Origin of the sequence: Enterobacter sp. 22466 (assembly GCF_052044775.1) — a bacterium.
Lineage (GTDB): Bacteria > Pseudomonadota > Gammaproteobacteria > Enterobacterales > Enterobacteriaceae > Enterobacter > Enterobacter dissolvens.
Genome location: NZ_JBQENX010000003.1, coordinates 1 through 115,343, shown reverse-complemented (window position 1 = coordinate 115,343; position 115,343 = coordinate 1). Strand labels below are relative to the sequence as shown.

Annotated in this window: 102 protein-coding genes and 1 pseudogene (1 of these 103 running past the window's edge); 53 read left to right on the top strand and 50 right to left on the bottom strand. The window is 54.5% G+C overall.

Features of this window, described 5'->3' with window-relative positions; translation table 11 throughout:
• The 3 genes in view from secM to mutT are tightly spaced (at most 59 nt apart) and all read left to right on the top strand, a layout consistent with a single transcriptional unit that may run on beyond the window.
• On the top strand, positions 1-475 hold the 3' portion of the coding sequence (gene secM / locus ACTJJI_RS10350; protein ID WP_323282584.1) for a secA translation cis-regulator SecM. 29 nt of this gene lie to the left of the window's left edge; 475 of the gene's 504 nt are visible here — the last part of the coding sequence; its start codon lies beyond the left edge, outside the window; its stop codon occupies positions 473-475.
• Positions 476-534: 59 nt separating this feature from the next.
• Positions 535-3,240: a preprotein translocase subunit SecA gene (secA, locus tag ACTJJI_RS10345; protein ID WP_013095581.1), complete on the top strand. Its 2,706-nt coding sequence runs from the start codon at positions 535-537 to the stop codon at positions 3,238-3,240.
• A gap of 56 nt (positions 3,241-3,296) precedes the next feature.
• Positions 3,297-3,689: an 8-oxo-dGTP diphosphatase MutT gene (gene mutT, locus ACTJJI_RS10340; protein ID WP_014830654.1), complete on the top strand. Its 393-nt coding sequence runs from the start codon at positions 3,297-3,299 to the stop codon at positions 3,687-3,689.
• Between the two features lie 34 nt (positions 3,690-3,723).
• Here mutT and yacG read toward each other — a convergent pair whose 3' ends face one another.
• From yacG to coaE, 3 genes are read right to left on the bottom strand one after another with little or no spacing between them, the layout of a single operon-like run.
• On the bottom strand, positions 3,724-3,918 hold the full coding sequence (gene yacG / locus ACTJJI_RS10335) for a DNA gyrase inhibitor YacG (protein ID WP_003856332.1): 195 nt from the start codon (positions 3,916-3,918) through the stop codon (positions 3,724-3,726).
• A gap of 9 nt (positions 3,919-3,927) precedes the next feature.
• Entirely contained in the window at positions 3,928-4,671 is a 744-nt protein-coding gene (gene zapD / locus ACTJJI_RS10330; RefSeq protein ID WP_014830655.1) for a cell division protein ZapD, read from the bottom strand.
• Positions 4,671-5,291, bottom strand: coding sequence for a dephospho-CoA kinase (gene coaE / locus ACTJJI_RS10325; protein WP_014830656.1), 621 nt, complete (start codon positions 5,289-5,291; stop codon positions 4,671-4,673). The genes zapD and coaE overlap by 1 nt, the downstream gene beginning before the upstream one ends.
• A gap of 228 nt (positions 5,292-5,519) precedes the next feature.
• Here coaE and ACTJJI_RS10320 point away from each other — a divergent pair, with 228 nt between their 5' ends.
• Complete coding sequence (locus ACTJJI_RS10320) at positions 5,520-6,563, top strand: GMP reductase (RefSeq protein ID WP_046889326.1); 1,044 nt, start codon at positions 5,520-5,522, stop codon at positions 6,561-6,563.
• A gap of 32 nt (positions 6,564-6,595) precedes the next feature.
• Here ACTJJI_RS10320 and hofC read toward each other — a convergent pair whose 3' ends face one another.
• From hofC to nadC, 4 genes are all read right to left on the bottom strand, one after another.
• On the bottom strand, positions 6,596-7,780 hold the full coding sequence (gene hofC, locus ACTJJI_RS10315) for a protein transport protein HofC (protein ID WP_047360409.1): 1,185 nt from the start codon (positions 7,778-7,780) through the stop codon (positions 6,596-6,598).
• Positions 7,770-9,152 carry a type II secretion system protein GspE gene (gene gspE / locus ACTJJI_RS10310; protein ID WP_096927777.1) on the bottom strand — a complete coding sequence of 461 codons (1,383 nt, stop codon included), beginning with the start codon at positions 9,150-9,152 and terminating at the stop codon, positions 7,770-7,772. The genes hofC and gspE overlap by 11 nt, the downstream gene beginning before the upstream one ends.
• Positions 9,153-9,164: 12 nt before the next feature.
• Positions 9,165-9,602 (bottom strand): prepilin peptidase-dependent pilin, encoded by a 438-nt coding sequence (gene ppdD, locus ACTJJI_RS10305; protein WP_046889323.1) that lies wholly within the window; start codon positions 9,600-9,602, stop codon positions 9,165-9,167.
• A gap of 175 nt (positions 9,603-9,777) precedes the next feature.
• On the bottom strand, positions 9,778-10,671 hold the full coding sequence (gene nadC / locus ACTJJI_RS10300) for a carboxylating nicotinate-nucleotide diphosphorylase (RefSeq protein WP_083021516.1): 894 nt from the start codon (positions 10,669-10,671) through the stop codon (positions 9,778-9,780).
• A gap of 87 nt (positions 10,672-10,758) precedes the next feature.
• Between nadC and ampD the strand changes: the two genes are divergently transcribed.
• Together ampD and ampE are read left to right on the top strand one after the other, a co-directional pair.
• Positions 10,759-11,310 (top strand): 1,6-anhydro-N-acetylmuramyl-L-alanine amidase AmpD, encoded by a 552-nt coding sequence (gene ampD / locus ACTJJI_RS10295; RefSeq protein WP_014830662.1) that lies wholly within the window; start codon positions 10,759-10,761, stop codon positions 11,308-11,310.
• 9 nt (positions 11,311-11,319) lie between these two features.
• Positions 11,320-12,174, top strand: coding sequence for a beta-lactamase regulator AmpE (ampE, locus tag ACTJJI_RS10290; protein WP_020688508.1), 855 nt, complete (start codon positions 11,320-11,322; stop codon positions 12,172-12,174).
• Between the two features lie 18 nt (positions 12,175-12,192).
• Here the strand turns inward: ampE and ACTJJI_RS10285 are convergent, their stop codons facing one another.
• The 3 genes and pseudogenes from ACTJJI_RS10285 to aroP all read right to left on the bottom strand — a co-directional run bounded on the left by ACTJJI_RS10285 (position 12,193) and on the right by aroP (position 16,086).
• A complete protein-coding gene (locus ACTJJI_RS10285; RefSeq protein ID WP_038418687.1) occupies positions 12,193-13,143 on the bottom strand; it encodes a glycoside hydrolase family 43 protein in 951 nt (316 codons plus the stop codon).
• Positions 13,136-14,549 (bottom strand): annotated as a pseudogene (locus tag ACTJJI_RS10280) (glycoside-pentoside-hexuronide (GPH):cation symporter). Before ACTJJI_RS10280 ends, ACTJJI_RS10285 begins: the two are co-directional and overlap by 8 nt.
• Positions 14,550-14,715: 166 nt before the next feature.
• Entirely contained in the window at positions 14,716-16,086 is a 1,371-nt protein-coding gene (gene aroP / locus ACTJJI_RS10275) for an aromatic amino acid transporter AroP (RefSeq protein ID WP_014830666.1), read from the bottom strand.
• 537 nt (positions 16,087-16,623) lie between these two features.
• On the opposite strand from aroP, the gene pdhR reads away from it, so the two are divergent.
• From pdhR to lpdA, 4 genes are all read left to right on the top strand, one after another.
• The gene (gene pdhR, locus ACTJJI_RS10270) at positions 16,624-17,388 is read left to right on the top strand and encodes a pyruvate dehydrogenase complex transcriptional repressor PdhR (RefSeq protein WP_013095596.1); all 765 of its coding nucleotides are present in this window, start codon (positions 16,624-16,626) and stop codon (positions 17,386-17,388) included.
• A 123-nt stretch (positions 17,389-17,511) separates the two neighbouring features.
• Positions 17,512-20,175 carry a pyruvate dehydrogenase (acetyl-transferring), homodimeric type gene (gene aceE, locus ACTJJI_RS10265; RefSeq protein WP_047360406.1) on the top strand — a complete coding sequence of 888 codons (2,664 nt, stop codon included), beginning with the start codon at positions 17,512-17,514 and terminating at the stop codon, positions 20,173-20,175.
• Positions 20,176-20,189: 14 nt separating this feature from the next.
• On the top strand, positions 20,190-22,082 hold the full coding sequence (aceF, locus tag ACTJJI_RS10260; protein ID WP_014830668.1) for a pyruvate dehydrogenase complex dihydrolipoyllysine-residue acetyltransferase: 1,893 nt from the start codon (positions 20,190-20,192) through the stop codon (positions 22,080-22,082).
• 197 nt (positions 22,083-22,279) lie between these two features.
• Complete coding sequence (gene lpdA / locus ACTJJI_RS10255) at positions 22,280-23,704, top strand: dihydrolipoyl dehydrogenase (RefSeq protein ID WP_014830669.1); 1,425 nt, start codon at positions 22,280-22,282, stop codon at positions 23,702-23,704.
• Between the two features lie 53 nt (positions 23,705-23,757).
• Here lpdA and ACTJJI_RS10250 read toward each other — a convergent pair whose 3' ends face one another.
• From ACTJJI_RS10250 to ACTJJI_RS10240, 3 genes are all read right to left on the bottom strand, one after another.
• Positions 23,758-24,549, bottom strand: coding sequence for a DUF2950 family protein (locus tag ACTJJI_RS10250; RefSeq protein ID WP_440653940.1), 792 nt, complete (start codon positions 24,547-24,549; stop codon positions 23,758-23,760).
• A 10-nt stretch (positions 24,550-24,559) separates the two neighbouring features.
• Positions 24,560-26,104, bottom strand: a complete 1,545-nt coding sequence (locus ACTJJI_RS10245) for a DUF3300 domain-containing protein (RefSeq protein ID WP_440653938.1) — start codon at positions 26,102-26,104, stop codon at positions 24,560-24,562.
• Between the two features lie 142 nt (positions 26,105-26,246).
• Positions 26,247-26,426 carry a hypothetical protein gene (locus ACTJJI_RS10240; protein WP_050859437.1) on the bottom strand — a complete coding sequence of 60 codons (180 nt, stop codon included), beginning with the start codon at positions 26,424-26,426 and terminating at the stop codon, positions 26,247-26,249.
• A 569-nt stretch (positions 26,427-26,995) separates the two neighbouring features.
• On the opposite strand from ACTJJI_RS10240, the gene acnB reads away from it, so the two are divergent.
• Together acnB and yacL are read left to right on the top strand one after the other, a co-directional pair.
• Positions 26,996-29,593 (top strand): bifunctional aconitate hydratase 2/2-methylisocitrate dehydratase, encoded by a 2,598-nt coding sequence (gene acnB, locus ACTJJI_RS10235; protein ID WP_014830672.1) that lies wholly within the window; start codon positions 26,996-26,998, stop codon positions 29,591-29,593.
• A 189-nt stretch (positions 29,594-29,782) separates the two neighbouring features.
• Entirely contained in the window at positions 29,783-30,145 is a 363-nt protein-coding gene (yacL, locus tag ACTJJI_RS10230) for a protein YacL (protein WP_014830673.1), read from the top strand.
• Positions 30,146-30,176: 31 nt separating this feature from the next.
• Here the strand turns inward: yacL and speD are convergent, their stop codons facing one another.
• The 3 genes from speD to ACTJJI_RS10215 all read right to left on the bottom strand — a co-directional run bounded on the left by speD (position 30,177) and on the right by ACTJJI_RS10215 (position 32,304).
• Complete coding sequence (gene speD / locus ACTJJI_RS10225) at positions 30,177-30,971, bottom strand: adenosylmethionine decarboxylase (RefSeq protein ID WP_440653935.1); 795 nt, start codon at positions 30,969-30,971, stop codon at positions 30,177-30,179.
• Positions 30,972-31,841, bottom strand: coding sequence for a polyamine aminopropyltransferase (speE, locus tag ACTJJI_RS10220; RefSeq protein WP_440653933.1), 870 nt, complete (start codon positions 31,839-31,841; stop codon positions 30,972-30,974).
• Between the two features lie 115 nt (positions 31,842-31,956).
• Positions 31,957-32,304 carry a YacC family pilotin-like protein gene (locus ACTJJI_RS10215; protein ID WP_440654208.1) on the bottom strand — a complete coding sequence of 116 codons (348 nt, stop codon included), beginning with the start codon at positions 32,302-32,304 and terminating at the stop codon, positions 31,957-31,959.
• A 145-nt stretch (positions 32,305-32,449) separates the two neighbouring features.
• Here ACTJJI_RS10215 and cueO point away from each other — a divergent pair, with 145 nt between their 5' ends.
• Positions 32,450-34,018 (top strand): multicopper oxidase CueO, encoded by a 1,569-nt coding sequence (gene cueO / locus ACTJJI_RS10210; protein WP_440653931.1) that lies wholly within the window; start codon positions 32,450-32,452, stop codon positions 34,016-34,018.
• 91 nt (positions 34,019-34,109) lie between these two features.
• Here cueO and ACTJJI_RS10205 read toward each other — a convergent pair whose 3' ends face one another.
• A complete protein-coding gene (locus tag ACTJJI_RS10205) occupies positions 34,110-36,500 on the bottom strand; it encodes a glucose/quinate/shikimate family membrane-bound PQQ-dependent dehydrogenase (RefSeq protein ID WP_046889312.1) in 2,391 nt (796 codons plus the stop codon).
• A 208-nt stretch (positions 36,501-36,708) separates the two neighbouring features.
• Between ACTJJI_RS10205 and hpt the strand changes: the two genes are divergently transcribed.
• Positions 36,709-37,245: a hypoxanthine phosphoribosyltransferase gene (hpt, locus tag ACTJJI_RS10200; protein ID WP_440653929.1), complete on the top strand. Its 537-nt coding sequence runs from the start codon at positions 36,709-36,711 to the stop codon at positions 37,243-37,245.
• Between the two features lie 60 nt (positions 37,246-37,305).
• Here hpt and can read toward each other — a convergent pair whose 3' ends face one another.
• The gene (gene can, locus ACTJJI_RS10195) at positions 37,306-37,968 is read right to left on the bottom strand and encodes a carbonate dehydratase (protein WP_014830678.1); all 663 of its coding nucleotides are present in this window, start codon (positions 37,966-37,968) and stop codon (positions 37,306-37,308) included.
• 107 nt (positions 37,969-38,075) lie between these two features.
• Between can and ACTJJI_RS10190 the strand changes: the two genes are divergently transcribed.
• The 4 genes from ACTJJI_RS10190 to ACTJJI_RS10175 all read left to right on the top strand — a co-directional run bounded on the left by ACTJJI_RS10190 (position 38,076) and on the right by ACTJJI_RS10175 (position 41,628).
• A complete protein-coding gene (locus tag ACTJJI_RS10190; RefSeq protein WP_013095616.1) occupies positions 38,076-39,002 on the top strand; it encodes an ABC transporter ATP-binding protein in 927 nt (308 codons plus the stop codon).
• The gene (locus tag ACTJJI_RS10185) at positions 38,999-39,769 is read left to right on the top strand and encodes an ABC transporter permease (protein ID WP_013095617.1); all 771 of its coding nucleotides are present in this window, start codon (positions 38,999-39,001) and stop codon (positions 39,767-39,769) included. The genes ACTJJI_RS10190 and ACTJJI_RS10185 overlap by 4 nt, the downstream gene beginning before the upstream one ends.
• 107 nt (positions 39,770-39,876) lie before the next feature.
• Complete coding sequence (locus tag ACTJJI_RS10180; RefSeq protein ID WP_050859441.1) at positions 39,877-40,317, top strand: PTS sugar transporter subunit IIA; 441 nt, start codon at positions 39,877-39,879, stop codon at positions 40,315-40,317.
• A gap of 63 nt (positions 40,318-40,380) precedes the next feature.
• On the top strand, positions 40,381-41,628 hold the full coding sequence (locus ACTJJI_RS10175) for a polysaccharide deacetylase family protein (RefSeq protein WP_046889398.1): 1,248 nt from the start codon (positions 40,381-40,383) through the stop codon (positions 41,626-41,628).
• 1 nt (position 41,629) lies between these two features.
• Here ACTJJI_RS10175 and ACTJJI_RS10170 read toward each other — a convergent pair whose 3' ends face one another.
• The 16 genes from ACTJJI_RS10170 to thpR form a co-directional block, all read right to left on the bottom strand.
• Positions 41,630-42,703, bottom strand: a complete 1,074-nt coding sequence (locus tag ACTJJI_RS10170; RefSeq protein WP_153907988.1) for a fimbrial protein StkG — start codon at positions 42,701-42,703, stop codon at positions 41,630-41,632.
• A gap of 24 nt (positions 42,704-42,727) precedes the next feature.
• The gene (locus ACTJJI_RS10165; RefSeq protein ID WP_230372844.1) at positions 42,728-43,363 is read right to left on the bottom strand and encodes a fimbrial-like protein; all 636 of its coding nucleotides are present in this window, start codon (positions 43,361-43,363) and stop codon (positions 42,728-42,730) included.
• Entirely contained in the window at positions 43,363-43,920 is a 558-nt protein-coding gene (locus ACTJJI_RS10160) for a fimbrial protein (protein ID WP_014830684.1), read from the bottom strand. Before ACTJJI_RS10160 ends, ACTJJI_RS10165 begins: the two co-directional genes overlap by 1 nt.
• Positions 43,921-43,944: 24 nt before the next feature.
• Positions 43,945-44,523, bottom strand: coding sequence for a fimbrial protein (locus tag ACTJJI_RS10155; RefSeq protein WP_194516585.1), 579 nt, complete (start codon positions 44,521-44,523; stop codon positions 43,945-43,947).
• A gap of 13 nt (positions 44,524-44,536) precedes the next feature.
• Positions 44,537-47,116, bottom strand: a complete 2,580-nt coding sequence (locus ACTJJI_RS10150; RefSeq protein WP_440653924.1) for an outer membrane usher protein — start codon at positions 47,114-47,116, stop codon at positions 44,537-44,539.
• Positions 47,117-47,181: 65 nt separating this feature from the next.
• Positions 47,182-47,919: a fimbrial chaperone gene (locus tag ACTJJI_RS10145; protein ID WP_440653922.1), complete on the bottom strand. Its 738-nt coding sequence runs from the start codon at positions 47,917-47,919 to the stop codon at positions 47,182-47,184.
• 61 nt (positions 47,920-47,980) lie between these two features.
• A complete protein-coding gene (locus tag ACTJJI_RS10140) occupies positions 47,981-48,598 on the bottom strand; it encodes a fimbrial protein (protein ID WP_440653920.1) in 618 nt (205 codons plus the stop codon).
• A 371-nt stretch (positions 48,599-48,969) separates the two neighbouring features.
• Positions 48,970-49,350, bottom strand: a complete 381-nt coding sequence (panD, locus tag ACTJJI_RS10135; protein ID WP_003856284.1) for an aspartate 1-decarboxylase — start codon at positions 49,348-49,350, stop codon at positions 48,970-48,972.
• Positions 49,351-49,409: 59 nt separating this feature from the next.
• Positions 49,410-50,261 carry a pantoate--beta-alanine ligase gene (gene panC, locus ACTJJI_RS10130; RefSeq protein ID WP_014830689.1) on the bottom strand — a complete coding sequence of 284 codons (852 nt, stop codon included), beginning with the start codon at positions 50,259-50,261 and terminating at the stop codon, positions 49,410-49,412.
• A gap of 11 nt (positions 50,262-50,272) precedes the next feature.
• Positions 50,273-51,064, bottom strand: coding sequence for a 3-methyl-2-oxobutanoate hydroxymethyltransferase (gene panB, locus ACTJJI_RS10125; RefSeq protein WP_348580235.1), 792 nt, complete (start codon positions 51,062-51,064; stop codon positions 50,273-50,275).
• Between the two features lie 123 nt (positions 51,065-51,187).
• Positions 51,188-51,667, bottom strand: coding sequence for a 2-amino-4-hydroxy-6-hydroxymethyldihydropteridine diphosphokinase (gene folK, locus ACTJJI_RS10120; protein WP_014830691.1), 480 nt, complete (start codon positions 51,665-51,667; stop codon positions 51,188-51,190).
• On the bottom strand, positions 51,664-53,061 hold the full coding sequence (gene pcnB / locus ACTJJI_RS10115; protein WP_074163208.1) for a polynucleotide adenylyltransferase PcnB: 1,398 nt from the start codon (positions 53,059-53,061) through the stop codon (positions 51,664-51,666). The genes folK and pcnB overlap by 4 nt, the downstream gene beginning before the upstream one ends.
• A 42-nt stretch (positions 53,062-53,103) precedes the next feature.
• Positions 53,104-53,994 (bottom strand): tRNA glutamyl-Q(34) synthetase GluQRS, encoded by an 891-nt coding sequence (gluQRS, locus tag ACTJJI_RS10110; protein WP_047360392.1) that lies wholly within the window; start codon positions 53,992-53,994, stop codon positions 53,104-53,106.
• A gap of 59 nt (positions 53,995-54,053) precedes the next feature.
• Positions 54,054-54,509, bottom strand: a complete 456-nt coding sequence (dksA, locus tag ACTJJI_RS10105) for an RNA polymerase-binding protein DksA (protein WP_013095632.1) — start codon at positions 54,507-54,509, stop codon at positions 54,054-54,056.
• Between the two features lie 176 nt (positions 54,510-54,685).
• Entirely contained in the window at positions 54,686-55,390 is a 705-nt protein-coding gene (gene sfsA / locus ACTJJI_RS10100) for a DNA/RNA nuclease SfsA (RefSeq protein WP_014830694.1), read from the bottom strand.
• Positions 55,380-55,934: an RNA 2',3'-cyclic phosphodiesterase gene (gene thpR / locus ACTJJI_RS10095; RefSeq protein WP_063426403.1), complete on the bottom strand. Its 555-nt coding sequence runs from the start codon at positions 55,932-55,934 to the stop codon at positions 55,380-55,382. Before thpR ends, sfsA begins: the two co-directional genes overlap by 11 nt.
• 73 nt (positions 55,935-56,007) lie before the next feature.
• Between thpR and hrpB the strand changes: the two genes are divergently transcribed.
• From hrpB to fhuB, 6 genes are all read left to right on the top strand, one after another.
• Positions 56,008-58,437 (top strand): ATP-dependent helicase HrpB, encoded by a 2,430-nt coding sequence (gene hrpB, locus ACTJJI_RS10090; protein WP_440653914.1) that lies wholly within the window; start codon positions 56,008-56,010, stop codon positions 58,435-58,437.
• A 144-nt stretch (positions 58,438-58,581) separates the two neighbouring features.
• Positions 58,582-61,110: a bifunctional glycosyl transferase/transpeptidase gene (gene mrcB, locus ACTJJI_RS10085; protein ID WP_014830697.1), complete on the top strand. Its 2,529-nt coding sequence runs from the start codon at positions 58,582-58,584 to the stop codon at positions 61,108-61,110.
• A 231-nt stretch (positions 61,111-61,341) separates the two neighbouring features.
• Entirely contained in the window at positions 61,342-63,591 is a 2,250-nt protein-coding gene (gene fhuA, locus ACTJJI_RS10080) for a ferrichrome porin FhuA (protein ID WP_440653912.1), read from the top strand.
• Between the two features lie 50 nt (positions 63,592-63,641).
• Positions 63,642-64,439: a Fe3+-hydroxamate ABC transporter ATP-binding protein FhuC gene (gene fhuC, locus ACTJJI_RS10075; protein ID WP_014830699.1), complete on the top strand. Its 798-nt coding sequence runs from the start codon at positions 63,642-63,644 to the stop codon at positions 64,437-64,439.
• Positions 64,439-65,332, top strand: a complete 894-nt coding sequence (gene fhuD, locus ACTJJI_RS10070) for a Fe(3+)-hydroxamate ABC transporter substrate-binding protein FhuD (RefSeq protein WP_440653910.1) — start codon at positions 64,439-64,441, stop codon at positions 65,330-65,332. Before fhuC ends, fhuD begins: the two co-directional genes overlap by 1 nt.
• Positions 65,329-67,311 carry a Fe(3+)-hydroxamate ABC transporter permease FhuB gene (fhuB, locus tag ACTJJI_RS10065; protein WP_440653908.1) on the top strand — a complete coding sequence of 661 codons (1,983 nt, stop codon included), beginning with the start codon at positions 65,329-65,331 and terminating at the stop codon, positions 67,309-67,311. The genes fhuD and fhuB overlap by 4 nt, the downstream gene beginning before the upstream one ends.
• Before the next feature lie 94 nt (positions 67,312-67,405).
• Here the strand turns inward: fhuB and hemL are convergent, their stop codons facing one another.
• Complete coding sequence (gene hemL, locus ACTJJI_RS10060) at positions 67,406-68,686, bottom strand: glutamate-1-semialdehyde 2,1-aminomutase (protein ID WP_014830702.1); 1,281 nt, start codon at positions 68,684-68,686, stop codon at positions 67,406-67,408.
• 176 nt (positions 68,687-68,862) lie between these two features.
• On the opposite strand from hemL, the gene clcA reads away from it, so the two are divergent.
• Positions 68,863-70,263 carry a H(+)/Cl(-) exchange transporter ClcA gene (gene clcA, locus ACTJJI_RS10055; protein ID WP_050859451.1) on the top strand — a complete coding sequence of 467 codons (1,401 nt, stop codon included), beginning with the start codon at positions 68,863-68,865 and terminating at the stop codon, positions 70,261-70,263.
• Between the two features lie 85 nt (positions 70,264-70,348).
• Positions 70,349-70,693 (top strand): iron-sulfur cluster insertion protein ErpA, encoded by a 345-nt coding sequence (gene erpA / locus ACTJJI_RS10050; protein WP_013095643.1) that lies wholly within the window; start codon positions 70,349-70,351, stop codon positions 70,691-70,693.
• 92 nt (positions 70,694-70,785) lie between these two features.
• Here the strand turns inward: erpA and ACTJJI_RS10045 are convergent, their stop codons facing one another.
• The 3 genes from ACTJJI_RS10045 to mtnN are packed head-to-tail and all read right to left on the bottom strand — an operon-like array spanning position 70,786 to position 72,928.
• Positions 70,786-71,409 (bottom strand): TRIC cation channel family protein, encoded by a 624-nt coding sequence (locus tag ACTJJI_RS10045; RefSeq protein ID WP_013095644.1) that lies wholly within the window; start codon positions 71,407-71,409, stop codon positions 70,786-70,788.
• Between the two features lie 27 nt (positions 71,410-71,436).
• Positions 71,437-72,237 carry a vitamin B12 ABC transporter substrate-binding protein BtuF gene (gene btuF / locus ACTJJI_RS10040; RefSeq protein WP_440653905.1) on the bottom strand — a complete coding sequence of 267 codons (801 nt, stop codon included), beginning with the start codon at positions 72,235-72,237 and terminating at the stop codon, positions 71,437-71,439.
• Complete coding sequence (gene mtnN, locus ACTJJI_RS10035; RefSeq protein WP_013095646.1) at positions 72,230-72,928, bottom strand: 5'-methylthioadenosine/S-adenosylhomocysteine nucleosidase; 699 nt, start codon at positions 72,926-72,928, stop codon at positions 72,230-72,232. The genes btuF and mtnN overlap by 8 nt, the downstream gene beginning before the upstream one ends.
• Positions 72,929-73,010: 82 nt before the next feature.
• On the opposite strand from mtnN, the gene dgt reads away from it, so the two are divergent.
• From dgt to cdaR, 3 genes are all read left to right on the top strand, one after another.
• Positions 73,011-74,525 carry a dGTPase gene (dgt, locus tag ACTJJI_RS10030; protein ID WP_014830705.1) on the top strand — a complete coding sequence of 505 codons (1,515 nt, stop codon included), beginning with the start codon at positions 73,011-73,013 and terminating at the stop codon, positions 74,523-74,525.
• 131 nt (positions 74,526-74,656) lie between these two features.
• Positions 74,657-76,093 (top strand): serine endoprotease DegP, encoded by a 1,437-nt coding sequence (degP, locus tag ACTJJI_RS10025; RefSeq protein WP_014830706.1) that lies wholly within the window; start codon positions 74,657-74,659, stop codon positions 76,091-76,093.
• Positions 76,094-76,239: 146 nt separating this feature from the next.
• Positions 76,240-77,397 (top strand): DNA-binding transcriptional regulator CdaR, encoded by a 1,158-nt coding sequence (gene cdaR, locus ACTJJI_RS10020; RefSeq protein ID WP_013095649.1) that lies wholly within the window; start codon positions 76,240-76,242, stop codon positions 77,395-77,397.
• Between the two features lie 88 nt (positions 77,398-77,485).
• Here the strand turns inward: cdaR and ACTJJI_RS10015 are convergent, their stop codons facing one another.
• The 4 genes from ACTJJI_RS10015 to map form a co-directional block, all read right to left on the bottom strand.
• The gene (locus ACTJJI_RS10015; protein WP_014168696.1) at positions 77,486-77,872 is read right to left on the bottom strand and encodes a DUF3461 family protein; all 387 of its coding nucleotides are present in this window, start codon (positions 77,870-77,872) and stop codon (positions 77,486-77,488) included.
• Between the two features lie 111 nt (positions 77,873-77,983).
• Complete coding sequence (gene dapD, locus ACTJJI_RS10010) at positions 77,984-78,808, bottom strand: 2,3,4,5-tetrahydropyridine-2,6-dicarboxylate N-succinyltransferase (RefSeq protein ID WP_013095650.1); 825 nt, start codon at positions 78,806-78,808, stop codon at positions 77,984-77,986.
• Between the two features lie 32 nt (positions 78,809-78,840).
• Positions 78,841-81,516, bottom strand: coding sequence for a bifunctional uridylyltransferase/uridylyl-removing protein GlnD (gene glnD, locus ACTJJI_RS10005; protein WP_440653901.1), 2,676 nt, complete (start codon positions 81,514-81,516; stop codon positions 78,841-78,843).
• A 62-nt stretch (positions 81,517-81,578) separates the two neighbouring features.
• A complete protein-coding gene (gene map / locus ACTJJI_RS10000) occupies positions 81,579-82,373 on the bottom strand; it encodes a type I methionyl aminopeptidase (protein WP_013095652.1) in 795 nt (264 codons plus the stop codon).
• Between the two features lie 321 nt (positions 82,374-82,694).
• Between map and rpsB the strand changes: the two genes are divergently transcribed.
• The 20 genes from rpsB (at position 82,695) to tilS (ending at position 106,179) form a co-directional block, all read left to right on the top strand.
• On the top strand, positions 82,695-83,420 hold the full coding sequence (gene rpsB / locus ACTJJI_RS09995) for a 30S ribosomal protein S2 (protein ID WP_013095653.1): 726 nt from the start codon (positions 82,695-82,697) through the stop codon (positions 83,418-83,420).
• A 117-nt stretch (positions 83,421-83,537) separates the two neighbouring features.
• Positions 83,538-84,389 carry a translation elongation factor Ts gene (gene tsf, locus ACTJJI_RS09990; protein ID WP_014830708.1) on the top strand — a complete coding sequence of 284 codons (852 nt, stop codon included), beginning with the start codon at positions 83,538-83,540 and terminating at the stop codon, positions 84,387-84,389.
• Between the two features lie 151 nt (positions 84,390-84,540).
• The gene (gene pyrH, locus ACTJJI_RS09985; protein WP_003856194.1) at positions 84,541-85,266 is read left to right on the top strand and encodes a UMP kinase; all 726 of its coding nucleotides are present in this window, start codon (positions 84,541-84,543) and stop codon (positions 85,264-85,266) included.
• A gap of 167 nt (positions 85,267-85,433) precedes the next feature.
• Positions 85,434-85,991, top strand: a complete 558-nt coding sequence (frr, locus tag ACTJJI_RS09980; RefSeq protein ID WP_008501909.1) for a ribosome recycling factor — start codon at positions 85,434-85,436, stop codon at positions 85,989-85,991.
• A gap of 95 nt (positions 85,992-86,086) precedes the next feature.
• Complete coding sequence (gene ispC / locus ACTJJI_RS09975; protein WP_014830709.1) at positions 86,087-87,286, top strand: 1-deoxy-D-xylulose-5-phosphate reductoisomerase; 1,200 nt, start codon at positions 86,087-86,089, stop codon at positions 87,284-87,286.
• 186 nt (positions 87,287-87,472) lie between these two features.
• On the top strand, positions 87,473-88,231 hold the full coding sequence (gene ispU / locus ACTJJI_RS09970) for a (2E,6E)-farnesyl-diphosphate-specific ditrans,polycis-undecaprenyl-diphosphate synthase (protein ID WP_014830710.1): 759 nt from the start codon (positions 87,473-87,475) through the stop codon (positions 88,229-88,231).
• A 12-nt stretch (positions 88,232-88,243) separates the two neighbouring features.
• Complete coding sequence (gene cdsA / locus ACTJJI_RS09965) at positions 88,244-89,101, top strand: phosphatidate cytidylyltransferase (protein WP_014830711.1); 858 nt, start codon at positions 88,244-88,246, stop codon at positions 89,099-89,101.
• 11 nt (positions 89,102-89,112) lie between these two features.
• A complete protein-coding gene (rseP, locus tag ACTJJI_RS09960; protein ID WP_058682406.1) occupies positions 89,113-90,465 on the top strand; it encodes a sigma E protease regulator RseP in 1,353 nt (450 codons plus the stop codon).
• Between the two features lie 31 nt (positions 90,466-90,496).
• Positions 90,497-92,914: an outer membrane protein assembly factor BamA gene (gene bamA / locus ACTJJI_RS09955; RefSeq protein ID WP_014830713.1), complete on the top strand. Its 2,418-nt coding sequence runs from the start codon at positions 90,497-90,499 to the stop codon at positions 92,912-92,914.
• Positions 92,915-93,036: 122 nt separating this feature from the next.
• Positions 93,037-93,531, top strand: coding sequence for a molecular chaperone Skp (gene skp / locus ACTJJI_RS09950; RefSeq protein WP_014830714.1), 495 nt, complete (start codon positions 93,037-93,039; stop codon positions 93,529-93,531).
• Between the two features lie 3 nt (positions 93,532-93,534).
• Complete coding sequence (lpxD, locus tag ACTJJI_RS09945) at positions 93,535-94,560, top strand: UDP-3-O-(3-hydroxymyristoyl)glucosamine N-acyltransferase (RefSeq protein ID WP_440653896.1); 1,026 nt, start codon at positions 93,535-93,537, stop codon at positions 94,558-94,560.
• A 104-nt stretch (positions 94,561-94,664) separates the two neighbouring features.
• Positions 94,665-95,120, top strand: coding sequence for a 3-hydroxyacyl-ACP dehydratase FabZ (fabZ, locus tag ACTJJI_RS09940; RefSeq protein WP_010426706.1), 456 nt, complete (start codon positions 94,665-94,667; stop codon positions 95,118-95,120).
• A gap of 3 nt (positions 95,121-95,123) precedes the next feature.
• A complete protein-coding gene (lpxA, locus tag ACTJJI_RS09935; RefSeq protein ID WP_013095662.1) occupies positions 95,124-95,912 on the top strand; it encodes an acyl-ACP--UDP-N-acetylglucosamine O-acyltransferase in 789 nt (262 codons plus the stop codon).
• Complete coding sequence (gene lpxB, locus ACTJJI_RS09930; protein WP_014830715.1) at positions 95,912-97,060, top strand: lipid-A-disaccharide synthase; 1,149 nt, start codon at positions 95,912-95,914, stop codon at positions 97,058-97,060. The genes lpxA and lpxB overlap by 1 nt, the downstream gene beginning before the upstream one ends.
• A complete protein-coding gene (rnhB, locus tag ACTJJI_RS09925) occupies positions 97,057-97,653 on the top strand; it encodes a ribonuclease HII (protein ID WP_046889292.1) in 597 nt (198 codons plus the stop codon). Before lpxB ends, rnhB begins: the two co-directional genes overlap by 4 nt.
• 38 nt (positions 97,654-97,691) lie before the next feature.
• The gene (dnaE, locus tag ACTJJI_RS09920) at positions 97,692-101,174 is read left to right on the top strand and encodes a DNA polymerase III subunit alpha (protein ID WP_014830717.1); all 3,483 of its coding nucleotides are present in this window, start codon (positions 97,692-97,694) and stop codon (positions 101,172-101,174) included.
• Between the two features lie 12 nt (positions 101,175-101,186).
• Positions 101,187-102,146 carry an acetyl-CoA carboxylase carboxyl transferase subunit alpha gene (accA, locus tag ACTJJI_RS09915; protein ID WP_014830718.1) on the top strand — a complete coding sequence of 320 codons (960 nt, stop codon included), beginning with the start codon at positions 101,187-101,189 and terminating at the stop codon, positions 102,144-102,146.
• A 100-nt stretch (positions 102,147-102,246) separates the two neighbouring features.
• The gene (locus tag ACTJJI_RS09910) at positions 102,247-104,379 is read left to right on the top strand and encodes a lysine decarboxylase LdcC (RefSeq protein WP_050859457.1); all 2,133 of its coding nucleotides are present in this window, start codon (positions 102,247-102,249) and stop codon (positions 104,377-104,379) included.
• Positions 104,380-104,444: 65 nt separating this feature from the next.
• Positions 104,445-104,834: a VOC family protein gene (locus ACTJJI_RS09905; protein ID WP_013095668.1), complete on the top strand. Its 390-nt coding sequence runs from the start codon at positions 104,445-104,447 to the stop codon at positions 104,832-104,834.
• A gap of 58 nt (positions 104,835-104,892) precedes the next feature.
• Positions 104,893-106,179, top strand: a complete 1,287-nt coding sequence (gene tilS, locus ACTJJI_RS09900; protein ID WP_440653892.1) for a tRNA lysidine(34) synthetase TilS — start codon at positions 104,893-104,895, stop codon at positions 106,177-106,179.
• 28 nt (positions 106,180-106,207) lie between these two features.
• On the opposite strand, the gene rof is transcribed toward tilS, so the two are convergent.
• Positions 106,208-106,468: a Rho-binding antiterminator gene (rof, locus tag ACTJJI_RS09895; protein WP_014830722.1), complete on the bottom strand. Its 261-nt coding sequence runs from the start codon at positions 106,466-106,468 to the stop codon at positions 106,208-106,210.
• Positions 106,455-106,655, bottom strand: coding sequence for a YaeP family protein (locus tag ACTJJI_RS09890; protein ID WP_008501889.1), 201 nt, complete (start codon positions 106,653-106,655; stop codon positions 106,455-106,457). Before ACTJJI_RS09890 ends, rof begins: the two co-directional genes overlap by 14 nt.
• A gap of 196 nt (positions 106,656-106,851) precedes the next feature.
• Here ACTJJI_RS09890 and ACTJJI_RS09885 point away from each other — a divergent pair, with 196 nt between their 5' ends.
• From ACTJJI_RS09885 to nlpE, 3 genes are read left to right on the top strand one after another with little or no spacing between them, the layout of a single operon-like run.
• Positions 106,852-107,397, top strand: coding sequence for a YaeQ family protein (locus ACTJJI_RS09885; protein ID WP_014830723.1), 546 nt, complete (start codon positions 106,852-106,854; stop codon positions 107,395-107,397).
• A complete protein-coding gene (gene arfB / locus ACTJJI_RS09880) occupies positions 107,394-107,816 on the top strand; it encodes an alternative ribosome rescue aminoacyl-tRNA hydrolase ArfB (RefSeq protein ID WP_046889287.1) in 423 nt (140 codons plus the stop codon). Before ACTJJI_RS09885 ends, arfB begins: the two co-directional genes overlap by 4 nt.
• 34 nt (positions 107,817-107,850) lie before the next feature.
• Positions 107,851-108,549 (top strand): envelope stress response activation lipoprotein NlpE, encoded by a 699-nt coding sequence (gene nlpE / locus ACTJJI_RS09875; protein WP_440653888.1) that lies wholly within the window; start codon positions 107,851-107,853, stop codon positions 108,547-108,549.
• A 50-nt stretch (positions 108,550-108,599) separates the two neighbouring features.
• Here nlpE and proS read toward each other — a convergent pair whose 3' ends face one another.
• From proS to metN, 6 genes are all read right to left on the bottom strand, one after another.
• Positions 108,600-110,318, bottom strand: a complete 1,719-nt coding sequence (gene proS / locus ACTJJI_RS09870; protein WP_014830726.1) for a proline--tRNA ligase — start codon at positions 110,316-110,318, stop codon at positions 108,600-108,602.
• 112 nt (positions 110,319-110,430) lie between these two features.
• Positions 110,431-111,138, bottom strand: a complete 708-nt coding sequence (gene tsaA, locus ACTJJI_RS09865) for a tRNA (N6-threonylcarbamoyladenosine(37)-N6)-methyltransferase TrmO (protein WP_014830727.1) — start codon at positions 111,136-111,138, stop codon at positions 110,431-110,433.
• Positions 111,135-111,539, bottom strand: coding sequence for an Rcs stress response system protein RcsF (gene rcsF / locus ACTJJI_RS09860; protein ID WP_014830728.1), 405 nt, complete (start codon positions 111,537-111,539; stop codon positions 111,135-111,137). The genes tsaA and rcsF overlap by 4 nt, the downstream gene beginning before the upstream one ends.
• A gap of 106 nt (positions 111,540-111,645) precedes the next feature.
• On the bottom strand, positions 111,646-112,461 hold the full coding sequence (gene metQ, locus ACTJJI_RS09855; protein WP_014830729.1) for a methionine ABC transporter substrate-binding lipoprotein MetQ: 816 nt from the start codon (positions 112,459-112,461) through the stop codon (positions 111,646-111,648).
• Positions 112,462-112,502: 41 nt separating this feature from the next.
• Positions 112,503-113,156 (bottom strand): methionine ABC transporter permease MetI, encoded by a 654-nt coding sequence (locus ACTJJI_RS09850; RefSeq protein ID WP_014830730.1) that lies wholly within the window; start codon positions 113,154-113,156, stop codon positions 112,503-112,505.
• The gene (gene metN / locus ACTJJI_RS09845) at positions 113,149-114,180 is read right to left on the bottom strand and encodes a methionine ABC transporter ATP-binding protein MetN (protein WP_014830731.1); all 1,032 of its coding nucleotides are present in this window, start codon (positions 114,178-114,180) and stop codon (positions 113,149-113,151) included. The genes ACTJJI_RS09850 and metN overlap by 8 nt, the downstream gene beginning before the upstream one ends.
• A gap of 188 nt (positions 114,181-114,368) precedes the next feature.
• Here metN and gmhB point away from each other — a divergent pair, with 188 nt between their 5' ends.
• Positions 114,369-114,935, top strand: a complete 567-nt coding sequence (gene gmhB, locus ACTJJI_RS09840) for a D-glycero-beta-D-manno-heptose 1,7-bisphosphate 7-phosphatase (RefSeq protein WP_063427534.1) — start codon at positions 114,369-114,371, stop codon at positions 114,933-114,935.
• Positions 114,936-115,343: the final 408 nt, after the last annotated feature.

Here is a 115,343-nt window from a genome sequence, read left to right as displayed (position 1 = left end):
ATTTGGCAGACGTTACTTCTGGCCGCATCTCTTATTAGGGATGGTCGCGGCGAGTTTCGGCTTGCCTGCGCTCAGCAACAGCGCTGAAGCTGCCACACCGGCAAAGGCGTCAACCACCAAACACGATCTCACCACGCGCGTTAATTTCACCAATCTTGCGTGGCTTGAAGCCAGCCGCCGTCCTAACTTTTCGGTAGATTACTGGCAGCAGCACGCCATCCGCACGGTTATCCGCCATCTGTCATTTGCAATGGCCCCGCAGGCCATACCGGTTGCTGAAGAGACGCTACCGGTGCAGGCGCAACACCTAGCGCTGCTGGATACGCTCAACGCGCTGTTGACTCAGGACAGCCAGCCTGCTGTTACCGTTCAGCAGACGGCACAATCCGCCGTGGTTTCACCCGCCACTTTCTCTGTCTCGACGTGGATAAGCCAGGTTCACGGTATCCGCGCCGGGCCACAACGCCTCAGTTAAATTAACCTTTTTCAATACCTTAATTTATCTGCCCAGTATGGGGCGTTTGAGAATTTATTATGCTAATCAAATTATTAACCAAAGTTTTTGGTAGTCGTAACGATCGTACCCTGCGCCGTATGCGCAAAGCTGTCGCTGTCATCAACGGTATGGAACCGGCGATGGAGAAGCTGTCTGATGACGAACTGAAAGCGAAAACCGCAGAATTCCGCGCACGCCTGGAAAAAGGAGAAACCTTAGAAAGCCTGATCCCGGAAGCCTTTGCGGTTGTGCGTGAAGCGAGTAAACGTGTATTCGGTATGCGTCACTTCGACGTGCAGCTGCTGGGCGGTATGGTGCTTAACGAGCGCTGCATCGCGGAAATGCGTACCGGTGAAGGTAAAACCCTGACTGCAACGCTGCCTGCGTACCTGAACGCACTGACCGGTAAAGGCGTGCACGTCGTGACCGTCAACGACTATCTGGCACAGCGTGACGCCGAAAATAACCGTCCCCTGTTCGAATTTCTGGGGATGACCGTCGGCATCAACATGTCCGGCCTTCCTGCGCCTGCCAAGCGCGAAGCGTATAACGCCGATATCACCTACGGTACCAACAACGAATATGGCTTCGACTACCTGCGTGACAACATGGCGTTCAGCCCTGAAGAACGCGTGCAGCGTAAACTGCACTATGCGCTGGTGGATGAGGTGGACTCCATCCTGATCGATGAAGCGCGTACCCCGCTGATCATCTCCGGCCCGGCCGAAGACAGCTCTGATATGTACCGTAAAGTCGACAAAATCATTCCGCACCTGCTACGTCAGGAGAAAGAAGACTCCGATACCTTCCAGGGCGAAGGTCACTTCTCCGTCGATGAAAAAGCGCGCCAGGTGAACCTGACCGAACGCGGTCTGGTTAAAATTGAAGAGCTGTTAGTGGCTGAAGGCATCATGGAAGAGGGCGAGTCTCTCTACTCCCCGAGCAACATCATGCTGATGCACCACGTGACTGCCGCACTGCGCGCTCATGCGCTGTTCACTCGTGACGTCGATTACATCGTCAAAGACGGCGAAGTCATCATCGTTGATGAGCACACCGGCCGTACCATGCAGGGTCGTCGCTGGTCTGACGGTCTGCACCAGGCCGTTGAAGCCAAAGAAGGCGTGGATATTCAAAACGAAAACCAGACGCTGGCGTCAATCACCTTCCAGAACTACTTCCGTCTGTACGAGAAGCTGGCAGGGATGACCGGTACAGCAGATACCGAAGCGTTTGAATTCAGCTCCATCTACAAACTGGATACCGTTGTCGTTCCAACCAACCGTCCAATGATCCGTAAGGACATGCCGGACCTGGTCTACATGACCGAAGCGGAAAAAATTCAGGCAATCATTGAAGATATTCGCGAACGTACTGCTAAAGGCCAGCCGGTTCTGGTGGGGACCATCTCCATCGAGAAATCCGAGGTGGTGTCTAATGAGCTGACCAAAGCGGGTATCAAGCACAACGTACTGAATGCCAAATTCCACGCCAAAGAAGCAGATATCGTTGCGCAGGCGGGTTATCCGGCGGCCGTGACCATCGCCACCAACATGGCGGGTCGTGGTACCGATATTATGCTGGGCGGTAGCTGGCAGGCCGAAGTGGCTGAGCTGGAAAACCCAACGCCGGAGCAGATTGCGCAGATCAAAGCCGACTGGCAGGTGCGTCATGACGCGGTTCTGGCATCTGGTGGTCTGCACATCATTGGTACTGAGCGTCACGAATCACGTCGCATCGATAACCAGCTGCGTGGTCGTGCAGGTCGTCAGGGTGATGCCGGTTCTTCCCGCTTCTATCTGTCGATGGAAGATGCCCTGATGCGTATCTTCGCCTCTGACCGTGTTTCCGGCATGATGCGTAAGCTGGGGATGAAACCAGGTGAAGCCATTGAGCACCCATGGGTGACCAAAGCGATTGCCAACGCGCAGCGTAAAGTGGAAAGCCGCAACTTCGATATTCGTAAGCAGCTGCTGGAATATGACGACGTCGCCAACGATCAGCGTCGTGCTATCTATACCCAGCGTAACGAACTGCTGGACGTATCCGACGTGAGCGAAACCATCAACAGCATTCGTGAAGATGTGTTCAAAGCGACTATCGATGCGCACATTCCGCCTCAGTCTCTGGAAGAGATGTGGGATATCGAAGGCCTTCAGGAGCGCCTGAAAAACGATTTCGACCTCGACCTGCCAATCAAAGAGTGGCTGGATAAAGAGCCTGAGCTGCACGAAGAGACCCTGCGCGAACGTATCTACGAAACCGCGCTGGAGGTATATAAGCGTAAGGAAGAGGTTGTGGGCGCAGAGATGATGCGTCACTTCGAAAAAGGAGTGATGCTGCAGACGCTGGACTCACTGTGGAAAGAGCACCTGGCGGCGATGGACTACCTGCGTCAGGGGATCCACCTGCGTGGCTATGCGCAGAAAGATCCTAAGCAGGAGTACAAGCGCGAATCCTTCTCTATGTTTGCCTCCATGCTGGAATCGCTGAAATATGAAGTTATCAGCACCCTGAGCAAAGTGCAGGTGCGTATGCCGGAAGAAGTGGAAGCGATGGAGCAGCAGCGTCGTGAGGAAGCTGAGCGTCTGGCACAGATGCAGCAGCTCAGCCACCAGACTGACGATAGCGAAGCCGCAGCGGCGATTGCCGCGCAGACCGGCGATCGCAAAGTGGGGCGTAACGATCCGTGCCCATGCGGTTCCGGTAAAAAATATAAGGCGTGCCACGGCCGTCTGAGCTAAGTTCATAAAAAACGAAAAGGCGCAGAAATCTGCGCCTTTTTTATGGAAGTGACAATATGAAAATACTGCAAATTGCCGTCGGGATTATTCGCAACCCGCAAAACCAAATCTTTATTACGCAACGTGCCGCTGACGCCCACATGGCAAACAAGTGGGAGTTTCCCGGCGGGAAAATCGAGTCCGGTGAAACGCCAGAGCAGGCGCTGGTACGTGAGCTGCAGGAAGAGGTCGGCATTACTCCAATTGGCGCAACGCTGTTTGATAAGCTGGAATACCAGTTTCCGGATCGTCACATCACGCTGTGGTTCTGGCTTGTGGAAAGCTGGGAGGGGGAACCCTGGGGGAAAGAGGGACAACCGGGTGGCTGGGTTTCGCTTCACGCGAGTGATGCCGAAAAATTTCCTCCGGCAAATGCGCCCGTCATATCCCGTCTAACGGGCAACCAGTAGGCCTGCGAAGCGAAACGCCAGCAGGCTTTGAACTTTACTGCTGGTTCTCGCTCCAGTCATCGCTATCCGAGAGATCGCCTTCACTTGGAATGCGTTTCTCCTCCGCCGCCCATTCGCCCAGGTCAATTAACTGACAGCGCTTACAGCAGAATGGGCGAAACGGACTTACCTCTCCCCAGACAACAGTTTTGCCACAGGTTGGGCAGTTTACGGTGGTGACATCAGACATAGGCACTCCTTAACAACAGGCCAGTTCAAAATCGAGGCGTTCCGGCACGGTGCCATTTTCACTATCCAGCGGCATAAAACGAATCGCAAAACGACTCTTATGCCCGGAGATTTGCGGGTAAAGCTGTTCACCCAGAGAGAGGTTCAGACGCAGCAGATCCGCATCATCACCGTTGTCCTGATAGAAACCGTTCAGGCTGGTTTGCTTGCGGAATGGCGCCGAGTTACGGATGAGATCGAGGATCAGGGATAACGTCTGATGCATCGGCTCCAGGCTGTCCAGCCAGCTTTTCACCTGTGCATCACGCTGGACCTGCGGCATATGCAACCACATATGTAGTGTCGGCAGGTCAAAGCTGCAGCAGCCGCCCGGGATACTCAGGCGCTGGCGCACCAGCCCGATTAAGCGGTCTTCGCGCAAAAACTGCCCGACGCGGGGAGCGGCCATCAGCGTACTGCTGCTGTTTTTAAGCTGCTGACGGAGTGAATCAATGCGGCTCTGGTCAACGCCCGGGACTTCGGCCCAGGCCTGTAATTTACGCTGCTGGCGCTCCAGCTCTTTCAGGAGCTCTGTGCGGACGTCGCCCCGCTCAATCACATCCAGAAGGTCGCCCACATTGCGGAAGAAGTGCAGCGCCGCCGCGTGATCGTTGATGGGCAAATGTTGTGAGAGTTGTTGAATCAGAAATTCGATACGCAGCCAGGTACGCATTTTTTCGTTGAGCGGATGCTCAAAAAGGATGTGGGTCGACATTATGGTTTTTCCTGTGCAACGGCCTGCGCGGCATACGTCAGATACTGCGCGTGCAGGCGGGCAACATCCGATGCAATGGCATCTGGTGCGCCGTTATTATCAATAACATCATCCGCAACGGCAAGGCGCTGAGCGCGCGTGGCCTGAGCGGCAAGAATTTGTTCAGCCTGTTCGCGCGAGACATGGTCGCGCGCCACGGTGCGCTGGATTTGCGTTTCGGGTGAGACATCAATGACCAGTACCCGGTCCGCTTTATTGTGCAGTTGATTCTCTACCAGCAGCGGAACCACCCACAGAACATACGGTGAGCGGGCTGCGGCAATCTGACGCTGGGTTTCCTGGTGGATAATGGGGTGGAGCAGAGCATTAAGCCAGGCCTTTTCTGAAGAATCAGAAAAAATGCATTCGCGAAGCTTACGACGGTTTAGCGTGCCATCCGCATTGATAATTGCCTGACCAAAATGTGCCTTAATGGCGTTTAGTGCGGGTGTATCTGGCTCTACCACCTGACGGGCAATAATATCGGCATCGATTATGGTGATACCCAGACGAGAAAATGCGTCCGCAACGGTACTTTTCCCGCTACCGATGCCGCCGGTTAATGCGACGATATACCCCATTAAATCAAATCCTGGGAATTATTCATTATTAAAATCAGTTGGTTAAAATTCAAACGTGCGCCAGCCACTGTTTGGCTCTCTTTACCGGCTTTTTACCAGGTAAATTTATAGGATTGTAGCGTAAAAAAAGAGAATTTCGCAGTCTTGCGGAGCAGGTATTAGTGCGTATGATAACGTCACTGGAGTTGTGCTTTTAACATATTTGCCTCTAACCCCAGGAATCCGCACATGCGTATCGAAGAAGATCTGAAGTTAGGTTTCAAAGACGTTCTTATCCGCCCTAAACGCTCTACACTGAAAAGTCGCTCAGACGTTGAACTCGAACGTCAATTCACCTTTAAACATTCCGGTCAGACCTGGTCTGGCGTGCCGATTATCGCAGCCAATATGGATACGGTGGGAACCTTCGAGATGGCAACCGCGCTGGCGAAATTCGATATCCTCACCGCTGTGCATAAGCACTACACCCCGGAAGAGTGGAATGCCTTTATCGCCTCTGCATCCGATGATGTGGTGAAGCATGTCATGGTTTCCACCGGTACCTCCGATGCCGATTTCGAGAAGACCAAACAGATTCTCAACGCTAACCCGGCGCTCAATTTTGTCTGTATTGATGTGGCAAATGGTTACTCCGAGCACTTCGTGCAATTTGTCAGCAAGGCGCGTGAGGCCTGGCCCACCAAAACCATCATTGCGGGCAACGTGGTGACCGGTGAAATGTGTGAAGAGCTGATCCTTTCCGGTGCAGACATCGTAAAAGTGGGCATTGGCCCGGGTTCCGTGTGTACCACGCGTGTGAAGACCGGTGTGGGTTATCCTCAACTTTCTGCGGTTATTGAGTGTGCTGATGCCGCGCACGGTCTGGGCGGCCAGATCATCAGCGACGGCGGTTGCACCATGCCGGGTGATGTCGCGAAAGCCTTTGGCGGCGGCGCGGACTTCGTGATGCTCGGCGGTATGCTGGCGGGCCATGAAGAGAGCGGTGGTACCGTGGTTGAAGAGAACGGCGAGAAGTTCATGCTGTTCTACGGCATGAGCTCTGAATCGGCAATGACCCGTCACGTGGGCGGCGTGGCAAAATACCGTGCCGCCGAAGGCAAAACCGTGAAGCTGCCCCTGCGTGGCCCGGTTGAAAACACGGCTCGTGACATCCTGGGTGGCCTGCGTTCCGCATGCACCTACGTTGGGGCATCCCGTCTGAAAGAGCTGACAAAACGAACGACGTTTATCCGCGTTCAGGAACAGGAAAACCGCGTATTCAATAGCCTGTAATGTTTCCGCTGGCGTATGTCCGTACGCCAGCGTTATCCCGCGCTCATTGCATCCCCAAGATGGAAAATGGGCAGATACATCGCCACAACCAGCGTACCGATAATCACCCCCGTTACAATCAGTAGCGCCGGCTCCAGAAGGGCAGCCAGATTATCTGCCAGCTGAAAAGTTTGCTCCGTATGATGGCGGGCAAGGTTTTCCAGCATAATGTCGAGTGCCCCTGAGACCTCTCCGGTTCGGATGAGTTGAATGCATAGCGGTGTAAAGACCGCCGCTTTCTGAAATGACGACCAGACGGTAATGCCTTTTTCAATGTCCTCACGAACGCTGCGCAGTATGTCTTGCCAGTAGCGGCTATCAACGGTCTCTTCCGCGCTCTGTAATCCCTGTAAAAAGGGGATGCCTGCCTGCTGCGTGAGTGACAGTACGGTAAAGATCTGCCCCAGTTTTTGCCCTCTCGCCAGCCTTCCCGTCACGGGAATATGCATCAGGATGCGCTGCCAGCGCGGATCCTGTCGTAGCGTGTAGGCAGCAACCGCAGGAATAAGCAACAGCACGAACAGGGCAAGGGCGTATGTCTGCATAAATGCCGACAGGCCCATAACCATCTGTGTCAGCCCTGGCAGGGGCGTGTTAAATGTCTTGTAGATAGCCGCGAATTCCGGCAAGACCAGGGTAACCATGGCCAGTACAACGACTGCGGCCAGTGTCAGGATGATCATCGGATAGCGCAATGCCTTCTTCACTTTCGCTGCAAGTTGCTGCTGGGATTGTTGCTGCTGAGCGAGCTGGCGGCAGCACGTTTCCAGTTTCCCCGTTAGCTCGCCTGTTTTTACCATCGAGACATACAGCGGGCTAAATACCGCAGGCCATCGCTTCAGCGCCTCTGAAAAGGCGCATCCCTCGCTCAGATCATCATTCATGTTTTCCAGCAGCGCCTGCCAGTGTTTGACAGGATGCTGATCGGCCAGCATTTGCAGACTTTGCGATAACGTCAGGCCAGCCTGCAACAGCGTGGCAAGCTGGCGAAACATCTCATAGCAATGATGGGGTCGCCAGCGGTGCGTCAGCGAGCATCGGGTGAGCGAAAGTGGGTGTAACTCTTTACGCATCAGCCTGACGAAGGCCGTTTCGCGATCTGGCGCCCACAGTACCCCACACAGAGATTCGCCTTCACTGGACAGCGCCCGCCAGCGCCAGAGATGATTAACACTCATTAGGCATTCCCAGCACGCGCAGCAACTCTTCGAGCGTGGTCAGCCCTTGCTCAACGGCCAGACAACCCTGCTCAAATAACGATGTCATTCCCGCCTGACGGGCGCTGGCTTTGATGACATCTATCGAGGCACCACTGGCGATGGCCTGTCGGAGCGTGGTGTCGATAGCGAGGACTTCAAAAATGGCGACGCGGCCATAAAAGCCGTGATAGCAGCGATCGCAGCCGCCAGGTTGCCAGCGAGGAAGCGGTCGGGGCCATACGGTGCGCGGTAATTCTGCGCGGCTGTTGGCTTCCTGCCGACAGTGAGGGCACAGACGACGCACCAGCCGCTGGGCAATCACCAGCGAAAGTGCAGAGGAGATCATCCAGCGTGCGACCCCCATCTGCTGCAGGCGAATGACGGTTTCCGTCGTGGAGTTGGTGTGCAGCGTCGACAGCACCAGATGCCCGGTCTGCGCGGCGTTAATGGCAATTTCTGCCGTTTCACCATCGCGGATCTCGCCTACCATAATGATGTCCGGATCCTGGCGCAGAAGCGCCCGCAGGACGCTCTGAAAGGTTAACCCCGCACGGGGATTGATCTGCGTTTGGTTCAGCCCCGCCAGCGGGATCTCAATAGGATCTTCCACGCTGCAGATGTTGACGTCAGGGGTATTACGCGCCTGCAAGGCGCTATAGAGCGTCACCGTTTTTCCGCTACCGGTGGGGCCTGTGACTAAAATCAGCCCCTGCGGTTGACGGAGGATCTCATTAAAGCGGGCCAGTTGTTCTGGGCTCATTCCCAGTTTTTCGGGTTCCAGCGCCTGATGAACCTGATGCAGCAGGCGCAGCACAATTTTCTCTCCGCCGCTGCAGGGAAGCGTGGCGATGCGAAAAGAGACCGGCTCGCTTGCCAGTTCAATTGTAAATTGACCATCCTGCGGTAAACGGCGCTCCGCAATATCCAGTTGGCCCAGCACTTTTAAGCGCGCGGTGAGGGTATTTGCCACCGCTGCAGAAAGCGGGGGCAGCGGGCAAAGCACACCGTCAACACGCAAGCGGACCTGACAGATATCCCCCATCGGTTCGATATGAATGTCAGATGCGCGCTGGTTTATCGCCTGCTGCAGGGTGTGGTTGAGAATATCCACCGTGTTGTGCGGCGTTAAAACAACCGGGAGGTGTGATTGCGCGGTTAACTGCCGGTGTTTTTCCATGCGCTCCGCTGTCCAGCATTCAATATCAATACGTTTTTGCGTGGCGAAACGCAGCGCTTCCATCAGTTCAGCACCGGGATTTCCCACGACGGCGATGCTGATCATGTCGGTGTCGCTGGCGAGCAGCAGGGCATGGTGGCGCTGGCACAGGGCGATGAGTTGATCTGAATTCATTATTCACTCCTGTCAGTGACTGTCGAAGCGGAAAACGTCTTCACAGGCTTGTTTGAGCGCGCCGTCGTTACTGATATTGCAGCTACGGTTCCAGCCCGTCATACCGTTGCCACTGCTCCATTGCGGCGTCACCACCACCTCAAGTCCGTTAAGGCTCTCCTGCCCGGTTAACGACACGACGCCCTGCGTCACGCTCATTCCAGAGACATACCGTGTTGTCGTGGGGGAAGGGATACCGTTACTGCCGCCGTCACAGCTCGTTACGCCGCCATGTTCCAGCGCACAAAGCTCAATGGCCGTACGATAGGGCACGAACGTTTGCAGCATGTCGGTCAGGGCCGCTTTTCGCAGGTAGTTCTGGTAGGCGGGAATGCCGATGGCGCTCAAAATGGCAATAATGCCGATCACGACCATCAGCTCAATGAGCGTAAAGCCTTGTTGTCTGTCCATATCTGCTCCTCAGAGTTAAGTGGCACAACTCTGACAGAGGCAAAAAAAGCAGACGAGGGACAAAAAAAGGAACGTGAAGCGGCTTTCAGGGATTTCTCGCAGGCTTGCAAAGAAGAGCAGTGAATTTGCGAGTGAGGCTGAAATTTCCCCTCTCCGGGTGAGAGGGGAATAGACGTTATTTGAAGCGCATGGAGAGGTCGAGGGCGTGTACGTGTTTGGTCAGCGCGCCGACGGAGATGTAATCCACGCCAGTCTCGGCGAATTCGCGGATGGTCTCGAACGTCACGTTGCCGGACACCTCCAGCTGTGCCTGCCCGTTGGTGAGCTTCACCGCCTCACGCATCTGCGCTGTTTCAAAGTTATCGAGCATGATGATATCGGCACCGGCCTTGATGGCCTGCTCCAGCTCTTCGAGGTTTTCAACTTCCACTTCAACCGGCACATCCGGGTGCAGCCAGAAGGCTTTCTCCACCGCCTGACGCACGGAGCCAGAGGCAATAATGTGGTTCTCTTTAATCAGGAAGGCGTCGGACAACCCCAGACGGTGGTTGGCTCCCCCGCCACAAAGCACCGCGTACTTTAATGCCGTGCGCAGACCCGGCAGCGTTTTACGGGTGTCCAGAAGCTGCGTGCGGGTACCGGCCAGCAGGTCAACGTAACGACGCACTTCGCTTGCCACCCCTGAAAGGGTCTGCACAAAGTTAAGCGCGGTACGTTCGCCAGTCAGCAACACGCGTGACGGGCCTTCAAGCTCAAACAGCGGCTGGTTTGCGGTAATCGCGTCACCGTCTTCAACATGCCAGGTGATTTGCACTTCATCGCCAGCCAGTTGAGTAAAGACCTCTTCAACCCAGCGCTTGCCGCAAAACACGCCATCTTCACGGGTGATGATCACGGCGTGTGAGCGCGTCTCTTTCGGCAATAATTGTGCGGTAATATCGTTGTCCGCGCTGACGTCACCGCCCAGATCTTCTTTCAAAGCATGGGCAACGCTTGCCGGAATATCCATATTAATACGTTCCAGAAGCGCTTCACGTCGGTGGTCGGGGTTGTAGCGGCGAGGCGGCATGATAAAACTCCAAATTGGTAACGAATCATAATATTGAAACATGCTACTCTGAACCGAGTAACAGCACCATACATAAGGAGTTCCAGCATGTTGTTAGAAGACGGATGGCTGGTGGATGCGCGGCGTGTACCCTCGCCGCACCACGATGGCCGCCCGGAGGATGAAAAGCCCACACTGCTGGTGGTTCATAACATTAGTCTCCCGCCGGGTGAGTTTGGCGGTCCGTGGATCGATGCGTTATTCACGGGAACGATAGATCCCGATGCCCATCCTTTCTTTGCTGAGATTGCGCATCTGCGCGTATCGGCGCACTGCCTGATCCGTCGCGATGGCGAAGTGGTTCAGTATGTTCCTTTTGATAAGCGCGCCTGGCATGCGGGTGTCTCGATGTATCAGGGGCGCGAGCGTTGCAATGATTTTTCCATTGGGATTGAACTGGAAGGCACTGACACCACCCCTTATACCGATGCACAGTACCAACGGTTGGTGGATGTCACCCAAACGCTGATCGGGCTTTACCCTGAGATTGCAGAGAACATGACAGGACACTGTGATATCGCCCCGGCGAGAAAAACCGATCCTGGCCCTGCATTTGACTGGCCCCGGTTTCGCGCCATGCTTACCGCGTCGTCAGAATAAGGAGATAACATGACGTTGTTTACCATGCTACTGGTCATCATCGCTGAACGCTTGTTCAAACTCGGTGAGCACTGGCATCTGGATCACCGGCTGGAGGTGCTTTTCCGCCGGATTAACCATTTTTCCATGCTGCGTACGCTGCTGATGACCGCGGGCGTGATGGTGATTACGTTCTTGCTGCTGCGCTCGTTATACGGCCTCTTTTTCAACGTGCCGCTACTGGTGGTGTGGATCCTGCTCGGCGTGCTGTGTATTGGCGCAGGCAAGGTGCGTATGCACTATCACGCTTATCTGAAAGCCGCTTCCCGTGATGATGCGCATGCACGTAGCGCCATGGCCAGCGAGCTGACGATGATCCACGGCGTGCCGCCGGATTGCGATGAACGCGAGTTCCTGCGTGAACTGCAAAACGCGCTGCTGTGGATTAACTTCCGCTACTACCTGGCGCCGCTGTTCTGGTTTGTGGTGGGGGGCCCGTGGGGGCCGGTACTGCTGATGGGATATGCGTTCCTGCGCGCCTGGCAGACCTGGCTTGCCCGCTATCTCACCCCGCATGAACGTTTGCTCTCCGGCATTGATGCGATCCTGCACGTGCTCGACTGGCTTCCGGTTCGTCTGGTGGGTGTGGTCTACGCGCTTATTGGCCACGGCGAAAAAGCGCTCCCGGCGTGGTTCGCGTCGCTTGGCGACCGTCATACCTCGCAGTACCAGGTGCTGACACGCCTGGCGCAGTTCTCTCTGGCGCGTGAGCCGCATACCGACAAGATAGAAACGCCGAAAGCGGCGGTCTCGATGGCGAAGAAAACGTCGTTTGTGGTGGTCGTTATCGTGGCGTTGCTGACCATTTACGGCACGCTGGTCTGAACCCGCGTGCCGTAGCGGTTACGGCGTATCGGCAGGCGGGATGCCAAAATCAGGCATCCCGTTTTCGTGCCAGCGGACGAGCTTCAGGCGGGTATGACGATTGGGGTCATAAAGCGGATCGCCTTCAATTTCGGTGTAATTTCGCGCGTGATACACCAGCACATCTTCTCCTTCCGGCGTTTGTGTAAAGCTGTTATGGCCTGGCCCATACTGGCGGTTTTCGTAGCTGGTGACGAAGACCGGGCGCGAGGCCTTGTGCCAGTTCGCTGGGTTTTGCGGATCGGCATTGATCTCTGTCCACAGCAGCCCCATGCAGTAGTTCTCGTCGGTCGCGCTGGCGGAATAGCTGATAAACAACTTGTCGCCGTGGAACAGCACCGCCGGGCCTTCGTTGACCCAGAAGCCGCGGCACTCCCAGTCATATTCCGGTTTACTGAGCATCACCGGCTCGCCTTTCAGCGTCCACGGGTTCTCCATTTCACATAAATAGAGATTGGAGTTGCCGGAGATATCCGGGGCTTTTTGCGCCCACAGATACCAGCGTTTTCCCTGATGCACGAACGTGGTCGCGTCCAGCGCAAAGGTGTCGAATGGCGTTTTTACCTGGCCTTTTTCAGTCCACGTGCCGGTTAGCGGGTCGCGGTCGGCACACTCCAGCACAAACATGCGGTGCTGGAACATGCCCAGACCATCCAGCGCCTGGGTGTGCGCGGCGGCAAAATAGATGTACCACTTACCGTCGATATGATGCAGTTCCGGCGCCCAGATAAGCTGGCTCATTGGGCCGGTCTCCGGTTTGCGCCATACGACCACCTCGTCGGCACTGCGCAAACCTTCCAGCGACGCTGCCCGGCGGATCGCCAGCCTGTCGTATTGCGGCACGGAGGCGATAAAATAATATTGCCCTTCATGACGCAGAATGTACGGGTCGGCGCGTTGTTCTATAAACGGGTTAGGCCAGTTATGCATGCGGCGTTCCTTCTTTTGTTTCGACTCTCGTTTCCTGCCAGGCGTTCAGTTCGCGGTAATTGGCGCGGCGTTTCTCCAGGTCGAGCTGGATCTGTTTCATGGTTTCCCGATCCACTTTCAGCAGTCGCACTACGCCGGCAGTGATCAAATACCCCACGCCCGGGATCACCGTAAACAGCAGGACGATCCCGTTAATAGCATCCGCGCTTTGTGCTTTCGCGCCGGCGTCGTAGCCATACCAGGAGAGCAGGAAGCCCACCATCGCGCCGGCAATCGCCAGCCCCAGCTTGAGGAAGAAGATATTGCCCGAGAAGCTGATCCCGGTGATGCGTTTACCGGTTTTCCACTCGCCATAGTCGTCCACATCGGCCATTAGCGACCAGTGTAGCGGAGATGGGATCTGGTGAAGAATGTTAAGCAGGAAGTAAAGCACCACGATGGTGACGGTGGCTTTCGGGTCGAAGAAATAGAACGCGCAGGAGAAAATCGCCAAGCACGATGTTGGTCCAGAAGAACACTTTCAGCTTACACCAGCGGTCGGTCAGCACTTTCGCCAGCATACTGCCGAACATCATGCCCACCACACCCAGGCTGATAAACAGGGTGGCAAAGTGGGTGCTCTGGCCCATCACCCAGGTGACGTAATACATGGTGGCCGCCATGCGGATAAAGCCCGGGCAGACGTTGCAGAGGGTCAGCAGCAAAATGCGTACCCACTGGTCGTTTTTCCACACGTCCTTCAGATCGTTTTTCAGCTCATCATGAGTCTGCACCGCCGGACGTACACGCTCGCGCACGGTGGAGAAGCAGAACAGGAACATACAGGTGCCAATCAGCGCCAGCACGGTCATCGCCATCTGGTAGCCTTTGGCTTTGTTATCGCCACCAAACCAGTCGGCCATCGGCAGGAGCGTGAGCGACAGCAAAAGCGTGGCAATACCGACCATGACAAAGCGATAGGACTGGCAGGCCACGCGCTCTTTTGGATCGTTGGTAATCACGCCGCCCAGCGAGCAGTAAGGAATGTTGATGGCCGTATAGGTTAACGAGAGCAGGAAGTAGGTCACAAAGGCATAGATAACTTTGCTGTTATAGCTCCACTCAGGGGTGGTGAACATCAGGATGCTGAACAGCGCATAAGGGAACGCAATCCACAATAGCCATGGACGAAACCGCCCATACTTACTGCGGGTACGGTCAGCGATGGCCCCCATGATCGGGTCCGTAACGGCATCAATGACGCGCACAGACAGCAGCAAGACGCCGACCAGCGCAGGTGCCAGACCAAAAATGTCGGTATAAAAATAATTAACAAACAACATGATGGCGCCGAAGATGATATTGCATCCTGCATCGCCCATCCCATAGCCGATCTTCTCTTTTACTGTCAGTTTATTGTTATCCATTGACTGCTCTCCGGGTGACGGTATGGAGAGAATTATTTGCTGGCTAATCGATATATGCGTTGCAGTATCAGGGCGGTGATATGGATAAAGCGGCTGACGAGGTGAATTTGTGAGGAAGGTAACAAACGCTCAGCACCCGCGAAGCGAGTACTGAGCTGAAGGGCTATTAATGTGCTTTTACGGCTTTGCCGTTTTTCTGTTTAACCAGATAACCCACGCCGAGGATCGCAATCCAGACCGGGATCAGGTAAACGGAAATCGCCATGCCTGGGGTGATCAGCATAATCACCAGCACACCCGCCATAAACAGCAGGCAAACCCAGTTGCCCAGCGGATAGAGCAGGGCGGGGAAGCGGGTGGTTACGCCCTGCTGCTGTTTCGCGCGGCGGAACTTGATGTGCGCCAGGCTGATCATTGCCCAGTTAATCACCAGGGCCGAGACCACCAGGGCCATCAGCAGACCAAACGCCGATTCAGGTGCCATGTAGTTGATCAGCACGCACAGCGCGGTGACGATCGCCGACACGATAATGGTGTTCACCGGCACGCCACGCTTATCGACGTTCAGCAGCGCTTTTGGTGCGTTACCCTGCTGCGCCAGGCCGAACAGCATACGGCTGTTGCAGTATACGCAGCTGTTATATACGGAAAGCGCTGCCGTCAGCACGACGATATTGAGCGCATTCGCCACGAAGGTATCGCCCAGTTCGTGGAAGATCAGAACGAACGGACTGGTGTCGGCCGTGACGCGCGTCCACGGCAGAAGCGAAAGCAGAACGGCCAGCGAACCCACATAGAAAATCAGGATACGGTAGATAACCTGGTTAGTGGCTTTTGGGATGCTCTGCTCCGGATTGTCGGCTTCAGCGGCGGTGATCCCCACCAGCTCCAGCCCCCCGAAGGAGAACATGATAATCGCCATCATCATCACCAGGCCGGTCATCCCGTGAGGCAGGAATCCCCCTTGCTCCCAGAGGTTACGCACTGTGGCCTGTGGACCGCCGTTGCCGCTAAACAGCAGCCAGCCGCCAAAGATGATCATCGCCACCACGGCAATCACTTTGATAATGGCAAACCAGAACTCCATCTCACCGAACACTTTAACGTTAGTCAGGTTGATGGCGTTGATAATGACGAAGAACGCTGCCGCAGAAGCCCAGGTTGGGATCTCGGGATACCAGAACTGAATGTATTTCCCCACGGCAGTCAGTTCTGCCATGGCCACCAGAACGTAAAGTACCCAGTAGTTCCAGCCTGAGGCGAAACCGGCAAAACTGCCCCAGTATTTGTAGGCAAAGTGGCTGAAAGAGCCTGCAACCGGCTCTTCAACGACCATCTCACCGAGCTGGCGCATGATCAGAAACGCGATGAAACCTGCGATAGCGTAACCCAGAATAATGCCCGGGCCGGCCGACTGAATGACGGATGCGCTTCCCAGAAACAGGCCAGTGCCGATAGCACCACCCAGTGCGATGAGCTGAATATGGCGGTTTTTAAGGCCGCGCTTTAGCTGATCGCCGTGCTGTTGAGCTTCCATTTGAAACCTCGTGTGTGGTTGTTATGTTCACGCTGTGCGTGTGTAATTATGAATATCCGTTTTCTGTATTTATTTCTTTACGGTTAATGAGACCGAAAAAAGCGGAGATGTCTTCCGTAAGCGCAAGAATAGTGGTAAGCGCCTGTGAATGCACCTGCTTTATGAAGGGCTGATGACGAGTTGAATAAAAAGAAAGCATTTGTAAATCGCACCGTTAATTCTTACTACCCCAACCTATAGAATAGAAATGCCTCAAAAGTGGGCGAATTTTCATTATTTGCTTTGTTGAATCGCTTCAGATTGCAAAAACCCTCGTTTCATTATGGTTAAAACTCCCTCTTTAGTAGTAATCAACTCATTTGTGCAAAGTTACATTTCTGAAACGTTATTTCTGTAAGGTTGTTAAAATGTGCAGGGTTTACTGATTTCAATCAAAACCAATATGGACAGAAGGTGAATACTTTGTTACTTTAGCGATACGAACTTGAAATTGGTAAGACCAATTGACTCCGGGCAAAAAGGCGTAAGACAGGGAATATGGCCTACAGCAAAATTCGCCAACCAAAACTATCTGATGTGATTGAGCAGCAGCTGGAGTTTTTAATCCTCGAAGGGACACTGCGCCCGGGTGAGAAACTTCCGCCAGAACGCGAGCTGGCTAAACAGTTCGACGTATCCCGTCCCTCTCTGCGTGAGGCAATTCAACGCCTCGAAGCAAAGGGCTTGCTGCTTCGTCGCCAGGGCGGCGGAACCTTTGTACAAAACAGCCTGTGGCAGAGCTTCAGCGATCCGCTGGTAGAACTTCTCTCTGACCACCCAGAATCCCAGTTTGATCTGCTTGAGACCCGTCACGCGCTTGAAGGTATCGCGGCCTATTACGCCGCCCTTCGCAGCACTGATGAAGATCGCGTGCGTATCCGCGAACTGCATCAGGCCATTGAACGGGCACAGCAGTCCGGCGACTTAGACGCCGAGTCCAATGCCGTCGTCCAGTATCAGATTGCCGTCACCGAAGCGGCACACAACGTGGTGCTCCTCCATCTGCTACGCTGCATGGAGCCGATGCTGGCCCAGAACGTTCGTCAGAATTTTGAATTGTTGTATGCCCGTCGGGACATGCTCCCACTGGTAAGCAACCATCGCACCCGAGTATTCGAGGCGATAATGGCCGGGGAACCGGAGCAGGCGCGCGAAGCGTCGCACCGACATCTGGCTTTCATTGAGGAAATCTTGCTGGACCGCAGCCGAGAACAATCGCGTCGCGAACGTTCATTACGCCGCATACAGCAACGAAAGGATTAAGCGCCAGGTACTTTTAGAGCGCGGCAACTAAACGCAGAACCTGTCTTATTGTGTTTTCTGACGAAAATACAATGGGACAGGTTCCAGACAAATCAACGTATTAGATAGATAAGGAATACCCCCATGTCAGAACGTCTCCAAAATGACGTGGATCCGATCGAAACTCGCGACTGGCTACAGGCGATCGAATCGGTCATCCGTGAAGAAGGTGTTGAGCGCGCTCAGTATCTGATTGATCAGCTGCTTTCTGAAGCCCGCAAAGGCGGCGTGAAGGTTGCTTCAGGTGCAGGGGCTAGCAACTACGTAAACACGATTGCCGTTGAAGACGAACCGGAATACCCGGGCAATCTGGATCTGGAACGCCGTATCCGTTCTGCCATCCGCTGGAACGCCATCATGACCGTTCTGCGCGCGTCCAAGAAAGATCTGGAACTGGGTGGCCACATGGCGTCCTTCCAGTCCTCTGCGACCGTTTACGAAGTGTGCTTCAACCACTTCTTCCGTGCAGCCAACGAGAAAGACGGCGGCGATCTGGTGTACTTCCAGGGCCACATCTCTCCGGGCATCTATGCACGTGCATTCCTGGAAGGTCGCCTGACTGAAGAGCAGATGAACAACTTCCGTCAGGAAGTTCACGGTAAAGGTCTGTCTTCTTATCCGCACCCTAAACTGATGCCTGAATTCTGGCAGTTCCCGACCGTATCCATGGGTCTGGGCCCAATTGGTGCGATCTATCAGGCGAAATTCCTGAAGTACCTGGAACACCGTGGTCTGAAAGATACCTCTGAGCAAACCGTTTACGCCTTCCTGGGCGACGGCGAAATGGATGAGCCAGAGTCTAAAGGTGCGATCACCATCGCTACCCGTGAGAAGCTGGATAACCTGTGCTTCATCATCAACTGTAACCTGCAGCGTCTGGATGGTCCGGTAACCGGTAACGGCAAGATCATCAACGAACTGGAAGGCATCTTCGCTGGTGCTGGCTGGAACGTTATCAAAGTGATGTGGGGTTCCCGTTGGGACGAACTGCTGCGTAAAGACACCAGCGGTAAACTGATCCAGCTGATGAACGAAACCGTTGACGGTGACTACCAGACCTTCAAATCCAAAGACGGTGCCTACGTTCGTGAGCACTTCTTCGGCAAATATCCTGAAACCGCCGCACTGGTTGCAGACTGGACTGATGAGCAGATCTGGGCGCTGAACCGTGGTGGTCACGATCCGAAGAAAATCTACGCTGCACTGAAAAAAGCGCGCGAAACCAAAGGTAAAGCGACTGTAATCCTGGCCCACACCATCAAAGGTTACGGCATGGGTGATACCGCAGAAGGTAAAAACATCGCTCACCAGGTTAAGAAAATGAACATGGACGGCGTGCGTTATATCCGCGACCGTTTCAACGTGCCAGTAACCGATGAGCAGGTAGAAAACCTGTCTTACATCACCTTCCCGGAAGGTTCTGAAGAGCACAAGTACCTGCACGAACGTCGTCAGGCGCTGAAAGGCTACCTGCCAGCTCGTCAGCCTAACTTCACCGAGAAACTGGAACTGCCAGCGCTGGAAGACTTCTCTCAGCTGCTGGAAGAGCAGAACAAAGAGATCTCCACCACTATCGCTTTCGTTCGTGCCCTGAACGTGATGCTGAAGAACAAGTCGATCAAAGATCGTCTGGTGCCAATCATCGCTGACGAAGCGCGTACTTTCGGTATGGAAGGTCTGTTCCGTCAGATCGGTATCTACAGCCCGAACGGCCAGCAGTACACCCCGCAGGACCGTGAGCAGGTTGCTTACTACAAAGAAGACGAGAAAGGTCAGATCCTGCAGGAAGGTATCAACGAGCTGGGCGCAGGCGCATCCTGGCTGGCTGCTGCGACCTCCTACAGCACCAACAACCTGCCGATGATCCCGTTCTACATCTACTACTCCATGTTCGGGTTCCAGCGTATCGGTGACCTGTGCTGGCAGGCAGGCGACCAGCAGGCTCGCGGCTTCCTGATTGGTGGTACTTCCGGTCGTACGACCCTGAACGGTGAAGGTCTGCAGCACGAAGATGGCCACAGCCACATTCAGTCTCTGACTATCCCTAACTGTATCTCTTACGACCCGTCTTACGCGTACGAAGTGGCAGTCATCATGCATGACGGTCTGCATCGCATGTACGGCGAAGCGCAAGAGAACATTTACTACTACATCACCACCCTGAACGAAAACTACCACATGCCGGCAATGCCAGCAGGTGCCGAGGAAGGTATCCGTAAAGGTATCTACAAACTCGAAACCCTCGAAGGTAGCAAAGGTAAAGTTCAGCTGCTGGGCTCCGGTTCTATTCTGCGTCACGTTCGTGAAGCAGCGCAGATCCTGGCGAAAGACTACGGTGTGGGTTCCGACGTATACAGCGTGACCTCCTTCACTGAACTGGCGCGTGATGGCCAGGATTGTGAGCGCTGGAACATGCTGCACCCAATGGAAACCCCACGCGTTCCGTACATCGCTCAGGTGATGAACGACGCGCCAGCGGTGGCGTCTACTGACTATATGAAACTGTTCGCTGAGCAGGTTCGTACTTACGTTCCAGCTGATGATTATCGCGTACTGGGTACTGACGGCTTCGGTCGTTCTGACAGCCGCGAAAACCTGCGTCACCACTTCGAAGTTGATGCTTCTTACGTGGTTGTAGCAGCACTGGGCGAACTGGCTAAACGTGGCGAAATCGATAAGAAAGTGGTTGCGGACGCAATTACCAAATTCAACATCGATGCAGAAAAAGTTAACCCGCGTCTGGCGTAAGAGGTAAAAGAATAATGGCTATCGAAATCAATGTACCGGACATCGGGGCTGATGAAGTTGAAATCACCGAGATCCTGGTCAAAGTTGGCGACAAAGTTGAAGCTGAACAGTCGCTGATCACCGTAGAAGGCGACAAAGCCTCTATGGAAGTCCCGTCTCCTCAGGCTGGCATCGTTAAAGAGATCAAAGTCTCTGTTGGCGATAAAACCGAGACTGGCAAACTGATCATGATTTTCGATTCCGCCGACGGTGCAGCAGCAGCTGCACCTGCGCAGGAAGAGAAGAAAGAAGCTCCTGCCGCCGCTGCTCCAGCAGCTGCCGCGGCAGCGAAAGAAGTTAACGTGCCTGACATCGGCGGTGACGAAGTTGAAGTCACTGAAATCCTGGTGAAAGTGGGCGATACCGTTGCGGCTGAGCAGTCTCTGATCACCGTAGAAGGCGATAAAGCGTCTATGGAAGTGCCGGCGCCGTTCGCGGGCACCGTTAAAGAGATCAAGATCAACACCGGTGACAAAGTGTCTACCGGCTCTCTGATCATGATCTTCGAAGTGGCGGGTGCTGCACCTGCCGCTGCGCCAGCTCAGGCTGCTGCTCCGGCTCCTGCGGCTGCACCAGCAGCAGGCGGCGTGAAAGACGTTAACGTTCCTGACATCGGCGGTGACGAAGTTGAAGTGACCGAAGTGATGGTGAAAGTGGGCGACAAAGTTGCCGCTGAACAGTCACTGATCACCGTTGAAGGCGACAAAGCGTCTATGGAAGTGCCTGCGCCGTTCGCGGGTACCGTTAAAGAGATCAAAATCAGCACCGGCGACAAAGTGTCTACCGGTTCTCTGATCATGGTCTTCGAAGTGGAAGGCGCTGCGCCTGCCGCAGCTCCGGCTGCCGCGGCTGCTCCAGCACCGGCTGCTGCACCGACTCAGGCTGCTAAACCAGCGGCACCTGCTGCAAAAGCGGAAAGCAAATCTGAGTTCGCTGAAAATGACGCTTATGTCCACGCGACCCCGCTGATTCGTCGCCTGGCGCGCGAATTCGGCGTGAACCTGGCGAAAGTGAAAGGGACTGGCCGTAAAGGTCGTATCCTGCGCGAAGACGTTCAGGCTTATGTGAAAGACGCGGTGAAACGCGCTGAAGCTGCACCAGCTGCAGCCGCAGGCGGCGGTATCCCGGGCATGCTGCCATGGCCGAAAGTGGACTTCAGCAAGTTCGGCGAAATTGAAGAAGTGGAACTGGGCCGCATCCAGAAAATCTCTGGTGCTAACCTGAGCCGTAACTGGGTAATGATCCCGCACGTTACGCACTTCGACAAAACCGATATCACCGATCTGGAAGCGTTCCGTAAACAGCAGAACGCCGAAGCTGAGAAGCGTAAACTGGACGTGAAATTCACCCCAGTGGTCTTCATCATGAAAGCGGTTGCTGCGGCTCTGGAGCAGATGCCACGCTTCAACAGCTCCCTGTCCGAAGACGGTCAGAAGCTGACGCTGAAGAAATACATCAACATCGGTGTTGCGGTTGATACGCCAAATGGTCTGGTTGTTCCGGTCTTCAAAGACGTGAACAAGAAGAGCATCACTGAGCTGTCCCGTGAACTGACCACCATCTCCAAAAAAGCGCGTGATGGTAAGCTGACTGCCGGCGAAATGCAGGGCGGCTGCTTCACTATCTCCAGCATCGGCGGCCTGGGTACCACCCACTTCGCACCGATTGTTAACGCGCCGGAAGTGGCTATCCTCGGTGTGTCCAAGTCCGCGATGGAGCCGGTGTGGAATGGCAAAGAGTTCGTGCCGCGTCTGATGATGCCAATCTCTCTGTCCTTCGACCACCGCGTGATCGACGGTGCTGATGGTGCGCGTTTCATCACCATCATCAACAACATGCTGAGCGACATTCGCCGCCTGGTGATGTAAGTGAAAAGCCGGCCAGTCGGCCGGCTTTTTTCTGTTAATCTCATGTGGTTTGTGAGGTTATTGGCGAAAGCGACAATTCGTGAGCCGTTTGTTGTTTCAAAATTGTTAACAATTTTGTAAACTGCGGGCGGATAGAACGTCCCGGTGGATGAAGGGCGACAAGTACCTGGACCGCCGGAAATCAATAAGAGGTCATGATGAGTACTGAAATCAAAACTCAGGTCGTGGTACTTGGGGCAGGTCCCGCAGGTTACTCTGCAGCCTTCCGTTGCGCTGATTTAGGTCTGGAAACCGTCATCGTAGAACGTTACAACACCCTCGGCGGTGTTTGTCTGAACGTAGGTTGTATCCCTTCTAAAGCGCTGCTGCACGTCGCGAAAGTTATCGAAGAAGCCAAAGCGCTGGCTGAACACGGTATCGTCTTCGGCGAGCCGAAAACCGATATCGACAAAATCCGTACCTGGAAAGAGAAAGTTATCACTCAGCTGACCGGTGGTCTGGCTGGCATGGCGAAAGGCCGTAAAGTAAAAGTGGTTAACGGTCTGGGTAAATTCACCGGCGCGAACACCCTGGAAGTGGAAGGCGAAAACGGCAAAACCGTAATCAACTTCGACAACGCGATCATCGCGGCGGGCTCTCGTCCAATCGAACTGCCATTCATTCCACATGAAGATCCACGCGTGTGGGATTCCACCGATGCCCTGGAACTGAAAACCGTTCCAAAACGCCTGCTGGTTATGGGCGGCGGTATCATCGGTCTGGAAATGGGTACCGTGTACCATGCACTGGGTTCCGATATTGACGTGGTTGAAATGTTCGACCAGGTTATCCCGGCTGCGGATAAAGACATCGTTAAAGTCTTCACCAAGCGTATCAGCAAGAAATTCAACCTGATGCTGGAAACCAAAGTGACTGCCGTTGAAGCGAAAGAAGACGGTATTTACGTTTCCATGGAAGGTAAAAAAGCGCCATCCGAACCACAGCGTTACGACGCCGTGCTGGTGGCGATCGGCCGTGTGCCGAACGGTAAGAATCTCGACGCGGGCAAAGCTGGCGTGGAAGTGGACGACCGTGGCTTCATCCGCGTTGACAAACAGCTGCGCACTAACGTGCCGCACATCTTTGCTATCGGCGATATCGTTGGTCAGCCAATGCTGGCGCACAAAGGTGTTCACGAAGGTCACGTTGCCGCTGAAGTTATCGCCGGCATGAAACACTACTTCGATCCGAAAGTGATCCCATCTATCGCGTACACCGAGCCAGAAGTGGCATGGGTAGGTCTGACCGAGAAAGAAGCGAAAGAGAAAGGCATCAGCTACGAAACCGCCACCTTCCCGTGGGCTGCTTCTGGCCGTGCTATCGCTTCCGACTGCGCAGACGGTATGACCAAACTGATCTTCGACAAAGAGACCCACCGCGTTATCGGTGGTGCGATTGTCGGTACCAACGGCGGCGAGCTGCTGGGTGAAATCGGTCTGGCGATCGAAATGGGTTGCGACGCAGAAGACATCGCGCTGACCATCCACGCTCACCCAACTCTGCACGAGTCCGTGGGCCTGGCGGCAGAAGTGTTTGAAGGTAGCATCACTGACCTGCCAAACGCGAAAGCGAAGAAGAAATAAGTTTCTTCAGACAAAAAAAAGCGGCCTCTGGCCGCTTTTTTTATGTGCTGGATTCAGGGAGCCACAGGCTGCCAGGTTTTATCCGGGTTATAAGCAGTTAACGCCTGGGCTTTCTGCTCAGAATCATTGCCGAGATCGGCCTGGTACACCTTGTCATCCTGGTTTATCACAAAGCTCATGACGCCGGTCTGACCATAGCTGACGGGCCACGCCACCATCGCAAAGCCTTTCTCATCTGGCAGGATACGGAACCGATAGCCGTGATAGCCTGCACCGGGCTCTTTGGGGCTGAAGGCCGGCCCCAGCGGGCTGGGGGCTTCACCCGGCGAAACGGGCCAGTAGAGACCATCTTTTTTCCCTTCAGAGCTGACAATTTTCTGCGCGTATTTTTGATTCATGGCGAAATAGCTCTGCTGGGCATCCACATAGGCATGTAATGCTTCGATGGCGGCAAGCTCGTTACGCCCGATCTCGCGGGTCAGGATCTCCTCGGCGCCCTCCTTGATATCGAATTGCCATCCGGCAGCGGTTTTGACAACCGGGATGGGCAGCTGCCAGTCGTTATTTCCGACAACCAGATGCGCCGTATTACCGTCGATAACCGTGTTGTGCCGCACCTTCCAGTCGCGCAGGAAACGATCGACGGCATCAGGATCGACCCCTTCAGGCGGCAGAAAATCGCGCCAGTTCTCTCCAAGCAGATTGTTCATCGCCGTTTCATTCTGCTCACTGATGGCCTGCGCCAGCGCATCGGTCGCCTGAGCGGGCGTGCTGAAGGATTGCTGTGCCATCGCAGCGGCGGACACCATGAACAACACCATTCCACAGACAAGATTCGTTTTCATGTTGGCTCCCTTAACGATGACGGAATTCACGGTGTTCAGCACGTCCGGCAGGTGCCTGACGCGGCTGCTGATGACGGGCAGCCAGTTGTCTGCTTTGCGCTCCCCGCTGCTGCTGGGCTTGCCAGTTGGCAGAGCGGCTGTCGTTGCCGCTCAGGGCATTTGCGCGAGGCTGGCTGGTTCGCTGCGGGATATGGCGTTGCTGGGCGGGCTGCGCGATCCGTTTCTCCTGTCGCTGGGTTACGGCATGGCGATTCTCACGCTGCTGCGAGGTGGTTCGCTTTGCCGTTTGCGGTCTGGTGTCGTAGCCACGGTAGTTGTTGCGCTGGGATATCTGCTTCAGCTGTTCGCCTGAAGCCTGGCGCTGTGCATCTTTGGTTCCCGGACGCGCGGTTTGCGGGAAGGTTTTGCCTGTCGATTTCTCCATCTGGCTCAGGGCCGCCTGACGCTGGCTGTCGCGGTTAACCGGTTTTTGCTGCGTAGAACTGAGCCCCGTTACCGTGTTAGTGGAATGGAAGCGGTTATTGAGCTGGCTGGTGGGGTAGGGCACACCTTCCCGATATGCCGGGTTATGCTGCCAGGTGCGGTTGGCATCCGTCAGGCGTTGGCCACTGATTTTATTGAAGTTCTCAACGTTGATATTGATATTGTTATCACCGTTGCGGTTATAGCCGCCGTGATTCCAGTCATCGTCATGATGGTGGTCCCAGTCGTCGTCATCATCCCAGTCGATGTTGCTGAAGATGGCGTAGGTTGTCGCCACGCCCAGGCTGAAGCCTAAGCCTTTAACCAGACTGTCCGTAAACTGCTCTCCCGGAGAAGGAGGAAGATAGGTCGGCGGGTAGGCAGTGTTTGGCCAGGTACCGTAGACGGTATTGGGGTTATAGGTGGGGACGTAAACGACCTGCGGATCCGCGGATTCAATTTTGATCACCGTCGGGGCAGGCGTGGTGGAAGTCGTCGATTCGCTGGTGGCTGATTTGGCCGGAGCAGGTTTTGTCACGGTGGTGACCGTCTGCTGAGGCGTTGATTGTAAGGCGCCGGTCTTTTGTGCCAGCGCGCGCAGGCGTTGGACGGAATCCATGACATCTTTCGGTTGCGCGAGAAACGCATCCCCCAGATTTTGTACCCACGGCGGGTTTTCACCCATCAGCGACATCAGTTGAGGAAACGCGACCAGCGATTTTACGCTGGGATCCCAGGGCTGGCTGGCAACGGCCTGAATAGCGGCGTCTCCTTCCATTTTAGGGTTGTCTTTGGACCACTGCGCCGCCTGGATGAGGTTGGCCGGGTATGTCGAGGCCATTAAAATTTGTGACAGCAGGGCATCCGGATAGAGCGCGATGGGAGCAACCCACTGATCGATTTGCGCAGCCGTATAGGCTGGAGCGACGACGGGGGCGGGTTGCGCTGCTGCGGGGGTTACCGGTTGTTGTGCGACGGGAGCGGGGACGACAGGCTCTGTCGCCCGACTTTTGACAAACATGACGCCTGTGGCGGCAAACAGCCCGGCACTGCACAGAAGAACAAGCAGATGGGGTTTAAAAGGCAACTTCATAAAATGACTCCAACGAGACAAGCGCTGTGCCGTGAGGCGTTACGGTTGGCGTGAGTATTATTCACTCGCCTTTTACTGTTTTGACTTTTGTTGGGGAACTGCCGGTACGTCCGGATAAAGAGTGTGAGTATTTATTACACAATTATATGTGATAGCTGAAAAGCCGCTGGGATTTCAGAAGGCCGCTCTTGCGAGCGGCCAGCAGCGAGTTGCCGAGGTTGACAACAAACAGCACCGTGATGTCGGATATGTTCCAGCCACCGTGCAGTGCCGTAAGCAGTAAACCGAGCGCAACGATCAGCGCAGTGATTCGCATCTCCATTGCGTGCGTTCCTTTACAGGCTACGCGGGTTCATTCTTCACCGGGAAAGGCAGAACCAGGCAAATTGGGATTGCCGCGTAGGTTACGGAACTGCTCCCGGGCCCGGTGACTGGTTGCTACACCAGCGAAGCAGGCCGTGGAGAAGAGTAATCGACTCGGTAGTAATTCAGAAGGCTAAAAATGAAGTTAAAAGGGTTTTCATTCGAAACAGGAAGACGCTACGCAAAACTGACATGATGGCTTGCAAGCCAGCGGGTTGTGATGCAAAATTCATCGCGTTGGGATTGCCGCAAATCTGCCAACCCGGTGTGCTACCACCGCAAGGCAACAAATAAACCGCTTTCAGGCGGTTTTTTTGTTGCCAGAATTCCCCCCGTCTGCCCTCTACACCATGCTTAACGATTCAGCAAATTTTTTAATGTTGCTTTTTTGTAAACGGATTAACACTGTGCAGAAATCCTGCTATGCTGCCCGACGCGGTATCGGGCATTTACCCTACAAACTGCTGTCTCACAGGAGCGTGAAGAGAACGCCCGCCGCATATGACAATGAGAGCGAGGAGAACCGTCGTGCTAGAAGAATACCGTAAGCACGTAGCAGAACGTGCCGCCGAGGGAATTGTACCCAAACCGTTAGATGCAACCCAAATGGCCGCGCTCGTCGAGCTGCTGAAGAACCCGCCTAAGGGCGAAGAAGAATTCCTGTTAGATCTGCTGATCAACCGCGTACCGCCTGGCGTAGATGAAGCTGCCTACGTAAAAGCCGGATTCCTTGCTGCTATCGCCAAAGGCGAAGCCACCTCCCCACTGGTTACTCCTGAAAAAGCCATTGAACTGCTCGGCACCATGCAGGGTGGTTATAACATTCATCCGCTGATTGACGCGCTGGATAACGACACGCTGGCACCGATTGCCGCTAAAGCGCTCTCTTCAACGCTGCTGATGTTCGATAACTTCTACGATGTGGAAGAAAAAGCCAAAGCAGGCAACGTCTATGCGAAGCAGGTGATGCAGTCCTGGGCCGATGCCGAATGGTTCCTGAACCGTCCTGCGCTGGCTGAAAAAATTACCGTTACCGTATTCAAAGTTACCGGTGAAACCAACACCGATGACCTCTCTCCGGCACCGGATGCATGGTCTCGTCCGGATATCCCGCTGCACGCCCTGGCGATGCTGAAAAACGCCCGTGAAGGCATTGAGCCGGATCAGCCTGGCGTTGTCGGCCCGATCAAACAGATCGAAGCGTTGCAGAAAAAAGGCTTCCCGCTGGCTTACGTCGGTGACGTTGTCGGTACCGGTTCTTCCCGTAAATCCGCAACCAACTCCGTCCTGTGGTTTATGGGTGACGACATTCCGCATGTGCCGAACAAACGCGGCGGCGGTCTGTGCCTGGGCGGTAAGATTGCCCCAATCTTCTTCAACACCATGGAAGATGCTGGCGCACTGCCAATCGAAGTGGATGTGTCTAACCTGAACATGGGCGACGTGATTGACGTTTACCCGTACAAAGGTGAAGTCCGTAACCACGACACCAACGAGCTGCTGGCGAGCTTCGAGCTGAAAACCGACGTGCTGATCGACGAAGTGCGTGCCGGTGGCCGTATTCCGCTGATCATTGGTCGTGGCCTGACGACTAAAGCGCGTGAAGCGCTGGGTCTGCCGCACTCAGACGTGTTCCGTCATGCGAAAGACGTCGCAGAAAGCAATCGTGGCTTCTCGCTGGCGCAGAAAATGGTTGGCCGCGCGTGCGGCGTAGCCGGCGTCCGTCCGGGTGCTTACTGCGAGCCGAAGATGACCTCCGTGGGTTCTCAGGACACCACAGGCCCAATGACCCGTGACGAACTGAAAGACCTGGCGTGCCTGGGCTTCTCGTCTGACCTGGTCATGCAGTCCTTCTGTCACACGGCGGCGTATCCGAAGCCGGTTGACGTAACCACGCACCACACGCTGCCAGACTTCATCATGAACCGTGGCGGCGTCTCCCTGCGTCCGGGCGACGGTGTTATCCACTCCTGGCTGAACCGTATGCTGCTGCCGGATACCGTCGGTACCGGCGGTGACTCCCATACCCGTTTCCCGATTGGTATCTCCTTCCCGGCGGGCTCCGGTCTGGTGGCGTTTGCCGCAGCGACCGGCGTGATGCCGCTGGATATGCCGGAATCGGTACTGGTGCGCTTCAAAGGTAAAATGCAGCCGGGTATCACCCTGCGCGACCTGGTTCACGCTATCCCGTTGTATGCCATCAAACAGGGCCTGCTGACCGTTGAGAAGAAAGGTAAGAAAAACATCTTCTCTGGCCGCATTCTGGAAATTGAAGGGCTGCCGGATCTCAAAGTTGAGCAGGCATTCGAGCTGACCGATGCGTCTGCAGAGCGTTCCGCCGCGGGTTGTACCATCAAGCTGAACAAAGAGCCGATCATTGAGTATCTGAACTCTAACATTGTCCTGCTGAAGTGGATGATTGCGGAAGGCTACGGCGACCGTCGTACGCTGGAGCGTCGTATTCAGGGGATGGAGAAATGGCTGGCGGATCCGCAGCTGCTGGAAGCCGATGCTGACGCAGAATATGCGGCGGTGATCGACATCGATCTGGCAGACATTAAAGAGCCAATTCTCTGTGCACCGAACGATCCTGACGATGCGCGTCTGCTGTCTGACGTGCAGGGCGATAAGATCGACGAAGTGTTCATCGGTTCCTGTATGACCAACATCGGCCACTTCCGTGCTGCCGGTAAACTGCTGGATACTCACAAAGGCCAGCTGCCAACCCGCCTGTGGGTGGCACCGCCAACCCGTATGGATGCGGCACAGCTGACCGAAGAGGGCTATTACAGCGTGTTTGGTAAGAGCGGTGCGCGTATCGAAATTCCTGGCTGTTCCCTGTGTATGGGTAACCAGGCGCGCGTGGCAGACGGTGCGACGGTGGTCTCCACCTCTACCCGTAACTTCCCGAACCGTTTAGGTACCGGTGCTAACGTCTACCTGGCGTCTGCTGAGCTGGCGGCGGTTGCGGCGCTGATTGGCAAACTGCCAACGCCGGAAGAGTACCAGACCTTTGTGGCTCAGGTTGATAAGACAGCGGTGGATACCTATCGCTATCTGAACTTCGACCAGCTCTCTCAGTACACCGAGAAAGCTGACGGGGTGATCTTCCAGACGGCGGTATAAAAGCAAAACCGTCTCTACGAGACGGTTTTTAGTGTTTGCACCCTCTCCCGTGGGAGAGGGACGGGGTGAGGGCATCAGGCCGCAGGGTCTTGCTCTCACCTTTTTATTTTCATTCCTCCCGCCTCACACGCTTTTTTTCTTCCTCTCTGCTGCGATAATTACCGTAATGGCTTTGCAGAGGAAAATACTATGGATTACGAATTTCTGCGCGACATCACCGGGGTGGTGAAAGTGCGTATGTCGATGGGCCACGAAGCCGTTGGACACTGGTTTAACGAAGAGGTGAAAGAAAATCTCGCGCTTCTTGATGAAGTTGAACAGGCGGCGAATACGGTGAAAGGCAGTGAACGCTCCTGGCAACGCGCGGGTCATGAATACACGCTGTGGATGGATGGCGAAGAGGTGATGGTGCGAGCCAACCAGCTGGAATTCTCGGGCGACGAGATGGAAGAGGGGATGAGCTACTACGACGAAGAGAGCCTGTCGCTGTGCGGCGTGGAGGACTTTCTGCAGGTCGTGGCGGCGTACCGGGCGTTCATGAAACAGAAATAGCACACGGGAGCGTCCTTGCTCCTCGCGCGTCTTACACGGCCGGAATATTGCGGCCGTAGTAGATTTCGCGCATCTCTTTCCAGAGCAGGTCGGTAATGACCTTGCGCTCTTCTTCGCTTAAATCTTCTGGCTTTGTGTGGAACATGTAGTGCTTAAGGTCAAACTCCTTAAGCAGCATCTTGGTGTGGAAGATGTTCTCCTGGTACACGTTCACGTCCATCATGTCGTACAGCGATTTCATGTCCTCGGACATAAAGTTCTGAATGGAGTTGATCTCGCGATCGATAAAGTGCTTCATGCCGTTGATATCACGCGTGAAACCACGCACACGATAATCAATGGTAACGATATCGGATTCCAGCTGGTGGATTAAATAGTTCAGCGCATTTAACGGCGAGATCACGCCGCAGGTGGATACTTCGATATCAGCGCGGAACGTACACAGTCCGCCTTCCGGGTGGCTTTCCGGGTAGGTATGTACGCAGATATGGCTTTTATCGAGATGCGCGACAACCACTTCCGGCAGCGGGCCTGGATGCTCGGTTTTATCGATTAGTTTTGGGTCGACCGGCTCTTCGCTGACCAGAATGGTCACGCTGGCGCCCTGGGGTTCATAATCCTGGCGGGCGATGTTCAGGATATTAGCGCCGATAATGGAACAGGTTTCCGACAGGATCTCGGTCAGTCGGTTGGCATTGTAGAGTTCATCGATATAGGCGATGTAGCCATCGCGCTCTTCCGCTGTTTTGGCATAGCAGATATCGTAAATACAAAAACTCAGGCTTTTGGTCAGGTTGTTAAAGCCATGCAGTTTAAGCTTTTTCAATTAGTTCACCCCCTGGGAGGACAGTGCATCTTGCAGGTACTGCGGCAAGGCAAAGGCTGCGGTATGAACCGCGGGATTGTAGTAACGGCACTGGAGACCCGCCTGATGGAAGCGCGCCTGGATAATTTCCGTGGACAGATGGCGCAGGACATCGTCATCCGTCGCCCAGGCAAAGGTCATGATCCCGCCGTAGTAGGTCGGAATGGCAGCCTGATAGAAGCTGACATCGCCAAAATAGGTGCTCAGTTTGCGGTGGCTGTCGAGCGCTTCATCCTGCTGCAGGAAGCAGACGCCATTTTGCGCCACAAAGATACCGCCAGGGTTCAGGCAACGCTTGCAACCTTCGTAGAACGACGAGGTAAACAGCGACGCGCCGGGGCCGATAGGGTCGGTACAGTCAGAGATAATGACGTCAAACGTCTGGCTGGTCTGGTTGACGAAGTTCACGCCATCGTCAATCACCAGCTTAAAGCGCGGATCGTCGTAGCTACCCGCATTATGGTTGGGCAGGTACTGACGACAGAATGAGACCACGCCCGCATCGATCTCCACCATGGTGATGGTTTCAATGGACTGGTGGCGGGAGACTTCGCGCAGCATCGCCCCGTCACCACCACCGATAATCAGCACGTGTTTTGCGTGTCCATGGGCCAGCAGCGGGACGTGGGTCATCATCTCATGATAGATAAACTCATCTCGCTCGGTGGTTTGCACCACGCCGTCCAGCGCCATTACGCGGCCAAAAGCGGCATTCTCGAAGATGATCAGATCCTGATGATCGGTTTTCTCATGATAAAGCACGTTATCAACGGCAAAGTACTGACCAAACTGGTCATGCAGTGTTTCATGCCACAACGTGTGGTCGGCCATACGCGGACTCCTCCTTCGTTAACATCCGTTACACTCACGAAAAATGAGCGAAACATGATAGCTAACTATAACCGTGGTTGCACGGTTCCAGGCGAAACAAGAGGCGTCGGGAAGGTTATTTCACGTAGGCGAGCAGGCTAAGCGAATCGCGAGCCAGCGCTTTGCATTTTTTTGCCGTAGGGATACCGATACCGCTTAAATCGCGGTAGCTGTCTTCACCGAGCGCTTTCATGTCAAAGCTGTCGTAGTTGCTGAGATCCCATTGGTTCTGCTGGGCAAAAAAGACCAGTGCGCGACGAATTTGCCCGTTGGGTAAATTCTGGTAGCCACAATCATTTTTCAGGAATACAAAAACTGCCGTCAGATCGGCCATATCTTCCGCTTCATTTTCACTGAGCGCATAGCTGTTCGCACATATTGCCATCAGGCTGGTGAACAAAATTGTCCTGAAAAACGTCTTCATTGCTTCTACCACTGCATCACGGAAAATCAACGTTAGCATATTTGGTGCCAGTGCGACGATCTTTATTATTGCCGCGTTACTTGACCTTCCGGTAAGGGGAGGGTTTATGCTCAAAAGATCGTCTGCACGAAATAAGGAAATGAATATGCAACGTCGTGAATTTCTAAAATATTCCGTTGCGTTGGGGGTTGCCAGCGCATTACCACTGTGGAGTCGCGCGGTTCTGGCGGCCGACAGACCTGCCTTACCCATTCCTGATTTATTGACCGCCGATGCCCGTGGCCGTATCCAGCTAGTGGTTCAGTCCGGTAAAACGGCGTTTGGCAAATATAACACCACCACCTGGGGCTATAACGGCAATCTGCTTGGCCCGGCGCTGCAGCTGCGCAGAGGGAAAGCCGTCACCGTTGATATTCACAACACGCTGGCAGAAGAGACGACGCTGCACTGGCACGGACTGGAAGTGCCGGGCGAGGTCGACGGCGGCCCGCAAGGGATTATTAAAGCGGGCGGGAAGCGCACCGTGACTTTTACCCCCGAGCAGCGGGCGGCGACCTGCTGGTTCCACCCGCATCAGCACGGCAAAACAGGTCATCAGGTGGCAATGGGGCTGGCAGGCCTGGTGCTGATTGAAGATGACGAAAGCCGCCTGCTGCGTCTGCCCAAACAATGGGGTATCGATGATGTGCCGGTTATTGTGCAGGACAAAAAATTTACCGCAAACGGTCAGATTGATTATCAGCTCGATGTGATGAGCGCGGCGGTCGGCTGGTTTGGCGACACGCTGCTGACTAATGGCGCGATTTACCCCCAGCACGCCGCGCCAAAAGGCTGGTTGCGGTTACGTCTGCTCAACGGATGTAATGCGCGCTCGCTGAATTTTGCCGCCAGCGATAAACGCCCGCTGTACGTGGTGGCGAGCGACGGTGGACTGCTGCCTGAGCCGGTCAAAGTGCAGGAACTCCCTATGCTGATGGGCGAGCGCTTTGAGGTGCTGGTGGACATCAGCGACGGTAAGCCGTTTGACCTGGTGACGCTCCCGGTCAGCCAGATGGGCATGGCCGTTGCGCCATTTGATAAGCCTCATCCGGTATTACGCATTCAGCCTCTGCAGATCGCCGCATCCGGGATCCTGCCAGATACCTTAACCACGCTGCCAGCCCTCCCGTCGCTTGATGGTCTAACCCAGCGCAAACTGCAGCTTTCGATGGATCCGATGCTCGATATGATGGGCATGCAGGCGCTGATGAAGAAATATGGCGACCAGGCGATGGCGGGGATGCACCACGGGCAGATGATGGGCCATATGAATATGGACCATGGCAAAATGGGTGGAATGGGCAACATGAATCACGGCGGTCACGGGTTTGATTTCCACAACGCCAACATGATAAACGGCCAGGCGTTCGACATGAACACGCCGATGTTCGCTGCCACAAAAGGGCAGTTTGAGCGCTGGGTGATTTCAGGCGAAGGCGACATGATGCTGCATCCGTTCCATATTCACGGCACCCAGTTCCGTATTGTTTCAGAGAACGGCAAAGCGCCGGATACGCATCGCGCGGGCTGGAAAGATACAGTGAGAGTGGAAGGCGGCGTCAGCGAGGTGCTGGTGAAGTTTGACCATGCTGCGCCGAAGGAGTTTGCCTATATGGCGCACTGCCATCTGCTGGAGCATGAAGATACGGGGATGATGCTGGGTTTCACGGTTTAGGCACCCGCGGCCTGATGCCCTCACCCTGGCCCTCTCCCTGTGGGAGCGGGAACAAACATAAAAAACGGCAACCGAGGTTGCCGTTTTGCATTTATTTTGCGTCGTCCGGCAACGCATACGCGACAATATAGTCGCCCATCTTCGTGCCAAACGAACCGTGACCGCCCGCAGAGATGACAACGTACTGCTTGCCATTCACTTCATAGGTCATCGGCGTTGCCTGTCCACCGGCTGGCAGACGGCCTTGCCACAGTTTCTCACCGTTGGTCATGTTGTACGCGCGCAGGTAGTTATCTGCGGTTGCCGCGATGAACAGCACGTTACCGGCGGTGGAGATTGGGCCACCCAGCATTGGCATACCCATGTTGAACGGCACCGGAACCGGCATCGGGAACGGCATGCTGTCCTGCGGGGTACCAATACGTTTTTTCCACACGATCTGGTTGGTTTTCAGATCCAGACCGGAGATATATCCCCAGGCAGGCTGTTTACACGGCAAACCAAACGGAGACAGGAACGGATTCAGGGTGACGCCAAACGGTACGCCATACTGCGGCTGAATACCGGCTTCGGTACCGCTGCCTTTCGCGTCTTTTGGCTGCTCCATCGGGTTACCTGGACCACGTGGAATCAGTTTAGAGACAAACGGCAGCGCCATCGGGTTGGCGATCGCGACTTGACGGTTAGGGTCAACGGAGATCCCGCCCCATTCGAACATCCCCAGGTTACCCGGGAAGACCAGCGTGCCCTGCTCAGAAGGCGGGGTGAAGATGCCTTCATAGCGCAGTTGATGGAACATCACGCGGCATACCAGCTGGTCAAACATGGTGGCACCCCACATGTCTGCGCCGCTGAGGTCTTTCTTCGGACGGAAGCTCAGGTCAGAGAACGGCTGCGTTTTCGTGACGTAATCGCCTTTTGCCGCGCCCTGAGGAACCGGTTTTTCCGGTGCAGGCACAACCAGCTCGCCGTTACGACGGTCCAGGACGAAGATGTTACCGGTTTTCGCCGGAGCATAAATCACCGGTACGGTTTTGCCGTTAACGGTAATGTCCGCCAGCGTTGGCTGGGACGGCATGTCCATATCCCACAGATCGTGGTGTACGGTCTGGTAACTCCAGGCCAGTTTACCGGTGGTCGCGTTCAGCGCCAGAATGGAGCTGGCATAACGTTCCTGCTCAGGGGTACGGTTACCGCCCCAGATATCAGGCGTGGTCACGCCCATTGGCAGGTAGACCAGATCCAGCTTCGCGTCATACGCGGCCGGTGCCCAGGAGTTTGGCGAGTTGAAGGTAAAGGTGTGTTCATCAGACGGGATCGCGTTTGGATCTTTCGCGCCCGGATCGAAGGCCCACAGCAGTTTACCGGTGTTTACGTCGAAACCACGGATAACGCCAGAGGTTTCGCGGGTGGAGAAGTTATCCGTGACCGAACCAGCAATCACAATAGTCTTATCTGTGATGATGGGCGGTGAGGTGGGTTCATACAGACCCGGCGTGGTGTCCGGCATGTTGGTCTGCAGGTTCAGGATACCTTTGTTGGCGAAGGTTTCGCACAGCTTGCCCGTTTCGGCGTTAATCGCGAACAGGCGGCCATCGTTCACCGGCAGCATAATGCGGCGAGGACAGTCGGCAATGACGTCCGGGCTGGCATTGTCCGCGCGCGCTTCGTGGTAAGAGACGCCACGGCAGGTGATGTGCTGGAACGACGGGTTGGAGTTCAGCTGCGGATCGAAGTGCCATTTCTCTTTACCGGTGGCCGCGTCGAGCGCGAACAGACGCTGGTGCGCCGTACACAGATAAAGCATGTTGCCCACTTTAATCGGCGTCACTTCGTTGGTCAGCTCACCTGGATCGTTCGGCATCTTCAGATCGCCGGTACGGAATACCCAGGCTTCTTTCAGGTTTTTCACGTTGTCCGCGTTGATTTGCTTCAGCGGGGAGTAGCGCTGACCTTCCTGGTTACGCCCATACGCCGGCCAGTCACCGTCCGCGACCTGCGAGATAGCCGCAGCAGGGGTTGACTCTGCGTTCAGCGTTCCGTTGATCTCCTGCGGGTCGTTAAAGCCGGCCCAGGTCAGGATGCCGCCACTGATGAGCAGGGCAACCACCAGCGCCGCAACGGCACCGCTGGAAGGCACGATCAGGCGACGCCAGACGAATGGCAGGATCAGCCAGATACCGAAGAAGACCAGAATGTCACTGCGCGGCGTCAGTGCCCAGAAGTCGAAACCGACTTCCCAGACGCCCCAGATCATGGTGGCGAGGAGTAATGCAGCATAGAGCCACAGTGCGGATTGTTTTCTACGCCAGAGCAGGACGGTTACGCCAAGCATAACCAGACCCGCTATCGGGTAGTACCAGGAGCCGCCGATTGCGACCAGCCAGACGCCACCGATTAACAGGTACAGGCCGCAGAAGGCGGCGAATAACGCTGTTAGTGTCACCAGTAGACGCGGCTGTTTAGAGTTTGTTTCAGCCATAGAAAGTGTACTCGTCAGTTTTTGTTAATAATTTGCTAGCAACTAATTATAGGTATTAACAAGTGTGATCGGAATCACAATATTTGCTTTTTATAACTCATGCGCCAGGCTTAGCCATTTGCTGATATAATGGCTGGCTTGCGTATCGATGCTGGAATAACGTTCATCCGCATTGAGAGATTTTCATTAAAATCATATGGTTAGTAATATGAAACATACTGTTGAAGTGATGATCCCGGAAGCCGAGATCAAAGCGCGTATCGCCGAACTGGGTCGTCAAATCACCGAACATTACAAGGACAGCGGCAGCGAAATGGTGCTGGTCGGTCTGTTACGTGGCTCTTTCATGTTCATGGCAGATCTGTGCCGTGAAGTGCAGGTGTCACATGAGGTCGATTTTATGACCGCCTCCAGCTACGGCAGCGGCATGTCCACAACCCGTGATGTGAAAATCCTGAAAGATCTGGATGAAGATATTCGTGGCAAAGATGTGTTGATCGTCGAAGACATCATCGACTCCGGTAACACGCTTTCTAAAATGCGCGAGATCCTGAGCCTGCGCGAGCCGAAATCCCTGGCCATCTGTACTCTGCTGGATAAACCAGACCGCCGTGAAGTGCAGGTGCCGGTGGAGTTTGTGGGCTTCTCCATTCCGGACGAATTCGTCGTCGGTTACGGCATTGACTATGCGCAGCGTTATCGTCATCTGCCGTATGTTGGGAAGGTTGTGCTTCTGGACGAGTAGTGCGGCCTGGTGCCTTCACTCCAGCCCTCTCCCACAGGGAGAGGGAGAAAACCCCCGGCTTTATTTATGGTTCACGTGCTTAAGCTTAAGGTTGGCAATTCCTGAACGGTAACGCTGTTCCAGCGTTTCGCGGTTGGTGGCGGTCACTTCGAGGTTACGCAGCAGACCGTCATGAATACCGTATGCCCAGCCGTGGATAGAGACCTTCTGCCCGCGCTTCCACGCTGACTGCATGATCGTTGAATGACCCAGGTTATACACCTGCTCCATCACGTTCAGTTCACACAGCGTGTCCATCCGGCGTTCCTGCGGCATTTCACCCAGCAGTGAGCTATGTTTGAACCAGATATCGCGGATGTGCAGCAGCCAGTTATCGATGAGCCCCAGTTCCGGATTTTCGACCGCCGCCTGCACGCCACCGCAGCCGTAGTGACCGCAAATAATGATGTGCTCGACTTCCAGAACATCAACGGCGTACTGAACCACAGACAGGCAGTTGAGATCGGTATGAATCACCAGGTTGGCAACGTTACGGTGAACAAACAGTTCGCCGGGCTCAAGGCCCGTCAGGCGCTCAGCCGGAACACGGCTGTCGGAACATCCAATCCAGAGAAAGCGTGGATTCTGCGCTTGCGCAAGCTTTTCAAAAAATCCGGGGTCTTCCTCCACCAGCATTTTTGACCATAGTGCATTGTTGCTGATGAGTGTATCTATGTTGTTCATGGAGGTTAGCGACCTGTAACCGAGTGATTGCGTTGCGCTACTATAGGGTAACCCGACTTTTAATGAAACCACACAACGTGTGTCAGAACCTAAGGTAAGTTTAATTCATGGCGATTGCACTGGAGCTTGAGCAGCTTAAAAAAACCTATCCGGGCGGCGTTCAGGCGCTACGCGGGATAGATCTCAAAGTAGAGGCAGGGGATTTCTATGCGCTTCTGGGGCCGAACGGCGCGGGGAAATCGACGACCATCGGCATTATCAGTTCGCTGGTCAATAAGACCTCTGGCCGGGTCTGCGTCTTTGGTTACGATCTGCAAAAAGATGTGGTCAACGCCAAACGCCAGCTCGGGCTGGTTCCCCAGGAGTTTAACTTCAACCCGTTCGAGACGGTACAGCAGATCGTCGTCAACCAGGCGGGCTACTACGGCGTAGAGCGAAAAGAAGCGTTAGCACGCAGTGAAAAGTACCTGAAACAACTCGATCTATGGGAAAAGCGTAACGAACGTGCGCGTATGTTGTCCGGTGGGATGAAGCGCCGTCTGATGATTGCCCGTGCGCTGATGCATGAGCCGAAACTGCTGATCCTCGACGAGCCCACCGCCGGGGTAGATATTGAGCTGCGTCGCTCAATGTGGGGGTTCCTGAAGGATCTCAACGACAAAGGCACCACCATTATTCTGACGACGCACTACCTTGAAGAGGCGGAAATGCTGTGCCGCAACATCGGCATCATTCAGAACGGTGAGCTGGTGGAAAATACCTCGATGAAGGATCTGCTCTCGAAGCTGAAATCAGAGACGTTCATTCTCGATCTGGCGGCAAAAAGCGCGCTGCCGAAGCTTGAAGGGTACCAGTATCGTCTGGTCGATACCTCCACGCTGGAAGTCGAAGTATTGCGGGAGCAGGGCATCAACAGCGTCTTCTCCCAGTTGAGTGCCCAGGGCATTCAGGTTTTAAGTATGCGCAACAAAGCGAACCGACTGGAAGAGCTGTTTGTCTCTCTGGTGCAGGATAAACAAGGAGACAAGGCATGACGCATCTTTATTGGGTCGCGCTGAAAAGCATCTGGGCGAAAGAGATCAACCGCTTTATGCGCATCTGGGTACAAACCCTGGTGCCACCGGTGATCACCATGACGCTCTATTTCATCATCTTCGGTAACCTGATTGGTTCCCGCATTGGTGAGATGCACGGCTTTACCTATATGCAGTTTATCGTTCCGGGTTTGATCATGATGGCGGTGATCACCAACGCCTACGCCAACGTGGCTTCGTCATTCTTTAGCGCTAAGTTCCAGCGCAACATTGAGGAGCTGCTGGTGGCGCCGGTACCAACGCATGTGATCATCGCGGGCTACGTCGGCGGCGGCGTGGCGCGCGGCCTGTGCGTCGGGATCCTGGTGACGGCTATTTCCTTATTCTTCGTGCCGTTCCAGGTGCACTCCTGGCTGTTCGTGGGGCTGACGCTGCTGCTGACGGCAATCCTGTTCTCGCTTGCCGGTCTGCTGAACGCGGTGTTTGCCAAAACGTTTGACGATATCAGCCTGATCCCGACCTTTGTCCTGACCCCGCTGACCTATCTGGGTGGGGTGTTCTACTCCCTGACGTTGCTGCCGCCGTTCTGGCAGGCGTTGTCGCACCTGAACCCGATTGTCTACATGATCAGCGGGTTCCGCTTCGGCTTCCTCGGTATTACTGACGTTCCGCTGTTTACCACAGTGGCGGTGCTGGTGGTGTTTATCGTCGCCTTCTACCTGCTGTGCTGGTATTTAATCCAGCGCGGGCGCGGACTGCGCAGCTAACCTTCCGCCCGGTGGCTTTCTGGTTGCCGGGCACTTTTCTTTGACTGTTATCACCGTAAGCTAATCTTCACTCCGCTAAACTACTCGCCTGCTAAGGAGAGAACGTTATGCTGGGATGGGTCATTACCTGCCACGATGAACAGGCGCAGGAGATGTTGATAAAGCTTGAAGCCAGGTTTGGTCCACTGATGCAGTGTCGCGCGGTGAATTACTGGCAAGGGCTGAGCACCAACATGCTGAGCCGGATGATGTGCGATGCTCTGCATGAAACCGACACCGGCGAAGGTGTTATCTTTCTCACCGATAAATCGGGTGCAGCGCCGTATCGCGCCGCCTCCTTACTGAGCCACAAACACGACTGCTGTGAAGTGATCTCCGGCATTAACCTTCCCTTACTGGAGTTAATGTATCCACAGCGTGAATTATTAAGCAGCGCAGAGTTTCGCCATGCCATCGTGGCACAAGGTGAGCCGGGCGTCAGCAGCTTGTGGCATCAACAGCAGAAGAATCCTCCTTTTGTCCTGCTTCACGACCTGTATAAGAATTAAACATTGGTATTGATGGTGCATTTGTTACAATGGCATCAGTTTATTCGTACCGATATCACAGACATGTTCACGCGTATTTTGTTCCTGTTCCTGCTGGTTCTCTCTGGTGGGGCATCAGCCAGTTTATTAAGTCAGCAAGGTCTTCCAGCCCAGTACATGCAAACTACCGAGGATGCGGCTATCTGGGCGCAGGTGGGTAATGAAGTCGTGAACGTCGGCCATGTCAGCGCCGGACAGATCCTCGCCGTTGTGCCTACCGCTGCGGATTACTACGAGTTTCGCTTCGGATTTGGGACAGGCTTTATTGATAAAGGCCATCTGGAGCAGGTGCAGGGAAAGCAGCGCGTTGAGGACAGCCTTGGCGATCTTAATAAGCCGCTCAGTAATCAAAACCTGATCACCTGGAAAGACACGCCGGTGTACAACGCGCCGTCCAGCGGCAGTGCGCCATTCGGAACGTTGAGCGCCAATCTGCGTTACCCGGTTTTAAGCAAACTCAAGGACCGCTTAAACCAGACCTGGTACCAGATTCGCATCGGTAACCGTCTGGCGTGGATCAGCAGCCTGGATGCGCAGGAAGATAACGGCCTCCCGGTTCTGACCTACCATCATATTTTGCGTGATGAAGAGAACACGCGTTTTCGACATACGTCTACCACCACCAGCGTGCGTGCGTTCAATAACCAGATGGCCTGGCTGCGCGACCAGGGGTATACCACCCTGACGATGTATCAACTGGAAGGGTACGTGCGTAACAAAATGAACCTGCCTGCTAAATCGGTGGTGATCACCTTTGATGACGGGCTGAAATCCGTGAGCCGCTACGCTTACCCGATTCTGAAAGAGTACGGGTTTAACGCCACGGCATTTATCATCTCATCGCGCATTAAGCGCCATCCCCAGAAGTGGGATCCAAAATCGCTGCAGTTTATGAGCGTTCAGGAGCTGAAGGGCATCCAGGACGTGTTCGATATTCAGTCCCACACGCACTTCCTGCACCGCGTCGATGGTAATAAACATCCGATTTTACTGAGCCGCAGCTACCACGTGATTTTGTTTGATTTTGAACGCTCGCGCCGGGGGCTGGCGCAGTTTAACCCGCGCGTACTGTATCTCTCTTATCCCTTTGGTGGCTACGACAACAAAGCGATAAAAGCCGCGAATGACGCCGGTTTTCATCTGGCCGTCACGACGGTGAAAGGGAAGGTTAAGCCGGGGGATAATCCGTTCTTACTGAAACGCCTGTATATCTTAAGAACGGATTCGCTGGAGACGATGTCGCGGCTGATCAGCAACCAGCCGCAGGGATAAATTACTCATAGGTGAACTGCAGGGTGCCGATGGCGCTGAACGTGCCAGAGGTGACTTTTTCTGTACCAGACTTAACTAACCGGGCCGTAAGTAACCGGCTGAATAATGCAATGGTGGTGTTCTCCCGCGTGGTATAGCTGTTAGTGGAATTAGGCACCACCTGGCTGTTGTCCGGCCACATCAGAAACACTCCTACGCCTTTTGCTGCATTCGAGGATGCGGTATTGGCGAGTAATGTGCCATCAGTGCCGGTGGTCTTACTGGTGGTCAACTTCATGGTGATTTTACGTGTGTTGGTGCAATTCCCGGACACCGCCGCATATACGTTTAAGGTGTTATCGTTCTCCAGGTCGGATACACCATAATCCCCCAGATCCACGGTTTTGGGGGCCGTAAGGGTGCAGGTTGGTTTTATTATTGGTGTTGTGAATGCCATGTCGGCAATGCTGATGGTCGTGCCTGGATGGTCATCATTAGGTGCATAGGGATCGCCAATACCAAAGTCTCCGATAGTCCCTCCGGCAGGGCCAACGGAGACCACCTCCGCGGGAACCCCGGCAAAGCTGGGAAGCTGATAAAACTCGACCGCGGCCTCCCAGGTTCGGTATTGCAATAATTCATCCTGATCCTCCAAATGTAACGTCAGAAACCAGTTTGTGCTGGGGGCAAAATAGGCCGTGACTCCCGTACCTATTGTTCGAAACGCCAGGGCATAAGCAATGCCGGTCACATTGGTTTTGAATAAGGCTTTACCGTCGATGCTGCCCACCTGCAGGGTAGCCCGTGTTGCGGTAAAGATGTTTTCTCCATGTTGTCCACCTGAGCATACGCTCATCAACCGGGGGGTTAGGCTTAAGGGATAGAGGGTACTGATTTTTGTGGGAGCGGTGACGGCATCCACCGCTCTTAACGTCGGTTTTCCACCCGTAAAATCGCCAACCGCACGTGGCTTAGCACTCCCAATCTGGCACTCCTCGGCTGCACTGGCGTAAAAGGCACTCATGGTTAAGCACATAAATAAAATAATAAAACCGTAAAAACGTGGGGAAACAGTTATCCCAGGACGCTGTGCCATAGTTCTTCCTTTTAGCGTTGCCTGTTAGCGATATGTCACGCTGACCAATGCGCGCGCGGTCACTTTTCCTGCGCTGACCGGGCCGTAATTTTGGTAGCGGGCGTAAAAGTTATACGCTTTCAAATAGCTTTGCGGGTCTGAAGGCGTGGCTATTTTGACTGCCACATCAGACTGCCCCTCGCTGTCGAGGACGTTTTGATTACTGGATTCTGAAAAAATGACAATCCCCACATTCTCTGCGCCGCCTGCGATGGCGGACGTCTCATTACTGAATATTTGTTTGGAAATGCCATCAATTTGGGCAGCCTGCGGTTTAAAGGTAAAGTGCAGCGCTTGCCCGGCTCCGGATTCATCCCCGCTACAGTCCAACACCTGAATCATGAAGCGTGTTCCTCCTGCGGGGTCCGCTGGCTTAAGGCGATCGGCGCCATCCGCAGTATAAAACCACGCCCTTCCCACCGTTGGCAGCGTTACGTTTCCGCTATCAGGAATACTCACCTGGCACGTATTGTTGATAATGTTTGCCGTCATATCCATTTCCAGGCTTGAGGTAATCCCCGCAGCGGGAAAACCCAGGCAGAGGGTGAGCCAGGACACCCTATTTTTAATAAAGAAGCGGGAGTGGAACATCCTGTTTAAGCTACCTGTCTGAATTAACATTATTGATAGGTCACGATAAACGTCACTGGTGCGCTGACCGACCCCGTGGTCACGTCAGAAATCGTTTTATCTTGCGCAATGACGATGCGCGCATCCATTTCAAACTTCCCCGTCCCGTTAGAGAGGTTGACGAGAGAGGTCGGGGCTGTGGCGCAGTTCAACAGGGAGCCTGAGTCGACAGTGCCTTTCCAGATTTCAAAACCGACGTTATGCCCGGCGGCATACGAGGTTCCATTTTTAGCATTACCGGTACACGACCCGCCTGCCCCCGGCGTGGCCTGAATGGCGGCATTTTTGACCCCGGCACAATTGGTGAACGCGATTTTGAATGCCCCTCTTCGGTTCTTGCTCACAAGGTCGGACTTAAACACGTCGCCAAACGGTAAAATGCTTATAGGTGCTCCGCCGGCATCTTGTATCTCCGCATTGCAGGTGCCGGCCTCTATGGTGGACGTAAACGTGGCCTCAACGCTTGTGGTGCCTGTAATGGTGCTTAACGCAACGGAAGGCAGGGTGGCAGTCATCGCAAGCACCAGTAATGTCATTTTCTTTTTCATCTCAACGCTCCGTATTGCTGCCAGTTATTCATAGGTGAAATTAAATGTAGCGATACCGCTAAAGTTGCCGGTCGTGCCTTGCCCGCTTGCGGTTTCCACCAGCGTCGCCAGGAGTGAAACCTCGCCAGCACTTATTTCTCCGCTCGACCAGATGAGACGCTGCGTATCGGTGGATGAATTGATGACAAACGGGGCATCCGGGGTGGCGGTGCGGGAAATCGCCACACCAATATGCTCCGCGCTGCCTTCGCCGGAGAGTGAGTTCTTAATGGCCGTAGTTACAGGGCTGGCACTACCGCTAATGGTTGTTTTCAGCGATGTCAGACTTGACGGGCAGGAGACCATTTTGAGTTTAAAGTTGGTCGTCGCTTTGGCATTTTTCAGGATGATGTAATCCAGGCGCACCTTGCCGTTAGTGCCAATGGGGATAACGTTGCTGCTGCCATCACCGCTGCCGCCTTCAATTTTCATATCGCAGGTGGTGTCGCGGATATTAGCGGTAAAAGTAATATCGAGTGTGTCGGCGTATGATTCCAGTGACAGGGCCATCAGCCCTGTACTTAAAATAAAGAATCCTGTTTTTTTCCAGGCTTTAAAAAGCATGTTTTAACTCCCTTTATAAGGCTGTGACGTGGCAGGTCTGGCGCGTCAGCAGCGTTGTCGGTCCAATCTTTTTCGCATCCGGTGGGATCTGGTAGGTGGCGCTACAGGATGAGCCCGGCTCACTTCCCCAGACGATGTTTAGCGTTCCTTTATCTTCAATTCCGCGGATCCAGGCTTGCCCGGCCTGACCCACGCTACCCACGGATACGCCCTGGTCGGTTTGCACATCGGCGCCTAATGGAATAAATCCACCGTCGTCACGCGTCAGTTCCATTAACACGGAACGCCCCTGATCGGTTTCAAAGTTAACCAGCACAACGGCACCGCTACGGGGAACGGTGGTGGAGCGGGTATTTTTCACTTCCACGTCAGAGCGCATCTCGCTGATATCAAGACCTACGCTGTTTTCACGGTAGGCGGACAGATAGGGCATAAGGGCATAGCCTGAGGCGCCGATTTCGCCGTTACCGGTAGAGACGCGGGCACCGTTTGCTCCCTCTGCTTTAATCAACGCAAGCGTATCGCTTTCGCTGATGCTGCCGGGTGCAAGTGTTACGCCACCCGAGTGCAGAACCAACCCGCCGCTATAGCTGGCAGAATATTGCCGCGAATCGTCATCTGAGGCTGAGACGGAAAGGCTCATCGGTCCATGCGGGCCGTTGTAACTGCCGTAGCCGCTGAGCTGGTTTAACGTATCGTCATTACGGGTGGTGCTTTCGGTAATGCTGTAACTGAAGCGATTATCTTCAGTGCTGCCATTGGCGCTGGCGTTAAAACTCCCGCCACCTTGTAAATCGCTGCCGATGCCCGTCGTGAGTGAGGAGAATCCGCCCGCACGCTTGCCGTTACCCATCAGCGTGTCGAATGGAATAGTGAGGTTCAGATAGACACTGTCATCTTTTTCCCCGAACTCATTGTAGGTGCGCTGCACGGAGAGGCTATAACTTCCCCAGTTTAGCGAATGACTGTGGCCAACGGAGTATTGCGCGGACGAACTACTTTCATTCCAGTAGTCCTGCCAGGTTGAGTTGACATACAGCGATCCCAAATCAAGGTCAGCCATTTTCAACGGCTGGCTGATATTTACCTGGATCTGGTTTTTCATGCGCTGGAAGGTCTGATACACATCGCGGTTATTACGTTCAGGGTTGCGTTCCCTGTCACGGTATTTGATCTCATTGGTCAACGAGGCTGCATCATTCAGGCTGAGGTAGTCAGACGTTGAAAACCGGTAAGCGGCGACGTTGAAAGAGGTATTCGTGGCTTCCATGAGATTGCTGTAGGAGATGCGATAACTTTCGCCGGTGAGATGTCGTAAGCCGTCGATCCGGGCGTCAGAATGCGTGGCATCAAAGGCAGATGCACCCACACGGGTGTTCATCGCAATACCCAGCAATGCGGCGTAAAAATCGCTATCGGTGTATTCCAGCCCTGCATAGCCCGTGAAGGTATTGGTTAAGCCATAATACCCCGTGGCATATCCCACCATTGGTTTGTCGTGCAGGCTGTCGTCACGCAGTTCACCTACGCCGATATCCCATCGCGAGTAGCCAGGGCGAAGCATTTGCGCGACGGAAGAATAGGTGACCGAGAAGGAACGTTTGCTCCCATCCGTCTCTTCTACCGTGACGATAAGATCGCTTCCGTAACCTGTTGTACTGAGATCCGAGATTTCAAATGGCCCTGGCGGTACGGACGTTTCGTAAATCGTATTGCCACTTTGGGCGATCGTGACTTTGGCATTACTGTTTGCGACTCCCCGGATCACCGGCGCATAGGTTGATATGCCGTTAGGAAGCATACGGTCATCGTTATATAAACGCGCCCCGCGCAGGCTAATGGAATCGAAGGCGTCACCACGGGTATAGGAATCTCCGGCGATAAACTGCGCTTTAAGGGGCGTGATATCACGCTGAAGATAAATGTCCTGGCTGGCGTAATGGGTACCGGAATCCTGATCCCAGTTCAGGTTGCCGCGTGCGCGGAGTCGCCATGGCCCCAGATTTGCCCCATAGCGTAAGCCTGCATAGGCCGTATCCGTGCTGGAGTCAGGCGTGTCGGCGTGCCAGCCATTGAGATCCCAGGAGAGCATGGCTACCGGGATACCGTCTTCCCAAAGCGAAGGATCGACAAACCCTGAGGGACGCTGAATAACGAAAGCCTGCGGAATGGAAAGGTCTAACTCCTGAGTGGAAGGATCGTAAGCCACGCGTGACCCGGGATAGGCGTTCGACACAGAGACACAGGTGTCCTCAGAATCTCCCTCTGCTTGTTTAAGTTGCTGGATGGTGACATTTGCCTGAGTGAGCAGTTTAGGGGTGATACAGGGCGTGGCGCGTGGAGTACCATTCTCCTTAAAGAGAAGGTCCGTGGTAACGGAAGGTTTCCCGTTAATAATCACCTTCACCTTATATGTTCCGGCAATTACAGGGTTGCCCTTTGAAAAGCGACTGACATCAATTGATGCACCGGTGTTATAAAGAAACTGCTCGTTAAACTGCACGTCTTCTTCTTTATTATTTTCAGCAGCAAATGCACATAACGGCAATACCGCACTTATCGATAAACATAGTAGCGAACGTCTAAAGTGCATGATGAACTCTGTCCCAGAGCAAAGCCAATTATAGTTCTTGCGAATGATATGAAATGAATACAGGGTCAATTCTGTATAAACTCATATTTATCAATTCCACCGTAATCATTGATGGCTTGCCAGGTTATTTTGCTATTGCCTGTCAGGGGGGCGTTTTTCACATTCATTGTCTGGCTTGAGAACGGCTCAATATAATGCGTTTCGATCTCGTAATGTTTACCGCCTGAAATAAGCGATGCACTCGCCAGCGAAACATAATACGGCGAGTCATTTTTCGCACTTAAAACGACTTTTTGCCCTTGTCGGGTTTGAGACCATTTAAGATTTTTGGCTGCCTCTGTCGGTTCCCCTTTCAACCCTGTAGGACGGAAAAAGAGTTTTATGCGGGTACGGAAAGCAAGCTGAAGCATACTTTGGTTGTCGCTCTCCTTTGCTTTTGGCGGAACTTCCAGAACGTTAAACCAGAACAGGGACTCTTTATCTTTTGGCAATGTCTGACCAAGCCAGGTGATTCTGACGGTTTGCCCTTTTTGCGGTTCAACACGCGAAACCGGGGGGGTAACAATAAAGGGAAGTTTGAGCTCCTGAGGATTGGTGCTATCTCTTCCGTCGTCGAGCCAGGTTTGTACCAGTAAAGGCCGGGTGCCACGGTTATCCATCGATACCGTTACGTCCTTTGCCGATTCAGGATAAATGATACGGGTGCCAGAAATGACAATATCTGCACTGGCGTTAAGAGCAAAAACGCTCACCGAGGCCAGCAGCAGGGCTTTTAATCCGCTCTTAATATTCAGTACGTACATGTATATTCTCGAAAAAATACGAAAAATGTGCCCAGCGGGGCACATTAACGGCAGGGATAAATTATTCGTAGCTCATGGTGAAGTAAGCGTTGGCGCTGACTTTACCTGACTGCACAGGATTCGTGTCTTTCACCCAGTTGGCGCCAGGGACATAAGCAACGCGGTAGAACAGTTTAGCGGAACCTGCATTCAGGTCGGCTTTCTGCGTATTATTGTCTGGCTGGCCGACCATAATACGAGAAGAGGTTGTTGGGGCATTGTTATACAGGGCAAGTGCAACGTTCGTTGCTGCGCCTGCTACGCCGGCGTCAGGTTCAATGGTACCGTTTGCAATGGCACCCATATTTTTAGACATGAAGTTTGCAGACGCACTCTTTAATGTTTCAGGGCAGTTGGTGAGCAGCAGTTCAAAATTCTTAGAGCCGACGCCGGTATCGACGGTGGTGGATTCAACCTCAGATTTTTTAACAACCGGTAAGGTGATGGTGATATTGTTTTGTGCTTCACCATTAGAAGTGGAAATATTACATGTTGTATCAGTTACTGCACCATCAAAGGTGATTAAACCCAGATCTGTGTCTGCAGTTGCTGAAAAAGAACCTGTTACGAATAAAGTTACAACTGAAGCTAATAGCGTTTTTTTAACATGATTAAAATTCCATTTAAAAAAACATTTCACTGATGTAATTCAAGCAAAAAAGATGATAGGGATCTCTGAATGCGTTGGGTATTTAAAATTGCTTAATATCATCGTTAGAAAAAGTGAGGGTCCGGATAAGTTACTGAAAATGATCTTGAAAATTCTATAAAAGAATGCAGGGATGAGTTTTTTTAGCGCGTCGAACGCATTCTGGTACGATATAAATTATAAATGGTAAGGATCATTTCCATTATTATATTATTTAGGGAAATGTATTTTTTAAAAAAACAGGCGCGATGGGGGAGGGAAATAGGATAAATAAATGAGGAGTGATGTTATTAGCGATAAAAGTATGAAGTACTTATTGTCACTGAAGGAGCGGATCCTGAGAAATCCGCTCCTCACCGGATTCAGGCAACCTGCACCGGGATCGCCTTCGCGGTGCGTTTCATCTCGTTGTCACCTTCAAAGTAGGCCACTTTAGGCTGCCAGCGGCGCGCCTCTTCGTCGGACATCATGACGAAGCTCGCGATGATCACAATATCACCCACGTCGGCACAGTGCGCGGCGGCACCGTTAACGGAGATAATTTTAGACCCACGCTCGGCAGCGATAGCGTAGGTGGAGAAACGTTTACCGTTGTTCACGTTCCAGATATCAATGGCTTCGTTTTCAAGAATACCCGCCGCGTCGAGAAAATCCTGATCGATCGCGCAGGAGCCTTCATAGTGCAGGTCGGCCTGCGTGACTTTCACACGGTGAAGCTTACCTTGCAGCATTTTGCGAATCATTACGTGTACCTTTAATCATCATGCGTTAACCCCTCTCGTAAGAGGGGAGGGTAAGAATACTATGCCAGCTCGACCACTTTATTGTCGATGAGTCGCGCCTGACCGAGCCATGCTGCCACCAGAATAACCGCGCGTTTGCTGGCGTCGGTCAGCTCAAGCAGGGTGTCGGCATCACGGATTTGAATGTCGTCAGCACGGAAGCCTTTATCGTTCAGCGCTTGCTCAGCGAGGGCGACAATCTCCTCTGCGGACAACTCTTTGGCTAACAGTTGCTCTGCCATGGTGTTCATGACTTTGCTTAATCCTGGGGCAATTTTACGCTGCTCAGCGGTCAGATAACCGTTACGGGAGCTGAGCGCCAGACCATCTTTAGCCCGCACAATCGGCACGCCCACGATCTCGATATCATAGCCCATATCGGCCACCATCTTGCGGATCAGCGCCAGCTGCTGGAAATCTTTCTCACCGAAACAGGCGACGTCAGGCTGCACCAGATTGAACAGCTTGCTGACGATGGTCGATACGCCGCGGAAATGGCCTGGACGGCTTGCCCCTTCGAGCATGGTGGAAATACCCGGGACGTCAACGTACGTTGCCTCTCCCGTACCCTGAGGGTACACATCCGCAGGTGCCGGTGCGAAGACGAAGTCCGCATGGCGTTTTTTCAGTTTTTCGCAATCTTCCTGCAGCGTACGAGGATAGCGCGCCAGGTCGTCTGCGCGATCAAACTGCATTGGATTAACGAAGATACTGACCACCACGATATCTGCGCGGGCTTTCGCTTCGTCGACCAGTTTCATATGGCCGTCATGCAGGTTACCCATGGTCGGGACCAGTGCAATACGTTTACCTTCCTGTCGCGCACGACGGATATGCTGGCGAAGCAGCGGCAGGGTTTCAATGATTAGCACAACGAGACTCCTTAATGGAAACTGTGTTCTTCACCCGGGTAAACACCGGATTCGACGTCGGCAATATACTGCCTGACCGCGGCGCGCATGTCGCCCGCTTCAGTAAGGAAATTTTTGGCGAATTTCGGGATATGACCGCCGGTAATACCAAAGGCGTCATGCATTACCAGAATCTGACCGTCGGTGACGTTGCCCGCGCCAATCCCAATCACCGGAATCGACAGCGCGTCGGTGATGCGTTTTGCCAGTTCCACCGGGACACATTCCAGTACCAGCAGCTGTGCGCCAGCCGCTTCCAGCGCGAGGGCATCATCAAACAGCGTCTGCGCGGCATCACCACGGCCTTGCACCTTGTAACCGCCAAAGATATTGACGGACTGTGGCGTCAGGCCTAAATGACCGCACACCGGCACGGCGCGCTCGGTGAGCATTTTTACCGTTTCCACAAGCCAGGCGCCGCCTTCGATTTTGACCATGTTGGCACCGGCACGCATCACGGCCGCCGCATTGTCGAAAGCTTGCTCTGGCGTGGCGTAGGCCATAAACGGCAGATCGGAAAGCAGCAGGCAAGCGGGGGCGCCGCGGCGCACGGCACGGGTGTGGTAGGCAATCTCCTCGACCGTGACCGGCAGGGTGGAGTCATGCCCTTGTACCGTCATCCCTAACGAATCCCCGACCAGCATGACGTTGATACCCTCTTCGGCAAACAGTCTGGCGAAGCTGTAGTCATATGCGGTGATGGTGGCGAAGCGTCTCTTTTCCTGTTTGCATTTCTGCAGTAAGGAGATGGTGGTTGGTTTCATACTGTTTCCTGATAGCCCAAAAGCGAATCTTTGCGCATTCTAACAGTAACATTCGAGGGAACAATGATTTTAGGTAGTCGATTAGCCACAATTATTTTATGGCTAATGGGCAGGGTTGCAGGCTTACCAGCGAGCGGGTTTTTCCGCGTGGAGGTTGTCCAGAATGTCCCTGAGCGGAATGCCGTCCGGGAAGGTGAGATCGGGGGCAACTTCAAACAGCGGCCAGAGCATAAACCCACGATTTTTCATGTCGTAATGCGGCACAATCAGGCGTGGGGTGTTAATCACCTCGTTGCCAAACAGCATAATGTCGAGGTCCAGGGTTCGGGGTCCCCAGCGTTCGGCTTTGCGCACGCGGCCCTGCTGCAACTCGATTCGCTGGGTGTTATCCAGCAATGTTTCGGCATCCAGCGCGGTATCCAGCACCACGGCGGCGTTCAGGTAGTCAGGCTGATCCTGAGGTCCCAGCGGTGGTGTGCGGTAAAAAGAGGAGACAGCGACGATCCGGCTCTGGGGGATCTCACCCAGCGCCTGAACGGCAGCATTAACCTGCTCCAGCGGAGAGGCCAGATTGCTGCCGATAGCGATATACGCGAGGGTCATGCGGTGCCTTCGCGACGCGGTGCGCGCTTGCGCGGACGACGGTGACGACGACGCGGTGCCGGCTCTTCATCAAGGCCGGTAAGCATATCTTTTTGCTCCGGCGGTGCGGAGACCTGGAATTCGGCCCACCACTGCGCCAGACGCTGCAGCTCCTGATTGCGTTCAATTTCAGCACGTAGAGAGAGCAGATCAAAGGCCGCGCGGAACTTAGGATGCTCCATCAGCTTCCAGGCGCGTTTGCCCTGACGACGGGACATACGCAGCTGAAGCTGCCAGATATCGCGCACCAGCGTGGTGATCCGTTTCGGGATGGCCAGCGTACGACAGCCTTCGTCCAGCACGTCGTTTGCCGCCAGCGCGAAAGCATCGTAATAGGCGAGACCGCTTTCCTGGGTAATGCGTTGAGCGGTTTCCAGCAGCGGATACCAGAACATTGCCGCAAACAGGAACGCCGGGTTCACGCGCATATCGTTGCGGATACGGGTGTCGGTATTCTTCAACACCTGTGCGATCATACGTTCCATTGGGCTGTCACCCTTTTCGGTGAAGTAGCGGGTAATGGTCGGGAATAACGGCTGGAAAAGGTTATATTCGCGCAGCAGGTTGTAGGTTTCAAATCCGTGACCGGCTTGCAGCAGTTTTAGCGCTTCTTCAAACAGACGGGCAGGTGGCACGTCGTTGATAAGCGTCGCAAGACGCGGGATCGGCTCTGCCGTCTCCGGGCTGATGCGCATATCCAGCTTGGCGGCGAAACGCACGGCGCGCAGCATACGCACAGGATCTTCGCGATAGCGGGTTTCCGGCGTACCGATCAGGCGAATCAGACCTTCTTTCAGATCCTGCATGCCGCCGACGTAATCACGCACGGTGAAATCCGCCACGCTGTAGTAAAGGCTGTTGATGGTGAAATCGCGACGCTGAGCATCTTCTTCGATAGAACCGAAGATGTTGTCGCGCAGCAGCATACCGTTCTGGCCGCGCTGGGAGGTCGTGCGATCGGATGCCCCCGCTTCGTGGTGTCCACGGAACGTCGCCACCTCAATAATTTCTGGCCCGAACATGACGTGAGCCAGACGGAAACGGCGGCCAACGAGACGGCAATTGCGGAATAATTTACGCACCTGCTCGGGCGTGGCGCTGGTCGTCACGTCGAAATCTTTGGGTTTTTTGCCCAGCAGTAAATCACGTACTCCACCGCCAACGAGATAGGCCTCGTAGCCCGCTTTATTCAGACGATAGAGCACCTTGAGGGCATTTTCACTGATATCTTTGCGGGAAATATTGTGCTGCTCACGCGGAATAACCGACATGTGGGGTTGCGCAATAGCGTCATTCGCCATGCTCTCTTCGCGGCTTAGCACTTTACGGCAAAAATTAGCGACTCGGGTAAAAATGGTACACCTCGTAGTGTGTTTTGTTATGAAAAAAGCGGCTAATCATAGCTCAGCGCAACGCATTTGAGAATGCTGGATTTTTGGCACTGCCCTGAGCGTCCAGTTGGCAATGGCCATTTTCAGCAGTTCGTCAATGTGCAGATCCTGCCATTCATGGGTTACATTCTGGTTGAGAAATCGCAACGCGTCGATCAAAACGGGGCGCGGATCGCCGTCTGGCAGGGCAGGGGCGTGGTTTTGCTTTGACAGCTTACTGCCCCGCTCGTTGACGGCCAGCGGCAGATGAATGTAATCCGGCGCGGTCCAGCCAAACTGGTGATACAACGCTATTTGCCGCACCGTAGGCTCGACCAGATCGGCCCCGCGCACAATTTCGGTGACGCCCTGAAAGTGATCATCCACCACCACCGCCAGGTTATAGGCAAACAGTCCGTCACGGCGGTGAATAATAAAATCTTCCCGCGCCAGGCGCTCATCCGCCTGAATGTCACCGGAGAGCAGGTCGTTAAAGTGGAGCACGGGAGCGCGCTGCAACAGACGTACGGCGGCGTGTTCCGGGCCGTGATTGAGCGTGCGGCAATGGCCGTCATAGACGCCCCCCACGCTCTGGATGCGCGCGCGGGTGCAGGTGCAGTTATAGGACAGCCCCTGCTCCGCGAGCCAGGCCAGACGTTCGCGGTAGGCGTCGTGACGTGTTGACTGCCAGAGAACGTCGCCGTCCCAGTGAAGACCGTAATGTTCCAGCTGACGCAGAATGGTGTCTGCTGCACCGGGAACTTCACGCGGAGGATCAATATCTTCAATGCGAACGAGCCATTTGCCCAGGCTTGCGCGCGCCTGCAGGTAGCTGCCGAGAGCGGCAATTAACGAGCCGAAATGTAATTCACCGGAGGGGGATGGCGCGAAGCGCCCGATATAGTGAGATTCAGACATATCAACAGTAATAAGGCGGGAGAGACTCCCGCCTTTGGAGTGGGTAAACAGGACCGGGATTAACCCGCCATCTGTTTTTCGCGGATTTCTGCCAGCGTTTTACAGTCGATGCACAGATCGGCGGTTGGACGCGCTTCCAGGCGACGAATGCCGATTTCAACACCACAGGATTCGCAGTAGCCAAAATCTTCGTCCTCGACCTTCTTCAGCGTTTTTTCGATCTTTTTGATCAGTTTGCGCTCACGGTCACGGTTACGCAGTTCCAGGCTGAACTCTTCTTCCTGAGCGGCACGATCGACCGGATCCGGGAAGTTAGCCGCTTCATCCTGCATATGACTAACGGTGCGATCGACTTCATCCCTGAGTTGATTACGCCATGCTTCAAGAATACGCTTGAAGTGCGACAGCTGGGCTTCATTCATATACTCTTCGCCCGGCTTCTCTTGATACGGCTCCACCCCAGCGATGGCGAGAATACTCAGGGACGATGTTTTACGGTTTTGCCCTTCTTGCATGTTGCTTCTCCTTAACACGCACTATCGATCCCCGTGTTGGGGGAAAAATCAGGTCGCTATAAATAGCAGATGCTTTTCCGTATGGCAATTATCTAAACGTAACACTTGACAAGCCTGTGAGGAAAAGCGTATTTGCGCACGCGGCCAGAACACTTAATCATCAATCGTCTAATCCCTTATAAGACAATGGGAAGAGAGGATCTCAGAGTCATATTATCGGCAGAAAGTTCCGCTTTATAAGCCAAAACCTCTACCCCCTGCTTTTGTGCCTCATTCAACAATTGCGCGTATTTGAGATCAATATGGCGGGCTGGAGAAAATCGTTCAATGGCTGAGTGCAAAACCGCAAACAGCAATACGGCGCGTTTGCCCGCCGCCGCAACACTCATCAGCTCCCGCAGATGCTTCTGTCCACGTAGCGTGACCGCATCCGGGAAGAAGCCGTTTTCCTGTTCCGCTAACGTGACTGATTTGACTTCAATATAGCACTCGGGGCGGTCTTCCGCCTGTAACATAAAGTCAATTCTGCTGCCTTCATCGCCATATTTCACTTCTGATTTATGCGTGCCGTAACCCACCAGTTCGGGAAGGGTTCCGTTGGTCAGGGCTTCCTTAACTAATTGATTCGCACGCAGGGTGTTAACGCAAATAAATGCCCCTTGCTGGGTTTGCGTCATTTCCCAGGTATAGGGATATTTGCGTTTAGTATTTTCTGACGTGGAATACCAGACCGTGTCACCCGGTGTCGCACATCCTGTCATTGCCCCGGTATTGGGGCAGTGCAGCGTTAACTGTTCCCCTTCAGGGGTAATGACATCGGCGAGAAAACGCTTGTAGCGTTGGATAAGCGTGGCGCGTTGCAGTGCAGGACTAAACTTCATCAGAATTCCTTAGGGTATCGCCCAGCGTCCAGCGCTGGAGCGGCGTATAGCGGGTGCGTCCTTGTGAAAAAACAGATTCGTACAGCGCGAATGAGGTCACCGGAAAGGCCCAGTGAAAACCCGGTGGCGGTATGGCAACGACCTGACCGGCATCGCGCAGCAGCGTAATATGGGGATGAAACGGCTGCGGGCTCTGATAACACCCGCTACGCGCCGCCTGGGCGCGCAGCATATTTGCAAGCTGTAATAATCCGCGCGGCGGCTGGCGCGTCCCCAGCCAGACGACGCGGGAGCGGAGCCATTGCCCCGCATCATCAAGGGTCAGCGTGAACCCCGGCTGGGAAATCCGACCGGCCATCGCCGCCAGGGCGCGCTGTTTCTCTCCACTGACGTCGCCCAGAAAAGCCAGCGTCAGGTGGAGGTTTGCGGCGGCAACCGGGCGGCCCGCTTCGGGCGGGAAGTGTTCGGCGCGCCAGCGAACAATTTGTCGTTGGATCGGCGTGGGCAGCTCAATGGCGAAAAACAGTCGTTTCGACTCAGACATACAGGGGACTCGGTAATGATATGCGCCGATGCTACAATGTACGCCGACTAATGTTAACCCTCTGGAGCTGTTAGTGTCCTCATTGCCGGTCGCCGTCGTCCTTCCTGAACTGCTCGCTGCCTTGCAGGATGCCCCGCAGGTTTTACTTAACGCCCCTACGGGTGCCGGTAAGTCCACCTGGTTACCGCTGCACATCCTCAACGCAGGTATTATCAGCGGGAAGATTATCCTGCTGGAGCCGCGCAGACTGGCCGCACGCAACGTGGCACAGCGCCTGGCGGAACTGCTGAATGAAAAACCGGGCGAAACGGTGGGCTACCGTATGCGCGCCGAAACCTGCGTTGGCCCGTCTACACGGCTTGAAGTGGTGACCGAAGGGATCCTCACCCGTATGCTGCAAAACGATCCGGAACTGACCGGCATCGGGCTGGTGATACTGGATGAATTCCACGAGCGCAGCCTGCAGGCGGATCTGGCGCTGGCGCTGTTGCTGGATGTCCAGCAGGGGTTACGGGACGATCTTCGACTGCTCATCATGTCGGCCACGCTGGATAACGAGCGGCTACAGCAGACGTTACCGGATGCGCCGGTCATCACCTCCGAAGGGCGTGCGTTTCCGGTTGAGCGCCGCTATCAGCCCCTTCCTGCCCATCAGCGTTTCGATGAAGCGGTGGCTATCGCCACTGCCGACTTGCTGCGTCAGGAATCCGGTTCGCTGCTGCTGTTTTTGCCGGGCGTTGGCGAAATCCAGCGGGTGCAGGAGCAGCTTGCCGCCCGCGTGGGCAGCGACGTAATGCTCTGCCCACTCTACGGCGCACTGTCGTTGAGTGACCAGCGCAAGGCCATCCTTCCCGCGCCGACGGGGCAGCGTAAAGTGGTACTGGCCACCAATATTGCCGAAACCAGTTTGACCATTGAAGGCATTCGCCTGGTGGTGGACAGCGCCCAGGAGAGAGTAGCCAGTTTTGACCCGCGTACCGGGCTGACGAAACTGCTGACGCAACGCATCAGCCAGGCGTCAATGGTTCAGCGTGCTGGCCGCGCCGGGCGTCTTGAGCCTGGCATCTGTTTGCATCTCATCAGCCCAGAACAGGCCGAACGCGCGGCTGTGCAGAGCACGCCGGAAATTTTACAAAGCGATCTTTCGGGGCTGATCGTGGAACTGTTGCAGTGGGGCTGCCCCGATCCCGCGCAGTTGACCTGGCTCAATATCCCCCCGGCGGTAAACCTGGCGGCGGCGCGCGCCTTACTGACTCAGTTAGGCGCGCTGGACGGCGACAGGTTATCATCGTGCGGGCAGAAAATGGCCGCGCTGGGTAACGATCCCCGGCTGGCGGCGATGCTGGTGGCCGCGCAGGGCGATGATGAAATTGCCACGGCGGCAAAACTGGCGGCTATCCTTGAGGAGCCGCCTCGTGGTGCAAATTCTGATCTGGCCCAGGCCTTTTCGCGCAATCAGGGGAACTGGCAGCAGCGCGCGCAGCAACTCTGTAAACGGCTTAACAGCCGTGGTGGTACGCCGGACGCTGACAGCATTGCGCCCCTGCTGGCGCAGGCGTTTGCCGACAGGATCGCGCGTCGTCGCGGGCTGGATGGACGTTATCAACTGGCAAACGGCATGGGTGCTATGCTGGACAGCGATGACGCCCTGACGCGCCATGAATGGCTGATTGCGCCGCTCTTACTGCAGGGTAGCCACTCTCCTGATGCCCGTATTTTGCAGGCCGTGGCTGTGGATATTGATGCCCTCACGCGGGCGTGTCCGCAACTGCTTCAGCAGTCCGACATCGTTGAGTGGGATGATGTGCAGGGCACCCTGAAGGCATTTCGTCGTAGTCAGATAGGTAAACTGACCCTGGGGACGAAGCCGCTGGCAAAGCCGTCGGAAGAGGAGTTGCACCAGGCGATGCTGAACGGTATCCGGGAAAAAGGATTAGGTGTTCTGAACTGGACACCGGAGGCCGAGCAGTACCGTATTCGTCTGCACTGTGCCGCACGCTGGTTGCCGGAATATGACTGGCCGGCGGTGGATGATGACTCGTTACTTGCGTCGCTGGACACCTGGTTATTGCCGCAAATGAGTGGTGTACACTCGCTGCGGGCCCTGAAAGCGCTTGATGTTAAGGTGGCGTTACAGAATTTACTCGACTGGTCATTACGTCAACGTCTGGATAGTGAACTGCCTGGGCATTACACTGTGCCGACCGGCAGCCGGATTGCCATTCGTTATCACGAGGATAATCCACCGGCGCTGGCGGTGCGGATGCAGGAGATGTTTGGTGAGGCGACCACGCCGTCCATCGCCGAGGGGCGCGTGCCCGTGGTGCTTGAGCTGTTGTCACCTGCGCATCGCCCGCTGCAGATCACCCGCGATCTGGGCGCATTCTGGGCGGGGAGCTACCGTGAAGTGCAAAAAGAGATGAAAGGGCGTTATCCCAAACATGTCTGGCCGGACGATCCGGCGAATACGGCGCCGACACGGCGGACGAAGAAATATTCGTAAAAGGGGAGTGCGGCCTGATGCACTCACCCCGACCCTCTTCCACAGGGAGAGGGAGAAAAGCAATTTTGAGAGATTTCTTCTTTCACAGGTCAGTGGAAGAAATGAGAATCGGGCCTTTGCGCCTGAACGTTGCGGAGAAAAAGCATGGCGGGGAATGACCGCGAGCCAATTGGGCGTAAGGGAAAACCAACGCGTCCGGCGAAAGAAAAGGTGAGCCGTCGTCGCCTCAGAGATGAGGACTATGACGATGACTATGAAGACGAGTATGAGGATGAAGAACCGATGCCGCGTAAAGGAAAAGGCAAAGGGCGTAAGCCTCGGGGCAAACGCGGTTGGTTCTGGCTGCTGCTGAAGCTGTTCATTGTTTTTGTTGTGCTGATGGCGATCTACGGCGTTTATCTGGATCAGAAGATCCGCAGCCGTATCGACGGGAAAGTCTGGCAGTTGCCTGCGGCGGTGTATGGCCGCATGGTGAACCTTGAGCCCGACATGTCGATCAGTAAGAACGAGATGGTGAAACTGCTGGAAGCCACCCAGTATCGTCAGGTGTCGAAAATGACGCGTCCTGGCGAATTTACCGTGCAGGCGAAAACCATTGAGATGATCCGCCGTCCGTTCGATTTCCCGGACAGCAAAGAGGGGCAGGTGCGTGCGCGTCTGACCTTTGACGGCGATCGTCTGGAAACCATCGAGAACATGGATAACAACCGCCAGTTCGGTTTCTTCCGTCTCGATCCGCGACTGATCACTATGCTTTCATCAGCGAACGGCGAGCAGCGTCTGTTCGTGGCGCGTAACGGCTTCCCGGACCTGCTGGTGGACACCCTGCTGGCTACCGAAGACCGTCACTTCTATGAGCACGATGGTATCAGCCTCTACTCCATTGGCCGTGCGGTGTTGGCTAACCTGACTGCCGGACGTACCGTGCAGGGGGCGAGTACGCTTACCCAACAGCTGGTGAAGAACCTGTTCCTCTCCAGCGAGCGCTCTTACTGGCGTAAAGCCAACGAAGCGTACATGGCCGTGCTGATGGACGCGCGTTACAGCAAGGATCGTATCCTTGAGCTGTATATGAACGAGGTCTATCTCGGTCAGAGCGGTGATAACGAAATCCGCGGCTTCCCGCTGGCGAGCCTGTACTACTTTGGCCGCCCGGTGGAGGAGCTGAGCCTTGATCAGCAGGCGCTGCTGGTGGGCATGGTGAAAGGGGCGTCCATTTATAACCCATGGCGTAACCCGAAACTGGCGCTGGAACGTCGTAACCTGGTGCTGCGTCTGCTGCAACAACAGCAGGTGATTGACCAGGAGCTGTACGACATGCTGAGCGCACGTCCGCTTGGCGTGCAGCCGCGCGGCGGTGTGATCTCGCCTCAGCCTGCGTTTATGCAGCTGGTGCGTCAGGAGCTGCAGAGCAAGCTCGGTGATAAAGTGAAAGATCTCTCCGGCGTGAAGATCTTTACCACCTTTGACTCCGTGGCGCAGGATGCGGCAGAGAAAGCGGCCGTTGAGGGCATTCCGGCGCTGAAGAAACAGCGTAAGCTGAGCGATCTGGAAACCGCGATGGTGGTGGTTGACCGTAACACGGGTGAAGTTCGTGCGATGGTGGGCGGGGCTGAGCCGCAGTTTGCAGGCTACAACCGTGCTATGCAGGCGCGCCGTTCGATCGGTTCACTGGCGAAGCCCGCAACCTATCTCACTGCCCTGAGTCAGCCAAATCTGTATCGCCTGAATACCTGGATTGCCGATGCGCCGATCTCCCTGCGTCAGCCTAACGGCCAGGTCTGGTCACCGCAGAACGATGATAAACAGTTCAGCGGCCAGGTAATGCTGGTGGATGCGTTGACCCGCTCCATGAACGTGCCGACGGTAAACCTGGGGATGGCGCTGGGTCTGCCGGCGATTGTCGACACCTGGCAGAAACTGGGCGTCGCCAAAGATCAGCTGCACCCTGTACCAGCCATGATCCTGGGGGCGTTAAACCTGACGCCAATCGAAGTGGCACAGGCGTTCCAGACCATTGCCAGCGGCGGTAACCGTGCACCGCTGTCAGCCCTGCGTTCGGTGATCGCCGAAGATGGCTCCGTGCTGTACCAGAGCTTCCCACAGGCGGAACGTGCCGTTCCGGCGCAGGCAGCCTATATGACGCTGTGGACCATGCAGCAGGTTGTGCAACGTGGTACCGGCCGTCAACTGGGTGCGAAGTATCCGGGCCTGCATCTGGCGGGTAAAACCGGGACCACCAACAATAACGTCGATACCTGGTTTGCCGGTATTGATGGTCGTGAAGTGGTGATCACCTGGGTGGGCCGCGATAACAACCAGCCAACCAAACTGTATGGTGCGAGCGGGGCGATGTCGATTTACCAGCGTTATCTGGCGAATCAGTCGCCGGTGCCGCTGGATCTGGTTGCACCGGAAGATATCGTGGATATGGGCGTGGACAGTTCCGGAAACTTTGTCTGTGGCGGCGGTATGCGTACCTTGCCTGTCTGGACCACCAACCCGGACTCCCTGTGCCAGCAGAGCCAGCCAGAGCAGCCGACGGGCAACCCGTTCGACCAGTCTTCTCAGCCTCAGCAGCCGCAGCAGCAACAACAGCCGCAGCAGCAGAACGAGAAGAAAGACAGCGACGGTGTCGCGGGCTGGATTAAAGATATGTTCGGCGGTAACTAACTGTTCCAGATCCCCCCGAAAGGGGGGATTTTTTTACCCGTTTTCCCCATTTTATTAACCCTCGTTTTAATTCTGATTAACCCTTCGTTTTCTCCTGGTTATTTCTTAAACCCTTAATTCTCGTAGGGCCGCTTACTGCTTGCTATACGGCCAACGTTTCGCCTATTATGCTGCGGTCATAATAATAATTCTCGTTTACGTTATCATTCACTTTTCCATCAGAGATACACCATGGCGCTTTCCAATACTGCTCAGCCAATTAACACGTCGCTGCGTAAAATCGCAGTTGTCGTAGCCACAGCGGTTGCCGGCATGTCTGCTTATACCCATGCTGCCGAAACCCCGAAAAAAGAAGAAACCATCACTGTCACTGCCGCTCCGGCTGCACAGGAAAGTGCCTGGGGGCCTGCTGCTACCATCGCAGCAAGACAATCCGCGACCGGGACCAAAACGGACACCCCCATTCAAAAGGTACCGCAATCTATTTCAGTGGTAACAGCCGAAGAGATGGCACTGCATCAACCGCGCTCGGTTAAAGAAGCATTGAGTTACACCCCTGGCGTTGCGGTAGGCACCCGTGGTGCGTCAAACACCTATGACTACTTGATTATTCGCGGTTTTGCGGCCGATGGTCAGTCTCAAAATAACTACCTCGATGGCATGAAAATGCAGGGGAACTTCTATAACGACGCCGTTATTGATCCTTATATGCTGGAGCGCGCCGAGATCATGCGCGGTCCGGTTTCCGTTCTGTACGGCAAAAGCAGCCCTGGCGGTTTGCTGAACATGGTCAGTAAGCGCCCAACAACCGATCCCCTGAAAGAGATCAAGTTCAAAGTGGGCACGGATAGCCTGTTCCAGACCGGGTTTGACTTTAGCGATGCGATTGACGACGACGGTGTTTATTCTTATCGCTTAACGGGGGTTGCGCGTTCAAATAACGCTCAGCAGGAGCGTGCGAAAGAGCAGCGTTATGCTATCGCGCCATCTTTCTCATGGCGTCCGGATGATAAAACCACATTTACATTCCTCTCTTATTTTCAGAACGAGCCTGAAACAGGTTACTACGGCTGGTTGCCAAAAGAGGGGACAGTGGAGCCGCTGCCAAACGGCGAGCGTTTGCCGACTAACTTTAATGAAGGGGCGAAGAATAATACCTATTCCCGGAACCAGAAAATGGTGGGGTATAGCTTCGACCACGAATTTAACGATACCTTCACCGTGCGTCAGAATTTGCGCTTTGCCGAGAACAAAACTTCGCAAAACAGCGTTTACGGCTATGGCGTCTGCACCGATCCGGCAAATGTTGGTAACAAACAGTGTGCGGCGCTTGCGCCTGCTGATAAAGGCCATTATCTGGCGCGTAAATACGTTGTCGATAATGAAAAATTGCAGAACTTCACCGTTGATACCCAGTTGCAAAGCAAATTCTCTACCGGCGAGGTGGACCACATACTGCTGACTGGCGTTGACTTTATGCGTATGCGGAATGACATCAATTCCTGGTTTGGTTATGACGATTCTGTTCCGCTGCTGGATCTCTATAATCCTGTGAACAGCGATTTTGATTTCGGTTCAAAAGATCCGGCTAATTCAGGTCCTTATCAAATCCTTAATCGCCAGAAACAGACGGGTCTGTATGTTCAGGATCAGGCGCAGTGGGATAAAGTGCTGGTAACCTTGGGCGGTCGTTATGACTGGGCCGATCAGGAGTCCTATAACCGTGTGACCAATACCACCTCCAAACGTGATGATACCCAGTTCACCTGGCGTGGCGGTGTTAACTACCTGTTTGATAACGGTGTAACTCCTTACTTTAGCTACAGCGAATCGTTTGAACCGGCTTCGCAGACTGATGCACAGGGTAAACTGTTCTCGCCATCTAAAGGCAAGCAATACGAAGCGGGCGTGAAATACGTACCGAGCGATCGTCCGATCGTTGTCACCGGTGCGTTGTACCAGCTGACCAAAACTAACAACCTGATGGCGGACCCGGCGGGTTCTTTCTTCTCGGTTGAAGGTGGTGAAATCCGTGCCCGTGGCGTAGAGCTGGAAGCGAAAGCTGCCCTCTCTGCGAGCGTTAACGTTGTTGGCTCCTATACCTACACCGATGCGGAATACACGACAGATACTAACTACAAAGGCAACACACCAGCCCAGGTGCCGAAACACATGGCATCCGTATGGGGTGATTACACAATGTATGATGGCCCGCTGTCTGGTCTGACGCTGGGCACCGGCGTGCGTTATACGGGCTCAAGCTATGGTGATCCGGCTAACTCCTTCAAAGTGGGCAGCTACACCGTCGTTGATGCGCTGGTCAGGTACGATCTGGCACGCGTTGGCATGGCGGGGTCAAACGTGGCGCTGCATGTGAACAATCTGTTCGATCGTGAGTATGTTGCCAGCTGCTTTAACACCTACGGTTGCTTCTGGGGTGCTGAGCGTCAGGTTGTGGCCACCGCGACCTTCCGCTTCTAATCTCTCTTCGGGCACGGTTCGCCGTGCCCTTTTTATTTAAGTTGGCTGATATGCAGGATAATAAAACGCACTCCGACACCACTTTTACGCTCAATCAACTCTCCTTTCGTGTTCCCGGGCGCACCTTGCTGCACCCGCTCTCGTTGACGTTCCCCGCAGGTAAGGTTACCGGCCTGATTGGTCATAATGGTTCCGGTAAATCGACGTTACTGAAAATGCTGGGCCGTCATCAGCCGCCTTCAGAAGGGGATATTTTGCTGGATGAACAGCCTCTGGAGAGCTGGAGCAGTAAAGCCTTTGCGCGCAAAGTCGCCTATCTGCCGCAGCAACTGCCCCAGGCGGAAGGGATGACGGTGCGTGAGCTGGTGGCGATCGGGCGTTATCCGTGGCATGGCGCGCTCGGGCGCTTCGGTGTCGCCGACAGAGAGAAAGTGGAAGAGGCGATTGCGCTGGTGGGATTAAAGCCGCTGGCGCACCGTCTGGTCGACAGCCTTTCCGGGGGTGAACGTCAGCGCGCATGGATTGCGATGCTGGTCGCGCAGGACAGCCGCTGTCTGCTGCTCGACGAACCGACTTCCGCACTGGATATCGCTCATCAGGTTGATGTGCTTGCGCTGGTGCATCGCCTGAGCCAGCAGCGTGGCCTGACGGTTATCGCGGTCCTGCACGATATCAACATGGCGGCGCGTTACTGTGATTATCTTGTCGCACTTCGCGGCGGGGAGATGATTGCCCAGGGGACACCGTCGGAACTGATGCGAAGTGAAACCCTGGAACACATTTATGGTATTCCCATGGGGATCCTGCCTCATCCTGGTGGGGCTGCTCCGGTGAGCTTTGTTTACTGATGCTGAATTCTACTTTGTTGAGCCGCCGCCGCCTGCTGACGGCCATGGCACTTTCACCGCTGCTGTTAAAGATGAACCTCGCGCGGGCAGCGGCTGCCGTCGATCCGCATCGTATTGTGGCGCTGGAGTGGTTGCCTGTTGAACTGATGATGGCACTGGGCGTCACGCCGTATGGTGTCGCCGATATTCCCAACTACAGGCTGTGGGTGAACGAGCCGGCGCTGCCCGATTCGGTCATTGATATTGGTCTGCGAACGGAGCCTAACCTTGAGCTGCTGACGCAGATGAAGCCGTCATTTCTGTTCTGGTCTGCGGGGTATGGCCCCTCAGAAGAGACAATGGCGCGTATTGCGCCTGGGCGGGGGTTCTCCTTCAGTGACGGAAAAAAACCGCTCACGATGGCGAAAAACTCCATCAACGAGATGGCGCATTTCCTCAATCGTGAGGCGGAAGCCAAACAACATCTCGCTGAGTTTGATGCTCTTATTGACTCCCTGAAGCCGCGTTTTGCCCATCGCGGAGACCGCCCGCTGCTGATGGTAACGCTGCTGGATGCGCGCCATATGCTGGTGTTCGGTAAAAACTGCCTTTTCCAGGAAGTGCTCGATAGTTTTGGTATTCGTAATGCCTGGGAAGGGGAGATGACCTTCTGGGGCAGCACCGCCGTCGGTATCGACCGTCTGGCGGCGTTCCGCGATGTGGACGTGCTGTGCTTCGATCACGGCAACGAGCGTGAAATGCAGGCGCTGATGGCGACACCGCTGTGGCAGGCGATGCCGTTCGTGCGTGAGCAACGCTTTATGCGTGCACCGGCGGTCTGGTTCTACGGCGCGACGCTGTCGGCCATGCACTTCGCCCGGGTGCTGGATAACGCGCTGGGGGGAAAAGCATGAGTACGCGTATTGCCCGTTTCCCGGCGCTGTTGCTGGCTCTGATTTTCCTGACCGCGCTGGCGTTGACCTGGTTTAACCTCTCGACCGCCTTACCGCGGGGGCAGTGGGGCGCGGCCCTGGCTACGCCGGATATCGATAATATTCAGCAAATGCTGTTCCACTACAGCCTGCTGCCGCGTCTGGCGATTTCGCTGCTGGTCGGGGGCGGGCTAGGGCTGGTGGGCGTCCTGTTCCAGCAGGTTTTGCGTAACCCGCTGGCCGAGCCTACAACGCTTGGCGTCGCGACCGGTGCCCAGCTTGGGATCACGGTGACCACGCTGTGGGCACTGTCTGGCGCGTTAACCTCGCAGTTTGCCGCGCTTGCAGGCGCGTGCGTGGTAGGCGCGCTGGTCTTCGGCGTGGCCTGGGGGAAACGTCTCTCGCCCGTGACGCTGATCCTCGCAGGGCTGGTGGTGAGCCTCTACTGTGGTGCAATCAACCAACTGCTGGTGCTGTTCCATCACGATCAGCTGCAAAGCATGTTCCTGTGGAGTACTGGTACGCTGACCCAGACCGACTGGAGCATTGTGCAGCGTCTGTGGCCGCAGCTCGTTGGCGGCGCCATGTTGACGCTGCTGCTGTTACGTCCGCTGACGCTGATGGGGCTGGATGACGGCGTAGCCCGCAATCTGGGGCTGGCGCTCTCCCTGGCGCGTCTGGCGGCGCTGACGCTGGCGATTGTCCTCAGCGCATTGCTGGTTAATGCGGTTGGGATTATCGGCTTTATCGGACTGTTTGCCCCGCTGCTGGCAAAAATGCTCGGTGCGCGTCGCCTGCTGGCGCGACTGCTGCTGGCCCCGCTGATTGGGGCGCTGATCCTCTGGCTTTCCGATCAAATCATTCTCTGGCTGGCGCGTGTCTGGATGGAAGTCTCTACCGGGTCGGTAACGGCACTGGTTGGCGCGCCGCTGTTGCTGTGGCTGTTGCCACGCCTGCGCAGTATGAGTGCTCCCGCGATGGACGCGGGGGATAAAGTTTATGCTGAGCGTCAGTCGGTGCTGTGGTTCAGCCTGGCCGGTCTGGCGGTGTTGATCATCGTCTCGTTTGTCGCGCTTGCTTTCGGGCGCGATGCGGTGGGCTGGCACTGGGCAACGGGCGATTTGCTCCAGGAACTGCTGCAGTGGCGCTGGCCGCGTATCCTCTCGGCGTTGATTGCCGGGGTAATGCTGGCGGTCGCGGGCTGTATTATCCAGCGCCTGACCGGCAACCCGATGGCCAGCCCGGAAGTGCTGGGTATCAGTTCGGGAGCCGCGTTTGGCGTGGTGCTGATGCTGTTCCTGGTGCCGGGAAATGCCTTTGGCTGGCTGATGCCTGCCGGGAGCATCGGGGCGGCAGTGACGCTGATGATCATCCTGATTGCCTCCGGGCGCGGCGGGTTTTCGCCTCACCGGATGCTGCTGGCCGGGATGGCGCTCAGCACCGCCTTTACCATGCTGCTGATGATGCTGCAGGCGAGCGGCGATCCGCGGATGGCGAAGATCCTGACCTGGATCTCCGGCTCAACGTACAACGCCACCGGCAGTCAGGTGGTGCATTCCGGGATCGTGATGATCGTGCTGCTGGCGATTGTGCCGCTGTGCCGCCGCTGGATGACGATCCTGCCGCTGGGGGGCGAAACCGCACGTGCGGTCGGCATGGCGTTAACGCCAACGCGCGTCGCGCTGTTACTGCTGGCGGCGTGCCTGACGGCCACAGCCACCATGACCATTGGCCCACTGAGTTTTGTCGGGTTGATGGCGCCGCATATCGCCAGAATGATGGGATTCCGCAGGACGATGCCGCATATCGTGATGTCTGCCCTGACGGGCGGGGTGATGCTGGTAGTGGCGGACTGGTGCGGAAGAATGGTGCTGTTCCCGTATCAGATCCCGGCAGGTCTGCTATCGACATTTATTGGCGCGCCGTATTTTATTTATCTGTTGAGAAAGCAGAGTCGGTAATAAAAGTAAACGTCAATCCTAAGATTGACGTTTTAGGGTTTGCTCCCTCTCCCTGTGGGAGAGGGCCGGGGTGAGGGCGTCACGCCGCACGTGCTTACAACTTCGCAAACACCTTACGCGCCGCGTCGATGGTGTTATTGATATCCTCTTCGCTGTGCGCCACGGACATAAAGCCGGCTTCAAATGCTGACGGCGCCAGGTAGACGCCTTCTTCCAGCATCAGGTGGAAGAAACGCTTGAAGCGGTCAACGTCGCACTTCACCACGTCCTGATAGCTTGTCACGGTTTGGGCTTCCGTGAAGAAGATCCCGAACATCCCGCCCACGTGGTTCACCACCAGCGGAATACCCGCCTCTTCAGCCGCTTCCAGCAGACCATTTGCCAGCTGCGTCGTGCGATCAGTCAGGGTTTCATGGATGCCCGGCTGGGAGACTTCTGTCAGGCAGGCGAAGCCCGCCGCCATGGCAATCGGGTTACCGGAGAGCGTACCCGCCTGGTAAACCGGCCCCGTTGGTGCCAGGGCTTCCATCACATCCTTGCGCCCCCCGAATGCGCCCACCGGCATACCGCCGCCGATGATTTTGCCGAGACAGGTCAGATCCGGCTCAACGCCGTAATAAGACTGGGCACCCGCCAGCGCGACGCGGAAACCGGTCATCACTTCGTCGATAATCAGCAGCGCGCCAAACTCATCGCACAGGGCGCGCAGGCCCGGCAGGAAATCGGGCTGCGGTGGAATGCAGTTCATGTTGCCCGCAACCGGTTCAACGATGATGCAGGCGATCTCCTGTGGATACTGCTCGAATGCCGCACGAACGGTGTTCAGATCGTTATAAGTGCAGGTCAGGGTGTGTTTCGCGAAATCAGCCGGTACGCCCGGGGAATTTGGCTGGCCAAGGGTCAGTGCGCCGGAGCCCGCTTTCACCAGCAGGCAGTCCGCATGGCCGTGGTAGCAGCCTTCAAACTTGATGATTTTGTCGCGACCGGTAAAGCCGCGCGCCAGACGGATAGCGCTCATGGTGGCTTCGGTACCGGAGTTCACCATACGCACCATATCCATAGTTGGCACCAGCTCGGTCACCAGCTCCGCCATTTTGACTTCCATCTCGGTAGGCGCGCCAAAGCTCAGGCCGCGCTGGGCCGCTTCAATCACTGCATTACGGATGGCGGGGTGGTTGTGACCCAGTACCATCGGGCCCCAGGAGCCGACGTAATCGATATAGGCCTTGCCGTCGACATCAAACAGGTACGCGCCATCAGCACGTTCAATAAACAGCGGCGTTCCGCCTACGCCGGTAAAGGCGCGAACAGGCGAGTTCACGCCGCCCGGGATAAGCTCGCGGGCTGCACTGTAGAGGTTTTCAGACTTGCTCATGGCGTCGTTCCTGGTTCGTATAAAATGATTAAGCACACTATTCTAAGTGATCCGCGAAAGGTAATGAAATTTTTGCCCCTTTCATTGCTAAACAATTTTTAAGTATTTTTCACGGGACGACGTGACGCACTCTGGTAAAATCCCTGTGGCGATTTGTATGACGAAAAGAAACGGTAATGAAAGCAGACTCACCTTCTTTTGAAGAACAACAGTTCCGACGCGCGCAACACCGGATCAGCATCCGGCGCTTGCTCAATCGCGATAAGACACCGCTGGCAATTTTACTGGCCGCCGCTGTAGTAGGGACGCTCGCCGGGCTGGCGGGGGTTGCCTTTGAAAAGGCGGTCAATGCGGTGCTGAACTGGCGTATTGGTACGGTGGCCGGTTTCGCCGACAAAGGAGGGCTGGTCTGGGTCTGGGCGTTCGGGTTGTCCGCGCTATTTGCCATGGTGGGCTACTTTCTGGTGCGTAAATTTGCGCCGGAAGCGGGCGGTTCCGGGATCCCTGAAATTGAAGGCGCGCTGGAAGAGCTGCGTCCGGTGCGCTGGTGGCGCGTCATCCCGGTGAAGTTTATCGGCGGCATGGGAACGCTTGGTGCGGGTATGGTGCTGGGTCGAGAGGGGCCCACCGTGCAGTTGGGCGGGAACGTCGGGCGCATGGTGGGGGATCTGTTCAGGATGCGCAGCGCGGAAGCGCGCCATACGCTGCTGGCCACAGGCGCCGCAGCGGGGCTTTCGGCGGCGTTTAACGCACCGCTGGCGGGGATCCTGTTTATCATCGAAGAGATGCGCGCCCAGTTCCGCTATAACCTTATCTCGATCAAAGCGGTCTTTACCGGTGTGATCATGTCGAGCATTGTGTTTCGCATTTTCAATGGCGAAAGCCCGGTGATCGAAGTGGGCAAACTGACCAATGCGCCAGTGAACACGCTGTGGCTGTACCTGATCCTGGGCATGATATTCGGTGTTGTCGGCCCGCTGTTTAACACCTTTATCCTGCGTGCGCAGGATATGTTCCAGCGCATCCATGGCGGGAATACCACGAAATGGGTGTTGATGGGCGGCGTGCTGGGGGGCTTGTGTGGCGTACTGGGGTTCATTGAGCCGAACGCCGCGGGCGGCGGGTTCGGGCTGATCCCGATTGCGGCCGCAGGCAACTTCAGCGTGGGTCTGCTTCTGTTTATGTTTGTTTCTCGCGTCATCACGACGGTGCTCTGTTTTTCCTCCGGTGCGCCGGGTGGTATTTTTGCCCCGATGCTGGCGCTGGGGACGTTGCTTGGCACAGCCTTTGGCATGGCGGCTGCGGCCGGTTTTCCGGCATATCATCTGGAGGCCGGTACGTTTGCCGTTGCCGGAATGGGGGCGCTGCTGGCGGCCTCCCTGCGCGCGCCGCTGACCGGCATCGTGCTGGTGCTGGAGATGACAGACAATTACCAGCTCATTTTGCCAATGATCATTACCTGTCTCGGCGCGACACTATTAGCCCAATTCCTGGGTGGAAAACCGCTATACTCCACCATTCTTGCTCGCACCCTGGCGAAGCAAGAGGCAGAACGGGCCGCAATGCAGAATACTTGAATGAATTACCAGGGTATTAGATAATGACAAAAAGAATTGGGTGAATTTTACCCAATTGCAGTAGCAGTATTCATGGGAGCATAAGATGAGTGATGACGTAGCGTTGCCGCTGGAGTTTACCGAAGCAGCAGCCAACAAAGTGAAAACCCTGATTGCCGACGAAGACAATCCGGATCTGAAACTGCGTGTCTATATTACCGGTGGCGGCTGCAGCGGCTTCCAGTATGGTTTTACCTTTGACGACCAGGTTAACGACGGCGATATGACTATCGAGAAACAGGGCGTCGCGCTGGTGGTTGATCCGATGAGCCTGCAATATCTGGTGGGCGGTTCGGTGGATTACACCGAAGGTCTGGAAGGTTCGCGCTTTGTGGTGACTAACCCAAATGCCACCAGCACCTGCGGGTGTGGGTCTTCGTTCAGTATTTAAGAGGGGCGGGCTGATGCCCTCACGCCGGCCCTCTCCCACAGGGAGAGGGAGAAAAGATTAAAAACGGTAACCTTGCGGTTACCGTTTTGCGTTTATCTTCCATTCTCATCCAATGCGAACGTCGGCAATTTAAGATGCCAGCGTATCGCCGCTAAACGTATCGCCAGCGTCACCACCATCCCCAGCATGGCTGAATTTTCCAGCGGGATCGCAAAGGTATAGTACGCCGTGGCGTGTACAATCCCGCCAATAATGCAGGCCGTAGCATAGATTTCGGTACGCAGGATCATCGGCACTTCTCGTGCCAGAATATCGCGAATAATCCCGCCGCCTACGCCAGTCAGCACGCCCATGCAGATGGCAACCATGGGCCCTGTCCCTGCATTAAAGGCTTTATTCACCCCAATGCCGACAAACACAGCCAGACCGACGGCATCCAGCACCGGGAGGATCCATTTCGGTAAGCGGCGGGGCTGGCGAACCAGCACGATAGTTAACAGGCAGGTGACCATCGCCACCACCAGATCGGTAGGATCTTTCACCCAAAACACCGGGCCATTATCCAGCGCCATATCACGGATCGTTCCACCACCAACGGCAGTTACCACGCCAAGCACCAGCACGCCAAACGGATCCATGCGCAGTTTTCCGGCGAGTAAAACGCCGGAGATAGCAAAAACGGCTGTGCCAAGAATATCCAGCCAATAAACGAGCATCGTTAAATCCTCGAAGGGGGTCTTATGTTAATGACTCTCGGCCAGTGCGGCACAGAGTTGTTTTGCGGCGAGGATAATACGCGGGCTGGCGCGTTCAAACCAGTCGCTGGTGAGGGGGAGCACCGGAATTTTTAGCTGGCTTTGCCAGAATTGTTCAATTTTAGGAATCTCGCTCGCATTTCCGACCACAACGATAGCCTGCGGTCTGCGAGCCAGAACCTGTTCCCGGCTGACCTGAGGCCACGGTATCCGGCTGGCCGCAAAGATATTTTCTCCGCCGCAGACTTCCAGGACCTGATTCTGAATAGAGCCTTTCCCGGTGGTGAACAGCGGCTGGCTGCCAAACTGCAAAAAGATGCGCTTTTTAACGGGGGTATCGTATTTTGCTTTGAGTGCCGCATAGTCGCTGAGCAGTTGTTTTGCCGCATCCTCGGCTTTGGCCGGGGTTGGACTATAGGGAGCCAGAGATCGTAACGCCTGAGCGACCTGCTCAATGCTCACGGCATCCACCCACATGACCTTGATCCCAAGCGACGTAAGCTGGTTAACCTGCCGCTCGGCGTTACCGCCACGCCAGGCGAGTACGAGATCGGGCTTAAGCGCCACGATGCGTTCAATGTTCATCCCTTGCCAGGTCGCGACCTGTTCAATACGCGTGGCCTGGGGTGGATAATCAGAAAAGCTGCTCACGCCAACGGGGGTGATCCCGGCGGCAAACGCCAGTTCGGTGTTAGCGGGGGAGAGGGTTATCACACGCGGCGCGGCGCAGAGCCAGGCCGGTGCGAGCAGAAGCAGGGCGACCAGCGCCCTGACGGCATGTTTAGCCACGAGCCAGTTTCTGCACAAGGCTCTCCACCATCACGGTGGACTGTTTTGCCGCGACAACCAGGAATTCGTCGAAGCTGATATGAGACTGCTGATCGGCCACGTCAGAGATGGCACGAACCACCACGAACGGGACGTTGAAGTTATGACAGACGTGAGCAATCGCGGTCGCTTCCATCTCAACGGCGATTGCCTGTGGGAAGTTGTGACGGATTTTTGCCAGGCCGACGGAGCCATTGATGAAGGCATCACCGCTTACAATCAGGCCGCGTACGGCGTTGAGGTTCAGCTCAGCAATGCACTCTTCTGCCGCCGCAACCAGCTTATCGTCGGCCTTAAAGCCGGCCGGGCAACCTGGAAGCTGACCGTATTCGTAGCCGAATGCGGTAACGTCTGCATCGTGGTAACGCGCTTCATCGGAGACGACGATATCACCCACTTTCAGGGTCGGTGCCAGACCGCCCGCAGAGCCGGTGTTAACGATCACGTCTGGCTTGCAGCGCTCAAGCAACAGCGTTGCGCCCAGCGCAGCAGCAACCTTACCGATGCCTGATTTCAGCAGAGCCACGTCAACACCGTTCAGTTGACCGGTATAGATCTCACAACCCCCCAGAGAGAGTGTCTGACGGTTCTCAATTTTGTCACGCAGCAGCGTAACTTCTTCTTCCATTGCACCAATAATGCCGATTTTCATAGATTTACTCGCGATGTGCCTTGTTAAGATGCATAGTCTATCATGCGCTTAAGGGGAAACGCATTCTCACGCGGGGGAGCACATGTCACAGATCGATTTTCGCACCAAAATTAACTGGCACCGACGTTTCCGTTCGCCGCAGGGGGAAAAGAGCGAACATGAGATCCTGCGTATCTTCGAAAGCGATCGCGGGCGGATCATTAATTCGCCTGCCATCCGTCGTCTGCAGCAAAAGACCCAGGTGTTTCCGCTTGAGCGTAATGCGGCAGTGCGCACGCGCTTAACCCACTCAATGGAAGTTCAGCAGGTGGGGCGCTACATTGCCAAAGAGATTTTAAGCCGCCTCAAAGAGCAGCGCTTGCTGGAAACCTATGGTCTGGATGAGTTGACCGGGCCCTTTGAGAGCATTGTTGAGATGGCCTGCCTGATGCATGACATCGGCAACCCGCCGTTTGGCCATTTCGGCGAGGCGGCGATCAACGACTGGTTCAGGCAGCGACTCTTCCCGTCAGATGCCGTCAGCCAGCCGCTCAGTGATGACCGCTGCGTGGTCCGGGATTTACGCCTGCGTGAAGGCGAAGAAGCGCTGAACGATCTGCGTCGTAAAGTGCGTCAGGATCTCTGTCACTTTGAAGGCAATGCACAGGGGATCCGGCTGGTGCACTCCCTGATGCGCATGAACCTGACCTGGGCACAGGTGGGATGCATCCTCAAATATACCCGTCCCGCCTGGTGGATGGGGGAAACGCCCGCTTCGCACAGTTATCTGATGAAAAAGCCGGGCTATTATCTCTCTGAAGAAGCCTATATTGAGCGGCTACGTAAAGAACTTTCATTGACTGCAAATGGCCGCTTCCCGTTAACGTGGATAATGGAAGCCGCCGATGACATCTCCTATTGTGTTGCCGACCTGGAAGACGCCGTTGAGAAAAGAATATTCAGCGTCGAGGAGTTGTATCAGCATCTTTATGATGCGTGGGGGAAACATGAAAAAGGTTCGCTGTTTGCGCAGGTCGTCGAAAATGCCTGGGAAAAATCGCGCGCAAATACATTAAGCCGCAGTACGGAAGATCAGTTCTTTATGTATTTGCGGGTCAATACATTAAATAAACTGGTGCCTTACGCCGCCTCGCGTTTTATTGACAATTTGCCGATGATTTTTAGCGGGGAATTTAATCATGCGTTGCTGGAGGATGACAGCAGCTTTAGTCAGTTGCTTGAGTTATATAAACATGTCGCAATGCGCCATGTCTTTAGCCACCCTGATGTTGAACAGTTAGAGCTGCAGGGATACCGGGTTATCAGCGGCTTACTGGAAATCTATCGACCCCTGCTGCAATTATCGGTCGATGAATTTAGCGAGCTGGTGGAACACGAGCGCGTGCGACGAATACCGATTGAGTCCCGGCTTTATCAGAAACTTTCTACCCGTCATCGTCTGGCTTATGTTGAAGCCATCGGCAAACTGGATCGCCACGCTCCTCAATGGCCGGTGCTCGAATATTATTATCGCTGTCGTCTCATCCAGGACTATATCAGCGGGATGACCGATCTGTATGCCTGGGACGAGTACCGCAAGCTGATGGCTGTGGAATAACCGGTGAGTTTTGTAAAGACGACCAATAAATTTTTACTTTTTCCATAAACTTATCGCCGGAACTAAGCGGTATAAAACGAATCTGAGTTACACAGCAATTTTGCGTTATCTGTAAATCGAGATTGAGAAACATGAAAAAAACCACATTAGCAATGAGTGCACTGGCTCTGAGTTTAGGTTTAGCGCTGTCTCCTCTGACTGCTACTGCAGCCGAGACCGCGTCGTCGGCAGCAACCGCGCAGCAGATGCCAAGCCTGGCACCGATGCTCGAAAAAGTGATGCCATCGGTGGTGAGTATCAACGTTGAGGGCAGCACGACCGTCAATACGCCGCGTATGCCGCGTAACTTCCAGCAGTTCTTCGGCGATAACTCGCCATTCTGCCAGGACGGTTCGCCATTCCAGAGTTCTCCGTTCTGTCAGGGCGGTGGCGCAGGGGATGACGGCCAGGGCGGCGGCCAGCAGCAGAAATTCATGGCGCTTGGCTCGGGGGTCATTATCGACGCTGCGAAAGGCTATGTCGTGACCAACAACCATGTGGTGGATAACGCCAACAGCATTAAGGTTCAACTGAGCGACGGGCGCAAATTTGACGCCAAAGTGGTGGGCAAGGATCCACGCTCTGATATCGCACTGATCCAGATTCAGGATCCTAAAAACCTGACGGCGATTAAAATTGCCGACTCCGACGCGCTGCGTGTCGGTGACTACACCGTGGCCATCGGTAACCCGTTCGGTCTGGGTGAAACCGTGACCTCGGGTATTGTCTCAGCGCTGGGCCGTAGCGGTCTGAACGCGGAGAACTATGAAAACTTCATCCAGACGGATGCGGCGATCAACCGCGGTAACTCCGGCGGTGCGCTGGTGAACCTGAACGGTGAGCTGATTGGTATTAACACTGCCATCCTGGCGCCGGACGGCGGCAACATCGGTATCGGTTTTGCTATCCCAAGTAATATGGTGAAAAACCTGACCGCACAGATGGTGCAGTATGGGCAGGTGAAACGCGGTGAGCTGGGTATTCTGGGTACGGAGCTGAACTCTGAGCTGGCGAAAGCGATGAAAGTTGACGCCCAGCGCGGCGCGTTTGTGAGCCAGGTTATGCCGAATTCCTCCGCAGCAAAAGCGGGGATTAAAGCCGGGGATGTGATCACCTCCCTGAACGGTAAACCGATCAGCAGCTTTGCCGCCCTGCGTGCCGAAGTGGGCTCAATGCCAATTGGCAGCAAAGTGACGCTCGGCCTGCTGCGTGACGGTAAGGCGGTTAACGTGAGCCTGGAGCTGCAGCAGAGCAGCCAGAATCAGGTCGATTCCAGCACTATCTTCAGCGGGATTGAAGGGGCGGAGATGAGCAACAAAGGTGCAGATAAAGGCGTGGTGGTGAATAACGTGAAAGCGAACTCACCGGCAGCCCGTATCGGCCTGAAAAAAGGTGATGTGATCATGGGGGCTAACCAGCAACCGGTGAAAAACATCGCTGAACTGCGCAAAATTCTCGACAGCAAGCCATCCGTGCTGGCGCTGAATATTCAGCGTGGTGACACCTCTATTTATCTGCTGATGCAGTAATCCTCTTAAGCCCCTGCTCGCAGGGGCTTTCTCGTTTCTGTGACCTTTTCCACAAGTCCACATTTCTCTCCCTGACTTTGTGCATTCGCACAATGCGACCGTAACCGAACTCCCCTATGCTGGAGCACTGCTCACAGGAGGGCTACATGGCTGGCTGGCATCTTGATACCAAAATGGCGCAGGACATCGTGGCGCGCACCATGCGCATCATTGATACCAATATCAACGTAATGGATGCCCGTGGGCGCATTATTGGCAGCGGCGATCGCGAGCGTATTGGGGAATTGCACGAAGGTGCGTTGCTGGTGCTTTCCCAGGGGCGGGTCGTGGATATCGATGATGCCGTGGCGAAACACCTGCACGGCGTCCGTCAGGGCATCAATTTACCGCTGCGCCTTGAAGGGGAAATTGTTGGCGTAATAGGCCTGACCGGTGAACCCGAATCACTGCGTAAATATGGCGAGCTGGTCTGCATGACGGCGGAGATGATGCTGGAGCAGTCGCGCCTGATGCACCTGCTGGCGCAGGATAGCCGTCTGCGCGAAGAGCTGGTGATGAACCTGATTCAGGCAGAGGAGCATACGCCTGCGCTGAGCGAGTGGGCGCAGCGTCTGGGCATCGACCTGAACCAACCGCGCGTGGTGGCGGTGATTGAGGTGGATAGCGGCCAGTTGGGGGTCGATAGCGCGATGGCTGAATTGCAGCAGCTACAAAACGCGCTGGCAACGCCGGAGCGTGACAACCTGGTGGCGATCGTTTCCCTGACGGAAATGGTGGTGCTCAAGCCGGCGCTTAACGCGTTCGGTCGCTGGGATGCGGAAGATCACCGTCGTCGTGTGGAGCAGCTGATTTCCCGTATGAAAGAGAACGGCCAGCTGCGTTTTCGCGTCGCCCTGGGAAATTACTTTACCGGGCCTGGCAGTATTGCCCGCTCATGGCGTACGGCGCGTACTACGATGATGGTGGGTAAACAGCGAATGCCGGAAAGCCGCAGCTATTTTTATCAGGATCTGATGCTGCCGGTACTGCTCGACAGCCTGCGCGGTGGCTGGCAGGCCAATGAGCTGGCGCGTCCGCTCGCGCGCCTGAAAGCGATGGACAACAATGGCCTGCTGCGCCGGACGCTACAGGCGTGGTTCCGGCATAACGTGCAGCCGCTGGCGACGTCGAAAGCGCTGTTCATTCACCGCAATACGCTGGAGTATCGGCTCAACCGGATTTCGGAGCTGACAGGACTGGATCTGGGGAGTTTTGACGACAGGCTGCTGCTGTATGTGGCGCTGCAGCTGGATGAACAGCGATAGCTGAGTGCGGTATGGTGCCCTCACCCCATCCCTCACAGGAAGAGGGCGCAAACACGAAAAACGGCAATCAAGGATTGCCGTTTTGCTTTTATTTCCGGGTTAATTTCTCAAGATCCGCTTCAATCTCGCTGATCTTATTAGTCACAACGCTTTCAAGGTGACGCAGATCGTCAAGGATCTTACGCTTGAGATCGACTTCGGTACGGTCGCGCTGGCAGATCTGATCGAGTTCATCAATCACATAGCGCAGGTTAGGGCTGATTTCCTGAACCTCTTTGTATCCCTGTCCTACACCGTCTGCGACGACGGTCTTACGCTGGCGTGGGTATTTGAACTTCACGCTCTTGGCGAAAAACTCTCCTTTGTCCTTGTGAAAATAGATTTTTAAAATATCGTTGTTGGCTTCCTGGCGAAGGCTGTAACGATCAATTTCATCAGGATTGGTAATGCCCAGACTTTTCAGATTATCGTACATAGCGGTACCCTTGATCTCAACATAACCTTTGAATAATTAACGAAAAAATCTATTTTCGCCACCCTCAGATATGAAAAAAGCGGGGTTGCCCCCGCTTTTTGTTATATCCGATTAATCGATGGTGCGCAGCAATTCGTTGATGCCCACTTTACCGCGGGTTTTCGCGTCCACTTTCTTCACGATAACCGCACAGTACAGGCTGTACTTACCATCTTTAGACGGCAGGTTGCCGGAAACCACCACGGAGCCTGCCGGAACGCGGCCGTAATGGATTTCGCCGGTTTCACGGTCGTAAATACGGGTGCTCTGACCGATGTAAACGCCCATAGAGATTACTGAACCTTCTTCAACGATCACGCCTTCTACCACTTCAGAGCGCGCGCCGATGAAGCAGTTGTCTTCGATGATGGTTGGGTTAGCCTGCAGGGGTTCCAGTACGCCACCAATGCCGACGCCGCCGGACAGGTGAACGTTTTTACCGATCTGCGCGCAGGAGCCCACGGTAGCCCAGGTGTCCACCATGGTGCCTTCGTCTACATAGGCACCGATGTTTACGTAGGACGGCATCAGTACGGTGTTACGGGCGATGAACGCTCCCTGACGCACCGCAGCAGGTGGCACTACGCGGAAGCCTTCTTTCTGGAAACGCGCTTCGTCGTAATCAGCGAATTTCATTGGCACTTTATCGAAGTAGCGGCTTTCAGCTCCGTCGATAACCTGGTTATCGTTGATACGGAAAGAGAGCAGCACGGCTTTCTTCAGCCATTGATGAGTGACCCACTGACCGTCGATTTTTTCTGCTACACGCAGCGCGCCGGAATCCAGCAGAGAAATCACCTGATTAACCGCTTCGCGGGTAACGGTATCCACATTTGCCGGGGTAATCTCGGCGCGACGCTCAAAAGCGGACTCAATAACGTTCTGTAACTGCTGCATTGTTTACTCTTTCCATTTCACTAAAAAACACGTCACCCTTTATCGTTTGGATTGAGGGCTGCTGTCAACCGTTGTTGCACTTCAAGTTGCAGGTCATTATTAAGGGCACGCCGGTCCGCTGTTGCGATTATAAATAAATCTTCTACTCGCTCGCCAATGGTTGTAATTCGGGCTCCGTGGAGCGAAATTCCCAGATCGGCAAAGACCTGGCCGACGCGGGCGAGCAGTCCTGGCTGATCCAGGGCAATCAGCTCCAGGAACGATTTACGATCGGTGTGTGTCGGCAGGAAATTGACCTCGGTATCGACGGTAAAGTGGCGCAATTTTGCCGGCTGACGACGCGGCTGTGGTGGCTGCCAGCTGCGCTGGGTGATGGCCTGTTCCAGACCAAAACGTATCCCTTCATGACGATCCGACGACAGCGGGCTGCCGTCCGGCTCCAGCACGATAAAGGTATCCATCGCCATGCCGTCGCGGGTGGTAAAAATCTGCGCGTCGTGCACGCTCAGGTTTCGTCTGTCCAGTTCAGCGCATACCGCAGCAAACAGATAAGGACGGTCCGGGCTCCAGATAAAGATCTCGGTACCACCGCGCGTCGCCTGCGGGCTGAGCAGGATCATCGGTTGCGACAAATCATGCTGCAGCAGATGCCGTGCATGCCAGGCCAGCTGGTTTGGGCTGTGGCGGACAAAGTAGTTGGCACGACAGCGGGCCCAAATCTGATGCAATGCCTCTTCATCAATGTTGTCCATCCGCAGCAGGGCCAGAGCCTGCAGCTGATGATGGCGAACACGCTCTCGCATGTCCGGGGTATTTTGCATGCCGCGGCGCAGCTGTTTTTCGGTCGCAAAGTACAATTCACGCAGCAGACTCTGCTTCCAGCTGTTCCACAGCGTTTCGTTGGTGGCGCAAATATCGGCCACCGTCAGGCAGACCAGATAGCGCAGACGGTTTTCTGTTTGTACCTCTTCCGCGAACTGCTTAATGACCTCAGGATCCTGAATGTCACGGCGCTGAGCGGTAACCGACATCAGCAGGTGATGGCGGACCAGCCAGGCAACCAGCTGTGTTTCGCGCGAGTTCAGACCGTGCAGTTCGGCAAACTTCAGCACATCCTGCGCACCCAGCACCGAGTGGTCACCCCCACGGCCTTTGGCGATATCGTGGAACAGGGCGGCAATCAGGATCAGCTCCGGGTGGGTCAGACGTGGCCACAGCTCAACACAAAGCGGGTGGCGGGAGCGCGTCTCTTCTTTCGCAAAGCTCTCCAGCTTGAGCATGACGCGGATCGTGTGTTCATCCACGGTATAGGCATGGAACAGATCGAACTGCATCTGCCCGACAATGTGCGACCATTGCGGCATATAGGCCCACAGTACGCTGTGACGGTGCATTGGCAGCACCCCGCGACTGACGGCGCCCGGATGGCGGAGCATGCTCAGGAACAGCGAACGCGCTTCCGGGATATAGCACAGCGGCTGCGTCAGATGGCGGCGCGCATGGCGCAAATGGCGCAGGGTTGTGGAGTAGATCCCGGTGATCGTACTGTTGCGGACCATCGTATAGAACATCCGCAGGATCGCCTCCGGCTCGCGCATAAACAGGGTTTCGTCACGCAGATCGATAAGCGTGCCGCGCAGCTGGAACTCGTCATCGATGGGGCGCGGTTTTTCGTCCGCCGTCAGCGCCAGAATGGCTTCGTCGAACAGCTGTAGCAGCATCTGGTTGAGCTCGGTGACGCGGCGGGTCACGCGGAAGAAATCCTTCATCATATGCTCAACCGGTTCGTTACCCTCGCCGCTGTAGTTGAGGCGCTGGGCCACGCTGAGCTGGCGGTCGAACAACAGACGGTTATCGTAGCGATTAAGTTCAAGATGAAGGGCAAAACGAATGCGCCACAGTAGATGCAGACACTCATTGAGCTCGTTTCGCTCGGCCTCGGTTAAAAAGCCAAAACCCACCATCTCATCCAGCGAGGTGGCGCCAAAGTGGCGACGGGCCACCCACTGTAATGTGTGGATGTCGCGCAGGCCGCCGGGGCTGCTTTTAATATCCGGTTCAAGGTTATAACTTGTCCCGTGATAGCGCTGGTGGCGCTGATTTTGTTCCTCGACCTTTGCGGCGAAGAACTTTTCTGACGGCCAGAAGCCGTCACTGAAAATGTGTTTTTGCAGTTCCAGGAACAACGCGACGTCGCCGATCAGCAGGCGGGTTTCGATCAGGTTAGTGGCAACGGTCAGATCCGATAACCCTTCCAGCAAACACTCTTCCAGGGTTCGTACGCTGTGGCCAACTTCCAGCTTGATATCCCAGAGCAGCGTCAGCAGTTCGCCAATCTTTTGCGCCTGTTCGTCCGGCAGCTTTTTGCGGCTTAAGATCAGTAAGTCGATATCGGAGAGCGGATGCAGCTCACCGCGGCCATAGCCCCCGACGGCAACCAGCGCCACGTCGCTGACCTGCCCGAACCCGTTCTCAATCCACAGGCGTTGCAGGAGCTGGTCGATAAATTCGGTGCGCGCTTCGATCAGCTGTTCGGCGGAAATGCCCGCGTCAAACGCGCTTCCCAGCCAGCGCTGGAAGACATCCATATGGGCTTTGATGCCGGCACAGCTCAGCTCGTGCTGCGGCCAGACGCCCGGGTTATCGGGCTGGTCGGGGAGGGTGGGAAGTGCTGTGTTAGCATACTGTTCGGGTAATAGATTACTCATCGTGCGCCACCCATAAGAAAAAGCTATAGCCATTAAAAAAGCCGGCATTTGCCGGCTTTTTATCATTCATCGTGCGTCAGTATTGCCGGGATGGTGTCATCCTTGCGCAACGTCATAATTTCGCAGCCGTTGTCTGTTACCACAATAGTATGCTCGTACTGCGCAGACAAGCTTCTGTCTTTGGTTTTCACCGTCCAGCCATCTTTCATGGTGCGGATACGGTAGTCACCCGCGTTGACCATTGGCTCGATGGTGAAGGTCATGCCTTTTTGCAGCACTACGCCGCCGTCATCCGCATCATAGTGCAGAACCTGCGGCTCTTCGTGGAAGACGCGGCCAATGCCGTGACCACAATATTCGCGAACCACGGAGAAACCTTCCGCTTCCACAAACTTCTGGATAGCGGCACCAATGGTGCGCAGGCGAATGCCCGGTTTTACCATCTTCAGTGCCAGGTAGAGGCTCTCCTGCGTCACTTTACACAGGCGCTCGCCCAGGATGGTTGGCTTGCCCACGATAAACATCTTCGAGGTGTCACCGTGGTAATCATCTTTAATGACGGTGACGTCGATGTTGACGATGTCGCCATCTTTCAGCAGTTTTTCGTCGTCCGGAATACCGTGGCACACCACTTCATTTATAGAAATGCAGACGGATTTCGGGAAACCGTGGTAGCCGAGGCAGGCGGAGACCGCGTGCTGCTCGTTAACGATATAGTCGTTACAGATGCGGTCCAGTTCGCCGGTGCTGACGCCCGGTTTCACGAACGGCTCGATCATTTCCAGCACTTCCGCGGCCAGACGACCGGCGACGCGCATCTTTTCAATTTCTTCAGGGGTCTTAATAGAGATAGCCATGTAATCTGTCCATCGGTGTCGATTTTTTCGACAATACTAGTCTAAGTGCCGTCAATGGTACCAGTCAGGCGCACCCCGTGCCAAACTGAGAATCATTAACAGCACACTCAGCCAACAACTATTGGTTTCTGGCCGTGTTTTGTGGTATAAAGCGCGCCGGACTTCCGATCCATCTCAGATACACAGGCTGGACGGAAGCGACAAATCTCACTTTGTGTAACAACACACACGTATCGGCACATATTCCGGGGTGCCCTTCGGGGTCGGTAATATGGGATACGTGGAGGCATAACCCCAACTTTCAATATAGAGGTTTTAAACATGGCAACTGTTTCCATGCGCGACATGCTCAAGGCTGGTGTTCACTTTGGTCACCAGACCCGTTACTGGAACCCGAAAATGAAGCCTTTCATCTTCGGCGCACGTAACAAAGTTCACATCATCAACCTTGAGAAAACGGTACCAATGTTCAACGAAGCCCTGGCTGAGCTGAACAAGATCGCTTCCCGTAAAGGTAAGATTCTGTTCGTTGGTACTAAGCGCGCTGCAAGCGAAGCTGTGAAAGATGCTGCTAACAGCTGCGACCAGTTCTTCGTGAACCATCGCTGGTTGGGCGGCATGCTGACCAACTGGAAAACTGTTCGTCAGTCCATCAAGCGCCTGAAAGATCTGGAAACCCAGTCTCAGGACGGTACTTTCGACAAGCTGACTAAGAAAGAAGCGCTGATGCGCACTCGTGAGCTGGACAAGCTGGAAAACAGCCTGGGCGGTATCAAAGATATGGGCGGCCTGCCAGACGCGCTGTTCGTAATCGATGCAGACCACGAGCACATCGCAATCAAAGAAGCTAACAACCTGGGTATCCCGGTATTCGCTATCGTTGATACCAACTCCGATCCGGACGGTGTTGACTTCGTTATCCCGGGTAACGACGACGCAATCCGTGCTGTTAGCCTGTACCTGAGCGCTGTAGCTGCTACCGTTCGTGAAGGCCGTTCCCAGGATCTGGCTTCTCAGGCGGAAGAAAGCTTCGTAGAAGCTGAATAATAAGGTTTCACCCCTTATTAGTACCGTGTATGAATAGGGGCCCATTATCGGCCCCTTTTTTCAATTTATACTGTTTGGCCGCAGGCCGGGCAGTTCACATCTCCCGAGGATTTAAGAATGGCTGAAATTACCGCATCCCTGGTAAAAGAGCTGCGCGAGCGTACTGGCGCAGGCATGATGGATTGCAAAAAAGCGCTGACTGAAGCGAACGGCGACATCGAGCTGGCAATCGAAAACATGCGTAAATCCGGTGCGATCAAAGCAGCTAAAAAAGCAGGCAACGTTGCTGCTGACGGCGTGATCATCACTAAAATCGACGGCACCTACGGCATCATTCTGGAAGTTAACTGCCAGACTGACTTCGTTGCTAAAGATGGTGGTTTCCAGGCATTTGCTAACAAAGTTCTGGACGCAGCTGTTGCTGGCAAAATCACTGACGTTGAAGTTCTGAAAGCACAGTTCGAAGAAGAACGTGTTGCGCTGGTTGCTAAAATCGGTGAGAACATCAACATCCGTCGCGTGGCTTCCCTGGAAGGCGACGTTCTGGGTTCTTACCAGCACGGTGCGCGTATCGGTGTTCTGGTTGCGGCTAAAGGCGCTGACGAAGAGCTGGTTAAACAGCTGGCAATGCACATCGCTGCAAGCAAACCAGAATTCGTTAAGCCAGAAGACGTGTCTGCTGAAGTGGTAGAGAAAGAGTACCAGGTTCAGCTGGACATCGCGATGCAGTCTGGTAAGCCAAAAGAAATCGCAGAGAAAATGGTTGAAGGCCGCATGAAGAAATTCACCGGCGAAGTTTCTCTGACTGGCCAGCCTTTCGTTATGGATCCAAGCAAGTCCGTTGCTCAGCTGCTGAAAGAGCACAACGCTGACGTCACTGGCTTCATCCGCTTCGAAGTGGGCGAAGGCATTGAGAAAGTTGAGACTGACTTCGCAGCAGAAGTTGCTGCAATGTCCAAGCAGTCTTAATGATGAAAAAGGAGCCGCCTGAGGGCGGCTTCTTTTTGTCACCCGTCAGACGAAAATCAGACAGGATCCCGTATCGCTGTGCTGGTATGCGACATACTATGTCGCCAGAATTTACCCCCATCTTAATCGTTGACAGTCTCAGGAAAGAAACATGGCTACCAATGCAAAACCCGTGTACAAACGCATTCTGCTTAAGCTGAGTGGCGAAGCGCTGCAGGGATCGGAAGGCTTCGGTATTGACGCAAGCATTCTCGACCGCATGGCACAGGAGATCAAAGAACTTGTCGAACTGGGTATTCAGGTCGGCGTGGTCATTGGCGGTGGCAACCTTTTCCGTGGTGCTGGTCTGGCGAAAGCGGGGATGAACCGCGTTGTGGGCGACCATATGGGTATGCTGGCAACCGTGATGAACGGTCTTGCAATGCGTGATGCGCTCCATCGTGCCTATGTGAATGCCCGCTTGATGTCCGCTATTCCTTTGAATGGCGTGTGCGATAACTACAGCTGGGCAGAAGCCATCAGCCTGCTGCGCAACAACCGCGTGGTGATCCTCTCCGCCGGTACGGGTAACCCGTTCTTTACGACCGATTCCGCTGCCTGCCTGCGCGGTATCGAAATCGAAGCCGATGTGGTGCTGAAAGCCACCAAAGTGGATGGCGTGTTTACCGCCGACCCGGCAAAAGATCCCTCTGCTACCATGTACGATCAGCTGTCCTACAGCGAAGTACTGGAAAAAGAGCTGAAAGTGATGGATCTTGCCGCCTTCACGCTGGCTCGCGACCACAAACTGCCGATCCGTGTCTTCAACATGAACAAGCCTGGCGCACTGCGTCGCGTGGTCATGGGTGAAAAAGAAGGCACATTGATCACGGAATAATTTCCGTCGGCGATAAATACAGGTAAGATTCCGCTTTATTTTGTAGTGGTATCTTACCCGGGCGCGCCTTTGGCGTTGTCATGAATTAAACGCGACTATACTTAGCACACCTGTAGCGCTGTGCTGGCGGATAGTCTGCCTGAGACAAGTTTTCAAGGATTCGTAACGTGATTAACGACATCAGAAAAGATGCTGAAGTACGCATGGAAAAATGCGTAGAAGCATTCAAAACCCAAATCAGCAAGATCCGTACTGGCCGTGCTTCCCCAAGCCTGCTGGATGGCATCATCGTAGAGTACTACGGTACGCCAACCCCGCTGCGTCAGCTGGCGAGCGTTACCGTAGAAGATACCCGTACGCTGAAAATCAACGTGTTCGATCGTTCTATGGGACCGGCGGTTGAGAAAGCGATCATGGCGTCTGACCTTGGTCTGAACCCAAGCTCTGCGGGTGCTGATATCCGTGTTCCGCTGCCTCCGCTGACGGAAGAGCGTCGTAAAGACCTGATCAAAGTGGTGCGTGGTGAAGCTGAGCAGGGTCGTGTTTCCGTGCGTAACGTCCGTCGCGACGCGAACGATAAAGTGAAAGCGCTGCTGAAAGAAAAAGAGATCAGTGAAGATGACGATCGTCGTTCCCAGGACGACATTCAGAAAATGACTGACGCGGCCATCAAGAAAATTGATGCGGCGCTGGCAGATAAAGAAGCGGAACTGATGCAGTTCTGATTTCTGTCTTACACTGATAAACGCCGTTCAGAGGGACTTCGGGTCTTGCTGGCGGCGTTTTGCTTTTATCTGGTCTAACTTTTTTCGGGCATCTCATGAAGCATTTAACTCTCCTTGGCTCAACCGGATCTATCGGTTGCAGCACTCTCGACGTTGTACGCCACAACCCCGCGCTTTACACCGTGACAGCACTGGTGGCCGGGAAGAATGTGCAGCGAATGGTCGAGCAGTGTCTGGAGTTTACGCCCCGCTATGCGGTCATGGATGACGAAGAGAGCGCCCGCCAGCTGAAAGCCGTTCTGCAAGAGAAGGGCTGTCGTACTGAGGTTTTGAGCGGGCAACAGGCTGCCTGTGAGATGGCTGCGCTGGATGAGGTCGATCAGGTGATGGCCGCCATTGTTGGCGCGGCCGGGTTGCTGCCGACGCTGGCCGCCATCGATGCCGGTAAAGATGTTCTGCTGGCGAATAAAGAGTCGCTGGTGACCTGCGGACGCCTGTTTATGGAGGCGGTTAAGCAGCGCGGAGCACGACTTTTGCCGGTCGACAGCGAGCACAACGCCATTTTTCAGAGTTTACCGCAACCTTTTCAGCAGAACCTGGGGTACGCTGACCTGGAGCAGAATGGGGTTGTATCGATTTTGCTTACCGGGTCTGGTGGCCCGTTTCGTGAAACGCCACTGTCTGAACTGAGCGCAATGACGCCAGATCAGGCGTGCCGTCATCCGAACTGGTCAATGGGGCGTAAGATCTCCGTTGATTCCGCCACTATGATGAACAAAGGTCTGGAATACATTGAAGCTCGCTGGCTGTTTAACGCGTCGGCGAAACAGATGGAAGTGCTGATCCACCCGCAATCGGTGATTCACTCGATGGTGCGCTATCAGGACGGCAGCGTGCTGGCACAGCTGGGAGAGCCGGATATGCGTACGCCAATTGCACATGCAATGGCGTGGCCGGAACGGGTGAAATCTGGCGTGAAGCCACTCGATTTCTGCAAGCTGAGTTCCCTGACGTTCAGTGAACCTGACTACGATCGCTATCCGTGTCTGAAGCTTGCAATGAATGCCTTTGACCAGGGGCAGGCGGCGACGACAGCACTGAACGCAGCCAATGAAATTACCGTTGAAGCATTTCTGAATCAGCAGATCCGTTTTACCGATATCGCTATGCTGAATTTGTCGGTGCTGGAGTTGATGGATCTGCGCGAACCACAAAGCGTGGAAGAGGTGCTGGCGGTGGATGAGCAGGCTCGTATTATTGCGCGTAAACAGGTGACACGTCTCGCAAGCTGGTGATAAAGCAAGCACTAGTCGTCGTGCTATTTGTTAGCGTTGGGCTTCGGTGATATAGTCTGCGCCACCTGATCGCAGGTATTTGACTTTAAGTGGTCAGGTAAGCCGTGGTTTGACACGGCTTTTTTACGTATAGGCTTCAGTATTCCTGAGTACCGTTAAATCCTTTTCAGGGACTAAAAACGCGTTATGTTGTCTGCGAATCAACCAATAAGCGAAAACTTGCCAGCTCATGGCTGCCGTCATGTAGCAATCATCATGGATGGCAATGGCCGCTGGGCGAAAAGACAAGGGAAGATACGAGCCTTTGGGCATAAAGCTGGGGCGAAATCTGTTCGCCGCGCCGTTTCTTTTGCCGCCAATAACGGCATTGATGCGTTAACGCTCTATGCTTTTAGCAGTGAAAACTGGAATCGACCTGCGCAGGAAGTCACTGCGTTGATGGAACTGTTTGTGTGGGCGCTCGACAGCGAAGTAAAAAGCCTGCACCGCCACAACGTCCGCCTGCGCGTCATCGGCGAAACCAGTCGTTTTAACTCACGTTTGCAGGAACGGATTCGTAAAGCAGAAGCGCTGACTGAAAATAACACGGGTCTGACGCTGAATATCGCGGCGAATTACGGCGGACGCTGGGATATTATCCAGGGTGTTCGGCATCTGGCTGAACAGGTTCAGGAAGGGCTGTTGAGACCCGACCAAATTGATGAAGAAGCGCTGAGTCAGCAAATCTGCATGAATGAACTGGCACCGGTGGATTTGGTAATTAGGACAGGGGGAGAACATCGCATAAGTAACTTTTTGCTGTGGCAAATTGCCTATGCCGAACTTTACTTTACGGATGTGCTTTGGCCCGATTTTGATGAACAAGACTTTGAAGGTGCGCTGCATGCCTTTGCCAATCGAGAGCGTCGTTTCGGCGGCACCGAGCCTGGTGGCGACAAAGCCTGATGGGGGTAGCTTTTGCTGAAGTATCGCCTGATTTCCGCTTTTGTATTAATACCCATTGTCATTGCGGCGCTGTTTTTACTGCCCCCGGTGGGATTCGCTATTGTCACGCTGGTGGTGTGTATGCTCGCCGCGTGGGAATGGGGACAGTTTAGCGGCTTTACGTCGCGCAGTCAGCGGGTATGGCTGGCGGTACTCTGTGGCTTAATCCTGGCCCTGATGCTGTTTACCTTGCCTGAATATCACCATGATATTCACCAACCACTGGTTGCCGGTTCCCTGTGGGTATCGCTGGCCTGGTGGATTGCCGCGCTGGTTCTGGTGCTTTTTTATCCGGGATCCGCGTCGCTGTGGCGTAACTCAAAAGTGCTGCGCCTCATTTTTGGCCTGCTCACCATTGTGCCTTTTTTCTGGGGTATGGTTGCCCTGCGCGCCTGGCACTACGACGAAAACCACTACAGCGGTGCGCTTTGGCTGCTTTATGTGATGATTCTGGTCTGGGGGGCTGACTCTGGGGCCTATATGTTTGGTAAACTGTTTGGCAAACATAAACTGGCTCCGAAGGTGTCGCCGGGCAAAACCTGGCAAGGATTCATCGGCGGCTTGTTTACGGCAGCGATTATCTCCTGGGGCTATGGTGTCTGGGCGAATCTGGAGGTTGCACCGTCAATACTGCTGGTGTGCTCGATTTTTGCCGCGCTGGCCTCGGTACTCGGTGATTTAACCGAAAGTATGTTCAAGCGAGAAGCAGGGATTAAGGACAGCGGACATCTGATTCCAGGGCATGGCGGGATACTGGATCGCATTGACAGCCTGACAGCGGCTGTTCCCGTGTTTGCTTGTCTGCTTTTACTGGTATTCGGGACGATTTAACGGAAGGTTTTATGCTGAGCATTCTCTGGAATCTGGCGGCGTTCATTGTTGCACTGGGTGTACTGATTACCGTGCATGAATTTGGCCATTTCTGGGTTGCTCGCCGCTGCGGTGTGCGCGTAGAGCGATTCTCCATCGGTTTTGGCAAATCGCTCTGGACGCGAACCGATCGTCACGGCACCGAATTTGTCATCGCCCTTATCCCGCTTGGTGGCTACGTCAAAATGCTCGACGAACGTGTTGAGCCTGTGGCCCCTGAGCTTCGGCACAGCGCGTTCAACAACAAAACCGTTGGACAACGTGCCGCCATCATTGCTGCCGGACCGGTAGCCAATTTTATCTTCGCTATCTTCGCCTACTGGCTGGTGTTTATCATCGGCGTCCCTGGCGTGCGTCCGGTTGTGGGTGAAATCGCCCCCAATTCCATCGCGGCAAGTGCGCAAATTACACCAGGGATGGAACTTAAAGCGATTGATGGCATCGAAACCCCTGATTGGGATACCGTGCGACTGCAGCTGGTCGCCAAAATCGGTGATGAGCAGACCACGGTCAGCGTGTCGCCGTTTGGCTCTGACCAGCGACAGAATAAAGTGCTGGATTTGCGTCACTGGAGTTTCGAACCTGACAAAGAAGATCCCGTCTCTGCGCTGGGGATTCGCCCACGTGGTGCGCAGATCGAACCGATATTAGCCGAAGTTCAGGCAAATTCGGCGGCGAGCAAAGCGGGTTTGCAAGCTGGCGACAGGATCGTTAAAGTCGATGGTCAGCCATTAACACAGTGGATGACCTTTGTTACTCTGGTGCGCGATAATCCGGGTACGTCGCTCGCGCTGGAAGTTGAAAGGCAGGGCAGTCCGCTCTCGCTGACGCTGATCCCGGATAGTAAATCGGTCGGCAAAAAGGCAGAAGGGTTTGCAGGGGTTGTGCCTAAAGTGATCCCGCTGCCAGATGAGTACAAGACAATACGCCAGTATGGGCCGTTCAGCGCCATCCTTGAAGCCACGGATAAAACATGGCAACTGATGAAGCTGACGGTAAACATGTTGGGGAAATTGATAACCGGTGATGTGAAACTGAACAACCTCAGTGGGCCAATTTCGATAGCTCAGGGGGCTGGGATGTCAGCGGAGTTCGGGGTGATTTACTATCTCATGTTTCTCGCGCTCATTAGCGTGAACCTTGGGATCATCAACCTGTTCCCGCTTCCCGTTTTAGACGGGGGTCATCTGCTGTTTTTAGCGATTGAAAAGCTAAAAGGCGGGCCGGTATCCGAGCGAGTTCAAGACTTTAGTTATCGCATTGGCTCGATTTTGCTGGTGCTGTTAATGGGGCTTGCACTTTTCAATGATTTCTCTCGGTTGTAAGAGAGTTAGTTAGGAAGAACGCATAATAACGATGGCGATGAAAAAGTTGCTCATAGCGTCGCTGCTGTTTAGCAGCGCCACCGTATACGGTGCTGACGGGTTCGTAGTGAAAGACATTCATTTCGAAGGCCTTCAGCGTGTCGCCGTTGGTGCGGCCCTCCTCAGTATGCCTGTGCGCCCCGGCGATACGGTTAATGATGATGACATCAGTAACACCATCCGTGCTCTGTTTGCCACCGGCAACTTTGAGGATGTCCGCGTCCTGCGCGATGGTGATACGCTGCTGGTTCAGGTGAAAGAACGTCCGACGATCGCCAGTATCACTTTCTCCGGTAACAAGTCGGTGAAAGATGACATGCTCAAGCAGAACCTTGAAGCATCCGGTGTTCGTGTGGGGGAGTCTCTGGACCGCACAACCCTTTCAGACATTGAAAAAGGTCTGGAAGATTTCTATTACAGCGTCGGTAAGTACAGTGCCAGCGTGAAAGCGGTAGTCACTCCGCTGCCGCGTAACCGTGTTGACCTGAAACTGGTCTTCCAGGAAGGTGTCTCTGCGAAGATCCAACAGATCAACATCGTAGGGAACCACGCGTTCACCACCGACGAACTGATCTCCACCTTCCAGCTGCGTGATGAAGTGCCGTGGTGGAACGTGGTGGGCGATCGCAAATACCAGAAACAGAAACTGGCGGGCGACCTTGAGACCCTGCGCAGCTACTATCTGGATCGTGGTTATGCCCGTTTCAACATCGACTCGACTCAGGTGAGTCTGACCCCGGATAAGAAAGGGATCTACATTACGATTAACATCACAGAAGGCGATCAGTACAAGCTTTCGGGTGTTGAAGTGAGTGGCAACCTGGCGGGGCATTCTGCTGAGATCGAATCGCTGACCAAAATTCAGCCGGGCGATCTGTACAGCGGTTCTAAAGTAACCAAAATGGAAGACGGCATTAAGAAGCTGCTCGGCCGCTATGGTTATGCCTATCCGCGTGTTCAAACTCAGCCAGAAATCAACGATGCGGATAAAACCGTTAAGCTTCACGTCAACGTTGATGCGGGCAACCGTTTCTACGTGCGTAAGATCCGCTTCGAAGGTAACGACACCTCCAAAGATTCTGTTCTGCGTCGCGAAATGCGCCAGATGGAAGGTGCATGGTTAGGTAGCGACCTCGTTGACCAGGGTAAAGAGCGTCTGAACCGTCTGGGCTATTTTGAAACTGTTGATACTGATACCCAGCGTGTGCCGGGCAGCCCGGACCAGGTTGACGTCGTTTACAAGGTGAAAGAGCGTAATACCGGTAGCTTTAACTTCGGTGTGGGCTACGGTACTGAAAGCGGCGTGAGCTTCCAGGTGGGCGTTCAGCAGGATAACTGGCTGGGTACCGGTTACTCAGTTGGCATCAACGGAACCAAAAACGACTACCAGACCTACTCTGAGTTCTCTGTTACTAACCCATACTTCACCGTCGATGGTGTGAGCCTGGGTGGTCGTATCTTCTATAACGACTTTAAAGCAGACGACGCGGATCTGTCTTCCTACACCAACAAGAGCTACGGTGTAGATGGTACGCTTGGATTCCCGGTTAACGAATACAACACCCTGCGTGCGGGCTTAGGTTATGTGCATAACGACCTGTCCAATATGCAACCGCAGGTGGCAATGTGGCGTTATCTGGACTCTATCGGCCAGTCGGCGAGCACCTCCAGCGATAACAACGGTTTTGCGGCGGATGACTTCACCTTCAACTACGGCTGGACGTATAACCGCCTTGACCGTGGTTACTTCCCTACGGAAGGTTCTCGTGTCAACCTGAATGGTAAAGTGACTATTCCAGGGTCTGATAACGAGTTCTACAAGTTAACGCTTGATACTGCCTCGTACTTCCCGATCGATGACGATCATAAGTGGGTGGTTCTGGGTCGTACCCGTTGGGGCTATGGCGATGGTTTAGGCGGCAAAGAGATGCCGTTCTATGAGAACTTCTACGCCGGTGGTTCCAGCACCGTTCGTGGCTTCCAGTCCAATAACATTGGTCCGAAAGCGGTTTATTACGGCGGTAATGACGAAGATAACTGCGCAAGCCGCGATTCAAAACAGGTTTGTAGCTCTGATGATGCGGTAGGCGGTAACGCTATGGCCGTGGCGAGCCTTGAGTTCATCACGCCGACGCCGTTTATCAGCGACAAGTACGCAAACTCTGTCCGTACCTCCTTCTTTATGGATGCCGGTACAGTGTGGGATACCAACTGGGAGAATACTGCCCAGATGCGTGCGGCAGGCGTTCCAGACTACAGCGATCCGGGCAACATTCGCATGTCTGCAGGTATCGCATTACAATGGATGTCACCGCTGGGGCCGTTGGTCTTCTCCTACGCCCAGCCGTTTAAGAAATATGATGGAGATAAGTCGGAGCAATTCCAGTTTAACATTGGTAAAACCTGGTAATTCTCCGCGGCAAAGGAATGCGTTGGCAGTGTAGCGCTGACAACCGGCGATCGGTAAAACGATCGCCTTGCCACGCAAAGAACGGTACCTTCGGGTACCAATGGGATGGTAAGGAGTTAATTGTGAAAAAGTGGTTATTAGCTGCAGGTCTCGGTTTAGCGATGGCAACTTCTGCTCAGGCAGCAGACAAAATTGCAATCGTCAACATGGGTAATTTGTTCCAGCAGGTTGCACAGAAAACAGGCGTTTCTGCGACTCTGGAAAACGAATTCAAAGGCCGTGCAAGCGAACTGCAGGGTATGGAAAACGATCTTCAGTCCAAAATGCAGCGTCTGCAGCGTGATGGTTCTACCATGAAAGCAAGCGACCGCAGCAAACTGGAAAAAGACGTAATGGCTCAGCGCCAGACGTTCTCCCAGAAAGCGCAGGCTTTTGAGCAGGATCGTCAGCGTCGTTCTAACGAAGAGCGTGGCAAGCTGGTGACTCGCATTCAGACTGCTGTTAAAGCAGTTGCTGCCGATCAGAACATCGATCTGGTTGTCGATGCGAACGCCGTTGCTTTCAACAGCAGCGATGTTAAAGACATCACCGCTGATGTTCTGAAACAGGTTAAATAAGTAATGCCTTCAATTCGACTGGCTGATTTAGCTCAGCAGTTGGATGCAGAATTACACGGTGATGGCGATATCGTCATCACCGCTGTTGCGTCCATGCAATCTGCTAAAGCTGGCAATATCACCTTCATGGTAAGCCCTAAGTACCGTGAACATCTGGCTCAATGCCAGGCGTCGGCTGTTGTTCTGACGCAGGACGATCTTCCGTTTGCCACTGGTGCGGCACTGGTAGTGAAAAATCCCTACCTGACGTATGCCCGCATGGCACAAATTCTTGATACCACGCCGCAGCCGGCGCAAAACATTGCTGCCAGTGCAGCAATCGATCCGACGGTTCAGCTGGGTAACAACGTAGCAGTCGGCGCAAATGCCGTTATTGAGTCTGGCGTCGTGCTGGGCGATAACGTCGTTATCGGCCCGGGCTGCTTCGTTGGGAAAAACACAAAAATCGGCGCCGGGACCCGTTTGTGGGCCAATGTGTCCGTCTACCATGAAGTGGAAATCGGCGAAAATTGCCTCGTTCAGTCCAGCACTGTGATTGGTTCTGACGGTTTTGGCTACGCTAACGATCGTGGTAATTGGGTTAAGATCCCGCAACTTGGTCGCGTTATCATTGGCGATCGCGTTGAGATCGGTGCCTGCACCACCATTGACCGTGGTGCGCTTGACGACACCATTATCGGCAACGGTGTTATTATCGATAATCAGTGCCAGATTGCGCATAACGTTGTGATTGGCGACAATACAGCGGTTGCAGGTGGCGTCATCATGGCAGGCAGCCTGAAAATTGGCCGTTACTGCATGATCGGCGGTGCCAGCGTGATCAATGGTCATATGGAAATATGCGACAAGGTTACAGTGACGGGAATGGGCATGGTGATGCGTCCTATCACTGAGCCAGGCGTCTATTCCTCAGGCATCCCGCTGCAACCTAACAAGGTATGGCGTAAAACAGCAGCTCTGGTGATGAATATTGATGATATGAGCAAGCGACTCAAGTCCCTTGAGCGCAAGATCGATCAACAAGACTAAGCGTTCATCTTTTTAACGCTTAATTTCCCGGCCTGTCGGCTTTCTTTTAAACCGGCAGGCCGTGTTATTATTGCTAATCAGTACATTTTGACAGGAAGAGTATTTTGACTACCGACACTCATACTCTGCATATTGAAGAGATTTTAGAACTTCTGCCGCACCGCTACCCGTTTTTGCTGGTAGACCGTGTGCTGGATTTTGAAGAAGGTCGTTTTCTGCGCGCAGTGAAAAATGTCTCCGTTAACGAGCCATTCTTCCAGGGACACTTCCCTGGTAAACCCATCTTCCCGGGTGTGTTGATCCTGGAAGCGATGGCACAAGCTACCGGTATTCTTGCGTTTAAAAGCGTAGGCAAACTGGAGCCGGGTGAACTGTACTACTTCGCGGGTATCGATGAAGCGCGCTTCAAGCGTCCTGTCGTGCCTGGTGATCAGATGATCATGGAAGTCACTTTTGAAAAAACGCGTCGTGGCCTGACTCGCTTCAAAGGCGTAGCGCTGGTTGACGGCAAAGTTGTTTGCGAAGCGACGATGATGTGTGCTCGTAGCCGGGAGTCCTGATACGTGATTGATAAATCTGCCTTTATTCATCCTACCGCTATTGTGGAAACCGGTGCCATCATTGGTGCTAATGTCCACATTGGCCCGTTCTGTATTGTTGGTCCCCATGTCGAAATTGGTGAGGGTACAGTACTGAAATCTCACGTTGTCGTGAATGGTCATACGACCATTGGCAGCAATAATGAGATCTATCAGTTCGCCTCCATCGGCGAAGTTAACCAGGATTTAAAATATGCTGGTGAGTCGACCCGTCTGGAAATTGGCGATCGTAACCGTATCCGCGAAAGCGTCACTATTCATCGTGGAACAGTACAGGGTGGTGGGTTGACGAAGGTGGGCAGCGATAACCTGTTTATGGTTAATGCGCACATCGCGCACGACTGTACGGTAGGTGACCGCTGTATTCTTGCCAACAACGCAACGCTGGCAGGACACGTATCGGTTGATGACTTCGCAATTATTGGCGGTATGACCGCAGTCCATCAGTTCTGCATCATTGGTGCACACGTGATGGTCGGCGGATGCTCCGGTGTGGCGCAGGACGTCCCACCGTATGTAATTGCGCAGGGCAACCATGCCACGCCATTTGGCGTGAACATCGAAGGCCTCAAGCGTCGTGGCTTTAGTCGTGAAGCGATTACTGCTATTCGCAACGCGTATAAATTATTGTACCGTAGCGGCAAAACGCTGGAAGAGGCGAAGCCGGAAATTGCCGAGCTGGCGGAAAAGCACCCTGAAGTGAACGCGTTCATGGAATTCTTTGACCGTTCCACAAGGGGTCTGATTCGTTAATGGTCGACAGTCGTCCGCTTACGATAGCCCTGGTCGCCGGAGAAACCTCCGGCGATATTCTTGGTGCCGGTCTTATCCGCGCGCTTAAGGCTCGTGTACCTGATGCTCGCTTTGTTGGCGTTGCAGGCCCGCTAATGCAGGCTGAAGGCTGCGAAGCCTGGTACGAAATGGAAGAGCTGGCCGTGATGGGCATCGTTGAGGTGCTGGGGCGGCTGCGTCGTCTGCTGCATATCCGCGCCGATCTTACCCGCCGCTTCACCGAGCTTAAACCCGATGTCTTTGTCGGTATTGATGCACCTGACTTCAACATTACCCTCGAAGGGAATCTGAAAAAGCAGGGCATTAAAACCATTCATTACGTCAGTCCGTCCGTCTGGGCGTGGCGACAGAAACGCGTTTTCAAAATCGGACGGTCAACCCATCTGGTGCTGGCTTTCCTGCCTTTCGAAAAAGCGTTTTACGACAAATTTAATGTTCCGTGCCGTTTTATCGGGCATACCATGGCGGATGCGATGCCGTTAGATCCGGATAAAAACGCAGCGCGAGACGTGCTGGGGATCCCCCATGATGCGCACTGTCTGGCATTGCTGCCGGGCAGCCGTGGCGCAGAAGTGGAGATGCTGAGCGCGGACTTCCTGAAAACCGCGCAAATTCTGCGTAATACGTATCCCGATCTCGAAGTGGTTGTGCCACTGGTGAATGCCAAACGCCGTGAGCAGTTTGAGCGCATTAAAGCCGAGGTAGCGCCGGATCTTCACATCCATCTGCTGGATGGAAAAGGCCGTGAGGCGATGGTCGCGAGCGATGCCGCGTTGCTGGCCTCCGGCACGGCAGCCCTGGAGTGCATGCTGGCGAAATGTCCGATGGTGGTGGGCTATCGCATGAAGCCGTTCACCTTCTGGCTGGCCAAACGCCTGGTGAAGACGGAGTACGTTTCGCTGCCAAACCTGCTCGCCGGGCGTGAACTGGTGAAAGAGCTTCTGCAGGACGAGTGTCAGCCTCAGGCGCTGGCCGATGCGCTGTTACCGCTGCTTGCCAACGGCAAGACCAGCCACCAGATGCATGATACGTTCCGCGAACTGCATCAGCAGATCCGCTGCAATGCCGATGAGCAAGCGGCTGATGCGGTGCTGGAGTTAGCAAGATGATGGAATTTATTTATCCTCACACCCACCTTGTGGCGGGTGTGGATGAAGTGGGGCGCGGTCCGTTAGTGGGCGCTGTCGTGACCGCGGCGGTGATCCTCGATCCTGCCCGTCCGATTATCGGGTTGAACGACTCCAAAAAGCTGTCTGAGAAGCGCCGACTGGCGTTATTCGATGAGATTCAGGACAAGGCACTGGCCTGGAGCCTTGGGCGTGCCGAGCCGCATGAAATCGACGAGTTGAACATCCTGCATGCCACCATGCTGGCGATGCAGCGTGCGGTGGCGGGGCTGAAAATTGCCCCGGAGTATGTTCTTATTGACGGTAACCGTTGCCCTGCATTACCCGTGCCTTCCATGGCGGTAGTGAAAGGGGATAGCCGGGTCGCGGAAATCAGTGCGGCTTCTATTATTGCCAAAGTGACCCGCGACGCTGAAATGGCCGCGCTGGATCTCACTTACCCTCAGTATGGCTTCGCTCAGCATAAGGGGTATCCAACAGCATTCCATCTGGAAAAGCTGGCTGAACATGGCGCAACCGAGTATCACCGGCGCAGTTTTGGCCCGGTGAAACGCGCGCTGGGACTGGTGTCCTGAATCAATACGCAAGCAATTAAGTAACGCGGAATCTGAAGATGGCTGAACCACGTTTCGTACACCTGCGGGTGCATAGCGACTACTCCATGATCGATGGGCTGGCGAAAACCGGGCCGCTGGTAAAAAAGGCGGCCTCACTGGGCATGCCTGCGCTGGCGATCACCGATTTTACCAACCTGTGTGGTCTGGTGAAGTTCTACGGAACGGCACACGGGGCGGGGATGAAACCCATCGTCGGTGCTGATTTTCATGTGCAGAGCGAACTGCTCGGCGACGAAATGACGCAAATTTCCGTGTTAGCGATGAATAACACGGGCTATCAGAATCTCACCCTGCTTATCTCCAAAGCCTACCAGCGCGGTTACGGCGCCCTGGGACCATGGATTGACAGAGACTGGCTGGCGGAGCTGAACGAAGGGTTATTGCTGATCTCCGGCGGCCGCATGGGTGATGTAGGCAAATGCCTGCTGCGCGGCAATAGCGCGCTGGTGGATCAGTGCGTGTCTTTCTACGAAGAATACTTCCCGGATCGTTACTATCTGGAGCTGATCCGCACTGGTCGTCCGGATGAAGAGAGCTATCTGCATGCTGCTGTGGCGCTTGCGGAAGCGCGCGGGCTGCCCGTGGTGGCAACCAACGATGTACGCTTCCTTGAAGCCGGGGATTTTGACGCTCATGAGATTCGCGTGGCGATCCATGATGGCTTCACTCTCGACGATCCGAAGCGCCCGCGCAATTATTCTGCTCAGCAGTACATGCGTAGCGAAGAGGAGATGTGCGAACTCTTCTCTGATATTCCTGAAGCGCTGGAAAACAGCGTCGAAATCGCCAAGCGCTGCAACGTCACCGTGCGTCTTGGTGAGTACTTCCTGCCGCAGTTCCCGACGGGGGAAATGACCACAGAAGACTTCCTGGTCATGAAATCGAAAGAAGGTCTGGAAGAACGTCTTGAATTCCTTTTCCCGGATGAAGAAGAGCGTAAAAAGCGTCGTCCGGAGTATGACGAGCGCCTGGATATTGAACTTCAGGTTATTAACCAGATGGGCTTCCCGGGCTACTTCCTGATCGTCATGGAGTTTATCCAGTGGTCGAAGGATAACGGCGTGCCGGTTGGTCCGGGACGTGGTTCGGGTGCAGGGTCACTGGTTGCCTATGCGCTTAAGATTACAGACCTCGATCCGCTGGAGTTTGACCTGCTGTTCGAACGTTTCCTTAACCCGGAACGTGTTTCCATGCCCGACTTCGACGTCGACTTCTGTATGGAAAAACGTGACCAGGTGATTGAGCACGTGGCGGATATGTATGGCCGTGACGCGGTATCGCAGATTATTACCTTCGGTACGATGGCGGCAAAAGCGGTTATCCGCGACGTGGGCCGCGTGCTGGGGCATCCGTACGGTTTTGTAGACCGCATCTCTAAGCTGGTGCCGCCCGATCCGGGGATGACGTTGGCAAAAGCGTTTGAAGCTGAGCCGCAGCTGCCGGAAATCTACGAAGCTGACGAAGAAGTCAAAGCGCTGATCGACATGGCGCGTAAGCTGGAAGGCGTCACGCGTAATGCCGGTAAGCATGCGGGTGGCGTGGTTATCGCCCCGACCAAAATTACCGATTTCGCGCCGCTGTACTGCGATGAAGCCGGTCAGCACCCGGTTACCCAGTTTGATAAGAACGACGTGGAATACGCCGGGCTGGTGAAGTTCGACTTCCTCGGTTTGCGTACGCTCACCATCATCAACTGGGCGCTGGAGATGATCAACGCCCGCCGCGAGAAGAATGGCGAGCCGCCGCTGGATATCGCGGCCATCCCACTGGATGACAAGAAAAGTTTCGACATGTTGCAGCGCTCGGAGACCACCGCGGTCTTCCAGCTTGAATCCCGCGGCATGAAAGATCTGATCAAGCGTCTGCAGCCAGACTGCTTCGAAGATATGATCGCACTGGTGGCGCTGTTCCGTCCGGGACCGCTGCAGTCGGGGATGGTAGATAACTTTATCGACCGTAAGCATGGTCGGGAAGAGATTTCCTACCCGGACGTTCAGTGGCAGCACGAAAGCCTGAAGCCGGTACTTGAGCCAACCTACGGCATCATCCTGTACCAGGAACAGGTTATGCAGATTGCCCAGGTGCTTTCCGGCTATACGCTCGGCGGCGCGGATATGCTGCGTCGTGCAATGGGTAAGAAAAAGCCGGAAGAGATGGCCAAGCAGCGCTCTATTTTTGAAGATGGCGCGAAGAAAAACGGCGTTGACGGCGAGCTGGCCATGAAAATCTTTGACCTGGTGGAGAAATTCGCCGGGTATGGATTTAACAAATCGCACTCTGCCGCCTATGCTTTGGTGTCGTATCAAACCCTGTGGCTGAAGGCGCACTATCCGGCTGAATTTATGGCGGCGGTAATGACCGCCGATATGGATAACACCGAGAAGGTGGTTGGCCTGGTGGATGAGTGCTGGCGCATGGGGCTGAAGATCCTGCCGCCGGATATTAACTCGGGTCTTTACCATTTCCACGTTAACGACGACGGGGAGATCGTGTACGGGATCGGCGCGATCAAAGGCGTAGGTGAAGGGCCGATCGAGGCGATCATCGAAGCGCGTAATAACGGTGGTTACTTCCGCGAGCTGTTTGATCTGTGCGCCCGTACCGATACCAAAAAACTGAACCGCCGCGTGCTGGAAAAACTGATCATGTCCGGTGCGTTCGACAGGCTGGGCCCGCACCGCGCCGCGCTGATGAACTCGCTTGGCGACGCGCTGAAAGCCGCGGATCAGCACGCAAAAGCGGAAGCCATTGGCCAGGCGGACATGTTCGGCGTGCTGGCGGAAGAGCCAGAGCAGATCGAGCAGTCTTACGCCAGCTGTCTGCCGTGGCCAGAACAGGTGGTGCTGGATGGTGAGCGTGAAACGTTAGGCTTGTACCTGACGGGGCACCCGATCAACCAGTACATCAAAGAAATTGAGCGCTATGTCGGAGGCTACAGGCTGAAAGACATGCATCCGACAGAACGTGGTAAAATCACCACGGCTGCGGGGCTCGTGATTGCTGCAAGGGTTATGGTCACCAAGCGCGGCAATCGTATCGGCATCTGTACCCTGGATGACCGTTCCGGGCGTCTGGAGGTGATGTTATTCACCGACGCGCTGGATAAATACCAGCAATTGCTGGAAAAAGACCGCATACTTATCGTCAGCGGACAGGTCAGCTTTGATGACTTCAGCGGGGGGCTTAAAATGACCGCCCGCGAAGTGATGGACATTGACGAAGCCCGGGAAAAATATGCTCGCGGGCTTGCTATCTCGCTGACGGACAGGCAAATTGATGACCAGCTTTTAAACCGACTCCGTCAGTCTCTGGAACCCCACCGCTCGGGGACAATTCCAGTACATCTCTACTATCAGAGGGCGGATGCACGTGCGCGGTTGCGCTTTGGTGCAACGTGGCGTGTCTCTCCGAGCGATCGTTTACTGAACGATCTCCGTGGCCTCATTGGTTCGGAGCAGGTGGAACTGGAGTTTGACTAATACAGGAATACTATGAGTCTGAATTTCCTTGATTTCGAACAGCCGATTGCTGAGCTGGAAGCGAAAATCGATTCTCTGACAGCGGTAAGCCGTCAGGATGAAAAACTGGATATTAACATCGACGAAGAAGTGCATCGTCTGCGTGAGAAAAGCGTAGAACTGACGCGCAAAATCTTTGCCGATCTCGGCGCATGGCAGATCGCCCAATTGGCGCGTCACCCACAGCGTCCGTACACCCTGGATTATGTCCGCCTGGCGTTTGACGAATTTGACGAACTGGCAGGCGACCGCGCTTACGCTGACGATAAAGCTATCGTTGGCGGTATCGCTCGTCTGGATGGACGTCCGGTGATGATCATTGGCCATCAGAAAGGCCGTGAAACCAAAGAGAAGATCCGTCGTAACTTTGGTATGCCGGCACCAGAAGGCTACCGTAAAGCCCTGCGTCTGATGGAGATGGCTGAGCGTTTCAACATGCCCATCATCACCTTTATCGACACCCCGGGTGCTTACCCTGGCGTGGGTGCGGAAGAGCGCGGTCAGTCTGAAGCCATCGCACGTAACCTGCGTGAGATGTCTCGCCTGAAGGTGCCTGTCATCTGTACCGTCATCGGTGAAGGTGGTTCCGGTGGTGCACTGGCGATTGGTGTGGGTGATAAAGTGAATATGCTGCAGTACAGCACCTATTCCGTTATCTCTCCGGAAGGGTGTGCCTCTATTCTGTGGAAGAGCGCCGACAAAGCGCCTCTGGCTGCAGAAGCGATGGGTATCATTGCCCCGCGTCTGAAAGAGCTGAAGCTGATCGATACCGTCATCCCTGAGCCTCTGGGTGGTGCGCATCGTAAGCCGGAAGTGATGGCCGCTTCCCTGAAAGCGCAGTTGCTGGCCGATCTGGCCGACCTGGATGTGCTGAGCAAAGATGATCTGCTCAACCGCCGTTACCAGCGTCTGATGACCTACGGTTACGCGTAAGTTACACAATTATCTGAAAAGCCGCACACTGTTGCGGCTTTTTTTATACCTGCGGTTTACCCTGGCTATGCTTAGCTAATGTTTTTTAAGGAGGAAGCCCGTGAATATTATTGCCATTATGGGGCCACACGGCGTCTTTTATAAAGATGAGCCCATCAAGGAGCTGGAGCAGGCCCTGCAGTCACGCGGCTACCAGTTGATCTGGCCGCACAACAGCGCTGACTTGCTGAAGTTCATTGAGCATAACCCGCGTATCTGTGGCGTGATCTTCGACTGGGATGAATACGACCTGGAGCTGTGCAGCGATATCAATAAGCTGAATGAATATCTCCCGCTGTATGCGTTTATCAATACCCACTCGACCATGGATGTCAGTGCCCAGGATATGCGTATGGCACTGTGGTTTTTCGAATACTCCCTCGGCGTGGCTGAAGATATTGCGACCCGCATTCAGCAATATACCGGCGAGTATCTGGATAACATCACGCCGCCATTTACCCGGGCGCTGTTTACCTATGTGAAGGAAGGGAAGTACACCTTTTGCACGCCGGGCCATATGGCGGGAACGGCCTATCAAAAAAGTCCGGTAGGCTGTCTGTTCTATGATTTCTTTGGCGGCAACACGCTGAAAGCCGACGTATCGATTTCGGTTACCGAGCTTGGTTCGTTGCTGGATCATACCGGCCCGCATCTGGAAGCCGAAGAGTACATCGCCCGTACCTTCGGTGCCGAGCAGAGTTACATGGTGACCAACGGCACCTCGACGTCAAACAAAATCGTCGGCATGTATGCCGCCCCAGCCGGGAGTACGTTACTCATTGACCGGAACTGCCATAAGTCGCTGGCCCATCTGCTGATGATGAGCGATGTCGTGCCGCTCTGGCTGTCGCCCACGCGTAACGCGCTTGGGATCCTGGGGGGAATTCCGCGCCGTGAATTCACTCACGCAGCCATCGAAAATAAGGTCGCGGCGATCCCGGGGGCAAGCTGGCCGATCCACGCGGTGATCACCAACTCCACCTATGACGGGCTGCTGTACAACACCAACTGGATCAAACAGACGCTGGATGTCCCCTCGATCCATTTTGATTCCGCGTGGGTTCCCTATACCAATTTCCACCCCATCTATGCCGGAAAAAGCGGGATGAGCGGTGAACGCGTGCCGGGCAAGGTGTTTTTCGAAACGCAATCGACGCACAAAATGCTGGCTGCGTTTTCCCAGGCCTCGCTTATTCATATCAAAGGTGAATACGACGAAGAGACGTTTAACGAAGCCTTTATGATGCACACCACCACCTCACCAAGTTATCCGCTGGTGGCCTCTATTGAAACAGCTGCGGCGATGTTGCGCGGCAATCCGGGCAAGCGTCTCATCAATCGTTCTGTTGAGCGCGCGCTGCATTTCCGCAAAGAAGTCCAGCGGTTAAAAGATGAAGCTGACGGATGGTTCTTTGATATCTGGCAGCCGGATGAGATTGACGAGGCCGAATGCTGGCCAGTCGCGCCGGGTGAAGAGTGGCACGGCTTCCGTGATGCCGATGCCGACCATATGTTCCTCGATCCGGTAAAAGTGACGATCCTGACACCGGGCATGGATGAACAGGGCAACATGAGCGATGAAGGCATTCCCGCCGCGCTGGTGGCGAAATTCCTTGATGAGCGCGGCGTGGTGGTGGAGAAGACCGGACCGTATAACCTGCTGTTCCTGTTCAGCATTGGGATTGATAAAACCCGCGCGATGGGTCTGCTGCGCGGTCTGATGGAGTTTAAGCGTGCGTACGATCTCAACCTGCGGGTAAAGAATATGCTGCCGGATCTCTACGCCGAAGATCCTGACTTTTATCGCAATATGCGTATACAGGATCTGGCCCAGGGGATCCACAAGCTGATCCGCCAGCACGATCTGCCGCGCCTGATGCTGCAGGCGTTTGACGTCTTGCCTGAGATGAAACTGACCCCGCACAACGCCTGGCAGCGCCAGGTGAAAGGGGAGGTGGAAACCGTTGAGCTGGAAAATCTGGTTGGACGCGTATCGGCCAACATGATCCTGCCCTATCCGCCGGGCGTTCCGCTGTTGATGCCAGGGGAGATGATCACCGAAGAGAGTCGGGCGGTGCTCGATTTCCTGCTGATGCTCTGCTCTGTCGGGCGCCACTATCCGGGCTTCGAGACGGATATCCACGGTGCGAAACGTGATGAGCATGGGGTTTACTGGGTGCGAGTCCTAAAATAAAGGTAGCCGCTTGCAAGGTGCGGGTTTTCGGTTGTAACGTTCAGGGATCATAAAAAGGAGAAGCTATGCTGGGTTTAAAACAGGTTCACCATATTGCGATCATTGCCACCGATTACGCGAAAAGTAAGGCTTTCTACTGCGACATTCTGGGCTTTACGCTGTTAAGCGAAGCGTATCGCGTGGAGCGCGACTCCTGGAAAGGCGATTTAGCGTTAAATGGACAATATGTGATTGAACTGTTTTCTTTTCCTTTTCCGCCTGCGCGTCCATCCCGTCCGGAAGCCTGCGGCCTGCGCCATCTGGCTTTTAGTGTTGATGATCTTGATCGTGCGGTAAAACACCTGGAAGAGCATGGCGTGAAGTGCGAAGCGATTCGTGTCGATCCGTTTACCGATAAGCGGTTTACTTTTTTCAACGATCCGGACGGCCTTCCGCTGGAGCTTTACCAGCAGTAAGCGCCATCCTGTGTGATAATGCCCGCTCAGTTCGGGCATTTTTTATGTGTAATTTTCTATGACCCTACCCGCTATTGCACAAGCCGTTTCACCGTACCGCCAGTTGCTGGTGGGATTTAGCGGTGGACTGGATTCCACTGTGCTGCTTCATCGCCTCAAACTCTGGCGCGACCAACAACCTGATATTCAGCTCCGGGCGATGCATATCCATCACGGGCTGAGTCCGCACGCCGATGCCTGGGTGTCGCACTGTGAAGCGGTGTGCTCGGCCTGGGGGATCCCGCTGGTGATTGAACGGGTGATTCTCAGGAACGAGGGGCTGGGGATTGAAGCCCAGGCGCGTAAGGCGCGCTATGCTGCGTTTGCCGCGGCATTACAGCCAGGCGAAGCGCTGGTCACAGCACAGCACCTGGACGATCAATGCGAAACCTTTTTGCTGGCGCTAAAACGGGGAAGTGGCCCGGCAGGGCTCTCCGCCATGCCTGAACGCTCTGATTTTGCCGGGACGCAATTATTGCGTCCGTTGCTTGGTGAGACACGCGCATCGCTGGAAGCCTGGGCGCGGGAATACCAGCTGAGCTGGATCGAAGATGAAAGTAACCAGGACGATAGCTACGACCGTAACTTCCTGCGTCTGCGCGTTGTACCGCTACTGACCGAACGCTGGCCGCATTTTGCTGACGCAACAGCAAGAAGCGCCATGCTGTGTGCCGAACAGGAGAGCCTGCTGGATGAGCTGCTGAGTGAACAACTGGCTGAAGTGATTTCCGTAAACGGGGCGCTGGCGATTGCGCCGCTGGAGGCGATGAGTCCGGTTCGTCGGGCCGCACTGCTGCGCCGTTGGCTGGCCTCTCACCATGCAACAATGCCATCGCGTGCCATGCTGGGATGTATCTGGGACGAAGTCGCCCTGGCGCGGGAGGATGCGACGCCGTGTGTGCACCTGAACGGTTTTGACGTCAGGCGCTTTAAAGGAGAGCTCTGGTGGGTTAAATCGATCCCCTCGCTTACGGACGTGGTGCTCGCCTGGCCGTCGCATGATGAGCCGCTGGTGTTGCCCTGTGATATCGGAAGCCTGTCTCTGGTGACGCCCGGCCATGTACGTTTACCGAAAGCCGATGAACCGGTCACCGTGCGCTTTAAGGCCAGCGGTATGCTGCACATTGTCGGACGTAACGGTGGAAGGAAGCTCAAAAAAATCTGGCAGGAGTGCAATGTGCCGCCCTGGTTACGAGATACCACCCCATTACTTTTCTACGGTGAAACGCTGATTGCGGCTGCAGGGGTGTTCATTACAGAAGAGGGGTGGACAGAAACGGGTGTAAGTCTGGAGTGGAAAGCGTAACGGGCAGCCAGGCTGCCCGTTAATGACATCAGGATTCGCTCACCACGACGGTGCCGATTTGCGGGTGGCTGAAGCTGGCAATTTTGTCCAGGCGTAGCTCACGCGTCGCACCGGCATCTTCCACTATCAGATATTCCACATTCTTACGTGAAACCAGGTCGCTGGCTTTCGCCTTCAACACTTCGCCATCTTTTAACTCCAGCGTCAGTATTAAATGATGCTGGCAGGCGAGTTCGAGGTTGTCATAGTCATCACAATTGATGGGTTGATAAGTATCATTCATCGACATAATCGCTCACCAGTAAATTCGCCGCAGCATACGCTGCTTTTTCCCTGACCGATTCTGAAAGGCTCTCATCAGAGGCCACTTCATTAAGCACTTTCAATACACAGCCCAACGCATCCGGGACATACCCCAGATCTCCGCTGGCGATTTCCGCATACCGTTTGCGAATTAGCTCACAATAATTATTCACATCCCCTCCCGCCAGCGCACTGACTTACTGTGAGATATCATTAAGCCTACGAAGATAAACTCGGTTTAGCAAGGTGACTATACCATACTCATTTAAGCAATATCAGAGCCTTGATGGCGCCGTATTCATCACGGCGTAACAGCCTTTTGCCGCTGTTTTCGCTACAATGTGCGCCTGATTCGAAAGGAGTTCTCCCATGGCGCTGAAAGCGACAATTTATAAAGCAGTGGTCAATGTGGCTGACCTTGACCGCAACCAGTTTCTGGATGCGTCACTGACGCTGGCGCGTCACCCCTCTGAAACCCAGGAGCGCATGATGCTGCGCCTGCTGGCATGGATTAAATATGCCGACGAGCGTCTGCAGTTTACCCGTGGCTTAAGTGCAGAAGACGAGCCAGAAGCCTGGCTGCGCAACGATCATCTGGGTATCGATTTATGGATTGAACTCGGCCTGCCGGATGAACGTCGCCTTAAAAAGGCGTGTACCCAGTCTGCGGAAGTGGCGCTATTCGCGTATAACCAACGCGCTGCGGAAATCTGGTGGCAGCAAAACAAGAGCAAGTGCGGACAATTTAAAAACCTCACGGTCTGGTATCTGGATGATGAACAACTGGCGCACCTGAGCGAGTTCGCCAGCCGGACGATGGTGCTGCAGGCGACGATTCAGGATGGCGCGATCTGGCTTTCTGACTCTCAGAATAATCTGGAAATTCATTTGACGGCGTGGCAGCCTGCGTCATGATTGTGTTGTCCCGCAACGTCAGCATCCCCGACAATGAGCTGGAGATCACTGCCATCCGCGCTCAGGGAGCCGGAGGGCAGCATGTTAACAAGGCTTCAACGGCTATCCATTTGCGCTTTGACATTCGGGCCTCAAGCCTGCCAGAGTATTATAAGGAAAGTCTGCTCGCCGCCAGTCATCACCTGATCACCAGTGACGGTGTCATTGTGATCAAGGCGCAGGAGTACCGTAGCCAGGAGTTAAACCGGGAAGCGGCGATTGCCAGGCTGGTGGCGGTGATAAAAGAATTAACTGCGGTGCAAAAAAGCCGTCGGGCAACGCGACCAACCCGCGCATCGAAAGAGCGTCGGTTGTCGTCGAAGGCCCAAAAATCCACAGTGAAAGCACTACGCGGTAAAGTTCGTCGCCCTATGGATTGACGAAAAGGAACACTATTTTCATAAGGAATTCATTGTGAAAAAAACATTATGGTCAGCGCTGGCAGTGAGTACGCTCTTTGCGCTTTTCGGGTGTAACAACCGTTCGGAAACGCAGGTCCTGCAGCCAACGCAGAATGAAGAATTAAAACCAATGCAGCAGAGCTGGCGCGGTGTACTGCCTTGTGCCGACTGTGAAGGCATTGAGACGTCACTGTTCCTGCAAAAAGACGGTACGTGGGTCATGAATCAGCGTTATCAGGGCGCGAAAGAGCCCTCCTCTTTTGCGACTTACGGGACATGGGCACGCACGGCCGAGAAGCTGGTGTTGACAGATACCAGCGGTGAGAAAACGTATTTCCGCGCCAAAGGCGAGGGGATGGAGATGCTCGACCGTGAAGGCAACCCGATTGAATCCCAGCTCAACTATACGCTGGCACCGGTGAAAGCGGCTCTGCCGGCCACGCCGATGCCGATGCGGGGCATGTATTTCTATATGGCTGATGCGGCCATCTTTACAGACTGCGCAACAGGTAAGAAGGTGAGCGTGGCGAACAACGCTCAACTGGAGCGGGATTATGCGGTCGCGCGCGGCAATGACAGCAAGCCGGTATTACTGACGGTGGACGGTCACTTTACGCTGGAGCCAAACCCGGATAGCGGCGAGTTGGTGAAAACCCTGGTGGCAGATAAAGACGCGAAGTTCGCGGCAGGTGAAGACTGTAATAGCAAATAACGCTGTCATTGCGCCATAAAAAAACCCCGCTCAGGCGGGGTTTTTCTTATTTAACCTTTGATGGCTTTCACCAGGTAATCAAGGATATCACCGGTCTTGATCATCTGTTTTTCGCCGCTACGACGGTATTTATATTCAATCTCGTCGCTGTCGAGGTTACGGTCACCGATAACGATGGTGTGAGGAATACCAATCAGTTCCATATCAGCAAACATCACGCCCGGACGCTCTTTACGGTCGTCCATCAGCACTTCGATACCCTGCGCGCGCAGCTCTGCGTACAGTTTCTCAGCCAGCTCCTGCACACGGTAAGATTTGTGCATGTTCATTGGCAGGATCGCCACCTGGAACGGCGCGATGTTATCCGGCCAGACAATGCCACGCTCGTCGTAGTTCTGCTCAATCGCCGCAGCCACCACGCGCGTTACCCCGATACCGTAGCAACCCATGGTCAGGATCTGGTTACGGCCATCTTCACCCTGAACGGCAGCGTTCAGCGCACGGGAATATTTATCACCCAGCTGGAAGATGTGGCCCACTTCGATGCCGCGTTTAATCATCAGGGTACCCTGACCATCCGGGCTTGGATCACCGGCGACGACGTTGCGGATATCCGCCACTTCTGGCGTTGCCACATCGCGATCCCAGTTGATGCCGAAGTAGTGTTTGCCATCAATGTTAGCGCCGGCGGCGAAGTCGCTCATCGCAGCGACCGTGCGGTCAATAACAACAGGCACTGGCATATTCACCGGACCCAGTGAACCTGGGCCTGCGTTTACGACGGCGCGGATTTCCGCTTCCGTTGCAAAGGTCAGTGGGCTGGCAACCTGTGGCAGCTTCTCTGCTTTCACTTCGTTCAGCTCGTGGTCACCGCGCACCAGCAGGGCAACCAGCGGGTATGCACTGCCTTCTGTGGATTTCACCAGCAGCGTTTTAACGGTTTTTTCGACTGGCAGCGCAAACTGCTCAACCAGCTCGGCAATGGTTTTTGCGTTCGGCGTGTCAACCAGCGTCATTTCCTGGGTTGCCGCAGCACGCGGTTCTTTTGGTGCCAGTGCTTCAGCAAATTCAATGTTCGCTGCGTAGTCAGAGGAATCAGAGAAGATCACATCGTCTTCACCGCTCTGCGCCAGAACCTGGAATTCATGGGACGCGCTACCACCGATAGAGCCGGTATCGGCCTGTACAGCACGGAAATCCAGACCCATGCGGGAGAAGATTTTGCTGTAAGCCTCGTACATTTTGTCGTAGGTCTCTTGCAGAGATTCCTGAGACGTATGGAAAGAGTAGGCATCTTTCATCAGGAATTCGCGAGAACGCATAACGCCGAAACGTGGGCGAACTTCGTCACGGAACTTGGTCTGGATCTGGAAGAAGTTCAACGGCAGCTGTTTGTAAGAGCTCAGCTCATTACGAATCAGATCGGTAATCACTTCTTCATGCGTCGGGCCGAGGACGAACGGACGCTCGCCACGGTCAACGAAGCGCAGCAGTTCCGGGCCATATTGCTCCCAACGGCCGCTCTCTTGCCACAGGTCAGCGGGCTGAACCACGGGCATGGACACCTCGATAGCACCGGCGTTGTTCATCTCTTCACGCACGATGTTTTCGACTTTTTTCAGGACGCGCACGCCGGTCGGCAGCCAGGTGTACAACCCGGAGGCCAGCTTGCGGATCATCCCGGCGCGCAGCATCAGCTGATGGCTGATGACTTCGGCGTCGGCAGGTGTCTCCTTCAGAGTGGAGAGCAGATATTGGCTAGTACGCATGTTGTTACGGTTCCATTTCGACGATTGGAACAGGCTGAAACACCAGCCTGACACAAAAAAAGTGGTTTAGTTTACCAGTGTGGCAAAGATGCCAAAAGAGAGGAAAAGAAAATTACCTGGGTTCCAGGGCAAACACTTCAAAACCGGTCTCCGTCACGCGCCAGCGGACATTAAAATCCAGCAGCCAGACGGCGTAGGTTTTCCCGGCTTCCTCTTCTTTACGGTAGGCTGGACGCGGGTCCTGTGCCAGTACTTCTACGATAAAGTCCCGCAAACGGGGATAGCGCTTTTCCAGTTGGCCAAGTTGCGTCAGTAGCGCTGGCGTGAAGTGAACCGGCATGTCCGCCTGCGGTGCTTGTTGGGCATAGCTGGCCCTGGCATCCGGTAAAGCTTCGGCAAAAGGCAGATAGGGTTTGATGTCGATAACCGGCGTGCCATCAACCAGATCAAGGCTGCCTAACTCCAGTATCACCTGATCTTTCTGGCAGCGTATGCCCTTCAGCTCAACCAGCGACATGCCGATCGGGTTTGGACGAAAGGTAGAACGGGTTGCGAATACCCCCATCCTGGCATTTCCGCCAAGACGAGGAGGGCGCACCGTGGGACGCCAGCCACCGTCCATTGTCTGGTGAAACACAAACACAACCCATAAGTGGCTGAACGCCTCGAGCCCGCGTACCGCATCGGCCTGATTATAGGGGGCAACCAAGTGAAGTTCACCGCCACCGCTGGTGACCAGACCTGGCTGGCGTGGCACGGCAAACTTCTCTTTGTAAGGAGAGCGGATAACGCCTATCTGTTCGAACTGAAATGCACTCATTTCGCCGAAATGGTCAGCGCCGAACCAATACATACCGCCTGACGATAGCAACCTGGTGTACCGCTGGTGACTTCGCAGCTGTGCAGCAGTACCGCGTTGGCTTTCATTTTGGCCGCGTTGATCTGCATACGCTTACGGGCTGTCGGAATATTGGGTGGGGAGTCCTGGTTGGTTGCCTGACAGGATTCACCGCTCACCTCACCCAGTTCACGGAAAGGCTTGCCCACAAGTTCGTCGGCTTTGGTAATGATACGTACCGGCGCAGGGCGAGGCGCTTTAGGTTTCACGGGCTCTGCTTTTGGCGGGGTTGCAGTGCTTTGAACGGGTTCAACTGGAGATCTGCTTAGCATAGAACAGCCGCTCAGCATCAGTGCTAAAAGACAGATCGGTAAAGCACGCATAATAATTCCTCAATGGATAATCAAAACGTCAGATATTGAATCAGTTGACTGCACAAATGACAAGACGGGCAGAAGCCCGTCTTGATGATATTACACTGAGGTCAGATTACCAGCCTTTAACCGCGCCGCCGTTAAACACTTTGTTGGCTTCCTGGTAAACTTCGTCAGACTGATAAGCCTGAACGAATTTCTTCACGTTTTCCGCGTCTTTGTTGTCTTCGCGAGTCACGATCAGGTTAACGTACGGGGAATCTTTGTCTTCAACAAAGATACCGTCTTTTGCCGGGGTCAGGCCAATCTGGCTGGCGTAGGTGGTGTTGATCACCGCGAGTGCAATCTGCGCATCGTCCAGAGAGCGCGGCAGCTGTGGCGCTTCCAGTTCAACAATTTTCAGATTTTTCGGGTTCTCGGTCACGTCGAGAACGGTCGGCAGCAGGCCAACACCGTCTTTCAGTTTGATCAGGCCCACTTTCTGCAGCAGCAGCAGGGAACGGCCCAGGTTGGTTGGATCGTTTGGCACCGCTACCTGAGAGCCAGGCTGCAGTTCGTCCAGCGATTTAATTTTCTTGGAGTAGCCCGCGATTGGGTAAACGAAGGTGTTACCCACAGCAACCAGTTTGTAACCGCGATCCTTGATCTGCTGATCCAGATACGGTTTGTGCTGGAAGGCGTTGGCGTCGATATCGCCTTTGCTCAGCGCTTCGTTCGGCAGAACGTAATCGTTGAAGGTGACCAGTTCAACGTCGAGGCCATACTTCTCTTTTGCCACTTTCTGAGCGGTTTCAGCAACCTGCTGTTCCGCACCCACGATAACGCCCACTTTAATGTGGTTTGGATCTTTTTCGTCCTGACCACAACCCACCAGTGCCAGAGAGCCGATCAGCGCGCCTGCTGCTGCAAAGGTCTTTAATTTAAACGCCATGTTTTTATCCTTAACTCGTCGAGTTTGTGTTGTGTGTAACGTTATTTGTGCGTAACAGCCCGGACGATGCGATCGCCAGAGAACTGGATAAGATAAACCAGTACTACCAGCAATATCAGAACGGTATTCATTACGGTCGCGTTATATCCAATATAGCCGTATTGGTAACCAATTTGACCTAAACCGCCAGCGCCAACCGCACCGCCCATTGCGGAATAACCCACCAGGGTGATAAGCGTAATGGTCGCCGCGTTGACCAGGCCTGGCAGTGCTTCCGGCAGCAGAACCTTGCGTACGATCTGCATCGGCGTGGCACCCATCGCACGGGAGGCTTCGATCAACCCGGTTGGAATTTCCAGCAGGGCGTTTTCAACCATACGCGCGATAAACGGCGCAGCGCCGACCGTCAGTGGAACGATGGCCGCCTGCAGACCGATAGAGGTACCGACAATCACGCGGGTGAATGGAATCATCCATACCAGCAGAATAATGAATGGGATAGAACGGAAGATATTCACCAGCGCAGAGAGCGTGCGGTACAGCTTCGCGTTCTCAATGATTTGACCCGGACGTGTTACGTACAGCAGTACGCCGACCGGCAGGCCAATCACAAAACCAAAGAAACCGGATACAAAGGTCATTGCCAGCGTTTCCCAAACGCCGCGAACCAGCAGCCACATCATCGGCTCAGACATAACCCAGTACCTCTATTTTTACGTGATGTTCTTGCAGCCAGGCAATTGCCGCCTGGGTTTCTTCTTGGGTGCCGTGCATTTCCGTCAGCATGATGCCGAACTTCACGCCGCCGGCGTAATCCATTTGCGCGCTGATGATATTGTTGTTCACATTGAAGCGGCGCGCGGTTTCGGAAAGCAGCGGCGCATCGACGGACTGACCGGTGAACTCCATACGCAGCATCGGAACGCTGTCTGCCGTAGGTTCTGTTTTCAATCGCTCCAGATAATCTTCCGGAATGTCCAGATGCAGTGTGGACTGAATAAATTGCTGCGCCAGTGGGGTCTTCGGATGCGAGAACACTTCACTTACCGTGTCCTGCTCTATCAGTTCACCGTTGCTGATCACGGCAACACAGTCACAGATGCGTTTTACGACATCCATCTCATGCGTAATAAGGAGGATCGTCAGGCCGAGACGACGGTTAATGTCTTTCAGCAGTTCCAGAATAGAACGTGTGGTGGCCGGGTCTAACGCGCTGGTGGCCTCATCGCACAGCAGCACTTTGGGATTGCTTGCCAGCGCACGGGCAATGGCCACACGCTGCTTTTGGCCGCCGGAGAGATTGGCCGGATAGCTATCATGTTTATCACCCAGACCAACGAGATCCAGCAGTTCGGTTACGCGACGCTTAACCTCGTCTTTCGGCGTGTTGTCGAGCTCCAGCGGTAAGGCAACGTTGCCGAACACCGTGCGTGAGGCCAGTAAGTTAAAGTGCTGGAAGATCATGCCAATCTGGCGACGCGCTTTAGTCAGTTCTTTTTCTGAGAGCGCGGTCAGTTCTTGTCCGCCAACTTCTACGCTGCCCTGGGTTGGGCGCTCAAGCAGGTTAACACAACGGATCAGTGTACTTTTACCTGCACCCGATGCGCCAATGACGCCATAAATCTGACCAGCAGGAACATGCAGGCTGACATTGTTCAGCGCCTGAATGGTTCGGTTCCCCTGCTGGAACACTTTGGTGATATTGGAAAGTTTAATCATTAGATTATTTTTATCGTATGTAAGTTAGCCGTGGCATTTTCTTCTGCCAGATACGGGTGATGACCGTAAACAAAACGGATGTTAAGGCATCCAGACGTCTAAATCAATCCAACTCTGTGCGATGAGCACTTTATTGCGCTGCGATTCATGAGATACTAGCTGAACATGCCTTTTTCAGGAGCAAACCGGTGGCAAAATCAGTACCCGCAATTTTTCTCGATCGTGATGGCACCATTAATGTCGATCACGGTTATGTCCATGAGATTGATGAGTTCGAGTTTATCGAAGGCGTAATCGATGCCATGCGCCAGCTGAAAGAGATGGGCTATGCGCTGGTGGTTGTCACCAACCAGTCTGGCATTGCACGTGGCAAATTCACCGAAGCGCAATTCGAAACGCTGACGGAATGGATGGACTGGTCACTTGCTGACCGCGGTGTTGATCTTGATGGCATCTACTATTGTCCGCATCACCCGCAGGGAACCGTAGACGAGTATCGCCAGACCTGTGATTGCCGTAAGCCGCACCCGGGGATGTTTATCTCGGCGCAGGAATTTCTGCATATTGATATGGCCGCTTCTTATATGGTGGGCGATAAACTGGAAGATATGCAGGCGGCAACCGCGGCGGGTGTGGGTACCAAAGTATTAGTTCGCACCGGCAAGCCCGTGACGCCTGAAGCAGAGAATGCAGCGGATTGGGTGATTAATAGTCTGGCCGAGCTGCCTGAAACGATTAAAAAGCACCAAAAATAGACGTTTTGGTGAAAAGATGAGCGGTTGAAATGAAAATGCATATTTCCGCTTGTCATTCCCCGGCGGCTGCCTATAATGCGCCTCCATCGACACGGCGGATGTGAATCACTTCACAAACAACCCGGTCGGTTGAAGAGGAAAAATCCTGAAAATCAGGGTTGACTCTGAAAGAGGAAAGCGTAATATACGCCACCTCGCGACAGAGCGCTGAAGCGCGTCGCAACTGCTCTTTAACAATTTATCAGACAATCTGTGTGGGCACTCAAAGTGACATGGATTCTTAATGTCTTCGGACACTAAATGAATACCAAGTCTCAACGAGTGAACACGTAATTCATTACGAAGTTTAATTCATTGAGCATCAAACTTTTAAATTGAAGAGTTTGATCATGGCTCAGATTGAACGCT

Excerpts from the sequence above, each read along its gene's own strand:
- secA (WP_013095581.1), top strand. The coding sequence starts at position 535 with ATGCTAATCAAATTATTAACCAAAGTTTTTGGTAGTCGTAACGATCGT.
- mutT (WP_014830654.1), top strand. The coding sequence starts at position 3,297 with ATGAAAATACTGCAAATTGCCGTCGGGATTATTCGCAACCCGCAAAAC.
- yacG (WP_003856332.1), bottom strand. The coding sequence starts at position 3,918 with ATGTCTGATGTCACCACCGTAAACTGCCCAACCTGTGGCAAAACTGTT.
- zapD (WP_014830655.1), bottom strand. The coding sequence starts at position 4,671 with ATGTCGACCCACATCCTTTTTGAGCATCCGCTCAACGAAAAAATGCGT.
- coaE (WP_014830656.1), bottom strand. The coding sequence starts at position 5,291 with ATGGGGTATATCGTCGCATTAACCGGCGGCATCGGTAGCGGGAAAAGT.
- ACTJJI_RS10320 (WP_046889326.1), top strand. The coding sequence starts at position 5,520 with ATGCGTATCGAAGAAGATCTGAAGTTAGGTTTCAAAGACGTTCTTATC.
- hofC (WP_047360409.1), bottom strand. The coding sequence starts at position 7,780 with ATGAGTGTTAATCATCTCTGGCGCTGGCGGGCGCTGTCCAGTGAAGGC.
- gspE (WP_096927777.1), bottom strand. The coding sequence starts at position 9,152 with ATGAATTCAGATCAACTCATCGCCCTGTGCCAGCGCCACCATGCCCTG.
- ppdD (WP_046889323.1), bottom strand. The coding sequence starts at position 9,602 with ATGGACAGACAACAAGGCTTTACGCTCATTGAGCTGATGGTCGTGATC.
- nadC (WP_083021516.1), bottom strand. The coding sequence starts at position 10,671 with ATGCCGCCTCGCCGCTACAACCCCGACCACCGACGTGAAGCGCTTCTG.
- ampD (WP_014830662.1), top strand. The coding sequence starts at position 10,759 with ATGTTGTTAGAAGACGGATGGCTGGTGGATGCGCGGCGTGTACCCTCG.
- ampE (WP_020688508.1), top strand. The coding sequence starts at position 11,320 with ATGACGTTGTTTACCATGCTACTGGTCATCATCGCTGAACGCTTGTTC.
- ACTJJI_RS10285 (WP_038418687.1), bottom strand. The coding sequence starts at position 13,143 with ATGCATAACTGGCCTAACCCGTTTATAGAACAACGCGCCGACCCGTAC.
- aroP (WP_014830666.1), bottom strand. The coding sequence starts at position 16,086 with ATGGAAGCTCAACAGCACGGCGATCAGCTAAAGCGCGGCCTTAAAAAC.
- pdhR (WP_013095596.1), top strand. The coding sequence starts at position 16,624 with ATGGCCTACAGCAAAATTCGCCAACCAAAACTATCTGATGTGATTGAG.
- aceE (WP_047360406.1), top strand. The coding sequence starts at position 17,512 with ATGTCAGAACGTCTCCAAAATGACGTGGATCCGATCGAAACTCGCGAC.
- aceF (WP_014830668.1), top strand. The coding sequence starts at position 20,190 with ATGGCTATCGAAATCAATGTACCGGACATCGGGGCTGATGAAGTTGAA.
- lpdA (WP_014830669.1), top strand. The coding sequence starts at position 22,280 with ATGAGTACTGAAATCAAAACTCAGGTCGTGGTACTTGGGGCAGGTCCC.
- ACTJJI_RS10250 (WP_440653940.1), bottom strand. The coding sequence starts at position 24,549 with ATGAAAACGAATCTTGTCTGTGGAATGGTGTTGTTCATGGTGTCCGCC.
- ACTJJI_RS10245 (WP_440653938.1), bottom strand. The coding sequence starts at position 26,104 with ATGAAGTTGCCTTTTAAACCCCATCTGCTTGTTCTTCTGTGCAGTGCC.
- ACTJJI_RS10240 (WP_050859437.1), bottom strand. The coding sequence starts at position 26,426 with ATGGAGATGCGAATCACTGCGCTGATCGTTGCGCTCGGTTTACTGCTT.
- yacL (WP_014830673.1), top strand. The coding sequence starts at position 29,783 with ATGGATTACGAATTTCTGCGCGACATCACCGGGGTGGTGAAAGTGCGT.
- speE (WP_440653933.1), bottom strand. The coding sequence starts at position 31,841 with ATGGCCGACCACACGTTGTGGCATGAAACACTGCATGACCAGTTTGGT.
- ACTJJI_RS10215 (WP_440654208.1), bottom strand. The coding sequence starts at position 32,304 with ATGAAGACGTTTTTCAGGACAATTTTGTTCACCAGCCTGATGGCAATA.
- cueO (WP_440653931.1), top strand. The coding sequence starts at position 32,450 with ATGCAACGTCGTGAATTTCTAAAATATTCCGTTGCGTTGGGGGTTGCC.
- ACTJJI_RS10205 (WP_046889312.1), bottom strand. The coding sequence starts at position 36,500 with ATGGCTGAAACAAACTCTAAACAGCCGCGTCTACTGGTGACACTAACA.
- hpt (WP_440653929.1), top strand. The coding sequence starts at position 36,709 with ATGAAACATACTGTTGAAGTGATGATCCCGGAAGCCGAGATCAAAGCG.
- can (WP_014830678.1), bottom strand. The coding sequence starts at position 37,968 with ATGAACAACATAGATACACTCATCAGCAACAATGCACTATGGTCAAAA.
- ACTJJI_RS10190 (WP_013095616.1), top strand. The coding sequence starts at position 38,076 with ATGGCGATTGCACTGGAGCTTGAGCAGCTTAAAAAAACCTATCCGGGC.
- ACTJJI_RS10185 (WP_013095617.1), top strand. The coding sequence starts at position 38,999 with ATGACGCATCTTTATTGGGTCGCGCTGAAAAGCATCTGGGCGAAAGAG.
- ACTJJI_RS10180 (WP_050859441.1), top strand. The coding sequence starts at position 39,877 with ATGCTGGGATGGGTCATTACCTGCCACGATGAACAGGCGCAGGAGATG.
- ACTJJI_RS10175 (WP_046889398.1), top strand. The coding sequence starts at position 40,381 with ATGTTCACGCGTATTTTGTTCCTGTTCCTGCTGGTTCTCTCTGGTGGG.
- ACTJJI_RS10170 (WP_153907988.1), bottom strand. The coding sequence starts at position 42,703 with ATGGCACAGCGTCCTGGGATAACTGTTTCCCCACGTTTTTACGGTTTT.
- ACTJJI_RS10165 (WP_230372844.1), bottom strand. The coding sequence starts at position 43,363 with ATGTTAATTCAGACAGGTAGCTTAAACAGGATGTTCCACTCCCGCTTC.
- ACTJJI_RS10160 (WP_014830684.1), bottom strand. The coding sequence starts at position 43,920 with ATGAAAAAGAAAATGACATTACTGGTGCTTGCGATGACTGCCACCCTG.
- ACTJJI_RS10155 (WP_194516585.1), bottom strand. The coding sequence starts at position 44,523 with ATGCTTTTTAAAGCCTGGAAAAAAACAGGATTCTTTATTTTAAGTACA.
- ACTJJI_RS10150 (WP_440653924.1), bottom strand. The coding sequence starts at position 47,116 with ATGCACTTTAGACGTTCGCTACTATGTTTATCGATAAGTGCGGTATTG.
- ACTJJI_RS10145 (WP_440653922.1), bottom strand. The coding sequence starts at position 47,919 with ATGTACGTACTGAATATTAAGAGCGGATTAAAAGCCCTGCTGCTGGCC.
- panD (WP_003856284.1), bottom strand. The coding sequence starts at position 49,350 with ATGATTCGCAAAATGCTGCAAGGTAAGCTTCACCGTGTGAAAGTCACG.
- panB (WP_348580235.1), bottom strand. The coding sequence starts at position 51,064 with ATGAAACCAACCACCATCTCCTTACTGCAGAAATGCAAACAGGAAAAG.
- folK (WP_014830691.1), bottom strand. The coding sequence starts at position 51,667 with ATGACCCTCGCGTATATCGCTATCGGCAGCAATCTGGCCTCTCCGCTG.
- gluQRS (WP_047360392.1), bottom strand. The coding sequence starts at position 53,994 with ATGTCTGAATCTCACTATATCGGGCGCTTCGCGCCATCCCCCTCCGGT.
- dksA (WP_013095632.1), bottom strand. The coding sequence starts at position 54,509 with ATGCAAGAAGGGCAAAACCGTAAAACATCGTCCCTGAGTATTCTCGCC.
- sfsA (WP_014830694.1), bottom strand. The coding sequence starts at position 55,390 with ATGAAGTTTAGTCCTGCACTGCAACGCGCCACGCTTATCCAACGCTAC.
- thpR (WP_063426403.1), bottom strand. The coding sequence starts at position 55,934 with ATGTCTGAGTCGAAACGACTGTTTTTCGCCATTGAGCTGCCCACGCCG.
- mrcB (WP_014830697.1), top strand. The coding sequence starts at position 58,582 with ATGGCGGGGAATGACCGCGAGCCAATTGGGCGTAAGGGAAAACCAACG.
- fhuA (WP_440653912.1), top strand. The coding sequence starts at position 61,342 with ATGGCGCTTTCCAATACTGCTCAGCCAATTAACACGTCGCTGCGTAAA.
- fhuC (WP_014830699.1), top strand. The coding sequence starts at position 63,642 with ATGCAGGATAATAAAACGCACTCCGACACCACTTTTACGCTCAATCAA.
- fhuD (WP_440653910.1), top strand. The coding sequence starts at position 64,439 with ATGCTGAATTCTACTTTGTTGAGCCGCCGCCGCCTGCTGACGGCCATG.
- fhuB (WP_440653908.1), top strand. The coding sequence starts at position 65,329 with ATGAGTACGCGTATTGCCCGTTTCCCGGCGCTGTTGCTGGCTCTGATT.
- hemL (WP_014830702.1), bottom strand. The coding sequence starts at position 68,686 with ATGAGCAAGTCTGAAAACCTCTACAGTGCAGCCCGCGAGCTTATCCCG.
- clcA (WP_050859451.1), top strand. The coding sequence starts at position 68,863 with ATGAAAGCAGACTCACCTTCTTTTGAAGAACAACAGTTCCGACGCGCG.
- erpA (WP_013095643.1), top strand. The coding sequence starts at position 70,349 with ATGAGTGATGACGTAGCGTTGCCGCTGGAGTTTACCGAAGCAGCAGCC.
- ACTJJI_RS10045 (WP_013095644.1), bottom strand. The coding sequence starts at position 71,409 with ATGCTCGTTTATTGGCTGGATATTCTTGGCACAGCCGTTTTTGCTATC.
- mtnN (WP_013095646.1), bottom strand. The coding sequence starts at position 72,928 with ATGAAAATCGGCATTATTGGTGCAATGGAAGAAGAAGTTACGCTGCTG.
- dgt (WP_014830705.1), top strand. The coding sequence starts at position 73,011 with ATGTCACAGATCGATTTTCGCACCAAAATTAACTGGCACCGACGTTTC.
- degP (WP_014830706.1), top strand. The coding sequence starts at position 74,657 with ATGAAAAAAACCACATTAGCAATGAGTGCACTGGCTCTGAGTTTAGGT.
- cdaR (WP_013095649.1), top strand. The coding sequence starts at position 76,240 with ATGGCTGGCTGGCATCTTGATACCAAAATGGCGCAGGACATCGTGGCG.
- ACTJJI_RS10015 (WP_014168696.1), bottom strand. The coding sequence starts at position 77,872 with ATGTACGATAATCTGAAAAGTCTGGGCATTACCAATCCTGATGAAATT.
- dapD (WP_013095650.1), bottom strand. The coding sequence starts at position 78,808 with ATGCAGCAGTTACAGAACGTTATTGAGTCCGCTTTTGAGCGTCGCGCC.
- glnD (WP_440653901.1), bottom strand. The coding sequence starts at position 81,516 with ATGAGTAATCTATTACCCGAACAGTATGCTAACACAGCACTTCCCACC.
- map (WP_013095652.1), bottom strand. The coding sequence starts at position 82,373 with ATGGCTATCTCTATTAAGACCCCTGAAGAAATTGAAAAGATGCGCGTC.
- rpsB (WP_013095653.1), top strand. The coding sequence starts at position 82,695 with ATGGCAACTGTTTCCATGCGCGACATGCTCAAGGCTGGTGTTCACTTT.
- tsf (WP_014830708.1), top strand. The coding sequence starts at position 83,538 with ATGGCTGAAATTACCGCATCCCTGGTAAAAGAGCTGCGCGAGCGTACT.
- pyrH (WP_003856194.1), top strand. The coding sequence starts at position 84,541 with ATGGCTACCAATGCAAAACCCGTGTACAAACGCATTCTGCTTAAGCTG.
- ispC (WP_014830709.1), top strand. The coding sequence starts at position 86,087 with ATGAAGCATTTAACTCTCCTTGGCTCAACCGGATCTATCGGTTGCAGC.
- ispU (WP_014830710.1), top strand. The coding sequence starts at position 87,473 with ATGTTGTCTGCGAATCAACCAATAAGCGAAAACTTGCCAGCTCATGGC.
- rseP (WP_058682406.1), top strand. The coding sequence starts at position 89,113 with ATGCTGAGCATTCTCTGGAATCTGGCGGCGTTCATTGTTGCACTGGGT.
- bamA (WP_014830713.1), top strand. The coding sequence starts at position 90,497 with ATGGCGATGAAAAAGTTGCTCATAGCGTCGCTGCTGTTTAGCAGCGCC.
- lpxD (WP_440653896.1), top strand. The coding sequence starts at position 93,535 with ATGCCTTCAATTCGACTGGCTGATTTAGCTCAGCAGTTGGATGCAGAA.
- lpxB (WP_014830715.1), top strand. The coding sequence starts at position 95,912 with ATGGTCGACAGTCGTCCGCTTACGATAGCCCTGGTCGCCGGAGAAACC.
- rnhB (WP_046889292.1), top strand. The coding sequence starts at position 97,057 with ATGATGGAATTTATTTATCCTCACACCCACCTTGTGGCGGGTGTGGAT.
- dnaE (WP_014830717.1), top strand. The coding sequence starts at position 97,692 with ATGGCTGAACCACGTTTCGTACACCTGCGGGTGCATAGCGACTACTCC.
- accA (WP_014830718.1), top strand. The coding sequence starts at position 101,187 with ATGAGTCTGAATTTCCTTGATTTCGAACAGCCGATTGCTGAGCTGGAA.
- ACTJJI_RS09905 (WP_013095668.1), top strand. The coding sequence starts at position 104,445 with ATGCTGGGTTTAAAACAGGTTCACCATATTGCGATCATTGCCACCGAT.
- tilS (WP_440653892.1), top strand. The coding sequence starts at position 104,893 with ATGACCCTACCCGCTATTGCACAAGCCGTTTCACCGTACCGCCAGTTG.
- rof (WP_014830722.1), bottom strand. The coding sequence starts at position 106,468 with ATGTCGATGAATGATACTTATCAACCCATCAATTGTGATGACTATGAC.
- ACTJJI_RS09885 (WP_014830723.1), top strand. The coding sequence starts at position 106,852 with ATGGCGCTGAAAGCGACAATTTATAAAGCAGTGGTCAATGTGGCTGAC.
- arfB (WP_046889287.1), top strand. The coding sequence starts at position 107,394 with ATGATTGTGTTGTCCCGCAACGTCAGCATCCCCGACAATGAGCTGGAG.
- proS (WP_014830726.1), bottom strand. The coding sequence starts at position 110,318 with ATGCGTACTAGCCAATATCTGCTCTCCACTCTGAAGGAGACACCTGCC.
- tsaA (WP_014830727.1), bottom strand. The coding sequence starts at position 111,138 with ATGAGTGCATTTCAGTTCGAACAGATAGGCGTTATCCGCTCTCCTTAC.
- rcsF (WP_014830728.1), bottom strand. The coding sequence starts at position 111,539 with ATGCGTGCTTTACCGATCTGTCTTTTAGCACTGATGCTGAGCGGCTGT.
- metQ (WP_014830729.1), bottom strand. The coding sequence starts at position 112,461 with ATGGCGTTTAAATTAAAGACCTTTGCAGCAGCAGGCGCGCTGATCGGC.
- ACTJJI_RS09850 (WP_014830730.1), bottom strand. The coding sequence starts at position 113,156 with ATGTCTGAGCCGATGATGTGGCTGCTGGTTCGCGGCGTTTGGGAAACG.
- metN (WP_014830731.1), bottom strand. The coding sequence starts at position 114,180 with ATGATTAAACTTTCCAATATCACCAAAGTGTTCCAGCAGGGGAACCGA.